This window comes from Cohnella rhizosphaerae (genome assembly GCF_029525575.1).
GTDB classification, from domain to species: Bacteria; Bacillota; Bacilli; order Paenibacillales; family Paenibacillaceae; genus Cohnella; species Cohnella rhizosphaerae.
Genome location: NZ_JAPDIA010000001.1, coordinates 115,344 through 230,686 on the forward strand (window position 1 = coordinate 115,344; position 115,343 = coordinate 230,686).

The following is a 115,343-nucleotide window of genomic DNA, read 5'->3' on the forward strand; positions in this document are numbered from 1 at the left end:
GCCCCGAAGCGTGAATACATTGTTATAAGATGTTGGCGCCTTCCCGAGACACTATCAAAAAACTCCGCTTTCGCGGAGTTAACTAGTGACTGACTTCGTTTAATTCAACTTTTTCAATTCGTTCCATTGTATTTTTTTCCAGTATGGTTCTGATACATAATAAATAAAGTGGATCGGTAAACAACCATGAATTTCCTTTAGGAGTTTTTTTTAATTGGAGCGTCATCATATTCGGAAATTGCTTTCAGTGTTTGGCCTACACTTAATTTGACCCCTTGTGTCGAATTCGGAAAGTGGTTTCTTAGTAGGTTTTCTACATCCGTTGTAGTAAATGTACTTGTTTCAATCTGTCCTAGTGAAAAAAGAACTTGATTTCGTCTTCCGACGGCAGAAATTTTGCAAAGACTCGAGTGGGGTAGGAAAAGGAGGGGAATTTTACAAAAGAAAGAGGCTCCTGTAACGTAGAGTTTACGACAACACCTACGGTAAGGAGACCTCTTGAATACAATCGTAAGCAATGAAAGGGTTGTTCGTCAAGTTTTAGGGGTGTTGGGACAGCACAATACCGCTTTAAAGAGCGATGCCTATGCGAAAAAGCTCTTTGCTTGGAACACAACGCTTCTCTATCTGGAAGGGATCCTGCAGAAGCGAAATGCCGTGGGTGAGATTGCGCAACACTTATCCAGTACACCCTGGATGCAGAAATGGACGAACCTTTCGTCAATCGACGGTTCAGCGCTCAACCGCAGATTACGTCAGCTGTCAACCGATGTGCTGAAACAGACGTATACGGACTTGGTGGCGCGGTATGCTCGAACATTCGGACTCCCACGTCCGCTGAAGCATTTTGGTCCGCTGGCTGCCGTAGATGCGACTGTCCTCACGTTGGGAAAAGTCCGCGGCGAGTGGGCTTACCAGCAAAAGGGCCACAACGCCGTTAAAATGCACGTCAGCTTGGACCTGACCGGCGAAAAAAGCGCAGTACCCAGCCGCGTGGTGCTATCGACAGCTTGTGTGGCCGACCTGGACCGGGAAGTGACCGGAGCCCTAGTGACGCGCAGTGAAGCCACGCACCTACTGGACCGCGGCTATATCGACTACGGACAGTTCCTGCGTTGGAACCGGGAGAAGATTCGCTTTGTGGCACGGCTGAAGGCCAATAGTAAAGTGAAAGTCATCCTTCAAAAAGAGGATGTCGGCCCTTCCATCGAACAGGATGCACAGGTCGAGCTGACCGATTCGAAAACAGGTGAAACGGGAATTTTTCGGCTGGTGACTTATTCGTTCACGGATCAAAAAAGGCAAGTTGCACCGTGTACGGGCGCTCACCAATCGCTTCGACGTTTCGGCTGAGGATATCGCGCAGATGTATCGTTACCGGTGGAAGGTGGAACTTTTCTTTAAGTTTATGAAGCAACAGCTACGCCTGAAGAAACTGTACAGCACCAAAGAACAAGCCGTATGGAACCAAATCTACTTGAATCTCATCGCCTATTTGCTGGTGGAGCTATGGCGGCAAGGGCATGCACCGACGATGGATCGCGGCGAGTTCATCACCCTGCTCAGGGCGTATCTGAGAAAGCCGATGGAGGCCTTGCTCGCGGTGCTCCACCGCCCAAAGGAACGAACAAGCCGGGGACGGCGCAAAAAAGGGAGGACGGCCGCGGATTCGCCCCAAGCGCTTGAAGCCGCAGCGCATCCTGTACAAGTAAGCGAACTACAACTAAATGAGGCATGACCAAATCTAAATTAAAAGTGGTGTTGTCGTAGCTTAGATGAGGCGGGGCTTTTTTTGCGCCTATTCGCATCTGCCACCCTCAAAATCGCCTTCATGGCGGCGACCATCTAACACCTTTCGCTTCTCAAGCGTGCCCTCAACTCTCCGGGGAGGAAGATGCGCTAGTAGATTGGCTACGAGCAGTACTTGTTTGCAAAATTTCTGTTCCGACGGTTGTTTCTTTTGAATTCATAATGTTATCAATCACAACATAGTTTTTTGATAATGATTTTGCCACCCATTTTTGATCTGCTAAGTTTAAATATTGATCTTTAGCGCTCCAATTATTTTCCTCACAAAAATAACATACTTCTAAACAATATTCATGTAATCGTTGGGGAATGCCGTTAGTTACCCAAGCAATATGGTCTTCATACTTTTTATATAGAGAGCTGGATTCGAAGTTAATCATCAATTCTTCAATAAATCCACTCTTTATAAAAGAAGTTACTTGATCTGCATTCAACCTAGTAACTTCGGAAATTTCCGACAATCGATTAGATATCGTAGTTAAATTTTTAGTTTTTGAGAAGTATTCAATAATCCCCGATGGAACACCTACTATAACAAACTTCACGTTATATTGCGCATATCTCCTATCGTCTAGTAAGACAATAAGATTGCCCAATTCATCCATTAATTTCTCACTATGAAAAATTGTTTCTAAGTTGTCAAATACTAATACCGAAACTTGTTTTTTTGGATTTCTTATATAGATGTTTGAAAAGCAATTCAACAGGGTCTTGCTCACTTACACTGAATTCACCTACAAACTCTAGCTGCCCTTTTGCTATGCCTGCGGAAAGTTCACCTGCTTTTTTCTCACTATACCCAGTTTTTCTTGTGGGTTGTAAACTTGAGTGGACCATCTTTATTTCTTCTGTGATACTCCCATATCTTGCGGCGTTTGCTAAGTTAATAACCTCGTAATTTATATTCATATCAGATAACACTTTCTTATACAACCACGATTTCCCGCATCCACTTTCCCCATGGATTATTACATGCTTTGTCCCTAGAAGTTCCCTTTTCAAATCTTTTTCTAGTCTAGGACGAGAGATATACATATCACTATTCACTTCAGGTTTTCTCGGAGTAAAAACCTCATGTGGTAGTTTTCTTTTATTAAATAAACCCATACCTTCACCCCAAGTTATCTTTCAAATATTTCCTTTAAACCCATCGTACTAAATAAATTTACTCTTATCAATGATTTGCGCCAATTTCTTATAACGTTTCTGTATTCACGACGCCGAGAGGCTTAAGGTCGCGTAGCGACCGAGTCCGTCAGGACTTAGCCTCGCAGGTGTGTCCGGCTGTAATCCACTTCTTCGAAATACATCTGACGGACCGAGGGCCGCTAGGCCCGAACCGTGAATACATTGTTAGCTGGAGTAACCGGCCTCTCGAAATAATTACAATATCTTCTCAATTAGTTTCATTTCGTCTTTTAAATTTGATTGTATTATTTCATTCCATTCATTCGAATTAATAATCTTTGTGGGAAAGCCACTATTATTTAATAAATAGTATTTCAGTTGAAGGTAGCTGCTCAGAGGAAAATCTTGTGCATACCACTGTGTTGTCCAATTTGAAATAAACTCTGAGCCAGCAATTCATATCTGGCAAATTGAAAAAATAAACGAAGTCGAAATTGAAATAAGAATAACTTGTTTTATAGATGGAATCACTTCTATTTGAAGGTAAATTAGAATTTAAGGAACGCTGTAATTTAAATGAATTCATTACATTAATAGTACAATCAATGGAAGATCTACTGAGGAAGCATGGATTACTTGGATATAGAAAATTTTTCACTTCATCAGATGGAACCAGTTCAGACATTAAGGATTCGATTGACTTAGCTAGGCCTATTAATGGTTCAGTAAGATAACTTGAGTCAATATAGATTTCTGATTTTCCAATTTGAAGATAGATATCGGCCCATCCAATACTCCGAAGACAATATGTAAAAATCAATTTTGTCTCACCTCTTGCTTTATTAATGCACTCGGTTATTTCAGCTAACGTTTCCGTATTCACGACGCCGAGAGGCTTAAGGACCGAAGGTCCGGCTGCGCGCCAGCGCAGTTAGCCTCGCAGGTGTGTCCGCCTGATTCCGCTTCCTCGAAATCCATCTGGCGGACCGAGGAGCCGCAGGCTCCGAAGCGTGAATACATTGTTATACGTAGTTACTGCCTTCTTTGAGAAACTTACGAGAAAAAAATGATTATGAATAATATTGTAATTGTAGTCGAAATCATCAGAATTATAGGGCTTAAGAAAAACAATAGAATACTGAATTTTCTTTTTGGTCTAAGTATTAATGAATTCACTACAAACCAAGTAACGAAGTGTACTAAACCTATATATTGTTGAGAAGAGTTTAAAGTACTCGAACGAACCCCCTCTATTGGAAAACTAACTATCCAAAGCGTCATATACAATGGAATACCTAGAATAATGTTTAAGATTATATACAACTGTATTCTTCGTTTAGTGAGGCTATTATTCTTATTCATTAATTTATTTACAATTATCTGTTGAGAAAGACCAATGATAAAGCTACCCCCTAGCAATAAGTAAAAATAAATCCGCTTATCTATAACTGAATTACTAAATAATATTAGCACCAGAATAAACCATGTTATGTAAATTGAAATAGAAATAATTCTAAAGAGACTGAATATCTCTCGAATTGAATATCTCTCCTTTCTTTGCAGTAATTACGTATAACGTTACCTTATTCACGACGCCGAGAGGCTTAAGGACCGAAGGTCCGGCTGCGCACCAGCGCAGTTAGCCTCGCAGGTGTGTCCGCCTGACTCCACTTCCCCCGAATTCCATCTGGCGGACCGAGGAGCCAAAGGCTCCGAAGCGTGAATACATTGTTAGATGAAGTTATTGCCTTCCCGTTTTGCTCACAGAGTTTTTGTCCCATCTTTCAATGATTGGATAAATCAGGCCACTAAAAGTACCCGGTATAAGGAAGAAGAAGAACATCCATCTAATATCAAGCCATAAGACAAATAATACTATCAAACCTACTACAAAACTAAGAGATCCTAAAAGAATCGACGACATATATATTTCAGCCTTACTACTTATTTTTTTTAAAATCATATCTTTCAAGTAACTTAAAGGCAGTATAAAAACTAAATTATAGATCCATATTAGTCCTGTAATTCCTAAAATCATTAATATAACGTTACTGACTTTCATAGAATTTGAACTGAAATACAATATGCTACTTACCAGTAACGAACAGAAAAAAGCCGCGGTAAGACAATTAGTTATCTTGTCATAAAATTTTTCCATTTCGCTCCTTAAAATTACTCTGCAATAATTTCATCTAACGTTTCCGTATTCACGACGTCCCACCGACTTAAGGCTCCCAACGGGAGCCGGCCGCGATGCGGTTAGTCGGTGCGGATGTGTCCGCTGATTCTGCTTCCCTGCCGATCGCTTCTTGCGGACCGAGGAGCCGTCAGGCTCCGATGCGTGAATATTATGTTAGATGATGTCACAGTCCCTCAGTCTTACTTACAAATTTCGTTTTATCTTCTTGTATATTGTTCTTATCATATTTTTAATTTTACTTGGTTTTACAACTCTTATATTTGTTACTTGTATATCACCTGTAATTTGAAAAAGTCCTTCCCTTTGATTACCTTCTAGATAGCTTTCGAACAATTCAATTCCAGAGTCGTATTTGTCCTTATAATCTTTACATTCCGGATCTTTCAATCGCTTTTTTAATTCCTCTAGCACTGATTCAACCTCGAACCGCTCAAGATGCATCATTCTACTTGAACAATATGTATCAAAGCTTGAAAATGCCCCGATTAAGAAGTCATTTAGGAATTTATCTTTCCCATATCTAATAAGCTTCTCACCCAATTTATTAAAATCATATCCCACAGACCATGCTTGAACTGACCATTTTGCTTCTTCCAAAAATAAATCTCTAATGAGGTCTACAGGAAAATATAATTGATCGTTTTCAATTACAAAATTAATAATATTCCTTCTAAATTGTTGGTTTGAATCAAAAAAACTCATTTGCATGTTTTCCGTTCCAATCAAAACTTATTTGATTTTGATCTTGAGCAGTATATCCTGTTGAAAATGATAATAGATCCATTGTTATCGCCCTTTACTGTGATTTCATCTAACGTTTCCGTATTCACGAACCCGAGAGGCTTAAGGCGACGAAGTCGCCGGGTGGCTCCGCCACTTAGCCTCGCAGGGTTGTCCGCCCTGAATCCGCTTCCTCGAAATGCCTCGGGCGGACCGAGCAGCCGCAAGGCTGCGATGCGTGAATACGGTGTTATGTGATGCTCCCGACTTCCTCGGTATCGCTATCTAATCGCCTTAATTCGTCCTTAATATTCTGATATCTTTGTGCTCCAAGTATTAACTCACTATATAAGTACATGTATGTTCCAGGGTAACTATCAAATTTGTTTTGGTGGTATCTTAATAATAATTCAACATGTTCTTTATAGAACTGTAAACGATCCTTTGTTTTCTTTTCTTTAACTGCATTGAGGTAGTTCTGTAATTCGATAAGCTTCTGTTTTGTGTATCTCAATATATCTTGTATGTCTTCTTCTCTTAAAAAGTCATATGCTGTCGATCTTAATTTCCAGTGGTTTTCAAATATTTCTACTTGATCATTCAATATATCAAATATGGGTTCAACTAATTTCAAGTCATAATTCAATCTTCGTATCTTAAAGTAGTTATAAATCCTTTTAAGGATGAAGCTTCACCTCGATTTCATCGTTATTTTGAGCTCTTCGGGAGTTTTCACATAACGTTCCCGTATTCACGACGCCGAGAGGCTTAAGGTAACGAAGTGACCGGGTCCGACAGGACTTAGCCTCGCAGGTGTGTCCGCCTGATTCCGCTTCCCCGCATTCCATCTGGCGGATCGAGGAGCCGTAGGCTCCGAAGCGTGAATACATTGTTAGAAGAAGTCGTCGGCTTCCTGAGTTTCAATCAAGATCCCTTCTTGATCTTTATCTGGTTTGTTAGTTCCTTTACCTCTTTTCTCGTCTTAACAATGATGATTTCCTTTTGATCTTTATATAGCTTTAACTGTTCCATGACCCTTGTTCTACTTCTTTTCTTGTAGTTCCAAACCCATAAAATGAATTCCCAATCTAGTGCGTCATCCCAGAAATTCTTTCCAAGGTAAATGGCGGCAGGCCCAAATGGGTAAAAAAAGAGAAAGCCGTACCTACCGAGGTGAGTCGACATGAAACGCAAAGAACGAAAGATTCTGTACCATTGGAAGCAAGGACAAAGCGTGGAATATCGATTGAAGTTCCGAGCCACACTCGTTTGGGAAGTGGTGCACGAACGGAAATCTATCGCTCAGGTGGCAAGGGAACAAGGCACCACAACGAAAACGGTGTCCAAATGGAACGTTCGATTTGAAGCGAGCGGCAGCAAAGGACTTCATGATCGGCCACGTAGCGGAGCGCCTTCCACATTCTCCGTCGAACAGCGCTGCGAGGTCATCGCGCTAGCCTGTGATTCGCCACGCCACTACGGATCGTTGTATACACCGACTTGGACGCTGGATCGGTTAACGGAAGTCGCGCGTGTGTACACGACGGGGCCGACGATGAGCCGTTCGAGCATCCATCTCACCTTGCAGCGCAATGATTTGAAGCCGCATGCCCATCAGATGTGGTTGCACAGCCGAGACCCCCAATTCCGAGAGAAAGTCCATGATGTGGTCTCGTTATACGTTCATCCGCCCGAGGACGCGGTTGTTATTTGTGTAGACGAGATGACCAGCATCCAAGCCTTGGAACGCAAGCACCCGACAAAGTCGGCGCATCCGGGTCGTGCCGCGCGTTATGAGCAGGAATATATTCGGCATGGCACTCGCGCTCTGTTGGCAGGGTTCGAGATTACGACGGGCCATGTCATCGCCCAGTGCCGTAAAACGCGCAAAGCTGTGGATCTCATGGCCTTGATGGAAGAACTGGCAACCGTTTATCCGGATCAGCGCGTCATCATCATTTGGGACAACCTGAACATTCATTATGATGGAGCCACGAAACGGTGGACGGACTTTAACCGGCGACATGGCGAACGGTTCGAATTTCACTATACGCCGCTTCATGCGTCCTGGGTGAATCAGATTGAAATCTTCTTCTCGATCATTCATAAGCGTTGTCTGCGACATGGCGATTTCCGATCCGGTTCCGAGTTGGAGGCTGCGCTCCGTGCCTTCATTCGTTTATGGAATGAAGACATCGGTCATCCCTTTCATTGGACCTTCGGCGGGTATCCGATGCAGAGTCAACCCCAGGAGGCGAGCTAATCATGGCGCAACTCAAGATGGATCGCGAGGCAGAACGCCTGTTGTTGGAAAGAGCACTTGAGCAGCGCGGGTTCGACCACCTTCACGTTCGTGTACACGGCACACATTTGATCCTCTATTTGCTCGATGAGGGAGAACCTGTGAATCGTGCCCGTCTCACCAAAGTCACGGTTCAGTACTACACGCTCAGTATGGCCGACTACCGCGGCCATTGGAAAGCGACTCCCTATCGCGGCACGTTAGATGAAATCGTGAAGCTTTTGACCGAACAATTCGGTTTTGCTCTGGCTCCTTGGCCTTCCTAAATAGGGAAGGAACTTTTGAAACGATGCACTAGTTTCTCGGGACATCCTTCATTTAGATCAGCTCTCGTTTTTCTATGATATTTAATTCTTCGTTTTATTATTCTGTATAGACATAACCATTTAGACAAATCTAAAAAAAATTACAGTGTCTGCTCGTTTTAGTCTTAAGTCCAAAGTTCTTGTATAATTCCCATCCATGATCCATTGGTCTCGGTTAGTAGTCCCTAACACAAACTTGTCCCAGTCCTCATTTGGAGTAGGAACCCAATTGGGCTTCCAATAGTACTTATCCAAATGAATGACAGGTAGTTGTAACTGTTCACTTAACCGCTGGGAAAGCGTAGACTTTCCTGATCCAGCAGATCCAATAACTAATATTCTTTGCATTTAAGTTCTCCTGTTCAGCACTTCGACGATTTCTTCTAACGTTACCGTATTCACGACGCCGAGAGGCTTAAGGTCGCGCAGCGACCGGCTGCGCGTCAGCGCAGTTAGCCTCGCAGGTGTGTTCGCCTGATTCCGCCTCCTCGAAATCCATCTGGCGGACCGAGGGGCCGCAGGCCCCGAAGCGTGAATACATTGTTATGTGATGCTCCCGCCCCCCTTCGAATTACCCTCCAAGATTCTTTAAATGATTTTTAATTTCTAAGTATCTTTGGGAACCAAGAATCAGCTCACTATAAAAAAAACATATACTGAAAGAAATGTTCTATTTCTTTTTTTGTCGTTTTGATATCTCAGAAGAAGTTCCACGTAATCTCTGAAGAAAACCAATGAATGTTTTGAATTATTGTTGAGATTAATATGGTTCAAATAAGTTTGTAGTTCATTGAGTCTCTTGTGAGTAAATAAAATTGTCTTTTTTTATAGTATCATCGTTAATTTTTTCAATATCCCCTACCGATCTAGCTAATTGCCATGTGTCATCGAAGATTTTACGATCTTCATTCAGTATTTCAAAAATGGGCTTTACTAATTTCAATTCACCTTTTAAGCGTTTTATTCTAAAATAATAAAGAAGATTTCTGATAAGAATGTCTCCCTTAATAGTATTCAATATGCTCTTCGGGAGTTTCACATAACGTTTCCGTATTCACGACGCCGAGAGGCTTAAGGACCGTAGGTCCGGCTGCGCCCCAGCGCAGTTAGCCTCGCAGGTGTGTCCGCCTGATTCCACTTCCCCGAATTCCATCTGGCGGACCGAGGGGCCACAGGCCCCGAAGCGTGAATACATTGTTATATGAAGGATCGGTCTTCGAAGTGTTACTACCACTTGATTAATAGACCTCCCTCAATAGTTTTCCATGATCTTTTCCCTTGGCCAGTATTGATCATTCTTTAAGTCTCAGGAAATTCTTCCATTCTTACCATAAGCAATTTAATTTCTTTATTTGTCATTGTTTTCATCTTCGTCTTTATTTAATTTTTTAATTATGAGATCAAGTCTTTCAATCATTCTTTCATCATTTTTAATTTTTTGACTTAATTTATAATTCAGACTACTGAAACCAAAAATCAAAGTAACAAGACATACTAATGTTGAAAGTAAATAAAAATTTTCATTGGTCAATTCTATTACTCCTTCCATGATGTCAATTCTAATGGATTACCGATCTTTCATATAACGTTCCGTATTCACGACGCCGAGAGGCTTAAGGACCGAAGGTCCGGCTGCGCCCCAGCGCAGTTAGCCTCGCAGGTGTGTCCGCCTGATTCCGCTTCTCCGAAATCCATCTGGCGGACCGAGGATCGGCGAAGACGATCCGAAGCGTGAATACATTGTTATACGATGTTAATGCCATCTTTGAAATACAATCAATAATTATCGGCTTGTGAATTCTTTAATTTTCTTAAGCCTGCTGAGTTCAATTCTTCCTGTGACAGCTTGTAGTATGTCTTCCCCTTTCCAATAGTCATATTGCTTAATTTCGTGATATTCAAATATCCTTATCCAGCTCTGTTCTTTTGTTATTAAGAACGTTCCGTTAGCAAGTTTATTATCTTCTTCTTCAGAAAGGGTAAGGTAGTCATTGTTTAACACGATATGCCATGCCATAAAATCGGAAATAAGAACTTCATCTTTATTAAGTTCAGCTTCAATCAATACGCCTTGTTGTCCCTTTCCTAACCTGCCACCAATCATCAGATCAGGCCTCTTGGTCCAAAGCCATATAGGAAATTCTCCTTTATAGTAAATAAGCCGCTTCTTCATTTCATTCATCATCCATCTATAGCTGACTAACCAATCCTTATCAATATATTTTGGATTCCCAACAAGATAGCCCGATGTTACAGCTTGATCCCAAGCTTCTAGCGATTGAATAGTCCAGAATGTCATCTTTCACCTAGCTTTGCATTAATATCGTATAACGTTTCCGTATTCACGACGCCGAGAGGCTTAAGGTCGCGTAGCGACCGGGTCCGACAGGACTTAGCCTCGCAGGTGTGTCCGCCTGATTCCGCTTCCCCGAATTCCATCTGGCGGACCGAGGGGCCGCAGGCCCCGAAGCGTGAATACATTGTTATACGACGGATCCCTGAGCTACTTACATTCATTTTGACTGCATTTCATGTTTGTATAGTACGGCCTAAATCCAGCCTTTTCCCAAAATTGTTTTCCTCTTGGGTTTGATTCTAAGACATCTATTATCATGCTTTTAACTTCTGTAAAACGCTCTTGTTTTAAAAGAGCTATTCCCTTAAGGCCATAACCTCTATTTCGTTCTTCTCTCTTTATAAAGTATTGTCTTATGTAGACTTCCTTTTTTGTGTCATCAAATGAATTCATTTGAAATTTATATACTGCATATCCTACGATCTTTTCCTGGAAGACTAACAAATCGGCATCCCATCCATGACTTAGCCAATTCAACATTCTATCTTGCAATTGAGTAATATTCATGGGGTTTGTACTGCCTTCATCTTCAATAAGTTGAAAGTTCATTTTAGCAATAATTTCAACATCATTTGTTGTAGCTGATTTTAATGCTAATACCATACAAACCAGTCCTTCTCATGAATGGGTTTAAACAAAGACTTCGATCTGTCGTATAACGTTCCCGTATTCACGACGCCGAGAGGCTTAAGGTCACGAAGTGACCGGCTGCGCGCCAGCGCAGTTAGCCTCGCAGGTGTGTCCGCCCGAATCCGCTTCCTCGAAATCCATCTGGCGGACCGAGGGTCGACGAAGTCGGCCCGATGCGTTATGAGAAGTAACTGACCCCATTGAAATTGCTTAATTAAGCCCCTTCAAAGATTGTTTTGAAATTAAAACTAATCCAATTCTCAATTATCATTTTCTGAAGAGTGGCCACTAAAATCCTAAAGGCAAAGTCCTCAGTTTGAAATAATAGTTTTAAGTATTCTTCATGAATATCACCATTAATTAATTCTTCTGAAGGTGTATATATTGTCAAACTTCCATGCACAAAGTTACTACGATATTGATAAAACTCATTGATTTTTTTTAGATATTTTTGATCTCTCTTCTTCATAGTTTTCATAGAGTACAATAGAAATTCTGTCTTTTAATGAATAAAGAATTGCGGATTGAGGAATCTCATAGATAGACTCCAAAGCATGAGCAAGCCAAACAATTTTACTTGGACTAATTTTGCTTTCTTCACAAAAGTGCAACAACGAAAATAAACACTTATCTAATCTAGTTTCGCTAATAAATTTGTTCCATATATTGTTTTTATTAAACCAATTGCAAACCGTATTAATTGGAATGTATTTAATGATAGGCCAGTTCTCATTTGACCAACATTCTTCAAATCCATTGTTACTAAGAGTTAGTTCTTCACTATCTTTAGGTGAAAGTAGTCTAGCGTAATAACAATTAATAAATCCCGGGTATGATAGGTTTAATGCCAAAAATAAATGATAAATAAAATTTTTTATGGACTGATCTAATGTAACAATATTAACATTAGTTACTGTTGCTACAATGACCACTTCAGTCTCTTTTGGGATTTCTATAAAACGTTCATTAATAAAATCATTAACAGACTCATATTTATCTTTGTATTTTTCAAATTCAGTATAAAGTTCGTCCATAAAGAAGTTTTTTTCCATGTTCTTTCTAATATCGGAAATTGCTTTAGTCCAATCTATGTTTAGAAGGATACCCATATTATTTCGATTAAGCTCAAACCGACCTAGATTACTTTGGATATCATTTAATAGCATATGAATATTAAGTTTTTGATCTTTTCCAGAATTCGTAATGCCAAAAGGTAAATTTTTAATAACAAGTCTATATTCTAATGACTGAGACATACGTGACAGTACTCCCTTCAGTTATTTCTCATAACGTTACCGTATTCACGACGCCGAGAGGCTTAAGGTCACGCAGTGACCGGCTGCGCGCCAGCGCAGTTAGCCTCGCAGGTGTGTCCGCCTGAATCCACTTCCCCGAAATCCATCTGGCGGACCGAGGGGCCGTAGGCCCCGAAGCGTGAATACATTGTTAGGCGAAGTTAATGCCTTCTTCGATACGCAATCAAGATATTCCCCAATGGCTTACCCAATCAAAATCCATTCTTTCATCTATCAACCATCTTCCATTTGCTTTAACTAATTTATAAGTTAGGGCTGTAGAGTAATCTTTCTTCCAACCTCTCTCAACAAGTACTAATTTTTCATCATCACCAACATGTTCAACCCACATGATTTTATAACTTAATAACTTTTCAAGCTGATTATTTATTGTTTCAGAAGAATATATATTTATATTTTCTTCAACAGAGTTTTCTTCCGGTTTATCAATCCATAATTTAAATATAAATTTAAGATATTTGTCCGTTACGTAATCTTTCCATTTGGTTATGTCATTATAATTTCCAAAATACAATTTTATGGTTTTTAATGCATCTGCGTTGGAATAAACCAATCGACTAATCCCATTCGACTTATCATCTGGATCGTTTTCAAATTTCAAAAGTTTCTCATACTCTGTCTTATCAGAAATATGGTTATCAACGTCTTTAGAAATTTCTTTTTCAACTGTACGAACCTCATTTATCCTGTCACTACAAGCTGACAAGATAAAAAACAAAAGTAATATAAAAAAATAGCTTCGACGCTTCATATTTAACCAGCTTTCTGCATTAATTTCGCCTAACGTTTCCGTATTCACGACGCCGAGAGGCTTAAGGTCGCGCAGCGACCGGGTCCGACAGGACTTAGCCTCTCAGATGTGTTCGTCTGAATCCACTTCCCCGAAATCCATCTGGCGGACCGAGGAGCCGTAGGCTCCGAAGCGTGAATACATTGTTATAGGAAGTCAATGCCTACTATGAAATACATTCTAATTATTTAGTAATCGTTTATTTAGTTCATTCTCCAAATTACTCTTTTTTTATTTGTAAGTGACCTATTTCGATTACAAAATGATTTGGTTTAATGATTTTGTTAAGCATGTTTATGTATTTCTTTATCCCACGACTCTGAGCAATAATTTGATCGTAATTATTTACCTTCAAAACCAAGTTCTCAGTCCATTTATAAGATTCAAAAGAAAATGTCTCAATTTCACTCCAAGTTATTTTAATTTTATGGTTTTCGCTATATATTCCTTCTGAATTAATAATTACTTCAGGTATTCCTTTGAGCTTTTTAAAAAGAACTATAGGTCCAACTATTGATAATAGTAGTGATAAGGAAGAAATTATATAAATTATTGGATCTTTGTGCGATACATAAAATAATAACGAAGCTCCAAATGCAACAAATGATATGGAAGAAATTTGTAAGATGATCACTCTACTCGTCCTGTAAGGTATCCTAATTTCCTTCATGAATTTGGCCCTTTGATTTTGACTTATAGACCTAGCATTGATTTCCTATAACGTCTTATCTACGAATTTGACTAAATCCTTCAATTCGGCTGGTTTTGCGTAGTTCGCGAATATAGATTGATTGTCATATTAGCGAAGACGTGTAGCAAACCGTGCTTATTCCATATCCAGCGGACTCTTGATGCGCCGGATATTTTTTTACGCTGACATGGGTGTAGCGCTCGGTGGTCCGTGAGCTTTGGTGCCCCAGCAGCTCTTGAATATAACGAAGGTCGATGCCTCCTTCCAGCAGATGCGTCGCGAATGAATGGCGCAAGGCATGAATGCTCGCTTTTTTGTTGATGCCGGAGACGTTATGCGCGTGTTCGAATATTTTTTTGGGCGGAGCGTTCGGTCAGGTGACTGGTTTTATTTTGTCCGGGAAAGAGCCACTGTTCCGGCGCATCTTGGCGGATATAGCGTTTGACGATTTCTACGGCGTGATCCGATAAAACCGTGACGCGATCCTTCCTGCCTTTTCCTTGTCTAACTAATAATGTTCTGCGTTCGTAGTCAAAGTCCTGTATCCGGAGTCGCACGACTTCGCCAACGCGCAAGCCCGAAGAGTAGGCAAGATATAATAGCGCTTGATGCTCCAGATTGGACAAAGCGCCGAGCAGCGCTTTCACTTCGTTTTGCGCAAGGACATTTGGAAGCTTGTTTTCTTTTTTTGGGCCTCACATAGGGAACCGCGTTTTCGATCTGCAGCACTTTTTGCTCGTAAAACTTGATCGCGCTGATCGCTTGATTCACATAAGCGTGAGAAAGCTTTTTATCTAGAAGCGCCAGCATGTATTTTTGAAGACATTCTTGTCGGTTAAGCTTCGGAACGGTGTCGTAATCATCCAAGTATCTCCCTACATGGCCGCTATACGCTTGAATCGTTTTAACGCTGTAGCCCCTAATTTGCAACTGCTGCCTCAACTGCTTCTCATACGGCTCGCGTCTGGAGTCCCTTTTCTTTTGGAAAAGGTAGCACTCGTCGCATAGTCGGTCTTCTATTCGCAAACGCCCTTGGAATTCCTTCAACAATCTCTCAGCGATAGCGAGCGTGTAAGGTACCGTCCACAGGGAGGCTTCGGGCACCCATCTTCTGCCCGGCAAAGTCTTGATGATGTCGATCGTCGCACGGTCAAACTCGCATTGAAGAGCCGGCGTCTTCTCGTCCAGCTTGAAAAGATAAACGTCCATGCAAACTCCTTACGCCGCCCGATATGAAAAAGGGACCGCAAAGTCGAATTCGACTTCGCGGTCCCCGATGCTTTCGGCAGACATGTTTGCTGAAAATATACCATAGCTTCAAATACATTTACAACCGGCTGATTGATCTGAACCCGCCGCATCAGAGCCGACGCTTGCGCTGAATTGCTCTCCAGGCCATGATCGATGCTGCGGCGACGAGTATTAAAGCGGATACATATAAGAAAAGATTGAGAGACGGCATGCTTCCGCCATAGGCGCTTCCGCTTAACGCGTCGGCCTCCATCGCAGCCGTTCCGAGAATCGCCGCGGATTCGTCGACCGATGCCTGAACGTTGCCGCTGCACAGATTGGTCTGGAGCATCCGTTTCTCGTCATAATGAGCGAATATAATGTACGATTGGTTTTTGCTGAAGGAGATCCCGCACGACTCCGAGCCTCCAGCGAGCGCTTGAATCGTGATTCGCTTGGTCGAGACGCCTTTCCAGGCACGTTGAACGTCAAAGGCATATTCTCTCGTTTCGCCCGAACCCCACATACTTGGCAAGCCTTTATGAATCACTTTGCCGACGAAAACGGCTGCGGCGTCGTCCAGTCTCTCCTGCGTGTTCTTAGCGACGCAGCTGCAGGCGAATGCGCGATCAGGCGAAAACGAGAAAAGCCCGACCATAACCAAGCTTAAAAGCAGTAAAACGGAAATGTAACGCTTCATCAGTTGCCTCCCTTTGCCTTCTATTTGCATTACCTTCGTTATATCATATTTAACATATTACGGAAACTAAAGCGTTGGTCTGGGCGCTCATCGCGCAAACGCAAAAAAAAGAGCGACCCGCGCTTGGCGGATCGCTCTATCCGGTTCGCTCTATCTTCAAGCGGAAAGCAAATAAGAACTACCTTCGCCCTGCCGCACGGCTTGCGTCTCCATTGCCGGTACAGCGCGGCGGCGCCGAAGCAGACGGCAAGACTGATCGCGCCGCCGGTCAGATCGACGAGCACGTCCTGATAGGTCGGCGTGCGGGCCGGCGAATAGCGTTGATTCCACTCGTCCATGATCGCGACGAGCCCGACGACCGCCAGCGACAGCGCGGCCGCTGCCGGCGAACGCAGACGGAACAAGCTCAGTACGAGCGCGGTCACCGCCGCAAGCACGCCGTAGACGAACAGATGAGCGCTCTTCCTGAACGCGAATTCGATCATGCCGTAAGGATTGATGTCGCGGCGGTACTCTTTGCCGTCGTAGTGGATATCCAAGCCCGGCAGCAGCCGCTCGGCCGTCTCGTAGGACAAAGTACGAGTCAGCAGCGGCTGGATCGTCTGCTTGCTGTAGGGCTGCGACGACAGCTTAAAAATGACGACGACGACGCAGCACAGGAGGGCAAGCGCGATCAGGCGCCTCCAACTGATTTTGTCGGTCATGATGCCATTCCCCTTTCTGCGGCTAGAACTGCCCCGATTCGGCAGTGCTGCCGAGCAAATCGCCGCGGCGTTCTAGATAGGCGATCAAGGCGGCGACGGATTCGCCGGCCGGCGCGAGCTGCGTATCGATCGTCAGCTCCGGTCGTTCGGGCACGTCGTACGGCGCGCCGATGCCCGTGAAGCTCGGGATTAAGCCGCTGCGCGCCTTTTTGTACAGCCCCTTCGGATCTCGGCGTTCGCACTCCTCGAGGGAGCAGCGGACATAGACCTCGGCGAAGTCGCCCGCATCGAAAAGAGCTCTCACCATACGACGGTCCTCGCCGCTCGGCGAGACGAGCGCCGCGAGCACGACGGTTCCCGCTTCGACGAACAGCTTGGACACCTCGCCGACTCTGCGCAGATTCTCCCGCCGGTCGGCCTCCGAAAACCCGAGGTCGCGGCATAGTCCATGACGGACGTTGTCGCCGTCCAACACCAGGCAGGCAATGCCGCGGTCATGCAGCTCTCTCTCCAACGCGAAGGCGAGCGTCGACTTGCCCGCCCCCGGCAGTCCCGTGAACCAGAGCACGCGGCCCGAGTGTCCGTTCTTGCGCTCCCGGTCCGCGCGCGTAACGCCCGAACGCTGCCAGGCGACTTGGCCGACCGGCGCGTCTCCCCGTCCAGCGGCCGTGCCGGCAGCGCCGGCTTCAACGAATGTATCGTTCGCTTGCATGCGAATCCCTCCCGTAGTTAACCGCGAGCGGTCCGGCGCGCGCGGTCGCGTTTATCTGGCGCCTGCCGGCCATTCGACGACGCCGTCGCCGAAACGTCCGTCCTGCGCGCCCGCTTGGCCGTCTTCCCGAACGATCGCCTCTCCCTGCTCCATGACGACGACTTGATCCGCTCCCCCGGATCGTCGACAGACGGTGGGCGATGACGACGATCGTCATCTTCCCTTTAAGCCGATCGATCGCCTCCTGGATGCGAGCCTCGTTCTCCGTATCGAGCGCGCTGGTCGCTTCGTCCAGCACGAGGATCGAAGGCTTCCTGAGGATCGCCCGCGCCAGCACGAGGCGCTGCCGCTCGCCGCCCGACAGCCGGACGCCGCGGTCGCCGACGACCGTATCCAGCCCTTCGGGCAAACGCCGCACGAAATCTTCCGAAGCCGAGAAACGCAGCGCCTCCCACAGCTCCGTCTCGCTTGCTTCGGGCCGCACGGCCAGCAGATTGTCCCGGATGCTCTCATGAAACAAAAACGGCTCCTGCGCCACATAGCTCACCGCATGGCGCAGGGCAAGCCGCCGCTCGCCCGTTACCGGCAGGCCGTCGATCAGCACCGATCCGCGCTCCGGCTCGAGCAGGCCCATCAATAGGTCGACGAGCGTGCTCTTGCCCGCGCCGGACTTGCCGACGATAGCCGTCATCTTGCCTGACGGTATGCGAAGGCACACATCCCGCAGCGCATAATCCGCGCTCGCGTCGCCGTCGTATTTGAAATAGACGTGGCGGCACTCGATCCCCGTCTTCACGTCCAGCCCTTCCGCGCGCACGCCAGCATCGCCGGCGCCCGACTCGCGGGCTACGGCGCATTCGCGCTCGAGCTCGCGCAGACTGCGGAACGCGGGAATCGCGGAGCCGATCTGCTCCGCGTTCGATTGGATCTGCGCGAAGCGGGGCCACAGCCGCGCGAACAGCACGACGATGAGCAGGAGCTCGCCCGCGCCGACGTGCAGCGTTTCGACGGCGAGGTACACGAACAAGGCGATCAGCGCCGCGGAAGAGATCTTGTACAAGCTCGACGTCGTCGCCTGGAGCCGCGCGAAGGCGATGAAGTTCGCCTCCATCCGTCCGGTCAGCCCGCGGAACCAGTCGAGATACGAATCCTCCAGACGGTTGCTCTTAATGTCCTTGATGCCGTTGAAATGATCGGTCAAGCCTGCGTAATATTGCTGCGACAGCTCGCTTGTCCGGTTGCCGACCTCCTTGGCCCGCCGGATCTTGCGCCGCATGAAGATCGCGATCGCGGCCCCGCTCGCAAGCACGACCGCCGTCAGCTTCGCCGACAGCCAGAAGGCGATGCCGATCTGGATGACCGTAAACGCGACCGAGGAGGCGAGCTGCAGAAACAGGTAAGTCGCCTGGCTGACCCGCGCCAGCTCGGAGGTAAGCAGGTGATGGAAGTCGGATCGCCGGCGGCGCAGGAAGAAGATCCAGTCGGACCGCATGAGCGACGCATACAACGAAAGGCGCAGATGCCGGATGAAGCCCTGCTGCAGCCGCGTGCCGCGAATGCTTTGCGCCCGCTGCAGCAGCGACTGCAGCGTCACGATCAGCACGTATGCGGCGAGCAGAACGGGCAGCGCCAGATTCGCGGGCAGCTCGCGCAGCATAGCCAGCGCTTCGCCGGCGAACGGAAGACTGCCGGTGCCGCCCGCCCCGTCGCCGAGCAGACCGAGGAGACCGAGCATCGGCGCGAGCATGTAGATGCCGATGCCGTCGAACAAACCGAGCGCGACCATCGCGGCGAGCTGGGCGTACAGGCGCATCCCCCCCGTAACTGCGCAGCCGGTTCAGGTAAAACCGCAGTTCGTTCATCGCCTCACCCCGCTCTCAAGTCTCGTGGCGTACCTGCCTCCACAGCCAGACGAACGGCCGCAGCGGAAAATAAAGAAAATACAAAGAGCGCGGCAGCGGCAGCGCTTTGGTGTCGCGGAAGCTCGGATAGAGCCTGCTGATCGCATAGCCCCATTTTTGACGGGTCGTCTTCAGCTCGAACAAATAGCGCTTGTACACGCGCGATACTTCGCCTGCGCTGGGATCGGTCGTCAGCACGACGGTATCTCGGATGAAGCCGAGCGCGCGATCCGCCAGGGCGGGCCCGCGGCCTTTGGCGAGCACGCGGCCGATCTCGCCCGGAATCGGCGTATGCAAAAGTCCCGAGGCGAGCACGAGCGCCTGGCCCGCGTGATCGAGCGCGCGGTAGCGCCGAAGCAGCGGGAGGATCGCGCTCCAGTCCAGGTCGCGGCCGACCATGCGGTCGATGTCTGCGAGCCACCGCAGCCGGAACCAGCCGTGCCGCGCGCCATGCGTGACCAGATACATGAACAGGTGCGCATCGCCGGGCATGAAGATCGCGTCCGACAGCGCGCACGCCTGCCGGTCCCGCCACAGCGCCTCGAACGACGGTTCCCTGCCGTTCTCGCCGTTCAGCCGCCAATGCACCTCCACCTGGATGCGGGTCTCGTGATTCGTAAAAGAGACGTGATGGATTTTCCACTTCCAATCGCCAAGTCCGCGCGGAATCGGTTCGTCCGCCTCATAGCCGAGCTCGACCAAGAGACGCTCCGCCTTCTCCAGGTCGCCGACCGGGATGAGAATGTCCAGGTCCTTGGACGTCCGCAGCGAGATGTCCCCGTACAGCTGCCGCGCAAGCGCCGGACCTTTAAGCGCCAAAGCGCGCACGCCCCGATCGCCCAGCGATCTGCACAGCCGGTCCAATTCGCCGCTCAAACGAAGCATGCGCCACGTATTTTGCCGGCAGTCGCCGCCCAGGGCTTGCAGGACATCGGACGGAATCAAGCCGGCGCCGTCCCTGTCCCCGCGGATCTGCGGATAGACCCGGTGATGGCGGACCAGCTTCACGAATTGATTCCAATCGATGTTCGGCAACGACTCTCGCTGCGGCTTCTCCTCCCGCGCGGACGCGCGCCGCAGCGCGGCGAGCATCGCGGTCAGCTCACGGGGAAATGCGTTCGTATTAAGCTCGTAAGTTTGACTCATGCCTCGCACCTTCTATCTTTTCAGTCGAATAGTCCGTGCCGAATACAGCTACCGTCGTGAACAATCGGCGTTCTCCCGCGCCCGTCAGATACACCGGACCGCTGCGGAGCCAAGCATGGGCGATGAGGTTTCCCTGCTTGTCCTTGGCCGTGCCGAGGTACAGCGTGCTGTCCATGCTCCGGCGTTCCAGCATTTTTTTGGCCGCGAGCGCCTGAACGAGACATTGGCTCTCCCAGAACGTGTGACGGCTCATCGTCCGCACCGCTTCCGAGATGCTGCGCACGACGCGCTCGGCGTTCAGGTCGTGCACGTGCGGCGTCTCCGCCATCGGCCGGCCGAGCTTCGGCGCGAGCTTGCTGAAAGGCAGCGCCTTCAGAATTCTCGCCCAAGCCAGGTACAATAGCGCCTCCAGCATGAGCCTCCGGCGCGCGGCGGGCCATGCCATGAACTTTCTGAGGCCCCCCATCAGGACGGACGAAGCTCGATCAGCGACTCGCGATACATTTGCCTTAGAAAAGCAAGCGCCTCGCGTTCGCACGTCGCCCGTTCGACCTCGTATTCCGAAGCGAGCGCGTCGACCAGCCGGCCGAGGCCGATCGGCTCGGCGATGAGCTCCCAGATCCGCCCGCCGACGGCGCCGAGATTGTAGTACTTGCCCGTGCGCGAGCTGAACATCACCTTTTCGCCGTTCATGTCGCTGGCCATGTTGCCCTCCGCCCGCACGACGATCTGCTCCGTATCTTGCCCGTTCGTCAAACCTGCTTCGATCATACCGTGATGCCTCCCTTGTCGAATCGAATGATGCGTTCTGCGAGCTCGCGGGCCGTAAAACCCGCGGACGGTCTGGACAACCGGGCGACCGTAATGCCGGACGCGATACCCGACGCCGCGCGGAAATGCCAGTCCACGAGGCCGAGCCGGGGGGATCAGCGCCTGACGGTACGTATGCTGCAGCATCACGCGCAGCCGCTCGAGCACCGGCAGCGCGCCGACGCCGACGCGCTCGCCGTCCGGCCGCCCCAGCTCGAACACCCCCGCGAGCGGCACCGGCTCCTGGCCAAAGCGATCGGCCACCGGTACGGCGAATTTCTCGGTCTCCCTGTAAATGGTGCGATACGGAGATGCCTGCATCCCGAGACCGTCGAGACTTTCCCGCCACAGCTTCTGCTGCGGATAAGCGGGCATCACGAACGGCTTGCCGTCCACGCCGGCCGAGACCGCGACGACGTCGTCGCTGAGCAGACGATGTCCCATGCCGACCAGCGCGGCGGCGAGCGTCGACTTGCCCGCGCCGGAATCCCCGACGAAGGCGTACGCCTTGCCGCCGACGACAACCGCGCTGCCATGCAGCGGCAGCAGTCCGCGCAGCAGGAGCAGCGCGCCGAAGCACGTGCCGAGCAGATACACGCGAACCTTCTCCGGATCGGCCCCGGGCAGCGGCGCGACCGCGATATGCCGGCCCTCGTCGATGCAATAGACGGCCGTGCCCGGGATCAGGAAGAGAAAGCGGCTGCCTTCGCGCGTCAGCGAAAAGTTGCTGCCGGTCGCTTCAAGCTCCTCCCGGAGCGGCACGGGGTCGGCCGTATCGATCGTGACGTCGGGTATTTCTGCCCCGCGATCCGATCCTGCCGTCGGCAATTCCGGCAGCGGAATCGCGCTCGCCAGGTCGAGACCGAAAGCCCTGTACACCGTTGCCGTCCGCGTTCGTTCGACTAGCGCCGCATCGATCATCGTAATCGCTCCTCATTAGCAAATTGAATAACTATTTCGACCGCCAACGCGGATATGGCCCATGTTAAGTTTGTAAATTAGCGTATAGCTGACGGACTCAGGCGCCGTTATTTTTGTTGATTTTGCCATTTGCGGCTCGTTCGCGGACACAGCGGCCGTTATTGTGGGATAGCCGGCCGTTCTCAGCCTTGATCCGGGTCAATAACGTCCCTCCAGTCCGAAACGATCGCAATGGGGACCTGTTTCTTCAAAATAAGGACTCTGGGGTCCGATACTCGCTGCCTGACTTGCATTCAACCGCCATATGCAGACTTCATTTGCAACATGTTCATTGCATCATGCTCACTACTCCATGGCCATTGCACATGCTCATTGCCGTGTTCAATGCACGATGCCTCCCCCTCCAACGAACGTCGTTGCTGCAAGGTCAGCATTGCTTTCTGATCAGATAAGAAGTCCTTATACAGCCCTGTCAAGGACTGTATAAGGACGCTTTGGGATGAAAAACGGATTCAGCTCGGGGTGTAGATGTCCATGTCTTCGGTCGTGACGAAGTCGATGTTCGTCATGCCTTTGCCGTACATCGTCTCGCTGACGTTCAGCGTTTCGAGCTCGGGCGTTTGCCATTGTTGCTTTGCCATTGTGCGTTCACCTCCTTTCAAAGGCGGGCCGGCGCCCGCAGGCGCGGCGCGCGTCGCCGAATCTTCAGGCGTGCCGCTTGATGAATCTGTACAAGATCACGCTGCGCAGAAGCAGCCTCATCTCCGGGTGAAAAGCGAGCTCGGGACGGGGCTCGCGCCCGATCCCCGCCGCGGCTGCGCGGATCCGGTCGACGTGCAGGTAGCCGGCGACGGCCGAATCGTCGCAGAGCCGGCCCACCTCGTCGAGCAGGCGCGGCCACATCGGCGCCGCCCGGTGGATCCAGTCCGCGCCTTGAACGCCCCGGATCCGCTGATTGAGCCGGATCTCGTCCGGGAGCACGGACTTCGTCGCCCGGCGGATCAGGGCGCGGTCCATGCCGTCCCGCACGTACTGCTCGACCGGCACCGAGAGGCAGAAGCGCACGACCCGCAGGTCGCAGGTCGGATCCCGCTCCCAGACGCCGTACCGCAGCGATAGCTTGGTCGAAGTCGCGCCGTTTTTGTTCGCGGCCGCAAGGCTGGCGAGCTTCTCCCTGCGCACCGCGAACGGATCGGCGGCCCACGAACCCGAGCCAGAGCCACCGCCGCGGCCAGCGCCATGAACCGCGCCGTTGCCGAAGCGACCGTTCCCGGCGCCGCTTCCGCCGGCCCGCAGCTTCGCGAATACGTCCGTGCGGCGCGCGAAGTCGGGATGGATCAGCATCGCCGGCAGATCCGGCTCGCCCCCGCCCCGCCGGCCGCCCGAAAGCGCCGGGTAGGCTATCTTCCCCAACGTCGACAGCAACCGGCGGCGGCCGATGCCCTTGTTCGCGCCGAACATCCGCAGCTCGCGGGACAGCCGCATCCACTTCATGCGCTTCAGCAGCTGCGCGTAGTAGTCGAGGGCCGGGCCCCACGAGACGGTGAAGTTGCCTCGCGCGCCGGTAAGCAAGATGCCCGCTCCCCGGCTGCCCGCGCGCTCGTGGATGCCTTTCAGCCAATGCGAGTTCTCAAAAAACTTGTAGGGCGACTCCAGCAGGTCGATCCATTCGTCCACTTCGGTCAGCGGGCTGATGCCCTCGAAATCCATATACGACGCCTCGATGTTGCCGACATGGCGGACCGTCGCCGCGATGTACGGCCGCTCGTCCGCGGCCGCATGGCCCGGCGTCCAATCGGCGAAGCCGCTGGACGGCACGCTGCTGTAGGTCTGGAGCGTCTTGCCCTCCCGTGCCAGCGCCCGGGCCGCGAACCCCGCGACCGCGCCGGAGTCGAGGCCGCCGCTCAGCGTCGCCGCGACCTCGCGATGCGTGCGCAGCCTGGCGCGGACGGCTTCGCCGAAGATGTCGCGCATCGCCTCCTCGTACTCGCCGTCCGACCCCAGCCGCAGCGGCTCGGTCGGCTCGATCGAGCCGTAGGCTTCGAGGCGGGCCCGGCCGTCCGCGAAGACGACCGCATGACCCGGCGGCACCTGCCGGATGCCGACGTACGGCGTCGCGCCGGGATCGGTCGATTCGAACATCTCGGGAATCGCCATGAACTCGGCGAGCCAAGCTTCGTCCAGCCGGCCTTCCGTATCGGGCAGCGCCAGCAGCGGCGACATCGTCGTGGCGAACGCCAGGCGTCCCGCCCCGATGTGGTAGTAGAGCGAGCGGCTGCCGAACAGGTCGCGCGCGCCGAACAGCTCCCTGCGCGTCTCGTCCCAGATCATGAAGGCGAAGTCGCCGATCAGATGAGACGGGCTGAGGCGTCCCCATCTTCGGTAAGCGAGCAGGATCAGCTCGCCGTCCGTCATGGCGGACCGGCGGCCGGCCGGCACCTCGAGCTTCGCGAACAGCTCGCCGCGGTTGTCGAGGATCGCGTCCGCGACGATCCGCAGGCGCCCGCCAGCGGCGCCGCCGCTGCCGACATTGCCGCTGCCGACACCGCCGGAATCGCCGTCCGGCATCCGCTCGCCCACCGATTCCGGCGTGATCCAGCGGATGCGGCACCCGAGGAACGCCGGCCCGCCCCGCCAGGTACGAACGTCGTCCGCCACATACTGCGACATGGCGTCCATCATCCGCTCGCCGTCCAGCGCCTGCGCCTCCCGGCCGTCGAACCGGACGATGCCGGCCAGCGCGCTCATTTCTTCCCCCCGCCGGCCATGTAGGCCGACGCGAACCGGGACAGGCGTCTGCCGAACGGAATGGCCGACTTCAGCCAATCCGCCTTCCGCTTCATGGCGCCGAGCTGCGCGCGGAGATGCCGCTGCTCCCGGATGCCCGCTTCGAGCCGCATTTCCAGGGCGCGGACGGTCATTTGCAGTTGATGCACGCGAGCGTCCGACGACCTTGCCAGCTTCGCCTCGTCTTCCGTCTCCGACGTTGCTTCGTTGACGCCATTCGACGGCCTTGCATTGATTGCTGCCGTCGTCGGTACCGCCGTCGTCCCGTCGGCTCGCGCCGCCTTCATCGCGACCGCGGAGCCGGCCGCAATCAAGCTGCCGCCCACTTCCTCGCTTCGCATCGCATATCCCGGCTCCCAGCGGCACCCGGTCGCCTCGAGCAGCTGCCGCTCCCGCAGCGCCAGCAGCGCCTCGTCCGGCTCGCGCTCGAACCGGGCGCCCGTCCAGCGCTCCGCCTCGGCCAGCGCCTCGCCGTAGCCGAGCGCCTCGAAGGTCCGCGCCCCGAGCAGACGAACGTACAGCTCCGCCTCCCGCTTCGTCAGCGCGTCCTTCCACGAGCCGACCGCGTTCGTGTGCGGCGCGGTATGGTCCGCGACGTTCGGATCGCCGACGCCCATGCTGAAGTACAGCTCCGACTTCGCCGTGCCCATCCGCTCGCCGTACCGCTCCATGCCATCCTCGTAGGAGATGCCGAGAAATTCGCATACGCCTGCCAGCTTCCCGGCCGGATCTGCGACCAGCTCCTCATAGCGCAGCCGGTAGGCGTGCGGATCGGGCGCCGCGAAGTACCGCATGTAGCGCAGGAGCCCGATCGTTAGATCCGCGGCCTTGATGTCGAACGCGGCGCCCGTCAGCAGTCCCGCGAGGTCCGCGGCGCCGCCGCGCGAAGCGCCGAGCTTCTTGTACGAAGCGAGCACGTCGAGCGGATTGCGCAGCAGCCAGATTCGCTTGGACTGCGGGAACAGCGCGTCGAGAAACTCGAGCAGATAATAGTACCTCGGCGATTTGTCGACGACGATGTCCGCGCCTTCGCCGCCTCGCAGCAGGCCGTTGTAAGCTTCGACCGCGAACGCCCGGCAGGCGTTCGCGAACGCGTCTTCGGGCAGCACGCCGCCGAAAAAACGCTCCAGTATCGCCCCGCCGCCGTACGCCCGCCGCTGCGCCGATTTCAGGTCGAGCAGGCTCATCAGAAACCACATCTCCTGCGCCGCGTACACCCTGCGGTGATTTTGCAGCATGACCGTCGCCAGGGAGCTGCCGCTCCGCGGCGTGCACAGCAGGAATACGAGGTTGTTGCCGCTTGCGTCGACCATCGGGGGGCGCCTCCTTCACTTCTTGTTAAAATCGTAGTAATACTTCGGCCGCTGGCCGAGCATGATCCGGTAGATGTCGTCGTTCGTCGCCTTCGCCGCCGTCAGGTAGTCCTTGTACGGCCGGTCCGCGACGTTGACGAGACCCGAGTTGTAATGCTCGCCCCACTGACCCTGCCAGTGGCGGCCGAGGCCCGCCTGATCCACGTAGTTGAACACGTTCGCCCCGACGACGTAAGGCAGCGTTGCGACGCCTTCTACGTAGTTGCGGTACCGGATGCCGCGCTGGGCCTGATTCGCCGCCGCGTTTTGAATGAGCGGCGCGAGCCCCTGCTCCGCCGTGCCGTAGCCGAACTCGCTCATCATGATCGGCTTGCCCGCCTTCGCGTACAGATCGGCCAGCAGCTCCGTCTCGACCTTGTGCGAATAATAATTCAGGCTGACCACGTCCACGTACTTGCCTTCGGCCGCTCCGATCATGCCGCGCAGCTTCGCGTCGCGGAACGCCGTCACGGTCCATCGGTCGCCGAGCAGCAGATGATGCGAATCGTACTTGCGGTACAGCTTCGCGACGGTGCCGTAGAACCGGTCGAGATACTCCGCGAACAGGCCGTTCATATCGCTCCAGGCCGTCTTCGTGTCGACCGGCAGCTTCGCTTCCTTCAGACTGTCGAACGAGGCGAAGTTCGTCCCCCAGGCTTTGTTGAACAAGGCGATCGTACCGTACTTGGACGCCAGGCGCTGGACGAGCCGACCCTTGATGGCCGCCTTGCTCGCCTTCAGGCCCGGCACGACCTGATAGAACTTGTGAAAATCGTACTCGTTGCCGATGAAGTAGCCGACGAGCATCGGGTCGTCCTTGTACGGCGCGACGGCCTGGGCGAACGCCTGATCGAGCTTCGTCTCCGCGCCCGGCGCGTAAATGTCGAAGAACTTGAGGCCGTTGATCTTCGCCCAGCTCATGGAATCCAACGGCAGCATGCGCATGTAGGGGAACTGCCCCTCTTCGCCGTACTTCTCCGGCGAGAAGCCGCCGACGCCGTTGAAGCCCCACTTTTCCAGCCGTCCGATCGCTTCCATATAAATGTCGTGCTCCGTCGGGAAGACGCCGGTTTTGCGGTACTTGTTCGCGACGAAATACGAGAAGCTGTCCGTTCCGAGCCAAGCCGGCTTGTACTCGCCTGCATAGGGCGGCACCGATTCGTACAGCGTCTCCCTGCCCTTCACGAGCGAATACGTCTCGTTGGCCGTCACGCCGTTGACCGCGAGACTGAAGTACAAATTGCCGGAAGGCGTCGTCATGACCGGACGTCCGTTCAGCCGCTGGATCGCGAAGTAGCCTGTCGCCTTGAAGCCGTATTTGTCCTTGCTGCCCGCCAGCCCGCCATAATCGTCGCGTCCCGCCGGCGGCTGGAGGCTCTCGTAATACGCCTTGTCCGCCTTCGCGTCCGCCGCCAGCTGCGACTCCGACATCACCTTGCCCGCGAAGCTCGCGTCCTCCATCTGGCCGAACCGGTCGAGTTGTACCTCGTCGCTCGCGTTGATCGCGAAGCTGCGGACGGGGCTCGGCAGCAGCCCCTCCTTGACCGCGTACGCATCGAGGCGGACGTAGCCGTGCAGCGCGATCGGCCCTGTATACGGCAGGAAGTCGTTGCCGTCGTTCAGGCGGTAGTAGAGACGCGCCCCTTCGGTCGCCGTCGCAAGCGTCGCGAGCATGCCGCCCTTCGTTTTCGTCGTCGTAAGCGACGCGGAAGCCGTATTCAGGTTGATCGCCACGCTCGATACTTGCGGCGTCCAGGCTTTGCTCTTGCCCGACATCTCGATCTTCAGATACCGCGTGCCTTCCGGCAGGGCCATGTTCTCGTAGGCGTAAGGCTGCCAGTTTTTCACCGGATTGCCCGACGGGTAAGCTTCGGCCGCGACCTCGCTGTACGTCGCGTCGTCGGAGGAGGCGTAAAATTTCAGCTTGCTAAGCGGAAGACCGGCAAAATAATAGCTGCTGACCGAAAAGGAAGTCATGTCGTATTCGCTCTTGTAAAGGAGCACGCCCGCCCCTGTCGTGGCCCGGACCGCCCGGCGGCCGTCGCCGCCGTAGTAGGCGGGATTGTCGGTCGCCGTGTAGACGTTGAAGCGGACGGCGGTCCGGCCGAAGTCGTCCAGCTTGTCGTCGATGCCCTGGGGCGGCGCGGCAAGCGGGTAAGGCGTATACGCGAACGTCGACACGCCGTTCGTCTCCTTCGCCGGCCCGCTTGCCGGGTCGGCCGACGTCGTCTTCAGCACCGTCTCGCCCGCGATCGGGATCGGCGCCCCGTACAGCAATCGCGTCTTCGACGTGCGCGGGTCGCTGCCGTCCGTCGTGTAGTAGACGGCTTCGCCTTCCTCCTTCGGACTGAGCAGGACCATGCTGCCGTACAGGACGGCTCCCGAAGGCTTGCTGGCTCCGGCGCCCGCGCCCGTGTCGTCGTTCAGCACGACCTCGCCGATCTCCGGCGGGGCCGCGGCTCTGCCCTCGAACACGATCTTCAAAAACTTCGTGCCGACGGGGAAGCCGCGCGACGCATAGGTCACGGTCGGCGACTTCCCCGGCTCCTCGTGAACGTCCGGCGTCACGCTCCGGTAAGACGCGCCGTCGGACGAGATCATGAATTGCAGCCCGCTGCCGTCGCTTTCGCGCACCTCGCCGCCGTAGGTTTGAACCGCGAACGAGCGCAGGCCGCCTTTGGCCTTGTAGACGAGCGCCTCGCCCGCCTCGCCGCTCGGCGCGACGCGGGTGGCGTCCTGTCCGCCGGCCGCGACCGTTCGCAGCGACAGCGTGTCGGAATGTCCGTACGTCCGCTCCCAATCGGCCAGATCGTCGACCTCGATCTCGTAGCTGCCGGGGCTGTCTCCGTGCGAGTGCGCGGGCAGCACGACGACGAGCATGCCGTAAGCCAGGAGCCAGATCGCTTTTCTTTTCATGATGACGAGACTCCTTTTGCCCTGCTTTTTAGTACTGGAGGATCGGCATCTCTTCTCTGACGCCCTGGTTCAGGCTCGGGCGGCCGATCGAATAATAGACGAAAGCCGTGCCGGCGAGATCCGCCTCCTTGAACACGTTGCGCCCGTCGATAAGGATCGGCCGGCGCATCGTCTCCTGCAGGACGCGCAGGTCTGTACCGGCGAACTCCTCCCACTCGGTGAGCAGGCACAGGGCGTCGGCGCCGCGCGCCGCTTCGAGCGCGCCTTCGCACCAGACGACGCCGCCGTCGCCGAACAGGCCGCGGAAGCTCGCCGTGGCGATCGGATCGTACGCCCGCACGACCACGCCGCTATCGGCCAGATGCCGGATGATCTCGAGCGCCGGGGACTCGCGCACGTCGTCGGTGTTCGGCTTGAACGACAGCCCCCACACCGCGACCGTCTTCCCCCGCAGCTCGCCGCCGAAAATCGTCTCGAGCTTGCGGACGATGCGCATGCGCTGGTCCTGGTTGACCTCGACGACCGAGCGCAGCAGCTTGAACTCGTACTCGACGTGGCCGGCGATCTGGATGAGCGCCCGCGTATCCTTGGGGAAGCACGAGCCGCCGTAGCCGATGCCCGCATTCAGGAACGCGGTGCCGATCCGGCGGTCGAGCCCCATGCCCGCCGCGACCTCCGACACGTCCGCGCCGACCTTCTCGCAGATGTTGGCGATCTCGTTGATGAACGAGATCTTGGTCGCGAGAAAGGCGTTCGAGGCGTACTTCAGCATCTCCGCGCTGCGGATGTCGGTCACCATGACCTGCTTGGTCAGCGGCCGGTGCAGTTCGGCGATCCGCTCGGCGGCGGCCGGCGAGTCGGCGCCGACGACGACCCGGTCCGGCTCGAGCGTATCGCGCACGGCCGAACCTTCGCGCAGGAATTCGGGCAACGACACGCTGTCGAACGGCACGTCGGTTCTGGCGCGGATCAGTTCGCGCACCCGCTCGTTCGTGCCGACGGGGACGGTGCTCTTGACGGCGACGATCGCGTAGCCCGTGAGCGCGTCCGCGATCTCGGCCGCCGCGGCGTCGATGTAGGACAGGTCGGCCTGGCCGCCGGGCAGCGGCGGCGTGCCGACCGCGATGATGACAAGGTCGGTCCCGCGCACGGCTTCCGCCAGATCGTGCGTATAGCGCAGGTTGCCGGCCGCGACGCCTTTGCGCGACAGCGCTTCGAGCCCCGGCTCGTAGATCGGGATGCCGCCGCTCTGCAGCGTGGCGATCTTGTAAGGATCCTTGTCGACGCAGACGACCGAATGACCAAGCTCGGCGTAGCAGATGCCCGATACGAGTCCGACGTAGCCGGTACCGATTACCGCGATTTTCAAATGGATCCCTCCTGTGTCTCGCAAAGCTCCATAATATCTCCCCAGACCAGCTCCAGCCGGACGATATCCTCCTCGATCAGCAGCGTCCCGCTCTGAACCTCGATGATCTCGAGATCCTGCTCCGCGCGCACGCTGTGCATGCTCTCCTTCGGAATCCGGATGACGTCTCCGGCGGCCACGGACGAGATCTTCCCGTTCAGGACGAACGTGCCGCTTCCCGCCATCACGGTCCATACCTCGTCCCTCAGGCTGTGATACTGATAGCTGAGATTGCGTCCGGCGGCGATCGTGATTCGCTTGGTCAGCACCTCGCGTCCGTCCGGATAAACCGCATAATCCAGCACGCGGTATCTGCCCCAGCGCCGCTCCTCGTACATCGGGCGCTGATCCGCGGACTTCAGCAGATCCTTCACCATCGGGCTGAGCGCCTTGTCCGCGACGAGGATGCCGTCCGGGCTCGCCGCCACGATGACGTCCGACAGGCCGAGCACCGCGATCGGAACGTCCAGTTCGTTGATGACGTGCGCGCCCCGCGTCTGGGCCGAGATCGTACCTTTGCCCGTGAGCGGCTCGGATATTTCCTCGGTGAGCGTGTTCCAGGTGCCGAGGTCCTTCCAGTCGCCCGCGTAGCGAACGGCGGCGATCCGGTTGGCCTTCTCGACGACCTCGTAGTCGAAGCTGATCTTCGGCAGCGCTTCGTAGCGCCTCGCCATTTCCTCGTGCTGGATCGGCAGCTCGTGGGCGATCAGGATATTGATCAGAAAATCGAGCTTGAACGCGAACACGCCGCAGTTCCAAAGCGCGCCTTCGGCGATCATCCGCTCGGCCTCTTCCTTTGCCGGTTTCTCGCGGAACCCGCGCACGGTCACGAACGGCTCTTCGCCGCCTTCATGCGCGCCGGCAGTCTTGCCGTCGCGCCCGTCCTCCCCTGCGACGCCCGATCCGGGCACGATGTACCCGTACTTCTCGGACGGATACGTCGGCTGCACGCCGACGAGCGCCAGATCGGCGCCGGAAGCGTCCAGCGCGCGTTCGAGCTTCGCGAGTTCCGCGAAAAACCGGCCGTCGACGTAAGGGTCGACCGGCATGACGACGACCGTCTCGGTCAGGCTCACGCCTTCCATCGCATACAGATGCGTCGCCGCGAGTGCGATCGCCGGGAACGTGTCCCGGCGGGACGGTTCGGCGATCAGCCTGACGTCGCTGCCGAGCTGGCCGTACAGGATCTCGACCTGCGACTTGCCCGTCGCGACGTAGGCATGGTCCTGCAGGCCGGCGTCGCCGAGCTGCCGCCATACCCGCTGAATCATCGATTCAGGCCTGCCGGCTGGATCCTTCAGCACCTTCAGAAACTGCTTCGAGCGGGAATCGTTCGACAGCGGCCAGAGCCGTTTGCCCGATCCGCCGGACAAAAGCACGATTTTCATGCCATCCCTCCGCTCTGTTTGCTCGACGGCTCCGCCGCCAGCTTGGCCGACACGATGCCCTGTGTCCAGGTGCGATAGTAACGGCCGTTTTTACCGTACGCGTTGTCGTACAGGACGTTCGGCTTGTCCATCAGACAGGACAGGATATGGCCGTGAAGCCGGGACGTCTGCACGGTGCGGTACTGCGCGAACCGTTCGACCGCCTTGCTCACGAGCCGATCCGAATACTTGATCCAGAACTTCCCGACCGGCAGCTTGCCCTTGGAGATGCGCATCACCTTGCCGATCGCGCGAATCGACCGATGCTCCGTGCGGCTGTAGAGCGTCGACCAGTCGAGAACGTCGCCGGCGCCTTCGACGGGCAGTCCGTCCTGCCCTTCCGTTTTCTCGATATCCGTCCGCATGAAGCGGAGCAGCTCCCTCGCCGGCTGACCGCCGCCGCGGATCGGCCACAGCTGGTGCGCCATGTCGGGGGACAGATAGACGCCGCAGCGGTGGAACTTGTCCTTCGCCATATCCAGCGACAGCGTATCGCGCACGAACAGGTGCACGTCCTTGTGGCGGTTCAGGATGTCGGCGGTCCGGTCGAACTCCCGCACGTCCTTGTAGTGGATCGTCTGCGGCAGAATGACGACCCGATTGTTCGGATAGCCGGCAACGACACGTTCGCGCAGCTTCTGGTGCACGGGGTACAGGTCGCCGAAGTTGCCGCCGCCCTGCAGCACGAGGATGTGATCCTTCGGTACGCTCAGTCCGTCGGGGAAGTCGAACGCGCTGTATCTCGCACGCACCCGGATTCCGTTTTCCCTGAAGAAGGCCTCCGTCCCTTTCATGATGAGCAGGTCCCCGCCGTTGGAATAAACGGGATAGTCGATATAATAGATGTTCGAGCCCGGCGGAATGACGTTCAGTATGAGCCTGAGCCGGTTTTTGAGCTCATCCATCGGGTGAGCCGATAAGGTCGCGATCTCCATCCGTTTGTCTCCTTCGCGCTTGTCTCTTTCTTTTTTTGTTCCTATGAAATGCGTTCCCCGGTCAGGAACGGGAGCCTTCTTCTTCTTCGGCAGCTTAGGGGGCGCAGGAGCGGGAAGCAATAACGCCACCGCGTGCCGCTAATCCCCGGTCAGGACTGCGCCGCCCGCGTGAGCCGTCCCGCCAGGAAGCGCCAATCGTCCTTGTCGAACAGTACGCCCGATACCGGCGCCTTGAAGACGACCTTCATCGCCGCGACCGAGATGACGATCCGGCTGAAGGCTCCGATCAGCATCGCCAGCGCGATGCCGTTCAGCCCGTACGCCGGGGCGAGCAAGAAGCACATGCCGACGGTCAGCGCCAGCGCGAACGCCTGTCTCGCGACGACGAGACCCGGCCGGCCCATCGCGTTAAAGGAAGAGGCGAGTATCCACGAGCCGCCGCCGACGACGCATTCCAGGGACAGCAGGTAGAAGGCCGTGTCCGCCGCCAGAAACTGTTGGCCGTAGAGCAGACCGAGCAGCCAGCGGCCGACGATCATGCCCGGCACGAGCGCGGCGAGCATGATCGGAAAGGATAGCCGGAACGCCCGGCTGACCTTGGCGACGACCTCCTCCTGCGACAGACCCGTCACCTTCGGGAAGACGACGCCCGAGATGGCCGTCTGGACGATGTTGAACACGCGGGACAGCGTGTACACGACCGTATAAAGCCCGAATTCCCTTGGCGCGAGCAGCGACAGGATGATCAGCTTGTCGCACTGCGTGTAGAGCGTGCCGAGCAGCTCGACGCCGTATACGCGCGTGCCGTAGCCGAACAGCGACTTGACCGGTCCGCGCTCGCCAGGCTTTTGGCCGGCCTCGGCCGCAGCGTCCTTTTTGCCGAACCAGCCGACCGCCAGCTCCCGCCTCAGCCGGTACAGCGCCCAGCAGACGACGCCCAGACTCGTGACGAGAAACATGAGCGCCGAGGAAAACTGGCTTAAGTAGCCCAACACCCACAACGCGAGCAGTCCGATCAGGTTGCTGAGCGGCACGTACAGCCGGATGCCGTTGTAAAGCCCGAAGTTCTCCATGCTCTGCGCAAGCGCCGACAGCAGGTTGACCGCGAGCAGCAGCGGCAGCGTCAGGACGGTGTACCATCTGGCGATGGCCACGATATGGTCGCCGTAATTGCCGAGCCAGGCCGGCATGCAAAACCAGGCCACCGTGCCCGCGACGACGCATATCGGCAGCTGGAACAGGAATCCGGCCCGGATAAACGCCGGTCCGTGCGCCGGATGCGTGCGCCGGTTAAAAATCAGCGATGTCGGCAGCCCGAAGCTGAGGACGCCGGCCAGCAAGGTCGACCAGAAGAGGATCGCCGAAAACTCGCCCTTGCCCGCGACGCCGAACATGCGCGCCGTCACGATCGAGGTGACGGTGCCGAGCAGCACGATGATCAGGTTGGCGGCGCTCGTCTTCATGATCGCGGATAGCGCGCCTCCGCCGCTCCACAGGCGGCTTAGCCTGCTCATTCGTACGTGCCCAGCACGCCGCTGATCTGCCCGTTGTTGTAGGCGATCCGGCTGACGTTGCGGAAGACGCGGCGCCGGTCGTACAGCACCGGCAGCGAGAGCAGCACGATGATCGGCAGCTTCACGATCGACCGCGCGAACACGCGCAGCTTGCGCTCGGAGCTGACCGCGCTGCTGACGCCTTGCCAGTAGATGCGCCTGAGCAGCCATTTGCGGCTGATGCGGCTGCGCGGAATCTTGTGCAGAACCGAGGCGTGCGGCGTGTAGTAGACCGAGTATCTCGTGCGGATGCGGTCGATCAGTTCCCCTTCCTCGCTCGAGAGCAGGTTGCTCCCGACGCGCCCCAGGTCCTCGCGGAACAGCGCCGCCATATCGAGCGCCGATCGCCTGAACGCGACATTGGCGCCGAAGGGGATATGCGGCCGTTTCATCTCCACGATGTCTTCCGCATAATCGAGGATCGTGTAGAGCGTGCGATTCTCCGGCGCGAGCCAGGCGGGCGCCTCCCCTTCCCAGGCCGGATCGATCCGGCCGCCCACGACGCCGATGCGCGGATCGCGCTCGAACAGGGCGACGATGCCGGCGATCCAATCCTCGGACGCGACCGCGTCGTCGTCCAGGAACAGCACGTATTCGCCCTGCGACTCGCGGATCGCCCGGTTGCGGGCGACGGAGAGACCGAGCCGCGCTTCATAGATATAGCGGACCGGGAAGCTGACCATCCGCTCGATTTCCGCTACGGTCTGCGCGGTGGAATCGGTCGAACCGTTGTCCACGACGATCGCCTCGAAGGCGTCGAACCGCTGCTTCAGCAGGCTGAGCAGCGCCTCCCGCAGATCCGCGGCCCGATTGTGCGTGCATATCGCTACCGTTGCTTTCATGCGTTCACCTCTTGCGGTATCCGGCCGGCGTAGACGGCGAGCATCCGGTCCGCGATCCGGTCCCAGTCGAGCTCCCCGAGCTTGTCCGCGATCCGTCTCTCCGTCTTCGGCCGGTCCATGTTCATCACGTCTTGCAGCGCCTTGCGGAGCCCGTCCCGGTCGTCGGGATCGTACAGCACGCCGCAGCCGTCGGACACGTACTCGCCCAGCGAGCCGAGCCGCGGCGCGACGACCGGCTTGCCGAAGGTCAGCGCCAGAATGGCGCTCCCGCTCGTCGTGATCTGCCGGTAAGGCAGCACGACCGCGTCGGCCGCGAGCAGGTAGTCGGCCAGATCTGCGTCGTCCACGAACGACGAGTGGAGCTTGATCGCGCCCGCTTCGTCGCCGGCCTTGTCCGCGCCGATAAAGCCAAGATCGTAGCCCGTATCCGCCTGTCCCGCGATCAGCAGCGCTGCGTTCGCGGCGTTCGCGGGCTCGAGCGACCGGTAAGCCGACACGAGCTGTTCGACGCCTTTGTAACGGTTGATCCGGCCGACGAAAAGGTACAGGAACCGTTCCTTCGGGATGCCGAACCTGGCGCGGATATCGAGGCCGCGGCTCGGGTAGGCGTCATCGTAGTGGCCGTGCGGCGTCACGACGATCTTGTCTTCCGGGACGCCGAATACTTCGGCGGCCTCGCGCTTCGACGATTCGCTGAGGACGAACGCGGCGTCGCACAGGCTCAGCAGCCGCTTGCGGACGAAGAAGTCCCAGCGCGAACGGCCTTTGTGCGGCCAGATGTTGTGAATCGTCCAGAACAGCCGCACCCCGAGGAACTTGTACCAGTAGAGCAGCGATATAAAAAAAGATCGACTTCGCGACGGTCAGCGGGAAACTGGAAGCCTGGTACGTATAGCTCGGCCAGTGAATATGAACGATATCGCCACGGCGCGGCTTGAACTGCGAGCCCTTCGCATAATGCTCGACGCGAAGGCCCCGCCGCTCGAGCGACCTGGCGAGCAGGTCGGTGTACTTGTTGTGCGGATTCGTCTTGGGCCACATGTAGACGGTCGGCTCGCTCATCTAATGCACCTGCCCGACGGCGGTTCTAACCGCGGAATATTCGCCGCCGGCCAGCGTCTGGTCGTACAAGTCCAGATGCCGGTCGAGCAGCGCGGCTTGGGTGAAGCCGCGGCAGTGCTTGAGGCAGGCCGCCTGGATGCGCCGCTTGTCGGCGGCCGGCAGCGAGTGGAACGACAGAATCTTGGCCCGGATGGCCGCGGCGCTGCCCGGCGGGAACAGAAACTCCTCGGGATCGTACACCGCGTCCGGGATGCCGCCGACGTCGGTGGCGTACACCGGCGTGCCGACCTGGTACGACTCGATGATGACCCGGCCGAACGGCTCTTCCCATACCGAAGGCACGAAGTTGACGTCGGCCTCGCCCATCATGCGGCGCGCCTCGGCCGGCTTCACCTTGCCGGGAAATACGAAGCGCGCGTCCTCGCGGCAGCCGTCGGCGAGCTTCGCCCGCAGACTGCCTTCGCCGCAGATGACGATACGCTCGACGACGTCGGTCGGCAGCGACATCGCCGCCTCGACGAGCTCCCGCACGCCTTTCTCCGGCTCGATTCGTCCGAAGTAGCCGATGCGAAGCGGCCGCCTGTCGAACTCCTTGTCGCTGGCGGCGATGCCGCCCTCCACCGCGTTCGGGATGACCTTGCGCGCGGCGGCCGGGAACAGCCCCGCATCCGTATGGCGCTTCAGAATGTGCGACGAAATGCCGACCACCGCCGACACATGCCGGCTGTAGCCGCTTGTCGTCATCGCGTACAGCCGGGCCAGCAGCGGATTTTTGATCGGCGAGCTGATTGGCGACAGCAGCGAATAGTCCCGCAGGGTATGCACGATCGGCACGTCCAGGCCGGCCGCGGCCGTCCAGATGCCCGCGCCGAAGCCGGACAGGTTCTGCGTGTGGATCAGATCCGGCTTGATCGCGGCCAGCCGCTCCCGCACCGCTTCGTTCATTCGCGGATTGTACAGGTCGGTCAGCCTGCGTGCGGTCCGCATCAGCACGCCGCGCCGTTTGGCGTCGCCGATCCAGTACAGGCTGCCGTGCGGCATCCGGTGCACGGTGACGCCGTTGATCCGTTCCTCGCGGATGCCTTCGGCTCGGCCGTGTCCGCCGAGCGTCAGCACGTGAACGTCGGCGACGGACGCGAGCGTCTCCGCCAGAATCTGCGTCGATATCTCGGCCCCTCCGATGATGTGGGGCGTGTACAAGCTGTTGACGATTACGATTTTCATGCGGTACGTCTCAACTCCCTATCGTTCTGCGTATCCCATTCTGCCGCCCGGGCGTCCGGCCGTCCTTCAAAGAATCCGCCCCGGATCCATCCGATCAGCAGCCAGAAGTTCACGAAGGAGTAGGAATCGAAATTCATGACGAGCGACACGCACAGCGCGAACGCGAACTGGGCGAACGGATGGCGGCGCGAGCTGCGCAGCGCGGCCGACATGAAGCCGAGGAACAGCAGCGCGCCGATCAGGCCTTCCTCCGCGAACAGCTTGGACCACAAATTGCGCGAGGTGGCCATCTCCGGATGTTCGTTCACCAGGTTCGCGACCTCGGTGAACTTCATGCCGTAGTCGAAGTGCCCGCGCAGCAACTCCGCGAACTCGCGGTAGTAAAATCCGCCGCCGACGCCGAAGATCGGATGATGCCAAAACTCCATGAAGCCGATCGCCGGGAAAATGACGCGGATAAAGAAGGAATTGTCCGCCCGCAGCAGATGCGGAAAATTGAATTGGAACCGATCCGTGAAGTAGCCGCTCACCTTCAGCGTCTCGAGCAGGAACGGCACGCCGACGACGATGACGAGTCCGATCGCGCCGAGCGCGAGCAGCATGCGGCCGCGATACTTGTTCGCGATAAATACGTACACCAGCAGCGCGATCAGCAGCACGCTGTAAGCGTAGGCCGAAAACGACAGGACCAGCAGCACGGCGCAGCCGATCAACGGCACGATCGTGATTTTCCGGTAGCCCTCCTTGTACAGGTAGAGCAGCAGCAATCCGCCGGTCAGCAGATGGATGCCGCCCCAGGACGGCTCGCCGGACAGCAGTTGTATCCGGCCCTTGTACACCTTCTCGGAAAACAGGCCGGTCAATACGCCTGAAAAACCGCTGCGGATCAAGTAGGCGTCCGCAAGCTGCAGCAGCCCGGCCGCGAGCGGCGGCACGAAGCCGACGAGCAGGTATACGGCGATCTGCTTGCGCAGCGCGGGATCGTTCTTCGCCTGCTCGGCGATATACAGGGACACCCGGTACATCGAGATGCCGAACAGCAGGGTGATCGCGTGCTTGAAGCTCGCGCCTGTCACGCCGGCCGACGCGAGCAGCGAATGCCCGACGCTGTACGCGGCGAAAAGCAACAGCGGTACGTCCCCGCGGCGGAACTTGAAGTCGGTGAACAGCAGCAGCAGCGAGGCGGCGAACATCGGAAACATCGCCAGCGGGCGATAGACCGAGAAGGCGAAGTATGGCAAGCTGTCATACGTGATGACCGCCAGCGAGAACAAAAACAGCGCGACGACCGAAGCGCGGACGAGATCGACCGGCTCGTCGCGCCCTTGCGCTAGGATAGGATCAGCTCCATGTTTTTGCGGGTCGCCGAACCGCTGAAGCGGCGGCTCACGTACCGGATCGAATTGCCCGATATGCTGTCGTTGATCTCGCTGTCGCCCATCAGCAGCAGTACGCTGCGCACCATCTCGTCTTCCGATTCGCATACGAACAGGTCCTCGCCGTTGTTCGCGTCCAAGCCTTCGCTGCCGATCGCGTTGGTCACGACCGGTACGCCCCAGGACATCGCTTCGAGGATCTTCGTCTTGATCCCGGTGCCGAACAGGAGCGGCGCGATCATGAGCGCGGAGTCGCTGACGATCCGCTTGACGTCGTCGACCTCGCCGGTCACGATGACGCCCGGATGTTCGCGCTGCAGGCGCAGCACCTCGGCCGTCGGATTTTTGCCGACGATGTAGAACACCGCCGCCGGATTGCTCTGCTTGATTCGGGACCATACGCGCTCGCAGAAATATACGGCCGCCGAGCTGTTGTGGGGAATGTCCATTTTGCCGACGAACACGACCTTATTCTTGTCATAGAGCCGGGCGCCTTTCGCCTGCATCCGAAAGTCGGGCTCGACCTTCATCGGGACGCCGTGACAGGATTCGTGACGCGTCGTTTTCCTGAAGTTTTGCGCTTCGGCCGGAGAGGTGAAGATCAGATGGTCGAAACGCGGGGCCACTTGCTTTTCGTACTTGCCCAGCATCTTGCTCTCGAAGGCGATGAGCCATTTCTGAACGAACTTCAGGTCCGCGAACTTCTTGAGGCCGCTCGGCAGCTTGTCCGAAAAACCGCCGAGCACGGACGGGATGTACTGGAACCAGTCGAGCTGGCGGCGGTAACGCAGCGACAGCAGGTCGTCGTAGCTCAGCACCTTGCGGCCCTTGCCGGGCGCCAGGTATTCGGCTACCCGCACCATGTCGTAGAGCACGAAGTCCGGCTCCTCCTCGCGGACGAATTCCCGGATCTTGCGGTGCGTCTTGCGGCTGTAGTACACCGATACCTGAAGCGGCCACTTGCGGCGGATCAGCGAATGGACGACGATGTTGTAGAGCTTTTCAAGCTTGCCCGGCGCCTCAAGCGTCGCCAGCCTGCCGATTTCGGGCGGTCGCTGGGACAAATATTTCGGATCGTCCACGAACGACAGATTGACGATTTCGCTGTCGGGGTAGATTTCTTTCATATGCCGAACGTATTGCAGCAGCATGTTTTTGCGGCCGTCCGTGCCGGGAAAAGGCAGCCGATTCGTAATAAACAAAATCTTGTTCATCTGTCGCCACCCTTAAAAAGCGTCTTTGGCCCCAAGCAGCAGCTTGAAGGTCCGAAAAATGATCTTCAGATCCCCCCCGAATGCTCCGTTTGCGAATGTATTCCAGATCCAGCTCCACCATCTGCTCGAAGCTGAGATTGCTGCGTCCGGTCACTTGCCACAGTCCCGTGCAGCCTCCGCTTACGGAGAGCCGAAGCTTGTCGTAGTCCGAGTATTCCTCCACCTCTCTTTGCAGCGGCGGCCGCGGGCCGACGAGCGACATCTCGCCCTTGAGCACGTTCACGAGCTGCGGGAGCTCGTCGATGCTCGTCTTGCGGATGAACCGCCCGATCCGCGTGATGCGCGGGTCGTCCTTCAGCTTGAACATCGCGCCTTTGATCTCGTTCTTCTCCAGGAGCGCCGCGAGCTTCTGCTCGGCGTCCGGCACCATCGAGCGGAACTTGTACATCTTGAATTTACGGCCGTTTTTGCCGATGCGCGTCTGTTGGAAAAAAATCGGCGCCTTCGGGCTTTCCAGCTTGATGAGCGTCGCCGTCACCGCGAAGATCGGACTGAACAGCGCCAGCGCGAACAGCGAGCCCGCGACGTCCATGCCGCGCTTGACCGACGTGTACATCGCCAGCTTGCCGTCGTTCTGCGCCGCGATCCGCTTGCGTTCGAAGTCCGTCAGGCGGGCGACCAGCTCCATATCATACCGCAGAGCCATGGCTATCCCCCACTTTCTCGCGCAAGATCAGCGCCTCGAGTCCGTCCATCAGGCGGTACCTGAGTTCCTCGTCGCGGAGCGCGAAGTCGATCGTCGTCATGATGAAGCCGAGCTTCTCGCCGACGTCATAGCGCATGCCCTCGAAGTCGTAAGCGTGAACGCCTTGCGCCTCGTTCAGCCGCTGGATCGCGTCCGTCAGTTGAATCTCTCCGCCCGCGCCGACTTCGTGCTTGCCCAGGAATTCGAAAATCTCCGGCGATAGCACATAGCGGCCCATGATCGCCAGATTGGACGGCGCATGCCCGAGCGGCGGCTTCTCTACGAAACGCCGCACCTGGTACAGACGTCCGCGCCGTTCGATCGGATCGAGGATGCCGTACCGGTTCGTCTGGTCGGTGCCGACCGCCTGCACGCCGATGACCGACTTGCCGGTCTGCTCGTACTGCTCGATCAGCTGCCGCGTGCACGGCGTGTCCGACTGCACGATGTCGTCGCCCAGCAGCACCGCGAACGGTTCGTTGCCGATGAAGTTGCGGGCGCACCAGACGGCATGGCCGAGTCCTTTGGCTTCCTTCTGACGGATGTAGTGGATCTCGACGTTGGACGATTTGCGAACCTTGCTCAAAATATCGAGCTTGCCCTTTTCCGCCAGCGTGTGTTCCAGCTCGAAGGCGATGTCGAAGTGATCCTCGATCGCCCTTTTTCCTTTGCCGGTCACGACGATAATGTCTTCGATTCCGGATTCGATCGCTTCTTCTACGATGTACTGTATGGTCGGCTTGTCGACGATCGGCAGCATTTCCTTGGGCATCGCCTTGGTGGCAGGCAGGAAGCGCGTGCCGAGGCCTGCCGCAGGAATAATCGCTTTTCTCACTTTTTTCATACGCTCTCACCCCATCCGTATTTCTCTTTAGACTTGCCGATGTATCATGCTTGCGGAATTTGCGGCGCCCATGCGTTTGCGACACTAGCGACGATTGCGACACCAGCGACGCTTGCGACACTAGCGACGATTGCGACACCTTTTCGGAATAAGTGTTAGAAAGCATTTATTTCGGACGAAAAATGGCATCCCGCACGAAATAACGGTTAAAACGCATTTATTTCTCCCGTTTACGCTCGTTTGGTCGCGATTTCGAGTAAATAAATGCCTTTTGACACTTATTGGACCGCACCGGCCTCCCTCTCGGGAAATAACTGCTTTTCAACAGCTATTTTCTGCCGGAAGCCGGGCCGTCCGATCAAATCATGCCTGAACAGATCGAATCTTCACCATTCAATCGTTTCAAATCAAACATAAGCGGGCATTGAACCCATCCTCACGCCACACCCCTGACGATTAACGTCTAAGGTCCGCTGACCCACAGCATGGCCGAGTGCCTCCAGTGATAAAGGAGCAGGAGACATTTCCTTGGAAAATCGCTTCGTTCCATCGAAGCTTCCCGCTTGGCGACGATTTCTTCTTAACGACTTCTCCTTAACGACTTCTTTAGAACGATTTCTTCTTAACGACTTCCTCTTAACGGCTGACGCTTAACGCCCCCCGGCGATTGAATACCGCGCCTACGACCCGGACCCGTCCGGACGAGAGCGTCTCCTTCGCCTTCAGTACCGCGTCCATGCTCGTCTTGCCCTTGCGGATGACGAGCACGGCGCCGTCGCATTTGTCCGCGACGATCATCGCGTCCGACGCGGCCGCCATCGAAGTCGTGTCGACGATGACGATATCGAAGCGCGCCTTGGCCGCGTCGAGCATGGCGTCCATCGCTTCCGAATCGAGCAGCTCGGACGGATTGGGCGGCAGCGGTCCCGCGCACACCACTTGCAGGTTCGGGTAGGCCGTCCGCCTGGCGAACTGATCCAGCTCGCCGCGCCCGGCCAGCGCCGTGCTCAGCCCCGCGTCGTTCGGCAGATCGAAAATTTGATGCTGCACCGGCGACCGGAGATCCGTATCCAGCAGCAGGACGCGACGTCCGGCTTTGGCATAGGCGACCGCGATGTTGGAGGACGTCGTGCTCTTGCCCTCTCCCGGTTCGGCCGATGCGACCGCGATCGTCTTCATGCCTTCGTCCCGAACGGACCACTCGATGCCCGTCTTTAGCCGGCGATACGTGTCCGCGGCCGCCGACTTCGGATTTTGCGCGGCGATCAATCCCCGTTTACGCATCCATCGTGACATTCGGCTTCCCCCTCGCTCCCATCGTCGTTCGTTCCGAATCGTCCGGTCCGATCAAGTCCCTGTTGCGTATTCGGGGAACGTCGGCGAGCAGCGGCAGTCCCAGCTTGGCGCGCACCTCTTGCTCCGTCTTGACCGAATCGTCCATATGGTCCAGCAGGAAAGCCAGCGCGATGCCGATCAGGATCGACAGGACGAACGCGATCGCCACGTTTTTGGCAGGACCGGATGAGATCCGTCCTCCGCCCGCTTCGGGGTCGGCCCAGTTAAGAACGGATACGTTGTTCAGATTCATGAGCGTGCGAATCTCGGACTGAAACACCTTGGATACGGCGTTCGCCATGTTGGCCGCTCTTGCGTAGGAGCCGTCCGTCGCGATCACGGTCATGATCTGCGTCTCGCTCACGGACGAGATGCCGATCTTTCCAGCGAGCTCGCCCGCCGATGTATGAAGGTCGGGATAGGACGCTGCGACCTTTTCCAAAATTCGAGGCGTGAGAATCAACTGCTTAAAGGTTTTGATCAGCAAAATGTTGGAGTTGATCGCGCCGGCGTCGGGCGCTGAGGACGTATTGCCGGGGGCTTCGCTTTGGTACACCATCAGCTTGGCGGCTGCCTGATAAATCGGCTTTTGTTGCGTCGTATAATATCCGACCGCCGTGCACATAACGATCGTAATTAAGGCGATTAGCCATAGTCTTTTCCTGACTACGCTCCAATACCGTTGAATTTCCAAGACGCTTCACTCCGATGCTGATTTCTTTTGAAAATGAAATAAATATCAGAAATTTCTGACTCGTTTTCCGATATTCGTTTTCGTTTTGGCCTCCCCCTGCCTCGTCCTGTTTTTATTGTAAATCGCCCTCGACTTTCAAAACTATTACGCGGCAGGATGATTTTGCTTCTTCTTCGGAAGCCTCCATCGTGCCGCGTCGGTAGGTATGGATATTATACTTTAGTACCATTCGGAAGAGCGAAGCCGCTCTCCGTCCGGATATCCGAGGGAGAGAAGTCGCCGATGCCCTGAGACTGCGCGAACAAGGCGGCCTGGGTACGGTCGGTCAGGTTGAGCTTTTGAAAAATGCGGCTGACGTGCTTCTTGACCGTGAACTCGCTGATGACCAGCTTTTTGGCCACGGCGCTATTGGACAAGCCTTCCCCGAGCGCGACCAGCACCTCCCGCTCCTTCGGCGTCAGCTTCTCGAGGGGATCGTCCGATTCCTTGCGGAGCAGCGTGCCCAGCAGACTCTGATCGAAGTACTTGCGGCCGCGGCCGATCATCTTGACGGCGAGCAGCAGCTCGTCCGGCGCGGCGTCCTTCAGCACGTAGCCGTCGGCTCCGCACTCCTTCGCTCTGCGGATGTCGGCCTCGGAAGCCGAGGAGGTCAGCATCATGAACCGGCAGTGCAGCCCCCGAAGCGACCGCACGAGGTCGTAGCCGGACTCGGCGCCCAGCCGGATATCCAATATGACGAGATCGGGATTCGTCGTCTCGACGACGGACAGCGCGCCCAATACGGTCTCGGCTTCCCCCGCGATCTCGAATCCTTCCTCGGCCGATAGTACGGCTCTCAGTCCTTTGCGGACGAGAGGATGATCGTCCACGATTACGATCTTCATGTCGTCACCTTCCTTACAAAGCAATCTAGTTTTTGTCCTCGCGAGCGTCCGACAGCGGCAATCGCGCGACGATGCGCGTGCCGCTCCCCGGTTCGCTGTCGATTTGCAGGCTGCCGCCAAGCGCGGCGGCGAGCGACTTCATGTTTCTCAGGCCGAAGCCCGAGGACTCCTCGCTCAGACCGAAGCCCGAACGCTCTCCCTGACGCAGCGCAGCGCAGTCGAATCCTTTTCCGTTGTCCGAGATCCGGAGCGTGGCCGAACAAGGCCGCAGCGTCAGCTTGATATCGATGGCGTTGCATTCGCCGTGACGGATCGCGTTGGCTGCCGACTCCGCGATGATCCGGTACAGCGCCTTCTGATGGTGAACGCTAAGACGCCTGTCCGGCGCGGGCGGCCTGAACCGGATTCTGACGCCGCTCAGCTTCGCCTGGCTCGCGAGCAGCGACTCGACGCCGCCGAGCCACGAAGCGTCCCCGTGGTCGGACACGCTCAGGTCGTATATCGTCCTTCGCAGCTCCCGCGCCGCTTCCGCCGCCGCCTCCTGAATGTCGCGCAGCAGCGCCAGATGCTGCGAGCTCGTCATTTCTTCCCATTCATGCTCTGCGGAATGGACCGCATAGGTGATGCCGAATAGATGCGGGCAAATGCGATCGTGGAGTTCTTCTGCGATCCGGTTGCGTTCCTCGAACAGTAAATACGGTTCTACCTTGCTCTGCATAGCCATCCCATCATCGCCTTCCCGTCATGTATTATAATGAGAAATTTCAAATCTTTCGTCAGGTTCCCTCACTTCTAGTCTTCTGCGTTCATTTTCAACATACATTGCCGAAATTGACATGCCCATGCTACGGGAGTACCGATTATTGAATGGGTAGTTAGATAAGGATCGATGTGCCTTCGGTCATGATCGAAGGCGCGCTCGGATGCTTTTCGATCCAGAATTACCCAATCATTCATCCTCAGACGTATGCCATAGTGCGGACTCCAAGTCGAATGGATGAATGACATAATTTGCAAGGGGACATATCTCGAGTTCAAGATTATAGTTCTTTAGGCCCATGTTTTTGTGTCGTTGCGTTTAGGTGAATTTCTTAATCTTTTTCCATATATTGGATTTATTCGATGATAAAGCGTTTTATCCAAATCCAAAGGGAAAAGCAGTATATGCGCAAACGCAAGCGGGACGCGGGGTCGGATGAGAATCATGAGAGAAAGTAAGCGTGTTCATGCGTCGGTTCGTACCATTAAAGAAAAGCCTTTTCCAGACGCGGAAAGGGCTTGGGGTTAGACAAAATGTAACCGTTTTCGTCATGGAATGTCCGTTAGAGACCATGCGGAAGCTTTGCAAGCAGCCTGGCGATCGCGAATTCGCGCCGCTGTACCGTCTGTTCGGCCGACAGTCTCATTCGTCCTCCCAGGCCAGGCTCCAACGGCTGCGATATTGCGCCAGCTTCGGCGCCGGATCGGCGGGCACGGCGGAAAGCACGAGCCGAAGCTTCGAGATCCAGCCTTCGAAGACGTCGTACGAGGCGAACAGGTTGGCGGTCGCGGGCGCCATATAGATGAAATGCGGCCCCGGAAGCGTCTCCGTCAGGTGCCGCAAAGCTGCCTCCATCGGCGTATACTTCTTTCTCTTGCCTTCCCATCGGTCGATCTCGGGCGCAGGCACGCTCGACGCCCTGTCGCCAACCCACTCGGCCAACCTCTTTTCGCGCTTGTAGTAGGCGCTTACCGGCGCTTTGAACATCCGTCTCGCCGTCTCCTCGTGGATCGGATAAAGCACGAATCGCGCAAAAGTTCGCGCTTTGGCCGTCTCGGCGGCGACGGCGAGCGCTTCGTCCGTCGTATCCTCGAACGTATCGTAGTAGATCAACGTGCCTTTTTCCCGCTTGACCGGCGGCTCGTAACCGAAGGGCACCTGCCCAGCAATCGGCGTCATTTTCGATCCCTCCTCGCTGTATGATGAACATGCATGGACTTCCCGATTCAGATTCCCTATAATGATAAAAATTCAGCTGCGTAAAGACAAGGAGGCGAACGAATGACGACTTATTTCCGCGTGTTCGAGGGAACGGCGTTTACCGCCCGCTCCCCCAAAGAAATCGATGTTTTGAAGGACCATTTGTTCTGCGTGGACGCAAACGGCATCATCGCCAGGACGGTCGCGCCGGATGCCGACGACTATGAGGCCATCCGGCAGCGCCATGCGGACGAAGGCCGCTATCAGCGTCTCGGGCCGGGCCAGTATTTGCTGCCCGGCTTCGTCGACCTGCACGTGCACGCGCCGCAGTGGGCGCAGTCGGGAACTTCGCTGGACGTGCCGCTTTACGATTGGCTGCACGCGCATACGTTTCCGCTGGAGTCCAAGTTCGCGGATCTCGGCTTCGCCGCCGAGGTATACGACGACCTCGTCGCCACGCTGCTTGCGAACGGCACGACGACCGCCCTTTATTTTGCCACGATCCACAAAGAATCCAGCCTGCTTCTGGCCGAGATCTGCGCGAAAAAAGGACAGCGCGGCCTGGTCGGCAAGGTCGTCATGGACGATCCCGCGCAAAATCCCGATTACTACCGTGATGCCGATACGTCTACCGCACTTGCGGACACGGAAGCGTTTATCGTCGCCGTCAAGGCGCTGGCGAAAAACGTCAAGCAGGGCGTGTATCCCGTCGTGACGCCGAGGTTTATTCCGAGCTGCACGGACGAGGCATTAACGGGACTCGGCGCGCTGGCCGCCAAGCACGATACGCATATCCAGTCCCACTGCAGCGAGAGCGATTGGGAGCACGAGTACGTGCTTGAGCGGCTGGGCAAGCGCGACGCGGCCGCGCTCCGCGACTTCGGGCTGCTCGGCGACAAATCCGTCATGGCGCACTGCAACTTGCTTGACGAAAACGACGCGGCGCTCTTTGCCGCCACGGGAACGGCGGTCGGCCACTGTCCGATCTCCAACGTCTACTTCTCGAACAGCGTCCTCCCGGTCGCGCGCTGGCTGGAGAAAGGCGTGGAAGTCGGCCTTGGCTCCGACGTCTCCGGCGGCTATTCGCCGAGCTTGTACGACAACGCCCGGCAGGCCGTCATCTCGTCGCGTATGCTGGAGGAGGGCGTGGATCCGGCTCTCTCCGCGGACGCGCGCGGCGTGCCGTCTTCGCGCATCGGAATCGCCGAAGCCTTCTACCTCGCGACCGCCGGCGGCGGCGAAGCGCTCAGCCTGCCGATCGGCCGGCTCGCGGAGGGCTACGCCTGGGACGCGCAGATCGTCGACATCGCGCTGGCCGGCGCGAAGCTGCCCGTATTCGGGAATGACGTGCCGAAGCACGAGATTTTCCAAAAGATCATGTACCTTGCGCGTCCGGAGAACATACGGGAGGTATGGGTGCAGGGCGAGCGAGTCCACAAACGTGCGTGAAGCCGCAAGCGCTTCGGCATGCCGGGACTACCAAAGGGCAACTTCGAAAGTCCCGCTTATGCAACCAGACATAAAATGCTATGATGAGATGGACAAAGCTGCCAATCGCTCACGGTACTCTAAATTCGGGAAGGAGCAACATCGATGAACGCGGAACAACGGGAACGGATTCGCACGGGGGAAGGGCTTCGTCGCGGCCCTGGATCAGAGCGGCGGGAGTACGCCGAAGGCGCTGTTGCAGTACGGCGTGCCGGAAAGCAGTTATTCGGGCGAAGAAGCGATGTACGCGCTCGTTCACGAGATGCGCACCCGCATTATCAAGAGCCCGGCATTCGACGCGAAGCACATTCTCGGCGCGATTTTGTTCGAGAACACGATGGATCGAGAGATCGACGGGCAGCTGACGGCGGACTATTTGTGGGAAAAGAAAGGGATCGTGCCCTTCCTCAAGGTGGACAAAGGTCTCGCCGAGCAGGCGGACGGCGTTCAGCTGCTGAAGCCGATCGACGGACTGGACGCGCTGCTGAAGCGGGCCGTCGAGCGACGGATTTTCGGGACGAAGATGCGTTCCCTCATTAAAGAAGCGAACCCTTCGGGTATTCGCCAGGTCGTGGAGCAGCAGTTCGCCATCGGCCAACAAATTGCGGCCGCCGGCCTTGTACCGATCATCGAGCCCGAGGTGGACATCGCCAGCGCCGACAAAGCCGAATCGGAAAAGCTGCTAAAAGCCGAAATTCGCTCGCAGCTCGCCGCGCTCGAGCCGGACGTCAAAGTCATGCTCAAGCTGTCGATTCCGACCGAAGACAACTTCTATGCCGAGCTGATCGAGGAGCCGCACGTGCTTCGCGTCGTCGCGCTGTCCGGCGGCTACTCGCAAGCCGAAGCCAACGAACGCCTCGCGCGCAATCACGGTCTGATCGCGAGCTTCTCCCGCGCGCTGTCCGAAGGCCTCAGCGCCGGACAGTCGGACGAGGCCTTTAACGCCATGCTGTCCGAGTCGGTGCGCAATATTTACGAAGCTTCTATTAAATAAGGCTATGATATCGACAACCCCCGGGCGCATGCTTGCCCGGGGGGTTTAGTATGTTTCTGCGCGGCGATGGGGGTGCGGAGAGCGCCTCTCCTACGTCCGCCGCATGTACGCCCGCACCGTGATCGGCGCGAATACCGCGACGATGGCGGCGGCGCCGATCAGCGAGATGCCGAGGTCCCAGCCGACGGTGCCTGAATTGGCAAGGTCGCGAACGGCCGTTACCAGGTGCGAGATCGGATTGATGTTCACGAACCATTGGAGCCAGTTCGGCATCGTGTTCGTCGGGACGAACGCGTTGGAGAGGAACGTGAGCGGGAACAGCACGAGCATCGAGATGCCCTGTACGCTCGAGGCGGTGCGGGCGATGACGCCGAAGAAGGCGAAAATCCAGCTGATCGCCCACGAGCAGAAAATGACGAGGAGCGCGGCGATCGCGACGTGGCCGAGACCGCCGTCCGGATGGTAGCCCATGATGTACCCCATACTGAAGGTCAGCACCGTGGCGATCGTGTACCGGATCGTATCCGCGAGCAGCGCTCCGGCCAGCGGCGCGATCCGCGCGATCGGCAGCGATTTGAAGCGGTCGAACACGCCTTTGTCCATGTCTTCGCGGAGCTGCACGCCGGTGACGATCGAGGTCGTGATGACGGTCTGCACCAGGATGCCCGGGATGATGACGGGCAAGTAGCTGATGACGTCTCCGGAGATCGCTCCGCCGAAGATATAAGTGAACATCAGCGTAAAAATAATCGGCTGCAGCGTGACGTCGAATAGCTGCTCGGGCGTGCGCCGTATTTTGAGCAGGCCGCGGTAAGCCATCGTCAGCGAGTGGCGGACCGATTGGCCGAAGCTCGTGCGGTTTTTGAGCCGGGCGCCGCGTTGGACGGCAATCGTGCTTTTCATAGCGTGACCTCCTGATTGCTTCGGGATGCTTGACGATCCGGCGCAGGCGTTTCCTGCGCGCAATGGCCGGTGATCGTCAAGAACGCTTCGTCGAGCGTCGGCTTCTGCACGCTGATCTCGGCCAATCGGATACCCGCTTCACGCAGCGCGACGAGCAAGTCGGTCACGCGATCGGCTTCCGCCATCGGCGCCGTAATCTTGCCGGCCTCCGACGTCACGCTGGACGTCACTCGAAGCACCTGTTCGACGATCCGCCTCGCCTCCCCGATCGCGGGCGGGTCCTGCACGCGCAAATGAAGAGAGGAGTTGCCGACCGAGCCCTTCAACTCGTCCACGGTGCCTTCGGCGACGACGGTGCCGCGGTCGATAACCGCGATACGGTCGGCCAGTTGATCCGCTTCGTCCAAATACTGCGTCGTCAGCAATACGGTCGAGCCGGTCTTCACCAGCCTGCGAATCGTCTCCCACATCTGGGCGCGGGTCCGCGGATCGAGTCCCGTCGTCGGTTCGTCCAGGAAGATGAGCGGCGGTTGCGCGATGAGGCTCGCGGCGAGGTCGAGTCGCCTCCGCATGCCGCCCGAGAAGTTTTTGAGCGGCCGTCTGGCAGCGGCCGTCAGGCCGAATTCTTCCAGCAGCTCCGCCGCTTTTCGTCTCGACTCGGCGCGGCCAAGCCCGAGCAGCCGCGAAAAGATGATGAGATTTTCCGTGGCGCTCAGCGACTCGTCGACCGATGCGTACTGGCCGGTCACCCCGATCAACTGCCGGACGATCTGAGCCTCTTTGGTCACGTCGTGCCCGAATATTCGCGCCGAGCCCCCCGTCGGGCTTGAGCAGCGTCGCCAGCATCCGGATCGTCGTCGTCTTGCCTGCGCCGTTGGGACCGAGCACGCCGTAGATCGAGCCTGCGCGAACGTTCAGACTCACGCCGTCCACCGCGCGGTTGCCGCCGAACGTTTTGACGAGCCCGGACGCCTCGACGGCCCACTCGCTTCCGCTGCCCGCCATATCCAATGCTTTTATCGCGTTCACCGTCATTCCCCCTGTCGAACTGTTTCCTACTGGATACTAAAACGCCAATGTGAATTGAATATGAATCGTCCCGTCAACGCTGTGCGGCTCATAAGCACGCGCGGGTTCGATCATAATAAGGCGCAGGAAACAAAGGAAAGGAGGCCTCGCGGTGGACGATTCCCGATACGCGTTCGCGAGCCTGGAAGAGAAGCTTGTCGACGAACTGAAGCGGCTGGAGCAGGCGTTGACCGCAGCCAGCGGTCATGACGTCACGCTGATCGCCTATGAGAAAAAGGAGCCGGAATAACGAAAAAGAGGCCTCGCGGGCCTCTTTCGTTACAACGTAAGCTGTCTGGCGACATCGGCGAGCTTCTTGTCGCTAAGATATTGCTCCATCTGCCGCTCGGCAGTCATGACGACCTTCTGGATCATGCAGTCCTCGCCATGGTTCAGGCCGCACTCGAAGATTGAAGCCGTCCCTTCGATCGCATGGATGACGTCCAGAAACGAGATGCGTTCGTAATGGGCCTTCAGCCGGTAACCGCCGTTGGCCCCGGACACGGAGCCGATCAGTCCCGCCTTTACGAGCTTGCTTAGCATTTTGGACAAATACGTCTGGGACACGCCAAGCTTGTCGGCCAGCGCCTGCACCCCGACGGGCTTGTCCGGCGCCTGGCTCATCAGATGCATCATGGCATGGAGCGCATAATCCGTCGCTTGCGAAAACTTCATGGCACACCTCGATGATGGACTTTGTATGCCCATGATAGCCTCGGCGGGGCGTTAATGCAAGTCGTCCGCCCAAGCCGGATTCCATACGACCTCCCACAAATGTCCATCCGGGTCCATGAAGTGTCCGGCGTAACCGCCCCAGAACGTCTCGTGCGCGGAATCGGTCACGACGGCCCCCGCCTGTCGCGCCAGCTCCATGACCCGGTCCACCTCCTCTTTGCTGGCCACGTTGTGCCCGATCGTCATTTCCGTGGAGCTGGACGGCGCAACGGGCACCTTCGCTTCGTGCGCAAGATCCCGGCGGCGCCAGATCGCGAGTTTCAATCCGGCTTGCAGGTCGAAAAAAGCGACCGCGCCGTGCTCGAATTCCGTTCCGACGATGCCTTCCGTAGGCAAGCCCAATCCGTCTCTGTAGAACGCGAGCGACCTTTCCAGATCTTCGACGCCCAATGTCAGCACCGTTATCCGCGGCTTCATCCTCCTTGCCTCCTCGTAAATGAATGAGTGCCGGAAATGGAAAGCGCATGCCCCGCTTCCGTCTTGCGCTCCCGCCTGTTCATCCTTGCCCGCCAGCTGCTTAGACGACGTTGGAATTGTCGACCGCGTCCGTGTCGACCGTATTGGTCTTGCTCAGTTGGTTGTTGCTGACGCTGCCGAATGCGTCCCCCGGCGAAAACGAAGCCGCGCCGCCGTAATTTTTCGAGGTGCTGGTCAGGGATATGAACCCCGTATCGCCGAACTGGACATTAGAGCCTTGGTTGACGTTCAGAATTTTTACTTTGCCAATAATAGAGGGCATGGCAGTTACCTCGTGGGTCAGTTTTTAACGCTTTTGATAAGGTATGAAAAGCGGGCGTTCGCCGTGACCTTTCCCTATATAAATATACAAAGGCACGCTCGCGCGCATCAACGCATCGCGCCCAGCTTTTCGACCGCCTCCGTCTCCGTCGGCAAGAAAAAGAGATCCTTGCCCTGATTGCATTCGTAAATAAAATCGCGCAAGCTCTTGCTCGCGCTCGTATAACCGGCGAAGTCCCCGATGACCGCGAGCTTCACCTGATAGTTGACGAACTTCTGCGCGATCTCTCCGGCTAACCCCGTCTTGAGCTCGAAGAAGTCGGCATCGAGCATCGTTCCGTCGATCGCGATCCGATCGAATCCCGTCTCGTACCGCACGGTCGCCATCATATCCAGCGCGGCATGAACGTCGCCGATGACCCCCCCCGCTCACGACGGCCACCGGCTCGCGCCCGTCCGTCTCGACCTTCTTAATTTTCCACATATCCTTCGCCTCCTGCAGTTGCGTTCATACCGATCTGTCGGAATAAATAAAAGATAGACGATGAGTCCATTTTCTGTCAATCACGCCCTTCATTCGCGCCAAAAGCCGCCCTGTCCGCAAAATCGTTCACTCATGCCCGGATTTTTCACCGTTCAATCTCTTTTTCGTTCACAGCTGGAGAATTCAGCCACTGTAACCGTTCACATCGCGAATATATAATGATACAAACACCTTCGATCAGATCGTCGGCATTCATATCCGAAGGGAGCCCATCGATGCGCCTAAACCGTATCCGCCGCAACGGAAAGCTGTACGTAAGAATTTTGCTGGGGCTCACCTTGAGCATCGTCCTCGTCCTGATCGCGAGCAACTTCATCTTCTACATGATCTTCACGGGCGTGCTGCAAGACGAGGCCGTCGAAAACGATCTTGCCAATCTTCGGCAGACGGGCAAGGCCGTCGCCAACACGACCGAGAGCGCGCAGACGGTCGCCTTCCAGATCTATCGCAACAGCGCGATCGCGAAGATGCTCTACTACAGCAAGCCCGACGCCTTCGACACGCAGGCGGCGATGCTTGACCTGCGCAATTATTTGTCCACGATGCCCTTCATTCAATCGATCTACGTCTACAATCCGGCCTCCGGCTACTACTACATCGCCGCGCAGAACGGGCAGGAAGGCATCTGGCGCGAATCGGAGGTGCAGGACGCGGGCATCCTCGATATTTTGAGCCGATATCGGGATTACAAACCGTTCACGCCGATCCCGCGTACGATCAAGTCGGCATCGGCCAATGCCCCGGATCTCGGCGTCTATACGTACCTGTGCTACGATGCCATTAACTTCAACCGGGAGATGAACTCCGCCGTCATCGTCAACCTGTCGGCATCCTGGATCAACCGCGAGCTCGGCAAAGCCGAAACCGCGAATTCAGGGCGCACGTACTTGCTCGACGATCACGATGTCGTTCGTTCCGTGGATGATCTGATGAGCGTCAAGCTCGGTCAGGCGGATCTCGCGCTGCTTCAAAGCTTCGTGTCCAAGCCCGAACCGGGCTTCGCGGTCGCCGCGTTCGAAGGCGCCAAGTCGCTCATCACTTATACGGCGCCTACGCCCTACGAGTGGCACTACGTCCGGATCACGCCGTACGGAGAGATCACCCAAAAAACGAAGGACATTCGCGGCAAAACGCTGCAGGTCGCCGGCGCGATCCTCGTCGTCGGTCTGCTGCTGTCCTGGCTGATGTCGCGTTATTTGTACGTGCCGATCAACCGGATCGAAAAGCGCATGTCGGACCTCGAGTCCGAGAAGCGGAACAGCAGCTATACGCTGCGCCAGAATACGCTGCGCAAGCTCATACAAATTCAGGATTTCGATCCGGCCTTCCAGCTCGAAAAGCTGCGCAGCGCGGGCATCGCTTTCGACTTTACGCAGCCGTACCGGCTGGCTTTACTGCGGATCGACGGCTTCGACCGTATCCGCAGCCAGAGTCCAAAGGACCTGCTTACGTACAAATTCGCGATCATGAACATCGCCGCCGAGATCTCTTCGAAGCTTTACGGCGCAGAAACGGTCGATCTGGAAGACGACGGCATTCTCATGCTGATCAATACCGGCGAAATGGAGCAGGAAGCGGAAACGCTGCCCGCCATGCTCAGGGAGATCCAGGAGGCATGCGTGGAGTTTCTGCGCATCGGCCTTACGATCTCGCTGACGCCGGCCACCAGGAGCCCGCGCGAGCTGCACGCCATGTACAAGCTCGCCCGGGAAGCGACGGACCGTCGCTTCTTCAGCGGCTGCGGCGCGATTATCGAGGCGACGCCCCAATCCGGCGACCGCCGCTCCTTTTCCGTCGGCAAGGAAAAAAGATGCTCGACGCCCTCGTCGCGGGCAAAGCGGAGGAGGCTGCCGCCCTGTACCGGGATATTCTCCTGGAGACCGCCGAATCGCCGTTCCGCGTCACCCAATCCGCTGCGAATCACGTGGCCGTGACGATCGGCAACATGCTGGCCGAGATCGAGCGCAACGGCTCGATGCAGCTCGGCATCGGCGCGGATCTGAGCATTCCGGGCATCGATCAATACGAGACGCTCGACGAGCTGTCGGAAGCGATGGGCCGCTTCTTCGGCCAGTTGAGCGCCAGGGTGTTCGAGAAGCGAAGCAACAAGCAGGAAGACCTGATCCGCAAAATCAACGCGCTCATCGAGACCCGGTACGACGATTCGAACCTGAGCCTGAACGCGATATCCGAGGAGCTGAAAATGTCGACCTACCATGTGAGCCGCGTCTATCGCCAGCACACGTTCACGACGATCGTCGACATGATCAACCATGTCCGCATCGAAAAGGCGAAGGCGATCCTCGCGTCGACGGACGATCCCGTCGCCGAAGTCGCGGAACGGACCGGATTCACGAACAGCTCCTACTTTCACCGGATGTTCAAGAAGCTCACGGGCGTGACGCCGGTGGAATTCCGCAAAGCGCAGGGCCGGAGCGTTCAAATAAATTCATAGCGCAAAAACCTGCAGGAGTCCGCCGTCAGGCGGTTCCCTGCAGGTTTTTCATGCTTCTTACTGAATGCCCGACTCGCTCAAGTACGCGAGCCACTGCTTCTTATACGACGCCTGAATTTTGTCTAGCCCCGCCTTCTTCGCCTTGTCCATGAACGTCTTCACGCCGCCTTCGACGTCTTTGACTTGGCCGGCGAGCAGCGGGAACAGATACTGCTTCTCGACCTGCTCGAGCGCCGACCGCTCCGCCTGATAGTCGGTATAATCCTCGGCGAAGCCAGTGTAGATGTCCGGCTTTTGTACCTTGTCGAGCTGGTCGAAGATCGCCTTGACGCCGTCGTAGCTTGGCTCGAACAGCATAAATTCGGGGTTGCGCCACGCCCAGCCCTGCATGCCCTCGCGCGGAAAGCCGTTCGTGTTGGCGTCGCCGACCATTTTGTAGTAGCCGTCTTCCACCGTGTAGTTGGTGCCTTCGAAGCCGTACTGAGTGAGCAGATTGTAGCGTTTGTCCAGCACCATTTTCTCGTAGAAGGCCAGCGCGCGCTCCGCGTTTTTGCTGCTTGCCGGGATGGCGAAGCCGTTGTGGATCGGATGCACCGGCGTCGCGTAGCCCGTCGCGACGGCGAACGGCGTGTAGCCGAGCTCCCAGTCCGGATGAAGCGATTTCATATTGCCGTTCGTCTGATTGTAGCGCGTCGGATTGTCGCCGAGCATCGCCGCCGCCGTGCCGTTTACGAGCTTGTCTTGGTTGGTCGCTTTCTCGTTGAGCTCGTTTTTGGAGAAATAGCCTTTATCCGCCCAGCTCTTGAACCGCTTCAGATCCTCGAGCTGCTCCGGCGATCCCCAGTAAGAGGTAATTTCGGCCGGTTTGTCGTAGGAGGCGAACATGCCGTATGGCAGAGCGCCGACTTTTTTTGCGGAAGACGTCGAGGTACGTGTCGCTTAGAGAACCGCGGACGTCCGAACCGATCGCGAGCGGCTGCAGGGAGGGTTCGTTTTTCTTGATGCCGTCCATATACGCTTCGAAGGTCGGGATATCGACCGGCGTCGGCAAATTGTACTTTTTGCGCAGATCCTCGCGCCAGACGAAGCCGTTGGTGACGTATTCCTGATACGTCGCGGGCACCGTGTAGATCTTGCCGTTGATCTTGACCGCGTCCCACATGTCCTTCGGAACGAAGCCGCTGAGCCCCGGCGCCGCCGTCGGCAGCAGATCGTCGAGCGGCAGGAAAGCGCCCTTCTTGGCATACTGCTGGTACTGGGTCCAATCGGCCGTGAAGATCAGGTCGACGTCTTGTCCGGTCGACAGCAGCAGCTTGTATTTCTGGTCCCAGTCCGTCCAGGTCGTGAAGTTGAACGTGACGGTCGCGTTCAGATCCTCCTGCGCCATCTTGTTGATCTCGGCTTCGACCTTCGGCAGGTCCTTCGGCGCGTTGCCGAGCATGTAGAACTGGAGATGCACTTTTTTCGAGGTGTCGATGCCCGCAGGCGACGCGGAGGACGAAGCGGATGCGGACGAAGACTGCGACGCGTACGTCGAAGACTTGGCGGGTTCGGACGAGGCGCCGGCCTCCCCGTTGCCGCCGCTGCAGCCCGCGAATACCGTTGCCATCAGCGCCATGGAGAGCGCAACCCCCGCTGATTTAATTACGTTTTTTTTGCATATGAATCCTCCCTGTCCGAATGATGATCTATGTTAGCCGGGCATGCGCGCATGCCGGTTCTAACCGGTTCCAGCCGCCGCTTCTCTTTTCAAACCGTGCTAGCCTTTGACCGCGCCGATCGTGAGCCCCTTGACAAAGTAACGCTGCACGAACGGGTACAGAAGCAGGATCGGTCCCGTAACGACGACCGCCATCGACATCTTCATCGTCTCCGACGGGATGCCCTCCGAGAGGACGATGCCCGCGCCAGCGCCGATGCTCGTCAGGAACGACGACGTATTAATGATGTTGTACAGGTAAAATTGAAGCTGGTACTTGGCGGTATCGTTAATGAAGAGGGCCGACGAGAACCAGTCGTTCCAATAGTGAAGCGCGAGAAACAGCCCGATGGTCGCGAGACCCGGCACCGCCAGCGGCATCACGATACGCCAGTAGATCAGAAAATCGCCCGCGCCGTCGATCTTCGCCGACTCGACGACCTCGTCGGGCACGGCCGAGCCGATGAAGCTTCGCATCAGAATGATGAGGAACGGCGTCATCAACGAGGGCCATATGAGCGCGTAATACGAGTCGGTGAACTTCAGGTAGTTGTTGACGAGCATGTAATAAGGCACGAGTCCGCCGCCGAACAGCGTCGTGAAGTAGATAAAGAAGGAGAAAAAGTTCCGGTACTTGAAGTCCTTGCGCTGCAGCACGTAGCCCGCCATCGTCATGAGCAGCAGGCCGAGGAAGGTGCCGACGACGGTAACCGTCGACGTCACTCCGTACGCGCGCAGCACCTCGTCCGGCACCTGGAAGATGACCCTGTAGCCTTCCCAGGAAAAATCCTTCGGCCACAGGCTGTAGCCGTCGCGGACGATCGAGGCGTTGCTCGTGAAGGAGGCCGACACGATCAATAGGAACGGCAAGACGCACAGGATGCTCCCGGCGACGACGACGGCGTGCGCGATGAGCTGGAACCAGACGGACGACCGGTCTTCCTTGATTTTCATGCGATTCCCTCCTAGAACAGCGCGTATTCTTTGTTGATTTTGCGAATGATGCCGTTGACGACCATGATCAGCGTGAAGCCGAACAGCGATTGGTAGACGCCCGCCGCCGTCGCCATGCCCATGTCGAACGTCACCTTGAGCGAGCGGTACACGTAGGTGTCGAGGATGTCGGTCGTGCTGTACAGGAGACCGTTGTTGCCGACCATTTGGTAGAACAGGTCGAACTGCCCCTTCATGATCGTCCCGAGCGAAAAGAGAAGCAGGATCACGAACGTATTTTTAAGCATCGGAAGCGTGATGTGCCAAGCCCGCTGGAACGTGTTCGCCCCGTCGATTTTCGCCGCCTCGTAGTAGTCCTCGCCGATGCCCGTGATCGCCGCCAGATAGATGACCATGCTGTAGCCGAAGCTTTTCCACAAATAGAACAAGACGATAAGCAAAATCCAAACCTTCGGCTTGCTGTATACGTCGACCGGGTCCGCGCCGAGCGCCTTGAGGACGGTGTTGAGCACGCCGTGCTCGAAGTTGAAGATGTTGAACACGATGACGCTCAGAATAACGAAGGAGACGAAGTACGGCAGGAACAGCACGGATTGCGTGATTTTCTTGAACCACTTGCCCTTCACTTCGCTGACGAGGATCGCCACGGTCACGGAGAGCGCGTTGCCAAGTCCGATGAAGATCAGGTTGTAGCCGATCGTGTTGTACGTCAGCTCCGTCAGCTTGCCCGACCGCCATAGGAACTCGAAGTTCTTGAGCCCGACGAAGTCCATTCGGAAAAGCGGGGTGTTGAAGTCGAACTGAACGAATGCGTAGTAGATGCCGACCATCGGAACGTAATTGTTCACGAGAAAGTAAGCGAGGACCGGCAGCAGCATAAGAAACAAAGTACGATTTTTGACCAGCTCTTGCACGAAGCCGTATTTTTTCGGCACGGCGCCCAGCCCCTCCTTTACGCCTTCAAGCGTCTATTCGGTTCATGAACTCCGGGATAGGCGGCGCCTTCCGGGTTGATTCCAACTATAGAGGACCCGCGGCGGGCGCCATAGTGACAATCCCGTTCAGTCGTGAAGGATCGTGCGGTTCGTTCAGTGAACGATTGTGACTTTTCTGCACAAATGCAGGATTTGACGCAAAAAAAAAGCACGCGATCCCGGGATCGCATGCGGTAGACGCGGATTAAATACGGTATCCTGACCGTTGAACGGTGGCTAATTTATAAAATAGTAATCCGCCGCTGTCCAAACTAAAACTGTTTTGAACTAGCGTTCCAGTTAGTTCAACGAAACGTTCATTACCGATCAAAAGCTGAAAAAAATTCGATGGTCCTCGAGAAAGGGCACACAGCGGTTATCGCAAAACTGCGGCATCCTTTCTCTAATCCACGGATGAGCTGCTTCATTCTCCATCATAAAAGCGTAATAACCGAATACGGCAGAAAGCATGAACCCTTCGACGATAGGATAAATCTCTTCGAGTAACTCTTCTTGCCCGAAGTATCCTTTGACAACTTGTTCCCGGGTTTCCTTGGGGGCATTCAAAGCAGACATTGCAACGTCAAGAAGACGATAACCCGTACCGAAAAGGGAGTAATCGATGAAAACGAAGTTACCACGCGGCGTCACAAGCAGGTTGCTCAAGTTCATATCCGCGTGGATGATACCCTCCTTAACCGTTTCAGGGTTCCCAGAATTCAGCCGTTCAACGATAAGCGCAACCGTTTTTTCTACCGTGGCGAAATTTTCTTTGGTAAACAGTCCAAGCTCCACGCCACGCCGTATTTGTGTGAGCATCTTCTGGGTTCTGTGGATCCCGTATTTCGGCCGGTCAATCGGATTGACCTTATCGTAGGTATCGAAGAACGCATGCAGTTCCGCTACCTGAACTCCCAGCTTATACGATGCATCAGAGGTCGATAAATCCTCCTTGGTCATATTTTTGCCTTCTACCCAGCTGAGGATGGAACAGTTAAGGCTGCACCCGTCCCCTTCAATTTCAGTAACTAGCTGACCTGACAAGCTCCTTACGGGCATCTGCACGACAAGATCGGTTCCTTTAGCGATCTGCTCTAATAGTTGCATCTCCGTTTCAATCCCTTGCCTCGTATGCTGAATGCCGGCCATATTGACCGTTATCGGATCGTGCACGCGAACGAGGAAGACTTTTCCGTTTGACGTATCGGTCACCCTATAAGTCCGATTCTCGTTGTGCCTGATCAGCGTGACTTCAGGGCGATCAATGCCATATTGAAGTAAATGTTTCTCAATTTTTTTTGTCCATGTTGATTCCTCAATCCGCAATTGATTTTACAAGCCGGCCTGAACTGCAACACGGTTACTCGTTCATTTCCTAATTTCTCGCCGTTACTAGAGTCGCTGCTTATGTTGTGGGGCTTGCCGAACACCGAATGCAATGACGTATAGACGGGCTTAGGGGGGGGGGGGGGACTGGATGTGGTCACTCGCTTCTCAGCGTGAACCGGAGCGTAAATATGGTGTTAGCCGAATGAAGTTCTGGATGCAGACATTGCATTTAAGGCGCTCTCAAAATAGCTATATACTTCATCTGCAATTCCCAGAAACTCTTCAACAAGTACATTACGATCCAAGTAACAAGCATACAAATAATCAACCAAAGCGGAGTCAATCTCACAATAGTTTAATATGGCATTCTTCATCTTAATAATGTCATCTTGCCATACACCTGTATGTTCTAAAACCAATGAATATAATGCACGAATTAATCTCTTAGCGTAACCTTTAATATATCTGGCTTTCATTGCGTTATCACTTGCATTAGAAAGTAAACGATGTATACGTTTTACTTCCTCCTTGGTCTCTGTATTTAAGTCTAAAATGAACTTGGGTGAAATAATGATCGGTGGTACTTTTTCACCAACGTCAAGACCATATACGCAAACACAAATGATCTTAACCCAAAAACCCCACTCATTTGGTTTACTTAAAACATCGTCAATCGAGCAAATTATCGTATCAATCTTAGTTACTACTGGATATTCTTCCAAAAGCCTGTCTTTAATATTTGACAATCTTTCGTAATCGATATCTTTGGGATTTACACATACAATAGTAAAGTCTGCATCTGACTTAAACGGTATAGCAGTTCCTTTTGGAATCGAGCCACACATATAAATGCTATGAATCTTACCTTTAAATTCGATACGTATATTATCTATATACTTATCAACAAAATCCTTATATTCACTTTGTATTTCAATTGTATTTATAACTTTTTCTAATATCATATAGACGCCTCCTAAACGAAGAACTTTTAGCCTCCTCCGGCCCTGTTCGTTGAATTATTTCTTCCTTATTTGATATAGAACATGTTTGTTTAATGGACTATGTTTCTCAACTTTCCGTACGCCAATCTTCGCTGTTTATTTGATACCTTGCTCCTCCAGATAAGCCAGCCACTGTTTTTTGTACGCTGCCTGCACCTTGTCGAGTCCCGCCTCCTTGGCTTCTCTGACGAACGTCGCCATGCCGGCGTCCACGTCGTCGACCAAGCCGGCCAGCAGCGGGTACAAGTACAATTTTTGAACCTGATCGAGCGCCGCCTTCTCGGCTTGATAAGACCCGTCGTCTTCGGCGAAGCCGGTGTAGATGTCGGGCTTTCGGATGCGATCCAGCTCGCGGAACGTCGCTTGAATCTTGTCGTAGCTGGGCCTGAACAGCATATACGCGGGGTTGCGCCACGCCCAGCCGTTCATCGCCTCGCGCGGGAAGCCGTTCGTCGACTTGTCGCCGATCATGCGATAGTAGCCGTTCTCGATCGTATAGTGAACGCCTTCGATGCCGTATTCGGTCAGCCGGTTGTAGCGCTCGTCGGTCACGAGCTTTTCGTAGAACGCAAGCGCCCGCGCCGGATGCTTCGAGCTTTTGGGAATCGCGAACCCATTGTGCGTCGGATGAACCGGCGTCGCGTAGCCCTTGGCCATCGGAAACGGATAATAGCCCAGTCGCCAGTTCGGATGCGCGTCCTGCATGTTGTTCAGCGCATCGTCGTAGCGCATCAAGTTGTCGCCGAACATGGCGGCCGCGGTGCCGTCGATGATTCGGTCCTGATTGAACGCGGACGTATTCAGCTCGTTTTTGGAAAAGTAGCCGCGATCCGACCACCGCTTGAACAGCTTCAGGTCCGCCAACTGCTCGGGGGATCCCCAATAGGAGCGGATGTCCGCAGGCTTCGCATAGGTAGCCAGCATGCCGTACGGCATCGTGCCGATCGCATGCCGCGTCACGTCGAGCTGCGCGAACGCCAGCGACGTCTGCACGTCGGCGCCGATCGCCACAGGCTGTATATTCGGCTCGTGCCGCTTGATCCCCGCCAGATACGCTTCGAAGGTGGCGATGTCGACCGGCTTCGGGAGCCCGTATTTCTCCCGCAGATCCTCTCGCCAGACGAAGCCGCCGGTCACGTATTCCTTGAAGGTCGAAGGCACGGTATAGATGTTGCCGTCGATCCGCACGCCGTCCCACATGTCCTTGGGGATAAAGCGCTGAAGCCGAGGCGACGCCTCGGGCAGCAAGTCGTCCAGCCGCAGGAAGGCGCCGCGCTTGGCGTACGTCTGATATTGCGCCCAGTCGGCCGTGAACAGCAAATCGACCGATTGGCCGGAAGACAGCAACTGCTTGTACTTCAGGTCGTAATCTTTCCAGGCGATAAAGTTGAAGGCGACCGACGCGTTCAGCTCCGCTTCGGCCATCTCGTTGATCGCCTCCTGAATCCGCGTCATATCGGGGGGGCGCATTGCCCAGCATATAAAATTGAAGGTCGACGTGCTCGCCTCGGTCGTCCGCGACCCGGCCGCCGACCGCGTCTTGGCGCGCTTGCGCGGAGGAAGCCGCCTGCGTCGGGAGCGGCGAACCGGCCGAATCTTGTCCCCGGCATGCGGCCAGCAGCAGGACGGTCGCGGCAACGATGCCGGAGCGCAAGGCGCGTAGGGTTAAGTTCATCCCCGTGCCTCCTTTCTCCCTCCAGTTTACATCAGATCTATGCAACACAAAACATTCATGATCCTGCCGGGTCACAGGCTATGATGAATATCTCATCGTAGCCTTTTTTTAGTGATTTCTAAGATACTGAAGTTGACCAGGTCAAGTTCGTGGTTTTTTGCGGTGGATCTTACCCCGAACACAAAACTGAATGGACAACCTTCGAAGCACAGGCTATTGGACTGCGAGTCCGGATAAAAAATTTTCACGTTTCAGGTTGTCTTCCTGGTTTTCATGATGGAAAGGAGCGCATGGGTATGCTTGAAGCCATTCTAGAGCGTTGTGCTGGACTGGACGTGCACCAGGAATCCGTCGTCGCTTGTGTGCTGTCCGGTCCGCTTGACCAAAAGCCCAAGTGCGAAATTCGCACGTTTGGCACGATGACCGACGAACTGCTGGCCCTTGGCGAGTGGCTGTCGGAACAAGGTTGTAGTCAGGTCGCCATGGAAAGTACCGGCGTGTACTGGAAGCCCGTTTGGAACGTGCTGGAATCCTTCGATTTCGATCTGCTGCTTGCCAATGCACATCATATCAAGAATCTACCCGGCCGTAAGACCGACATCAAGGATGCTGAATGGATTGCCAAGCTGCTTCGCTGCGGTTTGATCGAGAACAGCTTCGTCCCCCCGGTCGATATTCGCGAATTGCGTGATCTGACACGATACCGCAAGAAGTTGGTCCAGGAAGCGACAGCGGAGAAAAACCGCATTCACAAGCTGCTGCAGGATGCCAATGTGAAGCTGACCTCGCACATGTCCGACATCTTCGGCGTTTCCGGCCGCCTGTTGCTCCAGAAGATTGTGGATCACGAGGTCATCACGATGGATTTTCTGGAGACGCACATGAAGGGTGCGCTAAGGCATAAATCTCCCAAGCTGCTTCAATCGCTTAACAGCCGCCTTCGCGCTCACCATCGCAGCATGATCCGTATGTCCTGGGAGCATTTGCAATACATCGAGTCCTCCATCGCTCAGATGGAAACGCATATTCGCAACTACACCAAAGACAAAGAGGAGAGCTTCAACCTGCTGCTGACCGTACCGGGAATCAACGAAAACGCGGCGGCCGTGATCTTGGCCGAAATCGGAACGGACATGAGTCAATTCAAAAGCGACCACAGTCTGGCAGCTTGGGCAGGTATGAGCCCGGGCAATCACGAGAGTGCGGGTAAAAAAAACGGCAGCGGGCAAGGTCCGGAAACAGTCAACTAAAAGCGATCCTTTGCGAATGTGCTTGGGCGGCCTCGATGACACGAAATACAAGGCTTTCTGCCCGTTATTGGTCGTGGGTAAAACGACTGGGCAAGAAGAAAGCGTTGGTTGCGCTGGGCCATACTTTGCTTCGAATCGTCTATCACCTCCTGCTTCATCGCCGTCCGTATCAGGAGTTGGGACCCGATTACCTGGATCGGCATCGCGCTGAACGTCAGCTTCGCAAGCAGTCTCAAATGATTAAACAGCTTGAAGAAAGCGGCTTTTCCGTCACCAAATTGGCTTAATGAATACTGACTCTACAACCCCCTAAGAACTTCCAAATCGGCAGTTCTATTTTTGCATGCGCGTCGAAGGCAGTACGTGCATGGCGATATTCATAAAAAAAAAGGACGGCCCTACCCGCGATGGCTTCTTGAGGGCACCAGGTCTTGACGTCGAAGTCCGCGGAATTAGGGGATCCTGTCGGGTTCTGCGAAAAATTCCGTAAGGAATTGAACGAACAGCTGCTCCGTCGGCAGCAGCTTGCGCTGCGTCGGGGAGATGACGCCCACGGTGCGCGTCACTTCGGGTTCGATCAATGGCAGCTTCACCGTCGACTGCGGGATAATGTCCACCAAGGTGACCTCCGGCATGAGCGCCACGCCGAGACCGGCGGAGACGAGCCCCTTCAGCGCGTCGATATCGTCGCCTTCGAAGGCGATGTGCGGCACGATGCCGATCTGGCGGCACGCATTCAACACCAGTTCGCGGAATATCGTCCCTTCCGGCAGCGTGACGAACGGATCGTCCTTCAGCTCCGACAGCCGGACGCCGGACCGCCCCGCGAGCCGATGGTGCATCGGCAGCAGCGCGACGATTCGCTCGGTGAACAGCAGCTTGGAGCGAATCTTCTTCTCCTCGGCGGGCAGCGGCGCGATGAGCGCGAGGTTCGACTCGCCGTGAATGACGCCGTCGATGAGGTCGCGGTACAGCGCTTGCCGCATCTGGAACTTGGCCTCGGGATAACGCTGCCGGAACGCATAGATCGCCGTCGGCATAACGTGGGCGGCCAGACTGATCGGAAAGGCGATGCGGACCGTGCCTTTCTCCGGCTCCAGATGCTCCTTCACCTCGCGCTTCGCCTCGCCGATCATGTTCATGATCTGCTCGACGCGCGCCAGAAACAGCCTGCCGTTCGGGGTGAGCTTCACCCTCCTCCCCTCGCGGATAAACAAATCTACCCCCAGCTCGCTCTCCAGTTGAAGCAGCTGCCTGCTCACCGAGGACTGGGCCACGTGCAGCGCGTTGGCCGCGTCCGTCACATGCTCCCGCTTGGCGACTTCCATAAAATATCGCATTTGCCTGATTTCCAGGATCAATCGCCTCTCCTTCATGCGCTAAACGCATTAACTTCATCGGAACTGAATATTGGAGCGATCAACAACTTCGATCATAATATTAAACTACGATCTATAAAAACGGAAATGGCTTTAGGGCCATTGCACCTAAAGGAGTTTTGGACGCATGAGCATCCTCGAAAAAATCGAACAAACGCATGCCACGCAAGCGCACGAATATGTCGACGGTTTGTTCGAGATCGTCAAGAAGCGCAATCCGAACGAGCCCGAGTTCCACCAGGCCGTCAAAGAGGTCTTCCTTTCCCTGATTCCGGTGCTCTCCCAAAACCCGGCTTACATCGCGAACGCCGTTCTTGACCGGCTGGTCGAGCCGGACCGCATCCTGTCTTTCCGGGTACCGTGGGTCGACGATGCAGGCAAGGTTCAAGTCAACCGCGGCTTCCGCGTCCAATTCAGCAACGCCATCGGCCCGTACAAGGGCGGCCTCCGCTTCCACCCTTCCGTCAACGCCAGCATCATCAAGTTCCTCGGCTTCGAGCAAATCCTGAAAAACGCGCTGACCGGGCAGGCGATCGGCGGCGGCAAGGGCGGCTCCGACTTCGATCCCAAAGGCAAATCCGACCTTGAGATCATGCGCTTCTGTCAAAGCTTCATGACCGAGCTCAGCAAGCATATCGGCCCGGACAAGGACGTACCGGCGGGCGATATCGGCGTCGGCGCGCGCGAGATCGGCTACATGTTCGGCCAGTACAAGAAGCTGGTCGGCGCCTATGAAGCCGGCGTGCTTACCGGCAAGGGCATCGGCTACGGGGGCAGTCTCGGCCGCAAGGAAGCGACCGGCTACGGCGCGGTCTACTTCGTAGAGGAAATGCTGCAAGACGCGGGTTCGAGCTTCAAGGGAAGCAAAGTGGTCGTCTCCGGCTCCGGCAACGTATCGATCTACGCGATGGAGAAGGCGATCCAGCTCGGCGCCACGGTCGTGGCCTGCAGCGATTCCGGCGGCTACATCTATCATGCGGAAGGCATCAACCTCGATACGATCAAGCGGCTCAAGGAAGTGGAGAACAAGCGCTGCAAAGACTACGTCCTCGAGCATCCGGACGCCGTCTACGTCGAAGGCTGCGCCGGCATCTGGTCGATTCCTTGCGATATCGCGCTTCCGTGCGCCACGCAAAACGAAATCGATCAAGCCTCCGCCAAGCTGCTGGTGCAAGGCGGCGTCAAAGCCGTCGGCGAAGGCGCCAACATGCCTTCCACCCTGGAAGCGATCGACGTCTTCCTCGACAACAACGTGCTCTTCGCGCCGGCCAAGGCCGCAAATGCGGGCGGCGTAGCCGTATCCGCGTTGGAAATGGCCCAGAACAGCGCCAGACTGTCCTGGACGATGGATGAAGTCGATACCAGGCTGCAGACGATCATGCACAACATTTACCGCGAATGCATCAAGGCTGCCGAGCAATACGGCGTTCCCGGCAACCTCGTCATCGGCGCCAATATCGCCGGTTTCGTCCGAGTGGCCGACGCGATGCTCGCGCAAGGGGTATAAGCTCGCACAGCATTGATCCAGCACTCCTCCGGTTGATCCGGCGGAGTGTTTCTTTTTCAAACGAAAAAAACCGGAATTAAAAAATGCACTTGAAATCCCAATTTATCCGAGTATAATTGTCGGTATAAAAACAAAATGAAAACGTCAGGAGTTTTCGATCATGAGTCACGGAATTAAAGCGCAGCGTGAAAAGTGGATCGACGATTATCTGGATCTCTATAATTATGCAGTCTCCATTAAGGACGAGGATTGGCAGAAGACGATATTGGCGGAGCTGAGCGCTCCGGCTTACGACGAACGGACCGATCTGCACATGCAGCAGCGTGACGAGCTCATCTCTTATTTCAACGATGTCAATCAGACGCTCATCTTCCTGTATCGCAAGCTGCAGAGCGAGAGCGAACAAGCAAGCCGCGAGCAATTGTGGGAGCAGATCTGGACGTTAAAGCGGATCAGAGTGGAGATTGGGAAAAAAATGAGGGCGTCCAAGGAAGCGTTGAGTTCGTAAATTAAAAACAAAAGCAGGCCTGCAGCCGTCTGCTCGGCCCGCCATAAGAATCGTTCGGGACGGCCATTGTCGGATGGCCGCTTCGGCGCGATGCTTACTTAGCGGAAGAGACTGCGTTCATCATGCCCATCATCATCGTCATCATTTCGTCGCATTGCTGAAGGCGGGACATCATCATTTCCTTGTCCATCATGCCCATCATGTCCGCTTTGGTCATCTCGTCCATCATCATTTGCATGGACTTCATCTTGGCCGTCATGTCTTCCATGCAGGTCATCATCATCATGTTCATCATCATTTTTTCCATGATTCCTTCACCTCCTTCTATCCTTTGGTTGCCTTGCTCTATTAGCATATACGAAAACTGGAAGTCTCTTCAAGCCTGCAACATTCGGATGGGAATGGTATGATAAGAGAAAAAGCCCGCGGCGCATCGTACGCCCGGGCTTCTCTATTTACGCCAAAAGGTGTCGCAGTCGGCTTTATCCGCCACATTAAACGCGATCATTTTCTCCAGCAAATCATAATCCAACGGGCTGTCCCAGCGGATGCGCACGAGCTCTTTGGTAGACTCATAGCCCGCTTGCGCGATATCGTTCGCAAACCGCAGCATGCACGCCTTCTCCAGCGCGACGGCCATATGCCGCTTGGCGGCGCTGAAGCCGATAATAAACGTGCCGTGGTCGGTGAACATCGGCTGATTCCACGCGAGCTTGGGCGTCAGCTGCGGAAACTTGCTCCTGATCCAATCGAAAACCGCTTCGAGCTTCTCCCGGTGAGCAAGGTTGTCGATGCGCCCCAAGAATTCCGCGAATACTTCCATCGGTCTCCCCCCATTTTTACCCATTATACCGATCGTCGAATGGCGCCGCAAACGTGTAGCTTTGTCCCGCCTCGACGGACAGCTCCACAAGCTCGGGCCCAAGGCCCCGAATCCGGCAGACGCCGGTCCGGTCCGCGCGGATAACGGCACGGTCGAGACGTCCTTGCGACCATGCCATATCGACCGTGTAGCCGCCTCTGCCCCGAAGACCTTTTACCGTTCCGTCGCTCCAAGCCGCCGGCCATGCCGGAAGCAGCTGCAGCACGCCCCGGTGGCTCTGCAGCAGCATCTCGGCGATGCCCGCCGTTCCCCCCGAAGTTGCCGTCGATCTGAAACGGCGGATGATTGTCGAGCAAATTCGGCAGCGTGGAGTGGCCGAGCAAAGCCAGTACGTTGTCGCGAGCCTGGTCCGCGTCCCGCAGGCGCGCCCAAAAATTGACGATCCATGCCCGGCTCCAGCCGGTATGGCCGCAGCCATGGGCGAGGCGACGCTCAAGCGTGATCCGCGCGGCGGCTGCCAGCTCCGGCGTTTCTTCGGCGTTGAACTGCTCCCCGGGATACAGCCCGAACAGATGCGAGATATGCCGGTGACCGGGCTCTGCTTCCTCGTAGTCCTCCATCCACTCCTGAATCTGGCCGTGCTTGCCGATTTTCGTCCCGGGAATGCGGTCCAGCGCATCCGCGAGCGTCTCGCGGAACGGTTCGTCGATGCCTAGAATGCCGGCGCTATCTAGACAGGCTTCGAACAAGGCGCGCATGATCTGAAAATCCATGGAGGCGCCGGCGCACAAGACGCCGGATTCGCCTCCGGGAAGCACGTACGTATTCTCCGGCGAAATGGACGGACAGGTGATGAGCCGACCGTCATCCCCTTCGATCAGGTAATCCAGCAAAAAGCGGGCGGCTTCCTTCATCGTCGGGTACGCCTGTGCCAGGAACGCTTCGTCTTTGCCGAAGGCGTAATGCTCCCACAGATGGAGGCAGAGCCACGCGGCCCCGAGCGGCCAGAAGGTCGAAGGCGTCCAGCCGTCCTGCGGCGCCGTATCCGCCCAGATGTCCGTATTGTGATGCGCGGCGAACCCGCGGCACCCGTACATGGTCTCCGCCGTCCGGCGCCCCGGTTCCCGCATGCGCTCGATCAGCTCGAAAAGCGGGAGATGGCATTCGGACAGATTGCAATTTTCCGCGGGCCAGTAATTCATCTGGGCGTTGATGTTGATCGTATACTTGCTGTCCCAGGGCGGCAGAAAGTGGGGGTTCCAGATGCCCTGCAAGTTGGCCGGCAGCGACCCGGGACGGCTGGAGGCGATAAGGAGGTATCGGCCGTAGCGGAAATACAAGGCCACGAGTCCCGGATCGTCTTCGCCCTGCTTGGCCCGAGCCAGTCTCTCGTCCGTCGGCAAGCCGGCTTTCTCGCCGCCCGCGTCCGCGATGTCCAGCTGCACGCGGTCGTACAGGGCGCGATAGTCGGAAATATGGCGTTCGCGCAGCTCCTCGTAGGAACGGCGCGACGCCTCGCCGATCGACGCCTTGCAGGCTCGCTCCGGGTCCGGCGAGCGGAACGTCGTGGCGGCCGCGACGTACAAGATCGCTTCGTCCGCCTGCTCGATCACCAAATATTCGCCGATCGTGCGGCAGCCGCCCCCTTTCACGACCGCCTTGACCGCCGCGCGAAAGTCCACGCCGACCTCGCCGCCCGCCTGCCCCGACAGGACCAGTCCGTCCGTTCCCCACGAACGGATGCCGTCCATATTCCGTCGCTGCTGCCGATTCCAGCGGACGCGAAAGTTCAAGGAAGCGGGCTTGTCGGCCGCAAGCCGAAGCGCGATGACTTGATCCGGGCAACTGGCGAACGCTTCGCGGGAATAGCGAATGCCTGCCTGCGCGTAGCAGATGCCGGCAAGACCGCTGCCCAGATCCAGCTCCCGTTCGTATTGCTCGAAATGACCGTCGGCCGCCGCGTTCTGAAGCTCCAGATCGCCCAGCGGCAAGTAGTGCCGCTGGGACTCGGGGACGCCCGTCAGCGCCATCAAGGCTAAATCCTCGGCTTCCCGGAGCTTGCCGGCGAGGATCAGCTCGCGGATCCGCGGCAGATTGGCCAGCGCGTCGGGATTGTTGCGGTCCCGCGGACCGCCGTACCACAGCGAGTCTTCGTTCAATTGCAAGAACTCGCCGCTCGTGCCGCCGAAGATCATGGCGCCGAGCCGCCCGTTGCCGATCGGCAGCGCTTCGTTCCAGTCCTTGGCCGGCTGCCTGTACCACAGCTTATCGTTAGTCGCGTTCACGGTCACGATATTCCCCCTTCGTTACGTTCGAACCGCGTCCCGGAATTCCTGCGGCGTGACGCCGGTCGCTTTCTTGAAGAAACGGGTGAACGACTGGGAGGCTTCGTAGCCGACCCGCACCCCGATCTCCAACACCTTCAGGTCGTCGCCCTTCAGCAGCGTCTTCGCCCGCTCGATGCGCGCGGCTTCGATATACTCGGACATATTGACGCCGCAGGCCTGCTTGAACAGCCGCGACAGATAGGACGGATTGAAGTGGATATATCCGGCGAGCCGGACGAGGGACAGATCCTCGTCGAGATGCTCCTCGATGTACGCGCGGACCTTCAGGATCGCTTCGGCGGCCCGGTTGCGCTCGCCGGTGCTTCTTAGCTCGAACAGCGACCCGGCCGTCGCCCGAAGAAAGGCGAACGCGTCCTTCCAGGACGCGAATTCGTCGCGGCGCATCAGCGCAGGAAAGCGCACGACCTGGTTTTCCAGCTCCCATCTGTTGATGTAGGACAATAGAATGAGAGAAATCGTATAGTACAGCTCCAGCAAATAAGGAGACCCGTTGTCCGGCTCAGTATCGGTCAGCTCGTCGAAAAGCTGGAGGAACTCGTCTCGTCTGCCCGCTTCCAGATGCGCGGATAGCGCATCCGACTTGTCCCGCGGCGAACGCTCTTTGACGCAGCACGAAACTTCGAGGCTGAGCGTCCGCACCATCTGCTCGCCGTCTCCGGCCCGGGTCTGCCTTTGCCGCCGCAACTTGTCGTAGGTCGCGGACAGCTTCGGCCAATTGGAAGGGCGGTCCGCCAGCGTGACGGCGACGGACAGGTTCAGGCTGCTCAGACATGCCTGCTGGATCAGCTCGAACTGCCCGACCAAATAGGTCGGGAAGGATGCGTCATCCGCCTCGTCTTCGCCCGCTTCCGCCCGATCCGCGGACGTCTGAATCAGCCAGACGACGTCTCCGAAGCGGTCGATCATGCCAAGGCACAGCACATGGCCGTCCAGCAAGCGCTCGGCCAGCAGCGTGACGGCCATGGCCGATTCATGCCGATTCGCATAAGAAGACAAGGCTGCCGAGATGCCGGAGAGATCCCCCTGCGCCACGTAGACCGGCCTGTCCGCGTCGAGCGGTATGTTCAGCTTGCCGAAGTCCTCCGCCAGATTGGCCGCTTCATTCGCGCCGTGCAGCAGATGCCTGAAGTATTCGCCGCGCGCCAGCACCTCGAGCGTGTTCAGCTTCTCCTGCGCCCGGTGGATAAGGTCGTTCACGCGCAGGCTGTCGTTCAGCTCCGCGACGGCTTGTCCGACCGCATGAATGACTTTGGGATACCCTTCGCTCTTGAGCAAATATTGGACGCCGGGCGTCTGAATCGCCTGGTATACGGCATCGAAGTCGCTATAGCCAGTAAGGAAGATCAATCGGCAATGCGGCCAATGCCGCTTGATGGCGGACATGAGCTGCATGCCGTCGATGCCCGGCATCCGGATATCGGACAAGACGATGTCCACCCGCGTCCGATGCAGCCAATCGAGCGCCTCCCTGCCGGAGTAAGCCTTGCACAGATCGAGATCGAGACCGCAGCGGGACAACGTCTCGTACAGGCCGTCGGTGATCATCTCTTCGTCATCCACAATCAGCAACCGGTACATTCGCCTGTCCCTCCCACGGAAAGTATAGCGTCACTTGCAATCCGCCCAGCCCGCTTCGCGCGACCCGAACGCCGCCTCGCTCGCCGAACGTGATCGCGAGGCGCCGATGAATATTGACCATCCCCGTCGTCTCGGCCGTATCGTCCCGATTCGCCAGCGTTCTCGCGAGCTCGAGCAGCTTCTCTTCGGACAGCTCGCTGCCGTTGTCCTCGACGACGATCCGGCATTCGCCGTCTCCGCTCTCGAAGCGAACGACGATTTTTCCGTTCTCCTCCTTGCGCTCCAGACTGTGCTCGAACGCGTTCTCGATGATCGGCTGCACGATCAGACGCGGCACCTTCGTCTCCGCGAGCGCCTCCGGCAGCTCTTCGAACCGCGCGCGGATTCGCCTGGAGAAGCGAAGGAGCTGGATATCCGTATAAGTGCGCGCGTGGTGGATCTCCTGCGCGAGCGAGATCTCGTCGGAGGCGCTGCGCGTCACGAAGCGAAAGTATTCGCCGAGCTGGATGGTGAATTGCTCGACCCGCTCCATGTCTCCCGTTCGGGCCATCGTGCTCAGGATAAACAGGCTGTTGAACAAAAAATGAGGATTGATCTGCGACTGCAGCTGCTTCAGCTCCGAGCGCTGCGCCATCAGCTTCTGCCGGTATGCCTGGTCGATCAGGGACCGGAGGTTGGCGACCATCTGATTGAACCGGTTGTACAGGTAGCCGAACTCGTCCTTCGACGTATGCAAAATGACCTGCTCAAGATCGCCGTTCTCGACGCGGCGGAAGCTCTTCACCAGCCGCAGCAGCGGCTTGTGGATGAACTTGTAGGTCGACATCGCATAGATGGCGACGATCACGAGCGCCGCCGCGGCGAACAGCCACGCCCATCTGTAAAACTTGTCGAGCGGCTTGCGGATGACCTGTGAAGGGATGAAACGGTAGATGGCCGTGTCCAGCTTGTCGGAGCCTGCGTAAATCGTGTAATACGATTGTCCGCCGAACGCCCGCGCTTCGCCGTATTCGTCTCCGCCCTTCCGCTGCCGAACGTATGCGGACGCTTCGTCCAGAAACGAGGCGACGGAACCGCTCGCCAGCCGGATGCCGCCGTTCGCCGTTACGAGCAGCGCGCCGCTGCCGGGATACGTATTGAACTGGGCCAACGCCTCTGTCAGCTTCTGCTGGTCCAGCTCGATCTCGACGACGAACAGCGGCTGTCCCTTCCGGTTGGCGCTCGGCTTGGCCGCGCTGAGATACAGCCCGTTTTTCCACTCGTTGATTCGCGTGTTCCGGCTGCCGTAAACGGCGAGCACGGTATCGTAAAGCGTTTGGTCCAGCGGGCTTACGCCGTCGACGGACGAGATGGTCCGCTTGATCGGCTGTATATATACGCTGACCTCTTTGATATATTTGCTGCTGTTCTGGATCAGATAGAGCCGGTTGCGCAGCGAATTGATCTTGTCGGTCTTCTCGATGACGCCCATCCGGTTCCAGAGCAGCGTCAGCTTGTTCAGATCCTCGTCCTCCAGCAAGCCGAACTGCAGCAGCTTGATCCGCTCGATCTCGTTCTCGAGGTCGGTCAGATAAAAGGCGGTCTGGGAGGCCGCCGTCTTGGAGATATCCTCGCTCGCCGTGTGGATCGACCATTGGTACAGATAGATGCCGAGAATGAGCAAGGGCGTCAAAATAAGGAGAAACGTAAAGATCAAGCGAAGAAACAAGGTGTTGCGAATCGAAAACATCGGCGTCTTGAACACGGCGGCCTTCACCCCCTACTCGGTCGAATCGCTCCGAACCTTTCCCTTTACGCTCTCGTAATAGGCATTGACCTCGCTCGTCATTTGCTCGCCGCCAAGCTTGTTCCAATCCTGTACGAACTTGTCGAACTCCCCCGATCGGCGCGCCGAGGATAATGCGGACGAACACTTCGTTTTGCATTTTGTCCAGCGTCGTCTGCCGCTCCACCATCGTGGCGGTCGGCGGGCCTTCGAATTTATCGAATAAAAATTGCTTGTTTTTATCGTATTGATCGACGACCCCCCTCCGCGCCTTCCGGGCCGTAGATCCGTTCCCAGCCCCAAAGCGCGAAGCCGGCCTTGGAGCCGCTCGCATAAGCGTCCAGCTTCTGCTGAACGGCGAGCGCTTCGCCCGTCAGCTTCGGCTTGTCCCCGGTGCGGCGTACTTCGTCCAGCGTGCGGAACAACTCCAGGTTTTTTTTCGTCGGCGCCGGCTGGACCAGGGAAAGCTGCCATACGCTCTCCGCGTCCGGCGGCGCATAATAGTAGTCGTTCTCCTGGGTTTTGCCCCAGTTTTTCTCGATATGCATGTTGAACAGCTTGATGACGGCCTCGGGATGCTCGGCGCCCTTGCGGACGGCAAAAAACTTCGTCGTGCTGAATTTGAGCGGCACCCTCGCCGGATCGCCGGATGCCGACACGATCGGAAACGCGCGCCACTGCGCGTTCGGATCGGCGTTTTTATTCAATTGGAGCGGCCAGATCGAATTCCACTGCTGTCCGTACTCCATCCCGATTTTTCCGTTTGCGACGACCTCAGACACCTTGGTGCCTTCCTTCACGCCGAACTCTTCATCCAGCTCGCCGTTTTTGTACATCCCCTGCAGGGCGAGCAGCGCCTGCTTCATCTCCGGCTGAACGCTGCCGTATACCAGCTTGCCGGTCGCGTCCTCCTGCCAGATGTTCGGATACGCGCCATAGCCGGCCGCGAAGCCCTCCAGCCCCATCGACCCGCCCCACAGGTCCTTGGTGACGGCGAGACCGTAAGTATCTCTTTGACCGTTGCCGTCCGGATCCCGTTCTGTAAACGCTTTAGATATGGCCAGCACGTCGTCCATCGTTTTGGGCGGCAGCAGGCCCAACCGGTCTAACCAGTCCGTCCGGATCCAGACGAACTGCGCCTGTTCGATCGACGAGCCCGTCTGCGGAATGGCCATCAATCTGCCGCCGAACGTCGCCGCGTCGAACGGACCGTCGCCTTCCTCGGACAAGATCTTCTTGAGTTCGGGCGAAGCGTAGCGCGCGTACAGGTCGGTCATGTCCTCGATCTCGTCCGTGTCCGCAAGCTGCTTCAGTTGGGTGGCGTTGACCGGAATAATGTCGGGCAGGTCGCCGGAAGCCAGCATGACGTTCATTTTTTGCACATAAGGATCCGACGTTTCGTTCCCTTTGACCACCCAGTTGTACTTGATCCTGATGCCGAGCCGGTCGGCGTAAAGGCGGCTCCAGCGATTATCCTCGAATTTCTCGTCCTTCAGCACGCCGAGCACGTTGTTCTCCACGATATCGCTCAGATTGCGTACAGTCGTGATCTCGATCGGCGGATCGTAGCCGCCGAGCGGTCCGGCGGCCGGTTCCGCCGGCGTCCCGCCGGACGGGCGATGGACGGCGGGGCTGCCGGGCGCGCTTGCGCTGCCGCCGCCGCCTTCGTTGCCGCCGCCTTCGTTGCCGCCGCCTGCGTCGCATGCTACCAGCGCCGTCAGAAGCAGTATGACCGAGCCCAAAGCCGACGGGTAGCGCGCTTTGCTTATGTTCACAGCCATCCTCCTCTTTTTCGGCATAGCGATCGCAATGTTTATGCTCTCATTATAGGCGGGCACGCATGACCCGGACAATGTGTATCTTGAACCAGTCCGACGCGAGCGCAAAGGACGCCGGACTTGGGCCCCCTGTCCCCGTAGTCAACTTTTGACGCGCCTATTCGATCTGGCTTTTCCTGAGAGCGACCGGATTGTTCTTGTAATATTGCTTGACGAGAAAGGCCATGAGCTCCCCTGGCGCTTCACGGGCGAATTCGGCGCGATGCGCGAAGCGCATGCCGAAAGGCGCCTCAGGCGTGTAAGCCTCCCACCTCGGCAGCTCCTCGCCGATCGAATCCAGCCCGTTCGGATCGCCGCCGCGAATGAAGTTCGCCCAGTAATCGCACATCTGCCGCGCCAGATCGTAGTGCTTGCCGACGAACGGACGCCAGCACTTGGCGAGCGTCTCGAAAAAAAACCACAGATCGACCGAGTGAAACGTGCCGGGGTTATCCCATCCCGGGATGTCCGCGTCGAAATTGTAATAGTAGAGCGGAAGGTTCGCGCCCGTATCGGCATTGGCCTGCCCGGCGATCCGGATCGCGTATTCGATGCCGCTCGCCGAAGCTTTTTTTAACGGCCTCCTCCAGGCTGCCCGAATGCGCATCGCACAGCGAGAGGTACGTCCGCGCATCTTCGCCGAACAGCGCTTCTGCCAGGCGCTCGATTTCGTCCAGCGTACCGGCCTCCGGCGCGCTTATAAATTCGGAGGAGGTGTGGCCGAACAGTACCGGCACCGGCCGGCGCTCGTTACGAAGGAACGCTTCGAACGCATCTCCGACATTGAACCTGCCGTCGGTCACGGTGCCCCAGAAGCGCCCCGAAGCCACGTATTTGTCGCGCACGAACGCCGCATCGAGCTTGCGGGATTCGGCAAGCGTGGACACGCCGAGCGCTTCGAAAAAGCGAACGCCGTCCGCCTCGGCCTCCGCGAATTCGCGAAGGAATCGGGGCGCGCCGCTGCCCGGATAAAGCGTCGTGAATACCCCGCTCTGCACGATCGCCCGCTGAAACAAGCCCTCGTTTTGCGGCGACGCGAGCTGGTTCATGACGCTGCCGCCGCCCGCCGACTGGCCGCCGATCGTCAGGTTGTCCGGATCGCCGCCGAACGCCGCGATATTGCGTTTGACCCATCGCGTCGCCTCCTGCTGATCCAGATGTCCGAAGTTCGCCGACGCTTCCGGCGCTTCGGCGGTAATTTCGGGATGGCACAGAAAGCCAAACGCGTTCAGCCGATAGGCGATCGTGACGACCACGATGCCTCTGCGCGCGATTCGCTCGCCGTCGAACTCCATCTCGGCCGTATGGCCGACCTGCAGGCCGCCGCCGAAGTACCAGACGAATACCGGGAGCTTCTCGTCGGCTCGTCTGGCAGGCGTCCATACGTTCAGATACAGGCAGTCCTCGTCCATCGCGATGTCGGGCTCGACCGCCCATTCCCGGGTATAAATGTTGTTGTCGTCGAGCTCCTGCCGAACCTGCATCGGGACCGGCGCGAACGCATACGCCTCGCGCACGCCTTCCCAATCCGGGGCCGGCTGCGGCGCGCGCCAGCGATTGTCTCCGACAGGCGGCGCGGCGAACGGAATGCCCTTGAAGCTCGTGATCCGCGGATCCGCTGCCGGCAGTCCCCGCAGCGACCCGTTTTCCACCTTCGCGACTCTTAACATCTCTGAGCTCCCTCCCGTTTCCCGAAGTCAACAAAATACGGAGGAGGATATCTTTCGATATCCTTCCCCCTCCGAATTTTGCTGCGAATCGATTTTTACTTGCTGGCGGTCGCTTCGGCGCGCATTTTGACGATCTTCTGCGCCTTGACCGTATCCGCTGCCAAGACGTCCTTCCAGCCGAGGCCTTCGACGTCCTTCTGCATCTTCGTCCACAGCTGGTCGAACTCGGCCTGGTTTTTCGCGAATACCATCTTCCAGGACGTGTTCTTCACGTAGTCGGAGATCTGGCTGCGCTTGTTTTTGACGTCCGAGGAATCGGTTCCGAGACTCGTATTGATATTCGGCACGATATCGATCATTTTGTTTTTCAAATAGTAGTCCGTCGCGTTTTCGGCATTGTACGTCTTTTGCCAGTCCGTCGTCAGCACGGTCTTGTTCGCATCGATCGTCGCGCTCCAATAGTTGCTGTTATAGAACTCCTTGGTGTCCGGATCGTACGTGAAGTCGCTCATGATCATCGTATTGAGCTTGCTTTGTCCGTCCTGATATCCGCCGCCGCCATATTCGTCCGGAACCGGCGTATTTTTCTGGAAGGCGGTCTGGCCGACTTCGGTCAGCTGGAACTTGCCGTCGGCCGTCTTTTCGTAGTTGAAGCCTTCGAAGCCGTTCACATAATAGCGCAGGCCTTCCGGAGAGACGAGCCAATCCATGAATTCCATGATGCGGTCCGCGTATTTCGTTTTCGCGCCGATCGCGAACGCTCTTCCGTTGCCGTAGTAGGCGTCGCTGTTTTGAATGAGATGGGTGTCGGCGATCGGAACCGCTACGTTGCCGTCCCCGTTTTTGCCGCGCTCGATCGAATTGTAGAAGCCGCGCTGCCAGGAGTACCACAGAAGCAGCACCTGCTTGTTGGTCAGCTTCTCGGCCACCTTGTTCCAATCTTGCGTTGGCGAATCGGGATCGACAAGCCCCATCTGATTGGCTTTAAAATAAAATTGGAGGATTTTCTTATACATGCTGTTGTCGTCGATGATCGGCACGATCTCGCCCTTCGCGTTCAACTGGATCGTCGTTGTGCTGTCCGGCTTCTCGTAGCCGTACCAGTTGCTGACCCAACGCACGTTCTCCATAGCGCCGGTGCCGCCGTCCCAATCCTTCCACAGGGTGATCGGCACGATCGGCTTGCCGTCCGGCGTCTTCGGATACTTCTCCTGCATCTGCTTAAGCACGTTCAGCAGGTCGTCCAGGTTGTTCAGCTTCGGCGCGCCGACGCCCTTGTAGTAATCCCAAGGCATGATCGGGCTGGAGTAAGGAATCTCTTCGGAGAACGTCGTCGGCGACGTGTCCGCCTCGAACGTCGGCAGGCCGTAGATCTTGCCTTCCGGATTGACCTTGTCGAAGCCCGCATTGAACGGTTTGAAATGCTTGTCGACGTATTGGGACAAGTACTTCGTGTTCTTGATCTTGTCCGTCATATCCATGACGAGACCGGCCGGGATCAGCTCTTCCAGCTGGCTGTTGTCGACGATGACCAGATCGCCGAGATCGCCCGCCGCCGTGCGGGTCTTGTACAGCTGGTCGCCTGCAACCTGCGGGGCAAGAATATTGAGCGTAATGTTGAATTTGTCCTTGACGAGCTTGCCGTACCACCCGGTCTGTTCGCCCTGGTAGTTGGCCGCGTTGTCGAATACGGTGATGGTGATCGGCTTGCTGTGATCGATCGCCCCGGCGGACTGGGATGCGCCCGCACTTGCGCCGGAGCCGGACGGTTCGCCGGACGCCGCGTTATTTTTGGAGCCGTCGCTGCAAGCGGTCAGCGCCGCGGACGCCAGGAACAACCCTGCCAACGATACGGCCAACGATTTCTTGGCCCATTTTCTGCTGTCGCTCATTTGAAACCCCCCATTTGATCAAATTATTATAATGGCGCAAGCGAGGTCAGCCCTTTACCGCGCCGATCATAATCCCTTTTACGAAAAACCTTTGGAATATCGGGTATATCAGCAGGATCGGCGCCACGACGATAATGGTGACCGTCATCCGGATGGACGTCGTCGTCTGCTTCGTCGAGAGACTGGACATCGCCGTCGAGCCCGCGTTTTGCAGGTTGACCATCGTCGACAAGGAGCTTGCCTGGTTGATGTAGTTGTACAAAATGAACTGCAGGCTGTAGAGATTGCTGTCGGTCACGAGGAGCAGCGTATCCTGGAAGGAATTCCATTGATCCACCGCCGCAAAGATGGCGACCGTCGCCAGAATGGGCTTGCAGATCGGCAGCATGATGCGGAAGAAGATGGTCATCGTCCCGGCGCCGTCGATGCTCGCCGCCTGCTGCAGTTCCTTGGGCGTCGACTCCACGAACGTTTTGACCAGTATGATGAAAAAGGGAGCGACGACCGTCGGCAAAATATAGGCCAAAAAGTTGTTGGTCAGATGCAGCGACCTCATCGTCAAGTACCAGGGAATGATCCCGGCGCTGAAGAACATCGTGATCACCGTGAAGCGGTACCAAAACTTCCGCGCCCACATGTCCTCCTGCGAGAACATGAAGCCCAGGAAGGCGGAGGCGCCTACCGTCAAGCTCGTGCCGATGACCGTTCTGCCCAGCGAGACGAGCGCCGCATGGCCCAGTCCCGGTATCTTGAACACATCGATGTAATTTTGGAAGTGAATATGCTTCGGGAAAAAGACGACGTCGCCTCTCGCGCTGATATCGTTCGCGCTGATCGTGTTGATGATGATCGAGTAAAAGGGATAGACGCAGATCAGCGCGAACAGGGAGAACAGCGTATAGATGACGACGGAGATGAACTTGTCCGTCGCGCTGAGCTTGTAGCGCGTCTTCTGATCCACCCGGCTTTGACGGACCGGCTCAAGTGCCGGCTCTGCCGCATGCTCGCTCATACGATGCTCTCCCCCTCTTAGCATTTTGGACAGACCGTTCACCGAGAAGAGCAGCACGACGCTGATCAGGCTCTTCAGCATGCTGATCGCGACGGACACGGAGTAGCTGCCCCCGCCCATGGCCAGGTTGTAGACGTACAGGTCGAGCACCTGAATGCTGTCTTTGTTGAATGCGTTCTGGAAGACGAAGTACTGCTCCAGCCCGTTGTTCAGGAAGCTCGCGATCTGCAGCATCAGCAGCACGAAGTACGTCGGCAGCATGCTCGGCAGGACGACGTGGCGGATCACCTGCATGCGGGTCGCGCCGTCGACATGGGCCGCCTCGTACAGGGAATCGTCGATCCCCATGATCGCGGCGATGTACAGAATGGCGGACCAACCTAGCGCTTTCCAGGTTGTCCACATCCACATCGTGATCCATACGTGTTCGGAGCTCTGGAGGAACAGGATCGGCGCATCGGTCAGGCCGAGCTGCCGCAGCATGCCGTTAATGACCCCTTCGCTGGAAAACATGGAGAAGGCGAGCGAGTACACGAGCACCCAGCTGATGAAGTTCGGGAGCGTCGTGACCGTCTGGATGAACTTCCGGAAGCGGACGGCCTTGATCTCGGTGAGGAAGATGGCGAACACCATCGGCAGCCAGGAGAACAGCAGCGTCAGGCCGCTCATGCCGAACGTGTTCTTGATGACCTGCAGCAGCTGATCGACCTTCACCTCGTTTTCGACCAGCGATCTGAACCATTGCAGTCCGACGAACGGCGACTTGGACAACGGAATCGGCGGCGTGTAGTCGAAGAAGGCATATACCCACCCGTACAGCGGGTAGTAGGCGAAGATGAACAGCAGAATCATGAAAGGAGAGATGTAGAGAAATTTCCTGAACGATGTGCTTCTCTTGTTGTAAGTCAGCATGCGCACGCCGCCTCTCCTCTTCGATGGGTGTGGGCTTTCGCTTTCATATCGATCTCCTTCCTTCGTGCGGCACGGCCTTGATTGCGCTTTCATGTTTACATTATAGGCACCCCTCGCTGGCTCGAACTACGTGCATCTTTTTTACTTGCTTAACGATCGTTTACTCGTTTGTAAGCGCTATATATTCCATGTGGAAAGAACCGCACATTTTTGTGCGGTTCCGGTGACGCTGGCGCGGCGCGGGCGCGGCGAGGTTACGGCGAGGGCATGATGAAGGCGCGAGCAGCCGCGGCCGGGGGCGATTTGAGCGAGAACCGCACATTTTTTGTGCGGTTCCGACGGCGCAGGCGAGGCGTGGGCATGATGAAGGCGCGAGTAGTCGCGGCCGGGGGCGATACGTGCGAGAACCGCACATTTTTTTGTGCGGTTCCGGTGTCGCGGGCGCGGCGTGGGCATGATGAAGGCGCGAGTAGTCGCGGCCGGGGGCTATTCGGGCGAGAACCGCACATTTTTTTGTGCGGTTCCGGTGTCGCGGGCGTGACGCGGGCGCGGCGAGGGCACGATTGAGGCGCGAGTGGCCGCGGCCGGGGGCGATACGTGCGAGAACCGCACATTTTTTGTGCGGTTCCGGTGTCGCGGGCGCGGCGTGTGCGCGGCGAAGGCACGGCGAGGTTACGGCGAGGGCACGATGAAGGCGCGAGCGGCCGCGGCCGGGGGCGATACGTGCGAGAACCGCACATTTTTTGTGCGGTTCCGGTGTCGCAGGCGTGGTGTGTGTGCGGCGAGGGCACGATTAAGGCGCGAGGTGGCCGCGGCCGGGGGCGATTTGGGCGAGAACCGCACATTTTTTGTGCGGTTCCGGTGTCGCGGGCGTGACGCGAGCGCTGCGAGGGCACGATTAAGGCGCGAGCGGCCGCGGCCGGGGGGCGATTCGGGCGAGAACCGCACATTTTTTGTGCGGTTCCGGTATCGCGGGCGTGACGCGGGCGCGGCGTGGGCATGATGAAGGCGCGAGTAGTCGCGGCCGGGGGGCGATTTGGGCGAGAACCGCACATTTTTTGTGCGGTTCCGGTGTCGCGGGCGTGACGCGAGCGCGGCGAGGGCACGATTACGGCGCGAGTGGCCGCGGCCGGGGGCGATACGTGCGAGAACCGCACATTTTTTTGTGCGGTTCCGGCGGCGCGGGCGTGACGCGGGCGCGGCGAGGGCACGATTAAGGCGCGAGTGGCCGCGGCCGGGGGCGATACGTGCGAGAACCGCACATTTTTTTGTGCGGTTCCGGTGGCGCGGGCACGGTTGCGGGGCGGTGAGGATGTGAGGGCGACGCGTAGAAAAGCGAAAAACGACCCCGCAAGGTCGTTTTTCATGTTTAAAAAATCGCTTCCGCCCGACTTCCCGTATAGCGGAGCGTTCGAACGGCAGGCGCAGGCGGGAGATCGGGCTCCAAGGCCGGCTCGAAGAGCTGAACGACGATCTCGCGGACGGCCAGCATCCCGGGATAAGCGCCTCTTCTCTCCCCGATCGTCAACGTCCTGCTCCCCTCGTCCCATTGCAGCGGCGTAATCGCAAATACACCCTTTTCGTAATCGTAGCTGTCCCCTTCGTCTTCATACAGCTCGAACGATCCGCTCCGGCCCGCGTATACGCGAACGTACAGCCTGCCGCCGAATGTGTCGTCCTCGGCATGCTGAATCTCGTCGCCCATCGGCACGATCGAGCCTGCGCGGACGTACAGCGGAATTCGGGCGATCGGCGCCGCCGCCTCGATCAACGCTCCGCCCTCGTAGGACGTACCGTCCCAGAAATCGTACCACAGGCTCCCGCTCGGCAAGTACACGGACCGGGTCTCGCTTCGATCCTCCAGCGGCCGCGATCCACTGTCGTAGTACATCGGCTCGGTGACGGGGTTCACCAGCAGCGCCGGACCGAACATGTATTGATCGCCGATGTCGTACACGCGGGCATCGTGCCTGAAATCGAACGGCAGCGCGCGCATCAGCGTATAATCGTCCCGGTAGACGCGGAAGGCCAGCGAATAGATATAAGGAAGCAAGCGGTAACGAAGAGACAAAAACGTAGCCAGCGCCTCGTAGAACGGCTCGCCCGGTTCCCCGAACCGCCAGATCTCGCGGGGCGTGTCCGTGCCGTGGGAGCGGAACATCGGCAGAAACGTGCCGTACTGGAACCAGCGCACGTACAATTCGCGGTAGCCCAGATCGTCCACGCCCTCGTCGTAATCCCCGCTCCAAAACCACTGGTCGGGCTTGTCGCGGACGAAAAAGCCGCCGATATCGAGCGTCCAGTAGGGCGAGCCCGTCGCGCAGAAGTTAAGCCCGTCGGGAATTTGCTTGCGCAGGGTGTCCCAGTTCGCCGAGATGTCGCCCGACCAGGTGATCGTCCCGTAACGGTGCTGTCCGGCATAAGCGGACCGGGTCAGATTGACGACGCGCTTGCGCTCGTTCGTTCGGCGCTGACCCTCGTAGATGCCGCGGGAATGCAGCAGCGAGTAGGCGTTGATGAACTGCGGATCGATATAAAGCTTGGCCTCGTCGGTATTGATGCGCAAGCGCTCCTCAGGCTCAGGTCTGACGGCCCCCTTCCAGTCCGCTTCGAAGGGCTCGGTGCAGTCGCACCACCACGCATCGATGCCGTGGACGAACAGGCCTTCGTTCGCTTGCTTCCAATAAAGCGCACGGGCTTTATCCTGAAAGGCGTCGTACGTCGCCCGGTTTGCGAGCAGCCCGCCTTGCTCGGTCATCTCCCGATGATTGTCGCTGTCCGGATTCATGATGGGCCAGATCGACACCATCAGCCGTGCGTTCATGCCGTGAAGCGCCTCCATCATTTTCCCCGGATCGGGGAACCGCTCCGGATCGAGCGTCTTCTGTCCCCACAGCTCGCCGGTCCACGACTTCCAATCCAGCACGATGCAGTCGAGAGGCAGGCCCCGCGCGCGATACTCGCGCACCGTCTCGATCAACTCCGCCGAAGATGTGTAGCGCTCCTTCGACTGCACGTAGCCGTAAGCCCACTTCGGCAGCATCGGCGCCTTGCCCGTCAAATAACGGATGCCGCGAACGACCTCGTCCAGCTCCGGACCAGCTACAAAGTAGTAGTCCATCTCCGCGTCCGCCTCGGTGGACAGATAGGAGCCGAACGCATCGTCGTGAAACATCATGAAGGCGTAGCTGTCCGCCACGATGCCGTAGCCGCGCGTCGATACGAGCACGGGAACGACGGCTTTCATATTTTGCTGGTACAAATACTGATGCTGGCCGCGCAGGTTGTACATGCCCTCTTCATGCGAGCCCAATCCGTACAACGCTTCGTCGTCCGCCCAATCGAACGCGAGCTTCGTGCGATAGGCCTGTCGGTCTACCTCTGTTCGCACCTGCGACGCGCGGATCCGCAGACCGTCCGCCCCCCTGACCGGTCTCCAGCCTGGCGTCTTCGTCGAAGACGGCTCTGACGACGTCGACCGGCACGAGCGACTTGCCGCCGCGCGCCGGCTCCTGCGCCAGCAAAGTCCCTGCCGCGTCGCGGTAGACGAAGGCGCCGGTCCGCTTGTCGATCTGGATCGCAAGGCTTGAGGTCGAGAAATAAAGCCGACGCTCGTCCTCCTCGACCGTGTAAGGCACGGCGCCGTCCGCCTCGCGAACGATCATAAAGCTCCGTCCGGCGCCGAACGTCGGCTCCAGCGTATATTGAACCCGGATCGTGCCGCTTGCGTAAGGCGTGAGCTTCATCCTGCCGTTCGACGTCTCGAGCACGAGTCCGTCGGGCCGCGCCTCATAACGCCGAATATTCATCGTATCCCCCCGTTATCCGCTCTTTTTTTTACCGCCGCGCGCTATTAGCCCTTGACCGCCCCGGAAGTCATCCCCGCGATAATAAACCGCTGGCCCAGCAAATAAACGATCAACACCGGCAATATCGTTAAAATAATGTCCGCGCTCACCAGATTCCAGGACTGCTGGAACTGCCCGAAGAAGTTGTACACCGCCAGCGTCATCGGCCACTTCTGAGCGCTGTTCAAATAATAGAGCGGCAGCAGAAATTCGTTCCAGGTGTTAAGGAAAGCCAAAATAAACACGGTAACAGCGGCCGGCCGCAGCACCGGAAATATAACCTTGAAAAACAGCCGCACCGGCCCGCAGCCGTCGATGACGCCCGCCTCGTCGAGCTCCTTCGGCACGCCGCCGACGAAGCCGAACAAAATAAAAATGCTGAACGGAATCTGCGTAACCATGTACAAAACGACGATGCCGGCCCGCGTATTCATTAAATGCGTCCACTTCATGACATCGATCAGGGTGAAGTAGTTAAGCGGCAGCGCGATGCCCAGGATGATAAAGAAATAAAGCACGCGGTTCAGGCGGGAACGGTTCCGCGAAAGCGCGAAGGCCGCCATCGCCGAAAAGAGGATGCAAAATATCGCGGCAAACCCCGAATAGGCGAAGCTGTTCAAAAACGAACGGCCCAGCTTGCCTTTCTCGACGACCGTCGCAAAATTGTCGAAGCGCAACGAACGGGGAAGCGCAAAGCTCATCGAGCTGGCTTCGGCTCCCGTCTTGAAAGCATTGATGACGATGAGCAGAATCGGAATGAGCGCGATCAGGCTGACCGCGCCGATCGCGACGTTGGCAACCGCGGCCTGCAGCCTTTTACTTTTCATATCAGCCTTGTTCCTCTCTGGACATAAGCTTGACGGCGAAAAATCCCATGAGGGTCATAATGACGAACAGAACGGTGATCAAGGCCGTGCCGACGCCATAGCTCCCGAGAGAAAACTGGCTGAACACCTGCGTATACACCACATCGGTCGCATAGCCCGGTCCGCCGTTCGTGAGGACGTACACCGTATCGAATATTTTCAGACCGTACAGCAGGTTGAGCACCGTCGTGACGGTCAGCGAAGGCATCAAGAGCGGTAGCGTGATATACCGAAGCTTCTTCCAGAAGCCGGCGCCGTCGATATCCGCCGCCTCGTAATAAGAGGAAGAGATCGCCTGCAGGCCGGCCAGCAAGATGACCATGATATAACCCGCGCCTTTCCAGACGTCGACCGCGATGACCGATTTGAAAGCCCACCTGACGTCCGACAACCAGTGCTGCGTCCATGACGATAGACCGATCGCCCTCAGCGCTTCGTTGATCAGGCCGTGCTGGGGCTCGTAGATCGACTTGAAAATGATGCCCACCACCAGCATCGGGATGACCGAAGGCATAAAAAAGAACGACGCGGTGAAAGCTTTTCAGCCGAATGCCCCGGTTGACCATCAGCGCAAGCAGCAAACCGATGATCGTCTTGAGCACGATCGTGGCGACCGTAAAGACCGCCGTATTGCGGATGCCGTGCATATAATTCTCGTCGGACGAGAAGATCGTCCTGTAATTGTCGAGGCCGATGAAGCGAATCGCCTTGGCGTAGCTGTTCCAGTCCGTAAACGATAAATAGATGCCCATCAGGCTCGGAACGACGGCAAACGCGACGTAAAAGACCAAGGCGATCGCAATGAAATAAAAAAGGATACATTCGTTTGCTCATTTGTCATACCCCGTTCGTGGACGGCCGGGACGGGGGCGCCGCCGCGTGACTGCGCGCCCCCGTCGAACGTGCCGACTTCTTACTTCCAGTTCGAATCGCCGGCCGTCTTCGCTTGCTGGTCTCTGCGCTTGTCGATGTTTTTGAGAATATCCTTCGGCGTCATTTGCTTGTTCATCATGGCCGCCATATCTTTGCCGATGTCCATCCACTGCGGATTCACGTAATTGATCGCGGTCTGGTACACGGTACCGGACGTTTGACCGTAGGCGTCGAAGAAGGCGCGCTGTTCGTCGTTGAACTTGGCTTTGACATCCTTGAAGTTCAACGTCGTGAACTTCGGCTCGTTGTCGAGCAGGTACTGCAGATTGTCCGGCTCCGTCAGGAAGCTAAAGTACTGCTTCGCTTCTTCGATATGCTTGGAGCTGCTGGAGATGAATTTGCTCGGTGCGGCCGGATTGACGTTCAGGCTTTGATTGTCCATGAGCGGAATCGGGAAAAATCCGTAATCGGAAGCTTTGCTGCCCGGCACGGCCTTCTCGATCTGAGCCGGAAGCCCGATATTGTACAGCGTCATGGCGTATTTGCCGTCGGCCATGTTTTTCTCCGTGTCGGCGTACGTATTGGAGAAGGCGTATTCGCCGAAGTATCCCTTCTGCACCAGTTCGCTGAACTGGGAGAGCGACTGCTCGAGCACGGCGGCGTTCTCGAACTTCTCTTGATTGGCGATCAGCTTGTCGGCAAGTCCCGCGTCGAGCTGCTCGTACCGCACGCCGATCTCGGGGAACCAGAGCACATGATGCCAGCCGTCGGAGACGGGCTCGTAGATCGGCGTCACGCCGGACGCTTTGATCGCCTCGCAGGCTTTAAGGAACTCTTCGTAGCTCTTGGGCTCGCTCAGTCCAAGCTTGGCGAACAGCGGCTTGTTGTACACCATGATCCAGCTCGCGCTTGGGTCCCAGATCGTAAGGGCGTATACTTTGGATTTCCAGGACGTCTGTTCGACGAAAAGCGGATCTTCCCTTTGCACCCATTCCTCGCCAGACAGATCCACCGCGTTGTTCTCCACGTCGTACAGCGGGCCGAGATCGAACTTGCCGCTCTGTCCGCCGAAAATATCGGGCGCCTCGCCCGACGCCAGCTTTGCCTTCAGTACGTTGCTGTACTGATCCGAGGGCACGATCTGATAGTCGATATGAATGCCGGTCTGTTCCTCGAATTTCTCGGCAAGCTTCATCTCCGCGTCCTTGATCCAATCCTGGCTCGCCAGGTACGACAAGGTGATGTTTTTTTTCGCCGGCGCGGAGCTCGCGGTCTCGCTCGCCTGGCTCGGCGCGCTCGTCGGCGACCCCGACGCTTGCGGCGACGAATCGCTTCCGGAATTGCCGCAGCCGCTCAGCAGTCCTCCGGCCAGACCTGTCAGCAGAACAAGGCTAAGTGCTTTTTTCATGCCTACTCCCCTTTTTTCAATTGAGTGTAAACGCATTCAATCGTTCGCTCCCTCATTATAAGTGAAGCGCTCACATCCCCTCCATGCAGAAGTTTGTGCGTTTCTTTGCACATTTTTTCCGAGGGTTGACAACCTGTTCCGCTCGGATGCAGAATGGTAAAAATGAATGCGACGGGAGCGGGATATTCATGAAGCTGATTCGCCGGCCTCGCTCGATCCGTTCGATTTTGTTCCTTACCTATTCGTCGATCATCGTCATCGGCATCGCGATCTTATTCGCGCTCTTCTACGCCTGGTCCTCCAACCTGCTGAAGCAAAAAGCGTTCAATACGCTGACGGAAATGTCTTCGACGCTTCAGACGCAGCTCGATCTGGAGATCCAGAAGCTCGACTCCGTATCCGTGAGCATCCTATACTCCAATCTCATTACCGACCGCATCTCGGCCTACGAGACGCCTAAAGGCGGGGCGCCGGATCCGCTCTCGTCCGAGCAAAGCGGCAGCCGGTACAACAAGACGGATACCTCCCTTTACGATATACTGGTCGCCCTAGTCGGCCCTTCTTATCCGGTGCAGCAGGTTTATCTGCACTTGTTCTCCGGCATCTCGATCGGCGTCGGCCTGGACAACAGCCAAAAAAAAGACGGACGTGGCGAATCAGCCCTGGTTCGCGGCCGTGGAGAGCGACACGAAGGCGAAGGTGCTGACCCTTTCCCAGACGGGCAGCAGCAGCCTCGGCTTAAAAAACAACGTTTTTGTTTCCCTGCTTCGCCACTTCTCGGACAAATACAACGCGCCGAAGGGCATCGTCGAGGTCAGGCAAAGCTACGGCAAAGTATTCGGCGGCGTCATCCGCCAGGCCAAGGACAACCCCTCGCTGGAACAGATCCTCATCTATACGAACGACGGAGAGATCGTCTATCCTTACGAGCACGCCGAACAGGACAAGCAGATCGTCCGCAAGCTCCTGAACCGGCCGGCAGACCCGTCGGATGCCGAACGGCCCGCCTACCTGACCAACCCGCTGACCGGCGATACGGACCTGCTCACCATCAAGCATTCCGACCTGACGAACTGGAATATTGCCGTCATGATTTCCAACAAAACGCTGCTCTCTCCACTGAACAAGTTTACCAGGCTTGCGATCCTGGCGACGCTCGTCATTATGATCTTCCTGATCGCCCTGTCGTACGCCGCCTCCAAGCGAATCACCCGGCCCCTTAGCGCGCTGAACAAGACGATCAAGTCGATCAGCCTCGAGTCGCTTGTCGCCGGCACCGCGGCGGAGCTCAACAGCGGGCTGAACGAATGGGACCGCCTGAACGCTTCGTTCGTCAAAATGAACGGCAGGCTCAAGGAATCGTTCGACCAGCTGCTCTTGTCCCGGACGCACGAGATGCAAGCGAAAATGACAGCGCTTCAGTCCCAGATGAATCCGCATTTCCTGTATAATTCGCTGGCGACCATCAGCGCCATGGCTTACGAGCAAATGAACGAGCAGATCATCGCCATGTGCGACAACTTATCGGACATGATGAGGTACATCTCGGCCGACGAGTCCGCGCTGGTCGATATGGAGACGGAGATCGGCTACACCGAAATGTACCTGAACTGCATGAAGCTTCGTTACGGCGACCTGCTCGCTTGCGCGACCGATCTGCCCGCTTCGATCCGGTCGGTGCGAGTGCCCAGGATCATGATCCAGCCGCTCGTGGAAAACGCCATCAAATACGGAACGAAGTCCAGTCCGCCGTGGGAAATCTCGATACGCGGCACCGTCGCGGACCGTCGCTGGCTTATTGAAGTCACGGACAACGGCCCCGGCTTCGGCGAGGAGGAGCTGTCGCGATTTTATGCGCAGGTGGAGGAGATGGAGCGAAGCCAGGTATTGCCCGCGCTGAAGCTGCAGGGCATGGGACTGCTCAATATTTTTATTCGGCTCAAGCTGCAATACGGGAGCCAGATGCTCTTCGATATTCGCAATTTGCCTGAACGCGGGACGACCGTCACGATCGGCGGCCCCCTAAACGCAAGATAAAGGTGGAGGAAACGTTGAACCCGATCCATGTCATCGTAGCGGAAGACGAGCCGTTGCTGCTGCGCACGCTCGCCAGCCAAATTCAAAGGACAGACGCCTTGTTCCAGGTCGTGCACGCCGCCGGAGACGGCGAGAGCGTGCTTCGCTTTATGGAGGGCGTTCAAGTCCCCGATATTTTGTTCACGGATATCCACATGCCCGTGCTGGACGGCATCGGCCTCATCCGGGCCGTCGAACGGGACTATCCCGCGGTCAAAAAAATCGTCATCAGCGGCTACAGCGAATTCGAATACGCCCATCAAGCTTTAAAAATGAACGTGATCGATTACTTGCTCAAGCCGCTTAAGATTCGGGAGCTGGAGAGCCTGCTCTCGCGGTTAAAAACGACCATCGACAGCGAAAGAGCGGCCTTGAAATCGCCCAGCGTGCTCGCCGGACGCCAGTATTCCGCGGAAGAGATCGTGAGGACGGTAGCGGACTTCATTAAAAACAACTATTCGCAGGAGCTCAGCCTGGAGGAGATCGCCCGGCAGTTCAACGTAAACGCGTCCCACCTGAGCAAAATCTTCCTGAAGTACAGCGGCGAGGCCCCCTCGAAATACATCATGTCCTTGCGGATCAACGAAGCCAAACAGCTGCTGTCGCTGAAGAAGGGGCTTTCCGTCAAAGAAATCGGCGAAGCGGTCGGTTATCCGGACCCTTATTATTTCAGTCGTATTTTTAAGCAATCGACCGGCATGACGCCGACCGAATACAGGAGCAGGCTGCCTTAAGCGATACATTCTTATGCAACGGCCATCGGCCACCTCCTCAGCCCGCCTTATGCCGCACGATTTCTCCAAGGCCTCGAATAACGTACAAGGCGACTCGCATATAAGAGGATGAGAAAAAAAAGACCGGCCGCGTCGGCGTGCAGCGCGTGCTTGTTTCCGATCGGCGGTCTTTGGGCGGGAGCGTGCACGATGGGCTTTATCAACCGTTTCTTTCTGAATGCCAACGGGGCTTTGACCTTCACGGGGAATACGCTCGGACTCAGCCGGTCCGAACGGGTCGGCGTGCCGGGCACCGTGGACAGTATCGGCGCTTTTACAACGACGAATACGGCCAGTCAGTTCGGTTCGTATCCGCCTGGCACGACGGATCTCTTTCAGAACAACTCCGCCTCGGCATTGCTCAATCTGCCCGCCGGCAGCACGGTGCTGTATGCCGAACTGATCTGGGGCGGCATGTACTTGAACAACGGCGTCGATCTAAGCGCGTTCATCAACAAGCCGGTCACCTTCACGACGCCAAAGGGAACGAGCGCCGTCAAGCCGGATCCCCGGACGGCATTTAACGTGCTATTGGCCGTAAGCAACAATTTTCCTGACGGGTACGCTTATACCCGTTCTGCCGATGTGACGGACCTGGTCGCGGCGGGCGGCGCCGGCACGTACACGACGGGAGGCGTGACGGGGACGCTGATCATCCCCGATCCGACCTCCAATCATGCCGGCTGGACGCTGGCCGTCGCTTACCGGAATCCCGCGCTTCCGCTGCGGAATTTATCGCTGCGGGTCGGCGCCGTCGTCATCCAGGCATCCTCCGGGCCGGTCAGCACGGTCGTTACCGGATTCGCCACACCGGTGATGGGGACGATCAACGGACGGATTCTGCTCAGCGCGCAGGAAGGCGACGCGAACAAGACCGGCGACCAGGCCTTGTTCGGCCCCACGGCCGCCTCGCTTGCCGTGCTTTCCGGACCGAACAATTTCGCGACCAACTTTTTTGCCTCCCAGATCAACAACGATGCCGGAGCCCTCGATACGACGGGAACGTTCGGAACGCGCAATCAAATAAACGGCACGCCGGGCGCCAATATCGTCGGCGGTAGGCAAGGCTACGACATTACGAACGTCAGCGCGGCCAGTACGCTCGTTCGCAATCAAACCTCGGCCGTTCTTCGGCTGAAAACCTCTGGAGACGGCTATCTGGTCAATGCCAACGGCATCCAGATCGACATCGATCAGCCGGTGCTGACGATCGCCAAGCGCGTCGACCAGACGGACGCCACCGTCGGAGATACGCTAACCTATACGCTGAAGGTCGCCAATACGGGGGGAGGTCACCGCGCTTGGCGCCGTCATCTCCGACACTCTTCCGGACGGCACCCGGTTTATTGCCGGCAGCGTCGTCCTGAACGGAACGCCCCAGCCGTTCGAGGATCCCTACCTCGGCATCTCGGTGGGCAATATCGAGCCCGGCGGCGCCGTGACGCTCTCTTATCAGGTTCGCGTCACGACGCTGCCCGACCCGGCGTTATTGACGGATCAAGGCAGCGTAGCTTTTTCGTACCGTACTACGGCCGACAGTCCGCTCTTGTCGACCTTTGTCCCGTCGAATCTGGTGAAGGTACCCGTCTTTCAACCGATACTCGAATTGGCCAAATCCGCCGACCAGTCGCAGGTAAGCGTCGGAGATACGATCACGTACACGCTGCTGCTGTCCAACGCGGGCAACATCGCGGCGCAGGCGGCGATTACCGACCCGACCCCGCCCGGCACCGCCTATGTCCCGGGCAGCGTGACGGTGAACGGGACGCCGCAGCCGTCCCAGAGTCCGATCGCCGGCATTAACGTCGGTGCGGTGGCGCCGGACGGAAGCGTTCGCGTGACGTTCCAGGTGACCGTAACCGCCAATCCGCCGGGCGGACTCATTCGCAATCAGTCCTTGGTCGACTTCACGTTCCGGACACCGGGCGGGCAGTCCGGAACGGGGAAGGTCGTCTCCGATCCGGTCGAGATCCCGGTATCGTCGCCGCTCGTGAACGTCTTCAAATCGGCATTGCCGCAGGCTGCGCTCGTTGGAGAGACGATCACTTATACGGTCGTCGCGCAAAACACGGGTGGTTCGCCAGCAATAGCCGCCACGCTGAGCGACCCCCTTCCAAGCGGATCGACCTTCGTGCCGGGCAGCGTCGTCGTGAATGGGACGCCGCAGCCCGCCGTCAATCCGTCCGCGGGCATCGCGCTTGGCACGATCCCTGCGGGGGGGAACGCTACGGTCACGTTCCAGGCGACGACGACCGCTTTGCCGGAGCCCCCTATCCTGAACAATCAGGCCATCGTTAAGTTCAATTCGGGCGGCTTCGAAGCCACAAGCGCTTCCGACGTCGTATCGGTGCCCGTCGTGCAGCCGCAGCTCGTCGTAGGCAAAAGCGGGGATCCGCAGTTCGTCGACGTCGGCGACACGATTAATTACAACGTATTCGTCTTTAACCCGAACGCATTTCCAGTCGATGTCGTCGTGTCCGATCCGCTCAGTCCGTTCGTTACCTTCAAGCCGGGAAGCGTCACGATCGACGGCATTCCCGCCCAGGCCGCGAGCCCGCTCGCGGGAATCGCCGTCGGCACGCTCCCGCCCTTCGGCACGTCCATTATCGCGTTCGCCGTCGTTCTGACTTCCGTACCGCCGGATCAACTGGTACGGAACACCTCAAACGCCACCTTCACGTTTACGCTGCCGGACGGACGCCGGATTACGGAGACGGCCGTCTCCAACGAGGTCGTCATTCAAGACCCGCTCACCAATATCGAGGTCATTAAAAATCCGAGCGCCACGGTCGCAACCCTGGGCGACGTCATTACCTACACCGTTCAGATCGTCAATCGCGGCATCGTTCCGCTCGAAGATGTCCGGTTTACAGATTCCGTGACGTTCGGGACGACATTCGTACCGGGAAGCTTTCGGCTGAACGGGGGCATCCTTCCCGGCGCCGTGCCTACGGAAGGCGTGGCGCTCGGAACGCTGGCGGTCGGCGAGGCTGCGGTCGTCACGTTCGACGAGCTGGTCGCTTCCGAACCGCCGTCGACCGTCGTTCAGGATCGATCGCAGGTGACGTATACGTTCACGAATACGACGTTCGCCGGATTCTCGAACCCGGTTGCCGTACAGGTCGTGCAGCCGAGAGTCACGGCCTTCAAGCAGGCGGTCCAGTCGCTCGTGACGGTGGGCGACGTCATCCACTATACGATCGAAGTGACCAATAACGGGGATCTGAACGTCGATGCCTTTGTGGTGGAAGACCTGCTGCCGCAGGGGACGGTGTTCGCGCAAAACAGCGTGCTGCTCGACAGTCAGCCGCTGCCGGGCGACACGCCGCAGACAGGCGTGCGGATCGGCACCGTCGGTCCCGGCCAGACGATGAGCTTCGTCTTCCACGTCCGGGTCGTGAGCATCCCGCCCGGCGGGCAGATCGTCAATCGGGCGCTTATCCGGTACGATTATTCGCTGCCGGACGGCAGGCTGTTCAGCGGTACGGCCGAGACGAACGAAGTCGTCGTGCAGGCGATCGCCGCTCCGGCGCCAAGGCTGCATAAAAGCGCCTCGCAGCGGGAGGTTGAAGTGGGAAGCCGGGTGGCGTTCTCCGTCGAAGTGTCCAATCCCACGCCGCTGGACTTTCGCAATCTCGTTCTGACCGATCGCGCGCCGCTCGGCCTGCAGTGGGTGCCGGGGACCGTGTCCGTCGGGGGGGAATCGCGGACTGCCGCAAGTCCGGATACGGGCATACCGCTCGGGTCGCTGTCTCCGGGGCAATCCGTCCTTGTCAAGTTCCAGGCGCTGGCGGCGTTCGATCCGCCCGATTCATCCGCGGAGAACGAGGCGGAGCTGCGCTTCGATTTTGCGTTCCCGAACGGCCGGACCGGAACCGGGACCGCGCGCTCCAACCGGGTCATCGTCGCCATCGTCGAACAAGAGGAATAGGCGCACAAAAAGCCCTCCCGTCGGCCAATCGCGGGAGGGCTTTGCCGCTCTCAGGTATCGAACGTCGAAGCCAGCATCGATTCGGAGCGCTCGATCCATTTGCCGTTCGTAAAATCGGGAAAAGCGACCGGCGCGCCGCCGGCGTGAACCGATTGCTCGGACAGCGCCGTGACAGCCATCCAGGTGGCCATATCGTAGACGTCGATCGGCGGACTCGTCCGCGACTTCACGGAATCCAGGAAATCGCGCAGCACCAAATAATCCATCCCGCCGTGGCCGCCCTTGACGCCGTCCTTCAAAAAAGCGCCGCCACACCGGATGCTCGTACCGTTCCAGGTACGAATCGAACGGCTCCCATTCATGCGCGGGACTCGCGCCGTCGATATAGATCGCGTTGCCGTCTTCCATCCAGACGCCCTTCGTGCCCTGCACCTGTCCGGCTCTGGAATAGGGCCTCGGCAGCGAAGTATCGTGCGTCAGCAGGATCGTCTCCCCATGGGCGCACTTCATCATCGTCGTGACGATGTCGCCGAGCTCGATCGGCGAACGCGCCGCTCGGTGCTCCGGCCCAAGATTTTCGCTCGCCCAGGCGTTGATGCCTCTCGCCTTGGAGGCGATCGAGGCGACGCTGACGATTCGGTTGCCGCGGTTGATATTGAGACAGGCCGCAGGCAAGCCAAGCCCGTGCGTCGGGTACAGATCGCCGTTGCGGTTCAAATAGTTATGAATGCGGTAATGCCGATTTTCGATCCCCGTCGCCACTTCCTCGCGCAGATCGTGCAGGTAGCCTCCCCGGCAGTGGATCAATTCGCCGAACAAGCCTTGCCTGACCATGTTCAGAACGGCCATTTCGCTGCGCCCGTAGCAGCAATTTTCCAGCAGCATGCACGGCACGCCGGTCGCTTCGGACGTCCGCACCAGCTCCCAGCATTCCTCGATCGACGCCGCGCCTCCGACTTCGGACCCGACGTACTTCCCCGCTCTCATCGCGGCGATGGCGATCTCCGCGTGACTCGTCCAGGAGGACGCCACGATGACCGCTTCGATGTCTTCCCGCGCCAGCAGCTCTTTATAATTTTGATACAGCGCAGGTACCGGGTGCGAAGCGCTCTGCGCATCCGCCGCCGCTTGACGCAGCCGATCTTCGTACAGATCGCTTACCGCGGCCACCTCGACGCCGTCCATTTCCCGAAGCAGGGCGAACAGGCTTTTCCCCCGTTGGCCCAAACCGATGACGCCGATCCGGACGTTCGCGGACGATGCTTGCATGCTTCCATCTCTCCCCCGACAAATTGTGAATTCCTGTTCAACACGATTATGCTATCATGAGCATAATCGGTTGTATTTGTCGTTCGTCGCGCTTAAGTTGTGAATTTCCGTTTCATGAAGAGGTGAGAAAGATGCCGACGGCATTTAAGCAGCCCCGCACTCGGCCTTTGGACGTCCGCGAATTCGCGCCAAGCGTTCACTATGCCGAATTTCAACGCATTCCGCCCGCCGGCGGCTCTTTGCGCCGCCTGTACGACAGCGAGCTGATGTACGTCTACTCGGGCAGCATCCGGGTGCATTTCGAGGACGAAGCTTCCCCCCCTCGCGTTGTTCGCGGGGGGATCTGCTCGTACTGCCTCCGGCCGTCGCGCACCGGATCGAGCTGACGGGCACGCCGGACACCCGTCTGCTCGGTCTTCACTTCGATCTGTACGACGAGGTGGAGATCGCGTTCGAGCACCAGCTGGTCATCAAGGAAGGGGAAAACGAGGAGGAGCGGATCGGCTACTGGCCGGTTGCCGCAAACGGGAGCATCCTCTTCGCGCGTCGTTACCGTTCGGTGCCATTGGAGCTCGTCGCTTGGCTGGAGCAAGCCGCCGAAGCCTACCACGCGAGCCGTCCCGCCGCTTCGCTCGCCTGCCGCGGCTATATGCAGCTGGTCCTGTCCGCGCTCGTCGGTCTCTCGCTCGAGGCGCAGCGCCGGACCGACACCGCCTATCAGAAGCGGCTGCTCGAATTGAGAGCGGATCTGCAGCAGAGCTTCCGGCTGCCGCATACGAATCGGACGCTGGCACAAAGGCTTAACGTCAGCGAGGACTATTTCATTCGCCTGTTCAAGCAGCTGTTCGGCGAGTCGCCGCAAAAATACGTGCAAAGGCTGCGCCATCAGGCGGCCAAGCGCTATCTGCTGGAAACGGACGAAAAAATCGAACGAATCGGGGCGCTCGTCGGTTACGACGACCTGCATAATTTCAGCCATGCGTTCAAAAAGTGGCAGGGCGTATCCCCCCAGCAGTACCGGAAGCGGTTCAGGGGCGGGGTGTCTTAGGGCGGCGATGCGGACTGATCCCGGCGGCGCTCGCTTTACAGCCTTTTCCGGTACTCTTTCCACACCCGGCGCAAATGCGCATAGTCCTCCTCGTCGAACGCTTCGCTGGAGGCCGCGATGCCCCCGATATAATAGGTGACCGGAATGCCAAGCAGCGGCTGAAGCTGCAGGTATTCCCGCCACCTTTTTTTTATCCGTCATCAGGTCGTTGTCGGGATCGATCAACCAGGCCGGATTGCACATGCGGGCGATGTCCGCCCGGTTGCGCATGATGCTCGCGACATCGAGCGACTCCCCGTCCAGATCGTTGAGCCGGAGCACGTCCGCAATGTCCGCAAAATAAGGATTGGCCGTATGCGCGATCAGCATGGCGTCCGGCTTGACGTCCTTCATTGCCTGATAGACAGCCTCAATATAGGCGCGCAGCAATTCGACGCCCCACGAGCTGCCCGCCGTACGAATGAGCTTGTCGCGGCCGGAGCCGAGCCGGGGATAAACATGCGCGGGATTGTCTTCGCTGAGCAGCGCCAGGCTGGTCGACAAGTAATTGCGGTAGGTTCTTCGCTCGGAAGCGACATTTTGCGTAAAGTCGATCTTGAAGCCGTCGGCGTTCAGACCGTCCGGCGCATTGCCGATCATCCTGCGGACCTGCTCCGCCATAATGTCCAGGTATCGCGCCGATGTCGGATCGGCGGCTACGACGCGGCCGTCCAGCGTCATGCAAGCCTCGTCGGGCAGCCCTTCGGCCAGCAAAGGGGGAATACCACAGCAGAACCCGGCGCCCGATTTCATGCTGCTCCTCGATGAATGCCCGCATATCGTTCCATTTCAACGGGTCCGGTGCGGCCAGCGCGTCCTGCTTCGCCCATTTATAATCGATGACGATCGTGCCGGGGCGAATGCCCTGCTCGTCCATAAGCGCGATATAAGAGCGGTATTTGTCCTCGGTCGCGTAGGCGCCGACATTCAGGAAATGTCCGCTTTCCGTGCCGTCATGATCCATGCGGTAGTCGTAGCGCTGCTGCCCCCATCCGCAAAACATCGGCTCCCGCCACCAGGCGGGCTGCGGCCGAACGGCAGCGGGCGCTGTACCCTCTTCCGGCTTCAAGACACCGGCCAGCGCCCGCACGTATTCATCGACGGCTTCGTTCTCCCCGGCCGCCGGCTTGAATCCGAACCGAAGTTCAGGCGTTCGAAAGCCCGCTTTGCCGACCGTCGTATGTCCCTCATAATCCAGTCTGAACGAAAAATCTCCGCCGGGCGAGACAGCATAATCGAAACCAAGGAAGTTGAAAGCGCCGGGTGCGGCGACGATGCCGCAGCTTACCCAGCGATCGCTCTGCTGCAGGGCATAGCAAAAGGGCGGCGGACTCAGCCACTGCTGACAGTTCAGCGAATCCTGCTCATCCGGCATGCGGTGCACGATCCCGACCGCCCAGTCGAACCGGGGCGCGTAGTAGCGTTCGAAGCCCGGCCGTCCCCCTTGCCAGTCCGGCGTTGAGGCTTCGTTGCCCGAATCCCCGGCAGCCTGCCAATCCGCGGCGAAGTAATAGACGTCGTCGATCCTTCTGCCCGCTCCGGTCACCGACACGCTGTAACGAACGGTATCGGCGTCGAAAGTAAAAATATACGTTTTTGTCGACCACGGCATGCCGCGACCAGCCGCAAACGCGAGCGTCAACCGGCTGCCGTCCCGCTGCTCGCGGACGAGCCTGAGCGTCCCGGCGTCCGCTCGATCCGGGTCGCCCAGCGCGTGTACGCGGGACTGGATCGGCAGACTCGCGATCGGTTGACTCGCGATCTTTTGACTCACAATCGGTTGACTCGCGATCGGCTCCAGCCCTCCGTTTCCGCCATCGGCCCGGCTGACCGCTTCTTCTTTTCTGCCGTACAGCCTCCACCGCTGCGCATCCAGATCGAACCGAGCCTCATAGTCTCTTGCCCGTACCGTCAGCTTGGCCCCGTCTTCCGCAAGGAGAACGACGTTTGCCTGTTCCATGCAGCGCCTCCTCCCGCTCAAGCCTTGATCGCGCCCGAGGTGAGACCTTGAACGAAAAACTTCATCGTGAAGCTGAACAGCACCATCAGCGGGACGGAGGCGAGCGACATCGCCGAGAACACCTGACCGTACAAAATCTGCTGCTGATCCATGAACCGGTACAGGCCGACCGTCAGCGTCATCTTGTGCTGGTCGGGCAGAACGAGCAGCGGCCAGAAGAAGTCGTTCCACGTATTAAGCACGGTCACGAGCCCCATCGACAGAATGATCGGCAGCGCAAAAGGAATGACCAGGCTGACAAAGCAGCGGAACTCGTTTCCTCCGTCGATCTTGATGCTCTCGAACAGCTCCTTGGGGATGCCTTCGAAAAAAGTGCGCATCACGAATATCGTCACGAGCTGCCCGCCGGCGATATAGGGGGAGCACGGCCGCCCAGGGCGTGTTGATGAGTCCCAGGTTTTTAACCAGCACGAACTGCGGGATGATCGTAAGCACGCCTGGAATCATCAAAAACAGCAGCAGTGTAAAAAACAACGCATTTTTGCCGTAAAACCGAAAGCGCGCAAAGGCGTAGGCGGACAAGGACGACACGATCAGCACGCCGACCGCGCTGATGGCCGAGATGACGCCGGAATTGATCATGTAGGTTTTGATTTTGCCAAGCGCGCTGCCGTAGTATTGAAATTGCGGCTCGATCGGAAAGCCGAAGAAGTTGCTCTGCAGCTCCGCGTTCGTCTTGACGGAGGAGATGAGCATAAAGTACAGCGGATACAGCGTACAAAACGCAAAAAAATAGCAGCAGCGCAATATTGACGGATCGCGAACCGAATTTTGTTTTCACGAGAAGCCTCCCTAGGTCCGCGCCTTCATAAAGCGCAGATTGAGTACGGTGAACAGCGCAATGATGAGGAAAAGGGTGACGCCCGCAGCCGAACCGATACCGAGCTTGCCATAGTTGAAGGCATTGTTGAACAGAAAAAGCCCCGGCACGGTCGTATCATAGCCCGGACCGCCCTTGGTCAGAATGTACTGGTCGCCGTACTGCTGGATGCCGCCGATCAGGACAAGGATGGTCGTCAGCTTAAGCTGGGGGAGGATGAGCGGCAGATCGATGCGCCAGAACACCTTCCATCCGCTTGCCCCGTCCATCCGCGCCGACTCGCGAAACGATTCGTCGAGCGACTGAAAACCCGCCAGATAAATCAGGAAACCGATCCCGCTGATCCAGGGAAAGCCCTTCATGAGCAGCGAGCCGATCGCGGTCGTCTGGCTCTCGCCCAGCCACACCCGCTGCCAGCTCTCCAGCCCGAGCGCTCCCAGCAGCATGTTCAGCATGCCGTTCGTCGGCTCGTAAAAAAAACAGCCAAAACAGCGTGGACACCATGCCCGGAATGACCATCGGGATAATGAAGGCAACCTTGATGAACCCTGCGAACCGGCTCGCGCCGAGCAGGTAGATCAGGTAGCCGGCGAACACGGAGATCCCTTGAAGGATCAGGAGCTGCCATCCCAGGAAGATCGCAAGCACCCGGAACGAGTCGATAAATACGTCGTTGGTGAAGATTTCTTTGTAATTGGCGAAGCCCGCGAAGGACGGATGGTAGTAGTTGCGCATGTTCCAATCCAGAAAGGAGATGCGGACCGCTTCGAAGGTCGGATACACCAAAAATACGCCGACAAATAAAAAGGTGGGCAACAGACAAAGATAGGCCGCCCTGGATTCCAGAAATCGCTGCGGTTTCATTCGCTTCACTTCCGTTCGATAGTTAAATGGATAGATCAATAGATCGATAGCCGGCTGAATCGATCGTGCGTTCGATCAGGATACGATCGGGAGGATAGAGCGCATCCTCCATCCTCCCGTTTCGTCAAAGCGTGTATGCGATTATTTCAAGTACGCCTCGACGCCCCACTCCGGATTCGCCTTGATCGCCGCGTCCGCGTATTTCTGCAGCGTCTTGGTGATGTCGCCGATGAACTGATCGGCCGTCAGTTTAATGTCCAGGTACTGCTGCTGGGCCTTGAAGAAGGCGTCGGACTGCTCCGGTTCGAACTTGAAGGCGGTGAACGAAACTTGCTTGATCGTGCCGAACGTATCGATGATCGGCTGAACCTGCTCGGGCGCCTGTACGCCCTTGACGACGGGAATGAGGAACAGCTCGTCGGTCATCAGCTTCGCGCCTCCGTTCGGGTCCGTCCAGAAGCGAAGCCAATCGAGCGCGGCTTGCAGCTTGCCGTCCTTCTCCGCCTTGGCCGTAATCGCCACGTAGGCTTCTCCGCCCATTACATAGTTGTACCGTTCCTCCCCGCCAAGCTGCGAGTATGCCTTGTCCAAATAAGGGATCGGCGCGATGCCGTAGTCGACGGACAGCTTGTTCTGCAGATGCTGGTTCGGATACCAGCTGCCGTTCAGCGCCATCGCCGATTTGCCGTCGTTGAACAGGCTCTCGAATTCCCAGCTGGCCGTATTGAAGCCTTCGTTGTAATACGGCGACAAGTCCTTGATCACTCTTGCGTATTCCTTAAGCTCCGGCGAATCCTTCGTCACCATGCCGTTCTTGACCGCGAGCGCCCATTCGTCCGTGCCGACGTAGCCGTCCTTGTTAATGACGTCGAGCTGCTCGAGCTTCGGCTTCCACAGGTAGCCCCAGAGATCGGTGGCGAGCCAGCCCAGATTCCAGTCCATCGAATTCTGAATGCTGAAGCCCGTATAGCCGGCGTCTTTGGCCTTCTGCGCGACCGCGAGCAGCTCCGTGATCGTCTTCGGCGGCTCGGCGACGCCGATCTCGCTGAATATTTTTTTTGTTGTAGTACAGGTTGACGGTCGTCAGTTGAATCGGAATGCCGTACAGCTTCTCCGGCGGCGTCTTGTCCGTCGCGGATTCAAGCACCCCGTCGACGAACGAGCTGCGCCAGGGCGCATTCGTGAACCGGCTCGCTTCGTCCATATGCGGGAACAGGTTGACGATCCAGCCGTTTTTGAACCAGGCCGACTTGTCCGACGGCCCGCCCATGATAATGTCCGCTTCGGTGCCCGCGACAAACTGCGCATCCAGGTATTTATCGAATTCGGCTGCGGGCACGTATTGAAGCTTGACCGTGTGGCCGGTTTTCTCCTTGAACGCCGCCGCCATCTTCTCATAGGCCGGCCAGGAGAACTCACCCTGGGAGTAGACCATCGTCAGCGTTTTGGGCTCGGCGTCTTGCGACGCGCTTCCTGTCTGGTCGGGCGAAGCCGACGCGCCGGACGCTTCGGCGCTCGACGGCGGCTGGCTGCCGCCGCTCGCCTCGTTGTTATTCGCCGCATTGGAGCAGCCCGCCATCGCGAGCGACAGGCTGATCGCGGACAGCATAAGGATGGATTTTCGGTTCAACTTGGGTATCCCCTTTTCGTATGTGGTGGTGTGCCTCTTAAATATAGAGAGCGGGGAAAAGGCAAACAATGAGGCGGAATCTAGATTTCATTTGCGTTTTTTGGAGGTTGCGGCGGGCGAAAAAGAGACTGCCGGACATGCGAAAGAAGCCCGCAGCATGACGCTTTGCGGACTTCGATCGCTTCCTCTCGACCCTCCCCCTACGACTGCTGATCGGCGTCAGGCGCCGCGATCCTGCGCAGCTCGAACAGGCGCGCCTGATGGCGCTTCGGCAGTCCGACCCGCAGGACGCCGTCCGCCGCTTCGTAGCCGTACGGGACGGCCATGTCCGTCCCTGCCGGATAAAGCTGCCTGACGTCTGCTGCCCGGCCGATCCAGCCTTTGATGGGAAGCGCCGCCGTCGTCTCCTCGCCGCCGTCCAGCCGCCAGACCGCCAACAGGATCCGGTCGCCGTTCATGCTCGCGAGGCCGACGCTGTTCCAGCCGGCGGTGTCGGATATCGACCGAAAACCTAGCGGCCACACCGGATGCGAGTCGCGGATATGCGCCCGCTCGGCTTTATAAAGCGATACCGCTTCCTTAATCAGGGCTTGGTTGCGCGCGTCCGCCTTGTCCACCCGGCCCGACAAATACAGATTGCCGCACAGCCCGCTCACCATGTTAAAAACCGTCTGCTCGCCGTCCGCCATCTCCCGCCGGTACGCTTCGTCGTCCAGCAGCGCCGGCCGGTCGCGATGCGAGGCCGGCAGCGGATAAGGATAGGCCCATACCCCGTTCTGCTCCGGCAGAACGGCCGCCAGCATGCCGCCCAGGACGGACGGATACTTTCGGTAATCCTCCTGGTCGCTCGAGCTGACCATGTGCACATGGGACAGCAAGCCACAATCGGCGCGCATGCCGCCCGACGCGCAGCCTTCGACGATCAGCTTGGGGTGCCGCGCCCGCACCTCATCGAGGAACGCGTAGACCGCCCGGATGTGACGGATCAGTCCGTCTGCCGCCGAATCGCCCTGCGTATCGTCGCCGGAGCCGATGCAGCCGTTGTAGTCGTTTTTAATAAAGCCCACGCCCATCGCCGCCAGTCTGTCGATGACGTCGTGCATATACTTCCGCACGTCGGGGTGGGAGAAGTTCATAAACCAGCGTTCCCCGCCGCCGACTCTGCGGCCGTTGCGCCGCAGAAACCAATCGTCCGGCTTCGACGCCAGCGCCGCGTTTTCCCCGCACACCTCCAGCTCCAGCCAGACGCCGGGGATCATCCCCGCGTCGCGGATCAGCCGCAGGATGCCCGGCAGTCCGCCGCTGCCGAAGCGCGTCCCGTCGGGCTGCCAGTCCCCGAGCGACGCGCCCCAATAAGCGCCCGGCGCGGCGAACCAGCCGGCATCGATGCAGAAGACCTCCATGCCGAGCGCCGCCGCCTCGCGGATCAGGGGCAGGAGCTTGCCGGTCGAAGGATCGGCCCACAGGCCGTTCATATAGTCGTTGAAGACGACGGGGAATTCCCCCTCCCATGCGGGCGCCGGCTTCAGGCGGGTGCGCCTGTACGCCGTCAATTCGCGTACCGCCTCCTCGATGCCGCCCATGCAGCAGCCGATCGCAGCGGGCATCGTCGTGAAGCGCTCCTGCGGCCCCAACGTTTTGGTCCAGCCGCCGAAGCCTTCGCTGGCGGCGTCGACCTGCAGGTACAGGCTATCGCGGCCGATATAAGCGCCCTCATGCCGGTTGCCGAGCTCGATATGCCAGTTGGACGAGGTCTCGGCCTGCGCATACCAGACGGCGCCGGTGCGCGTATCCTCCACGACGACCATCGGCAGGAAGCGGCCGGTGCTCCAGCTGCCCCGCGATTCCCAATGCGCGGCATGGGACATCGAATAAGGCGCCGTGCGGTAGAGGCCCAGCCGGTCCGTATCGTCGCAGCGCCACTGCCCTTCGCCGCTCCACGCCTGCCGCCAGTAATGCACCTTGATCCTGCCGGGCTCGGACCAGTCGCCCGCGCCGCCGAGACCGATGCCCTGCAACGCGAGCGAGGACAAATGCGTCAGCACGACGGGCCGATCGCCGTCGTTGCTGACCGTCGTCGTCTGCCGGATGACCGCAGCGCCGGGTACGAATTCCATATCCGCCACGAAGCGCAGCTTCAGTCCTTCGTGCCGGTAGTGCAGGCGCAGTCCGCTGTCCGTCTCTTCCAATTCCGACACGATCAGCTGCTCCGCCAGCAGCGCGTGTCCCGTGGCGAGCCCCGGGTGAACGCCGTGGGGCAAGCCCGCCGCGGCAGCCTGCACGACGGCGGCCGCGGCGTACCTCCCTTCCGGTTCCCAGGCCAGGCTGATCGGCTGAAATACATCCTGCCTCAGCTTGCCTGCCCCTTCTTCCCGCAAAAATCCGATTCTCATCCGTTCATGCTTCCATTCCAGACGCTCCATGCCCCGCGCTCCTTACTGTCCGGTCGCGTAGTCGATCACCTGAATCGAGTTCAAGAAACCCCACGTATACGCGACCGCGTGAATATCGATTTTTAAATAGACGGTCGTTTGTCCTTGCGCCACGGTCGTCAGATCGAGCGTGCGGATCGTATCGTAATTGCCCGAAGCCGTCGTCGGCAGGCTGCCGACCAGCGCCATGTCGCTCGTGCTCGCGCCCGCATAGAAGCGGATGTCCGCGATCCGATTGTCGTCGATGTACAGCGTTCTTCCGCTGAATCGCAGCTCGAGCTTCTTAAAGCCGTCCGTGTCCGTGCTGTCCAGCTTGTAGATGACATAGCCGTCCTGCTTGCCGCCCGAGCCGTCGGGCGTGCCGGTCAGCCCCATATTCGGCAGACTCTCATGCAGCAGCTCGTTTTGCAGTTGAACCACCTCGTAGGCGCCGATGTCACCGGCAGACACCGGTCCTGCCGGCAGCGACTGGAAGTCCTCCTCGACGAGCGAGACCGGCTGGGCTACCGTAACGTTAAAGGTGCGGGTCAGCGTCGTTGCCTCAAAAGCGACCTCGACCGTGATCGCCGCGGTGCCGTAAGCGGCGGCTGTCAGCGTCCCGTCGGCGGCGACGGATGCGACCGCGGCATTGCTGCTCGTATAGGTCGCGGCGTACAGCGAAGGATCGAGCGCATAATCCTGGTCGTTGTACGCGGCGACTCCGATCGCGAACGTATCCCCCCAGGCCCATCAGCCGGTCCCCGGTGGACAGTTCGACGCGATCGAGCGCCTGGGCGTAGACCGTCACGGCAACGCTGCCTGTGGCGACGACGACGCCGTTGACCGACACGTACGCCTTGATCTCTCCCGTACCCGGCCGGATCGCCCGCACGCCGCCCGAAGTACGGGCGAAAACGCCGTTGTCGTCCCATACGTAAGCGACTTTGGCTTCCTCCAGGTTGACGGCATCCCCGTTGTCGTAGGTCGCGCTCAGCGTCAGCGGCACGTCCTGCCCTTCGAACACGGCGCCGGCGCCGAGACTCAGCGCCGCCGCGTCAAGCTGACGCGGTCCCGTTTGCAGCTTCGTAAACTTCATGCCGTTCAGCGACGCCCAGGTGTCGGAAGTGTTCGTCGTCATCACGACCCGAACGTAAACGACGCTCGTATTCAGGCTGACGAGATCAAGCTTGACATCGCGCAACTGGTTGTAATTGTTGTTGTCCGCGTTGTCGGCAATCTCTCCGACCTTCTGCCAGCTGCCGCCTGCGCCTGTCGGACTGATCTCCCATTCGACCGTCGAGCCCAGGATCGCGCGTCCGCTGTACTGGATCGCCGCCAATGTGAACGGCTCGTCGCTCTCGAACTTCCATTCGACGATGCCGGGCTGGCTGATATCGCCCGGCCGCAGCACGCGGTCCTGAATATTCGAGTCCAGCCGCGTCTCGACGACGTTCTGCACCGCGTATGCCCGGTCGCGCCACGACTCGCTGCCGTCCTCGAAGTTCTCGTTCAGCAGCGAATCGTACGTTTCCGAGATATCCAGGAGCCGCTTTTCTCTGCCGGAGGCGACGTACGGACTGTAGCGAACCGTAACCTCGTCTCCGACCTGGAAGCCCCAGTCGTCGATCTTCGCCGTGAACAGGCTGACGCCCGTCGCCCTCGGGGATTTGAACTGGCTGTCCTGCCCGAGCTCGAAGCGGTACGCATGGTTTTGCGCATCGCGCAGCTCCATGTAGGCGTTGCGCAGCTCGCCGTTCACTTCAATCGGTTCGATCGCCGTAATCGCGCCGTATACCGTGCCGTAATAAGCCTTGATGCCGGTAATCTCATTGTCGCCGTTCAGCGTGAGTTGGAGCAGATCGCCGTATTCGAGCATCTCGGCCGGCACGGCCAGCAGATCCTGATCCGCGGCGCCTTCGGGTCCGCGCCGGATGGTCGCGCCGGCTGCGAGCTTCAGCTCGACCGCGCTCGCGTATTCGCCGATCTGCGGATCCTGGGACTGAATCGCGATCGATTCGCCCGACGCGGACGCGCCGTACATTTTCGCCTCGAACGCGGAGGGATAATGCTTGACCGCGTCTCCCTGCGCCGACAGCGCGAATGCCGCCTGGCCGCCGATCGCGGCGACCGCTCCGGCATCCCCGGCTTGCGCAGGCGCAAGCTCGTACTGTCCGCCGCCGAGCGCGACCGCTTTGTAGTAAGCGGCAGTCGCCCCGTTCAACGTGACGGCGACATCGGTGTCCGCGTCCGCCTCCAGGCTGAATCGGACCGACGCGCCGACCTCGTACAGCGTCGCGCGGACGATCGTCTCCGCGCTGCCCGTGTCAAGCGACAGCGGATAGTTGCCCAGGCTGCCGAAGCCCTTGACCACGAACTTGGCCGGCAGCAGCTGCGACATGGCGGCCAGCAGCGACCTGTAAGCGTCGCCGTAGTAGCCTTTGTCGTACTGCGCCTTGATCGCCGCATAAGCCGCGGTCTGTCCCGCCTGCCCGGCGTACTTGCTCATCAGGCGCTCGATATCGGCGCGGTAAGTGACCCAAAGGTTTCTTTCCCGAAGCTGCTTCAACGTATATTGAAAGCCGTTCAAGTGACCGCTCGTTTCGCCCAGTGCGACCGAGATTTTCACCCCGGACAGCGCCACCCAATTGTCCAGACTGGCTACGCTCGGCGTGTACAACCGAATCCGGACGTACGCGACATCGCTTGCCGGATCGAGTTGGCTGCGGGCTTCGACATGCGCCGTCGACCGGAAGCCGTATACGGTGCCTGCCGCCGACAGATCGTTCAGCGCGTTGCCTGCCCACACCTCGATCTTGCACCCGCCGCAGAGCTCGTGCAGATTGCGGCCCGTCAGGTCGACGAGCAGCCCGTTGGACAAAGGAACGCCCTGATTGTCCACCTTAAAGGTCAAGTATCCGCCGCCGGCGTCCGTCGTATCGGCGCTGACGACATAGCGCTCCTGCAGCAGGCTCCGCTTGACATGGCTGGCTTCGACGAGGGTGGCCGAGAGCGTCAGCGCCTGCTCGTCTTCTAAATCGTAATCGATCTTCACCTTCCCGTAGGCGGGCGTCTCATGAAGCGCGTCCATCTCTCCGTCGACGGCGCGTACAAGGCTGTCGTCGCCGCCCCGGAAGTTGTAGATCGTCGCATGATCGGCGCCCGACGCGTACGCTTGCGGCAAAAATTCAAAGTTTTGCATCGCGCTTCGCTCCGCGTTGACGTCGGCGAATTTGCCCCGCGCCGCAATATAGCTGAGGTAGCGCTCGTCGATTTGATCGTCCCACTCGCCGCCGTAACGAATGTCGTTGACCATATGGGATTCCCACAACGCCTGACGCTCCTCCAGCGCCGGATACTTGGCATACGGGAATATATGCGTGTACGCGTTCTCGATCAGCTGACTGTCGGGTTCGAGCACCTGGCCGTTGTCCACGACGATCGCATTGTAGCCGTAGCCGTCCGCCATCGCCCCGGCCGTGTCCGAGATATAATCGTTCATGTTTTTGGCCAGCCATCGAAGCTCTGCGGCGGACAAGCCGTCGGCCGGATCGAGCGTCACGCCGTCCGCGGCCGCCGCGGCGATGACCTGAGGACCGAAATCCCCGGCCCCCTGCGGGGAAGGATTGAGGGCAAAGTACGGCCAGTACCAAGGCTCGTTTTCGGTGAATACGACGATCGGAGGCAGCGCTTCGCCTTCCGCCTTCATCTCTCCGGTCCGCTGCGACAGATACGACGTTACGCTCCTGATCTTTTCCTCGCGGACTTCGTTGTAGTGGGCGTTGTTCATCGTCAGCCACGGCGTATTCCCGAAGACGTTGGGCGTCGTCAATTTCCAATGGCCTCGTCCGTCCGTGTCCAGCGGGTCGTACACGACCTGCTGGTACGGCAGATCCCGCCAGTAGCCGCCCAAGCCGTCGGGACCGGTCGGCGTGCCGTCCCACCAGGCGTCGACGCTCAGATGGATCGGAAGGCCCGAGTCGGCCGACAACCGGATCAGGTAGTCGAGCCGGCGCTTCATCTCCGCGCTGCTCCAGTGCATATAAAAGATATCGAAGACAACTGATATCCGGTACATGTCATAGTTGGCATAGGTCGCCTTGAGTCCGTTCAAAATCGCCAGATCGGCTGCATAATCGTTCCAGCCGATGTTCGGCTTGAACAAACCGACGGTCATCGGCCGATAGATTTGCTCCTCCTCCAGCAAGTCGGCGAAGTCGCTGTAGGCCCATACTTTGGCGAAATGCACCCTGGTCTGCGTCTCGTTGCGCAGCGTCAGCGTCAGCGACGAGGCATTGCCTACGATCGCTGCGCTCAGCTCGATAAAGTAGTGATTCGGTCCCGCGGACGCCTCGCGGTACGTTCTGAGATAAATCTCCTGCCCGTTCGCAAGCACCGTATACGCGAAAGCCTCCGGATTGCGCCGGTGAATCTCCTCGATCTCCACGGTCGCCGGCGCGTTCGGCGTCAAGCCGTGAAGCGTGAAGGCGATCGTCGCGCCTTCGCCTTCCATGTACCGAACCGCGTAGGTGTCGTGAAGCTCGCCGACATCGGCGTCCAGCTCGGTCGTGCCGCCCGTCCCGGTCGCGACCAGACCGGCGAGTTCCTCTTCGTCCTCCCGTCCGAAAGCGAGCGCCGACACTTTAGAAGGAGCGGTCTCCTGCACGGGGGGGATCGTCGGGCTCGGTTCCGACCTGGCCTCCGCCGCCTGTGTCCGACGGTGAACCGGTCGTTCCGTCTGCCGCTGCCGGCGGCTTGCGGAATTCGACGCGCTGCGCTGCGTTGTCCAGTTGGCCGATGCTCGTCGCCTCATCCTGCGAGACGATGCTGCCGGCGGCGGACGGCAGCATGCGCAGCCGATCGATCTTTACGGCCGTCAGCGACAGCTTCGTCTTCGGCGACGCCAACTGAACGACGGCGAGCTGCGAGTCTCGGATCGCGATGCCGCTGTCCGGACTCCCTTGCACCAGCACCCGGCCGCTTACCGTTACGTGGTCGAGCGACACTTCGCCCGTCCGGATTCCCGGAGCCAGGATCAGATCGCCCTCGACGACCAGGTTCTGCAGCCGGACCGGCGCGCGATTCACGACGACGTTGCCCTGCACCGTCGCATCGCTCAGTCCCTCGGCCCCGATCATTCGACGCACGACGTTGTCGAGCACCTTGATCATCTCTGCTCTCGTCATGGCGGCCTTGGGCGCGAATTGGTCCATTCCCCGACCGTTCATATAGCCGCGGCCGAGCATGGATTCGACGGAAGCGCTTGCCCACGGGGCGATCCCGCCGGCGTCGGAGGAGCGCTTCGCTTCCGTTGGCCCCGGCTCTACGTCGAACGCCAAGGCGATGAGCTTGGCCGCCTCCTCGCGCGTGATCGGCCGGTCGGGCATGAACAGCCCGCTGCCCGTCCCGTTCACGATGCCCGCGGCGGATGCGCCCGCCAGCGCCTTGCGGTAATAGGCATTGTCCGGCACATCCTTGTAGGCTGCCTCCGATCCGCCCTCAAAGCCGAACACCCGGTCGAGCAGCACGATAAATTCGGCTCTCGTCAGCGGCCGGTCCGGTTTGAGACTGCCGTCCGGATAACCGCTCACGATGCCGTAATCCTGCCATCTGCGAAGCTCTTGCTCGGCCCAGTGTCCGGCTGCGTCCGGGTCCGGCTTGCGTCCCGATCGGCTGTGCCGATATTTCTGTCTCCTGCTGCTGCGCAAAGGACCGACCCGCCGTCCCCGTTCCGGCAAGCCCCGAAACCAGGATGACGACAATGCACAAAACGCTTATCCATTTTCTAACCATGCTGTTGCCTCCCCCGATCATGATCCGATCATTGCCGCGCTTTTGTCTGCGCGTTTTGCGTTTGAACCTTGATCCGCCTCCGCGTCCGGGCCGGCAGCCGGGCCGGGAATCATCATCGTGACGGTCGTTCCTCTCATAAACTTGCTGTGGACGAGCAGGTCGGCAAGCTCGCCGTAATAGATTTTCAGCCGGCGGTATACATTGACAAGGCCGATGCCCCGCTGATCAAGTTCGTCTCTCTCCCGGCGCGCGTCCTCCGGAACGAGCCTGAGCTTGCTTCTGAGCGAATCCAATTCTGACGCCCTCATGCCCGTGCCGTTGTCGGCGATGGTGATGATCAGCATGTCCGCTTCCAGCCGCGAGGCGATGCGAAGCTCGCCGCCCGAGGTAAACTCGGAAAGCCCGTGATTAATGGCGTTTTCAACGATCGGCTGCAGCATCAGCTTCAGCACCTTGAAGGCCAAGGTCGCCGGATCGATGTCCCACTTCACCGCAAACCGGTCCTTGAAGCGATTTTCCTGCACGGTGATGTAATACAAGGTGTACTCGATCTCCGTTTCCAGGCGCACGCCTTGCTCCGGACCGGAACGGATCGAATAGCGGAACAGCTTGGCCAGCGAGCCGATCATCTTGTTGACCGCTTCGCCGTTGTTGCGCTGGGCCTCCATATTGATCGACTCCAGCGTGTTGTATAAAAAATGAGGATTGATCTGCTGCTGCAGCATGCTCATTTCCGCCTGCGTTTTCAGCGCGTTCAATTCCCGCTCCCGCAGCTTGCTGCGGTAGTCTTCCTCGACCAGCTGGTTGATTTTTTCGACCATCCGGTTATAATGCTGTGCCAGCAGGCCGACCTCGTCTCCGGTGCCGGCGCCGGGGGGCGGCCGGAAAATGGTGTTCGCCGGCCCGCTCCATCGCATTTTGCAAATGGCCCAGCGGCCGCACGAGCCAGTGCGACAGCGTCAGCGCAAGAAGCATGCACAGCAGCGCCACCGATGCGACGACCCACAGCAGCTCTCCGCTGCGGTCATGCCAGGCGTCGAACGCAAACTTCGCCGTCATCTGCCAGCCGAACGCCGGGATCGTCTTCGTCAGGGCAAGCGAGGCGCCGCGATCCGCGGGCGACGAAGCGCTCCCGCTCAGCAGATCCCCTTCCTCGAAGCCCTGACTTTGGTACATCAGGTTCCCCTGTCCGTCCTCCATCCGAAACGCCGCGCCGCCCAGCCGCTCGATCGCCTGAAACGCATCGGGCTTCAGTACGAGCTGCAGGTAGCCAAGGGTCGCCTCTCGCGCGTCCCGAACGCTCCGTTCGATCGGCTTGATCAGCTGTCCGGCGGGATGGTTGTAGATATCCGGCGTCACGGGAACCCAGGTGATCCCCCGGCCTTCCGCTCCCTCCGGCTGGGGCTCCAGGTAGAAGAGCGACAGATTGTTGGAAAATATCGTGGCGTATCTCGCGCTGCCGTTCATGTCGTACAAGATGAAATAGGAAAACTCCTCGGACTCGGGATAAATCGTGCCGGCGCCGCCGGTCGCCGCAGCTGAAGCCGCCTGCAAGCCGCCCCCCTGCATCGTCAGATAGGCGCTCAGCATGTTGTTGGCCGCCAGCGCATGCGCCGCTCCTTCGAACGCTTCCGCCTGTCTCGCCAGCGTCCAGCCCATCTGCTCGGTCAAGGCCTCGGCCGTCCGCGCCCACTCCTGCTTGGCAAAATGATTCTGGACCGCTGCGTACAAGCCGACCGTCACAAGCAGCGGCACCAGCACCGTCGCCAGAAAAAGCAGCGCCAGCTTCGTTCGGATCGAGGCTGCCGTCAGCAGTCTGTGGGCAGGCTTTGGGGACGCGCTTCCCGTATAAGCGCCCAAGGGCAGTGTGCCGCCCTGGCTGCGGATGAATCGGGTCAGCCTGTGGAGCGGGGAGAGGATACGGTTCGCCAGCATAATCGAGAGGGCGGCGCTGCCCGACAGCAGCAGGACGAGTACAGCGACGACCGTCGCAATCGTGCGGCCGAAGCCGTCGGGCCAGCCCGATTTCCCTTCCGTCCATACGAGCACGATCCCGTAGGGAGCCAGTTTTTTTTATGTATTGAACCTGCCCCTTTTCGCCGGATATACGGGTCCACGAGACTTGCGTGTCCCGTTGATCGGGGGAGTTCGCTAAAATCCAGCAGGTCCAACCGATCGCCCCAGGTGCCGACCCCTTGATCCGTGTAGATCGACAGCCGTCGGCCGTCGTCCCCTTCGTCGGCAAGAAACGTACGGGGAAAATCGTCGGCAAGCACGAGCAGGCCGAGCGTATAGTTATTAATGCCGTTGTTGATGATCCATTTCCCTTCCAGGCCGCGCACGAAATCGTCTGCGCGCTCGAGCTGTCGGTCGCTGATATAATCCCACTTGCGGCGCAATTGCCGCTGCAGCTCGCCGGCCTGAATATAGACGGGGAAGCCGATCCCTTTGGCGGTCAGCGCTTCCAGGATGCCCGTTCCGTTCAAATCCTCGATCCAGGGCAGCTCCTCGGCGGCCGGCGATTGCCGATCGAACGCTCTGGCATAGTTCAGCTGGTTCTGATCCTGACCAAGCAAGTACAGGCGCTGGACCAGCTCCGGCTTGATCGACAGCCGGCTGATTTTTTCGTTCAGCTCCCACAGCGCCTCCTGACCTTCCGCCGACGTCCCGAGTCCGAGGAAGTCCGCCGAATACGCCGTGTATTCCTCGGATTTTACGTGCGCGGAAAAGGTGTTCGCCTGCTTGAGCGCCGACATCGCGTTGTACTCCAACTGACTCAGCACGTGATTTTTTCTGTAATACTCCGCTTCCTTGCGAATCTGGTTCAAGTTGGCATAGCCGTATATGCCGAATAGAATTAGCGCGGAAAGGAGCAGCAGCAAAGAGCTTGCGACGATTCGCTTGCGATGCGTCATGTTGTTCACGCGCGGCTCGCCTCTTCCTGCGCGAAGTTCGCCAGCACATGCTTGTTGCGGTATTCGAGCGGCGTGAGCTGACGGTATTTTTTGAATACGATCGAAAAGTGCTGGGCGTTGTGGTAGCCGACCCGCTCGGCGATCTCGTAGATTTTGAACGCCGGGTCACGAAGCAGCAGTTCGGCTTCGGCCATGCGGCAGGACGTCAAATATTGCAAGTAGTTTTCCCCTGTCACCTCCTTAAACAGAAAGCTCAAATAGGCGCTGTTGACATGGAGATAACGGGCGATCTGCTTGAGCGAGATCGGTTCGCGGAAATGCTCCCGCACGTATTTTCTGGCGCTCTCCACGATTCGCCTGCCGGTCTCCGAGTCGCCTGGCGCGTCGGCTTCATTTTCCTTTTCTTCCTCCGCCGCTTCCTTCGCCGCCTCGCTTCCCGACGCAGCCCCCCCATCTTCCGGTTCGTAAAAGACGATGTCCTCCTCTCCGTTCGCGCGGCGGAACGCGATATCCGCCTGTTCCCTCGACAGCGAAACGTCCGCGAGGCGCGACACCGGCTCGCCCAGCCCGATCGACATCGTCGTCTTGAACAGGCCGCCGAATCGGTACAGATGTCCCCTGACCGACGAGCTGCGCCGCGCCAGCTCCCGCGCGCCGCACATGCCGACGATGTAGCAGCAGCCGGTCTCCGACTCGACGAGATAGCTGCCGAGTCCTTCGCTCTGCCGAAGCTCGGACAAGGCATTCTCCAGCGCGAACAAGATGAGCTCCCAATCCTTGATGGAGTAGTCCTGTCTGCGTCTTGCGTCAAGTCC

General features: G+C 57.8%; 96 protein-coding genes and 9 pseudogenes (1 of these 105 only partly in view). 21 read left to right on the top strand and 84 right to left on the bottom strand.

Features of this window, described 5'->3' with window-relative positions; translation table 11 throughout:
* Window positions 1-498: 498 nt before the first annotated feature.
* Both OMP40_RS00565 and OMP40_RS00570 read left to right on the top strand, forming a co-directional pair.
* Window positions 499-1,353 carry a transposase gene (locus tag OMP40_RS00565; RefSeq protein ID WP_277528285.1) on the top strand — a complete coding sequence of 285 codons (855 nt, stop codon included), beginning with the start codon at window positions 499-501 and terminating at the stop codon, window positions 1,351-1,353.
* On the top strand, window positions 1,307-1,738 hold the full coding sequence (locus tag OMP40_RS00570; protein WP_277528286.1) for a transposase: 432 nt from the start codon (window positions 1,307-1,309) through the stop codon (window positions 1,736-1,738). The genes OMP40_RS00565 and OMP40_RS00570 overlap by 47 nt, the downstream gene beginning before the upstream one ends.
* A 136-nt stretch (window positions 1,739-1,874) precedes the next feature.
* On the opposite strand, the gene OMP40_RS00575 is transcribed toward OMP40_RS00570, so the two are convergent.
* From OMP40_RS00575 to OMP40_RS00590, 4 genes are all read right to left on the bottom strand, one after another.
* Complete coding sequence (locus tag OMP40_RS00575) at window positions 1,875-2,528, bottom strand: hypothetical protein (RefSeq protein WP_277528289.1); 654 nt, start codon at window positions 2,526-2,528, stop codon at window positions 1,875-1,877.
* Window positions 2,449-2,916, bottom strand: a complete 468-nt coding sequence (locus OMP40_RS00580) for an AAA family ATPase (protein ID WP_277528291.1) — start codon at window positions 2,914-2,916, stop codon at window positions 2,449-2,451. Before OMP40_RS00580 ends, OMP40_RS00575 begins: the two co-directional genes overlap by 80 nt.
* A gap of 2,404 nt (window positions 2,917-5,320) precedes the next feature.
* Complete coding sequence (locus OMP40_RS00585; RefSeq protein ID WP_277528293.1) at window positions 5,321-5,839, bottom strand: hypothetical protein; 519 nt, start codon at window positions 5,837-5,839, stop codon at window positions 5,321-5,323.
* Window positions 5,840-6,107: 268 nt separating this feature from the next.
* Window positions 6,108-6,491 carry a hypothetical protein gene (locus OMP40_RS00590; RefSeq protein ID WP_277528295.1) on the bottom strand — a complete coding sequence of 128 codons (384 nt, stop codon included), beginning with the start codon at window positions 6,489-6,491 and terminating at the stop codon, window positions 6,108-6,110.
* A gap of 549 nt (window positions 6,492-7,040) precedes the next feature.
* Between OMP40_RS00590 and OMP40_RS00595 the strand changes: the two genes are divergently transcribed.
* Window positions 7,041-8,120 carry an IS630 family transposase gene (locus tag OMP40_RS00595; RefSeq protein WP_277528297.1) on the top strand — a complete coding sequence of 360 codons (1,080 nt, stop codon included), beginning with the start codon at window positions 7,041-7,043 and terminating at the stop codon, window positions 8,118-8,120.
* Between the two features lie 2 nt (window positions 8,121-8,122).
* Window positions 8,123-8,425: a hypothetical protein gene (locus OMP40_RS00600; RefSeq protein ID WP_277528299.1), complete on the top strand. Its 303-nt coding sequence runs from the start codon at window positions 8,123-8,125 to the stop codon at window positions 8,423-8,425.
* A gap of 120 nt (window positions 8,426-8,545) precedes the next feature.
* On the opposite strand, the gene OMP40_RS00605 is transcribed toward OMP40_RS00600, so the two are convergent.
* The 37 genes and pseudogenes from OMP40_RS00605 to OMP40_RS00785 all read right to left on the bottom strand — a co-directional run bounded on the left by OMP40_RS00605 (window position 8,546) and on the right by OMP40_RS00785 (window position 46,908).
* Entirely contained in the window at window positions 8,546-8,812 is a 267-nt protein-coding gene (locus tag OMP40_RS00605) for a EutP/PduV family microcompartment system protein (protein WP_277528301.1), read from the bottom strand.
* A gap of 1,000 nt (window positions 8,813-9,812) precedes the next feature.
* On the bottom strand, window positions 9,813-9,995 hold the full coding sequence (locus OMP40_RS00610; protein WP_277528303.1) for a hypothetical protein: 183 nt from the start codon (window positions 9,993-9,995) through the stop codon (window positions 9,813-9,815).
* A gap of 252 nt (window positions 9,996-10,247) precedes the next feature.
* Window positions 10,248-10,763 carry a DUF3841 domain-containing protein gene (locus OMP40_RS00615; RefSeq protein ID WP_277528304.1) on the bottom strand — a complete coding sequence of 172 codons (516 nt, stop codon included), beginning with the start codon at window positions 10,761-10,763 and terminating at the stop codon, window positions 10,248-10,250.
* A 204-nt stretch (window positions 10,764-10,967) separates the two neighbouring features.
* Window positions 10,968-11,423 (bottom strand): GNAT family N-acetyltransferase, encoded by a 456-nt coding sequence (locus OMP40_RS00620; RefSeq protein ID WP_277528283.1) that lies wholly within the window; start codon window positions 11,421-11,423, stop codon window positions 10,968-10,970.
* 455 nt (window positions 11,424-11,878) lie between these two features.
* Complete coding sequence (locus OMP40_RS00625) at window positions 11,879-12,706, bottom strand: hypothetical protein (protein WP_277528306.1); 828 nt, start codon at window positions 12,704-12,706, stop codon at window positions 11,879-11,881.
* A 223-nt stretch (window positions 12,707-12,929) separates the two neighbouring features.
* Window positions 12,930-13,565 carry a hypothetical protein gene (locus OMP40_RS00630; protein WP_277528308.1) on the bottom strand — a complete coding sequence of 212 codons (636 nt, stop codon included), beginning with the start codon at window positions 13,563-13,565 and terminating at the stop codon, window positions 12,930-12,932.
* 211 nt (window positions 13,566-13,776) lie between these two features.
* Window positions 13,777-14,190, bottom strand: coding sequence for an STM3941 family protein (locus OMP40_RS00635; RefSeq protein WP_277528309.1), 414 nt, complete (start codon window positions 14,188-14,190; stop codon window positions 13,777-13,779).
* Window positions 14,191-14,350: 160 nt separating this feature from the next.
* Entirely contained in the window at window positions 14,351-14,542 is a 192-nt protein-coding gene (locus OMP40_RS00640) for a tyrosine-type recombinase/integrase (RefSeq protein ID WP_420871866.1), read from the bottom strand.
* A gap of 37 nt (window positions 14,543-14,579) precedes the next feature.
* Complete coding sequence (locus tag OMP40_RS00645; protein WP_277528311.1) at window positions 14,580-14,894, bottom strand: tyrosine-type recombinase/integrase; 315 nt, start codon at window positions 14,892-14,894, stop codon at window positions 14,580-14,582.
* Window positions 14,779-15,456 carry a phage integrase N-terminal SAM-like domain-containing protein gene (locus tag OMP40_RS00650; RefSeq protein WP_277528313.1) on the bottom strand — a complete coding sequence of 226 codons (678 nt, stop codon included), beginning with the start codon at window positions 15,454-15,456 and terminating at the stop codon, window positions 14,779-14,781. The genes OMP40_RS00645 and OMP40_RS00650 overlap by 116 nt, the downstream gene beginning before the upstream one ends.
* A gap of 151 nt (window positions 15,457-15,607) precedes the next feature.
* Window positions 15,608-16,177 (bottom strand): hypothetical protein, encoded by a 570-nt coding sequence (locus OMP40_RS00655; RefSeq protein WP_277528315.1) that lies wholly within the window; start codon window positions 16,175-16,177, stop codon window positions 15,608-15,610.
* Window positions 16,178-16,215: 38 nt separating this feature from the next.
* A complete protein-coding gene (locus OMP40_RS00660) occupies window positions 16,216-16,881 on the bottom strand; it encodes a VanZ family protein (protein WP_277528317.1) in 666 nt (221 codons plus the stop codon).
* 22 nt (window positions 16,882-16,903) lie between these two features.
* On the bottom strand, window positions 16,904-17,593 hold the full coding sequence (gene cysC / locus OMP40_RS00665; RefSeq protein ID WP_277528319.1) for an adenylyl-sulfate kinase: 690 nt from the start codon (window positions 17,591-17,593) through the stop codon (window positions 16,904-16,906).
* The gene (locus tag OMP40_RS00670) at window positions 17,568-19,406 is read right to left on the bottom strand and encodes an ABC transporter ATP-binding protein (RefSeq protein WP_277528322.1); all 1,839 of its coding nucleotides are present in this window, start codon (window positions 19,404-19,406) and stop codon (window positions 17,568-17,570) included. Before OMP40_RS00670 ends, cysC begins: the two co-directional genes overlap by 26 nt.
* A gap of 64 nt (window positions 19,407-19,470) precedes the next feature.
* Entirely contained in the window at window positions 19,471-20,640 is a 1,170-nt protein-coding gene (locus tag OMP40_RS00675) for a nucleotidyltransferase domain-containing protein (RefSeq protein WP_277528324.1), read from the bottom strand.
* Entirely contained in the window at window positions 20,618-21,085 is a 468-nt protein-coding gene (locus tag OMP40_RS00680) for a lasso peptide biosynthesis B2 protein (RefSeq protein WP_277528326.1), read from the bottom strand. The genes OMP40_RS00675 and OMP40_RS00680 overlap by 23 nt, the downstream gene beginning before the upstream one ends.
* 20 nt (window positions 21,086-21,105) lie before the next feature.
* The gene (locus OMP40_RS00685) at window positions 21,106-22,371 is read right to left on the bottom strand and encodes a lasso peptide biosynthesis PqqD family chaperone (protein WP_277528328.1); all 1,266 of its coding nucleotides are present in this window, start codon (window positions 22,369-22,371) and stop codon (window positions 21,106-21,108) included.
* A 512-nt stretch (window positions 22,372-22,883) separates the two neighbouring features.
* Window positions 22,884-23,012: a paeninodin family lasso peptide gene (locus OMP40_RS00690; RefSeq protein WP_110468926.1), complete on the bottom strand. Its 129-nt coding sequence runs from the start codon at window positions 23,010-23,012 to the stop codon at window positions 22,884-22,886.
* A gap of 64 nt (window positions 23,013-23,076) precedes the next feature.
* On the bottom strand, window positions 23,077-25,119 hold the full coding sequence (locus tag OMP40_RS00695) for an asparagine synthase-related protein (protein ID WP_420871881.1): 2,043 nt from the start codon (window positions 25,117-25,119) through the stop codon (window positions 23,077-23,079).
* A complete protein-coding gene (locus OMP40_RS00700) occupies window positions 25,116-26,471 on the bottom strand; it encodes a sulfotransferase family protein (protein WP_277528336.1) in 1,356 nt (451 codons plus the stop codon). Before OMP40_RS00700 ends, OMP40_RS00695 begins: the two co-directional genes overlap by 4 nt.
* A gap of 15 nt (window positions 26,472-26,486) precedes the next feature.
* Window positions 26,487-29,426: a chitobiase/beta-hexosaminidase C-terminal domain-containing protein gene (locus OMP40_RS00705; protein ID WP_277528338.1), complete on the bottom strand. Its 2,940-nt coding sequence runs from the start codon at window positions 29,424-29,426 to the stop codon at window positions 26,487-26,489.
* Window positions 29,427-29,454: 28 nt separating this feature from the next.
* Window positions 29,455-30,795, bottom strand: a complete 1,341-nt coding sequence (locus OMP40_RS00710; protein WP_277528340.1) for a UDP-glucose dehydrogenase family protein — start codon at window positions 30,793-30,795, stop codon at window positions 29,455-29,457.
* The gene (locus tag OMP40_RS00715) at window positions 30,792-32,222 is read right to left on the bottom strand and encodes a sugar phosphate nucleotidyltransferase (RefSeq protein WP_277528342.1); all 1,431 of its coding nucleotides are present in this window, start codon (window positions 32,220-32,222) and stop codon (window positions 30,792-30,794) included. The genes OMP40_RS00710 and OMP40_RS00715 overlap by 4 nt, the downstream gene beginning before the upstream one ends.
* Window positions 32,219-33,196 (bottom strand): polysaccharide pyruvyl transferase family protein, encoded by a 978-nt coding sequence (locus OMP40_RS00720; protein WP_277528344.1) that lies wholly within the window; start codon window positions 33,194-33,196, stop codon window positions 32,219-32,221. Before OMP40_RS00720 ends, OMP40_RS00715 begins: the two co-directional genes overlap by 4 nt.
* 149 nt (window positions 33,197-33,345) lie before the next feature.
* Window positions 33,346-34,710 (bottom strand): lipopolysaccharide biosynthesis protein, encoded by a 1,365-nt coding sequence (locus OMP40_RS00725; protein WP_277528346.1) that lies wholly within the window; start codon window positions 34,708-34,710, stop codon window positions 33,346-33,348.
* Entirely contained in the window at window positions 34,707-35,591 is an 885-nt protein-coding gene (locus OMP40_RS00730) for a glycosyltransferase (RefSeq protein WP_277528348.1), read from the bottom strand. Before OMP40_RS00730 ends, OMP40_RS00725 begins: the two co-directional genes overlap by 4 nt.
* The gene (locus OMP40_RS00735; RefSeq protein WP_338131007.1) at window positions 35,588-36,430 is read right to left on the bottom strand and encodes a glycosyltransferase; all 843 of its coding nucleotides are present in this window, start codon (window positions 36,428-36,430) and stop codon (window positions 35,588-35,590) included. Before OMP40_RS00735 ends, OMP40_RS00730 begins: the two co-directional genes overlap by 4 nt.
* A gap of 223 nt (window positions 36,431-36,653) precedes the next feature.
* The gene (locus OMP40_RS00740; RefSeq protein WP_277528350.1) at window positions 36,654-37,877 is read right to left on the bottom strand and encodes a glycosyltransferase family 4 protein; all 1,224 of its coding nucleotides are present in this window, start codon (window positions 37,875-37,877) and stop codon (window positions 36,654-36,656) included.
* Complete coding sequence (locus OMP40_RS00745) at window positions 37,874-39,079, bottom strand: O-antigen ligase family protein (protein WP_338131008.1); 1,206 nt, start codon at window positions 39,077-39,079, stop codon at window positions 37,874-37,876. The genes OMP40_RS00740 and OMP40_RS00745 overlap by 4 nt, the downstream gene beginning before the upstream one ends.
* 128 nt (window positions 39,080-39,207) lie before the next feature.
* Window positions 39,208-40,467 carry a glycosyltransferase gene (locus OMP40_RS00750; RefSeq protein ID WP_277528352.1) on the bottom strand — a complete coding sequence of 420 codons (1,260 nt, stop codon included), beginning with the start codon at window positions 40,465-40,467 and terminating at the stop codon, window positions 39,208-39,210.
* 12 nt (window positions 40,468-40,479) lie between these two features.
* A pseudogene (locus tag OMP40_RS00755) lies at window positions 40,480-41,155 on the bottom strand (sugar transferase).
* 1 nt (window position 41,156) lies between these two features.
* Window positions 41,157-42,056, bottom strand: a complete 900-nt coding sequence (gene galU, locus OMP40_RS00760) for a UTP--glucose-1-phosphate uridylyltransferase GalU (RefSeq protein ID WP_277528354.1) — start codon at window positions 42,054-42,056, stop codon at window positions 41,157-41,159.
* 636 nt (window positions 42,057-42,692) lie between these two features.
* The gene (locus OMP40_RS00765) at window positions 42,693-43,352 is read right to left on the bottom strand and encodes a CpsD/CapB family tyrosine-protein kinase (protein ID WP_277528356.1); all 660 of its coding nucleotides are present in this window, start codon (window positions 43,350-43,352) and stop codon (window positions 42,693-42,695) included.
* Entirely contained in the window at window positions 43,333-44,085 is a 753-nt protein-coding gene (locus OMP40_RS00770; protein WP_277528358.1) for a YveK family protein, read from the bottom strand. The genes OMP40_RS00765 and OMP40_RS00770 overlap by 20 nt, the downstream gene beginning before the upstream one ends.
* A gap of 212 nt (window positions 44,086-44,297) precedes the next feature.
* Complete coding sequence (locus tag OMP40_RS00775) at window positions 44,298-44,969, bottom strand: response regulator (protein ID WP_277528360.1); 672 nt, start codon at window positions 44,967-44,969, stop codon at window positions 44,298-44,300.
* A 25-nt stretch (window positions 44,970-44,994) separates the two neighbouring features.
* Window positions 44,995-45,693, bottom strand: a complete 699-nt coding sequence (locus OMP40_RS00780; RefSeq protein WP_277528362.1) for a sensor histidine kinase — start codon at window positions 45,691-45,693, stop codon at window positions 44,995-44,997.
* A 678-nt stretch (window positions 45,694-46,371) separates the two neighbouring features.
* Complete coding sequence (locus OMP40_RS00785) at window positions 46,372-46,908, bottom strand: hypothetical protein (RefSeq protein ID WP_277528367.1); 537 nt, start codon at window positions 46,906-46,908, stop codon at window positions 46,372-46,374.
* 102 nt (window positions 46,909-47,010) lie between these two features.
* On the opposite strand from OMP40_RS00785, the gene guaD reads away from it, so the two are divergent.
* Together guaD and OMP40_RS00795 are read left to right on the top strand one after the other, a co-directional pair.
* Complete coding sequence (guaD, locus tag OMP40_RS00790; RefSeq protein ID WP_277528369.1) at window positions 47,011-48,378, top strand: guanine deaminase; 1,368 nt, start codon at window positions 47,011-47,013, stop codon at window positions 48,376-48,378.
* A 144-nt stretch (window positions 48,379-48,522) separates the two neighbouring features.
* Window positions 48,523-49,411 (top strand): annotated as a pseudogene (locus OMP40_RS00795) (fructose bisphosphate aldolase).
* 90 nt (window positions 49,412-49,501) lie between these two features.
* Here the strand turns inward: OMP40_RS00795 and OMP40_RS00800 are convergent.
* Window positions 49,502-50,314 (bottom strand): ABC transporter permease, encoded by an 813-nt coding sequence (locus OMP40_RS00800; RefSeq protein ID WP_277528371.1) that lies wholly within the window; start codon window positions 50,312-50,314, stop codon window positions 49,502-49,504.
* A pseudogene (locus OMP40_RS00805) lies at window positions 50,311-51,319 on the bottom strand (ATP-binding cassette domain-containing protein). The gene OMP40_RS00800 and the pseudogene OMP40_RS00805 overlap by 4 nt, the downstream one beginning before the upstream one ends.
* A gap of 175 nt (window positions 51,320-51,494) precedes the next feature.
* Here OMP40_RS00805 and OMP40_RS00810 point away from each other — a divergent pair.
* A complete protein-coding gene (locus OMP40_RS00810) occupies window positions 51,495-51,632 on the top strand; it encodes a hypothetical protein (RefSeq protein ID WP_277528373.1) in 138 nt (45 codons plus the stop codon).
* Between the two features lie 29 nt (window positions 51,633-51,661).
* Here OMP40_RS00810 and OMP40_RS00815 read toward each other — a convergent pair whose 3' ends face one another.
* From OMP40_RS00815 to OMP40_RS00830, 4 genes and pseudogenes are all read right to left on the bottom strand, one after another.
* Complete coding sequence (locus OMP40_RS00815) at window positions 51,662-52,057, bottom strand: RrF2 family transcriptional regulator (RefSeq protein ID WP_277528374.1); 396 nt, start codon at window positions 52,055-52,057, stop codon at window positions 51,662-51,664.
* 51 nt (window positions 52,058-52,108) lie between these two features.
* Complete coding sequence (locus OMP40_RS00820) at window positions 52,109-52,534, bottom strand: VOC family protein (protein ID WP_277528375.1); 426 nt, start codon at window positions 52,532-52,534, stop codon at window positions 52,109-52,111.
* A gap of 100 nt (window positions 52,535-52,634) precedes the next feature.
* The gene (locus tag OMP40_RS00825; protein ID WP_277528376.1) at window positions 52,635-52,856 is read right to left on the bottom strand and encodes a spore germination protein; all 222 of its coding nucleotides are present in this window, start codon (window positions 52,854-52,856) and stop codon (window positions 52,635-52,637) included.
* A gap of 107 nt (window positions 52,857-52,963) precedes the next feature.
* Window positions 52,964-53,339, bottom strand: a pseudogene (locus OMP40_RS00830) (DUF4180 domain-containing protein).
* Between the two features lie 275 nt (window positions 53,340-53,614).
* Here OMP40_RS00830 and OMP40_RS00835 point away from each other — a divergent pair.
* Together OMP40_RS00835 and OMP40_RS00840 are read left to right on the top strand one after the other, a co-directional pair.
* Entirely contained in the window at window positions 53,615-55,333 is a 1,719-nt protein-coding gene (locus tag OMP40_RS00835) for a cache domain-containing protein (RefSeq protein WP_277528378.1), read from the top strand.
* Between the two features lie 119 nt (window positions 55,334-55,452).
* Complete coding sequence (locus OMP40_RS00840; protein ID WP_277529175.1) at window positions 55,453-55,854, top strand: helix-turn-helix domain-containing protein; 402 nt, start codon at window positions 55,453-55,455, stop codon at window positions 55,852-55,854.
* Between the two features lie 57 nt (window positions 55,855-55,911).
* Here the strand turns inward: OMP40_RS00840 and OMP40_RS39625 are convergent.
* The 6 genes and pseudogenes from OMP40_RS39625 to OMP40_RS00875 form a co-directional block, all read right to left on the bottom strand.
* Window positions 55,912-57,472 (bottom strand): annotated as a pseudogene (locus OMP40_RS39625) (extracellular solute-binding protein).
* A 141-nt stretch (window positions 57,473-57,613) separates the two neighbouring features.
* Window positions 57,614-58,507 carry a carbohydrate ABC transporter permease gene (locus tag OMP40_RS00855; RefSeq protein WP_277528384.1) on the bottom strand — a complete coding sequence of 298 codons (894 nt, stop codon included), beginning with the start codon at window positions 58,505-58,507 and terminating at the stop codon, window positions 57,614-57,616.
* Window positions 58,508-58,518: 11 nt separating this feature from the next.
* Window positions 58,519-59,385, bottom strand: coding sequence for an ABC transporter permease (locus OMP40_RS00860; protein ID WP_277529176.1), 867 nt, complete (start codon window positions 59,383-59,385; stop codon window positions 58,519-58,521).
* A 423-nt stretch (window positions 59,386-59,808) separates the two neighbouring features.
* On the bottom strand, window positions 59,809-60,807 hold the full coding sequence (locus tag OMP40_RS00865) for a phosphotransferase enzyme family protein (protein WP_277528386.1): 999 nt from the start codon (window positions 60,805-60,807) through the stop codon (window positions 59,809-59,811).
* A gap of 197 nt (window positions 60,808-61,004) precedes the next feature.
* Window positions 61,005-61,772 carry a nucleotidyltransferase gene (locus OMP40_RS00870; protein ID WP_277528388.1) on the bottom strand — a complete coding sequence of 256 codons (768 nt, stop codon included), beginning with the start codon at window positions 61,770-61,772 and terminating at the stop codon, window positions 61,005-61,007.
* Window positions 61,773-61,907: 135 nt separating this feature from the next.
* Window positions 61,908-63,486, bottom strand: a pseudogene (locus OMP40_RS00875) (ABC transporter substrate-binding protein).
* Between the two features lie 296 nt (window positions 63,487-63,782).
* Between OMP40_RS00875 and OMP40_RS00885 the strand changes: the two are divergent.
* Together OMP40_RS00885 and OMP40_RS00890 are read left to right on the top strand one after the other, a co-directional pair.
* Window positions 63,783-64,736 (top strand): IS110 family RNA-guided transposase, encoded by a 954-nt coding sequence (locus OMP40_RS00885; RefSeq protein WP_277528394.1) that lies wholly within the window; start codon window positions 63,783-63,785, stop codon window positions 64,734-64,736.
* Between the two features lie 35 nt (window positions 64,737-64,771).
* The gene (locus OMP40_RS00890; RefSeq protein WP_277528396.1) at window positions 64,772-65,023 is read left to right on the top strand and encodes a hypothetical protein; all 252 of its coding nucleotides are present in this window, start codon (window positions 64,772-64,774) and stop codon (window positions 65,021-65,023) included.
* Between the two features lie 165 nt (window positions 65,024-65,188).
* Here OMP40_RS00890 and OMP40_RS00895 read toward each other — a convergent pair whose 3' ends face one another.
* Window positions 65,189-66,091 carry a LysR family transcriptional regulator gene (locus OMP40_RS00895; protein WP_277529178.1) on the bottom strand — a complete coding sequence of 301 codons (903 nt, stop codon included), beginning with the start codon at window positions 66,089-66,091 and terminating at the stop codon, window positions 65,189-65,191.
* 151 nt (window positions 66,092-66,242) lie between these two features.
* Here OMP40_RS00895 and gdhA point away from each other — a divergent pair, with 151 nt between their 5' ends.
* A complete protein-coding gene (gdhA, locus tag OMP40_RS00900; RefSeq protein ID WP_277528398.1) occupies window positions 66,243-67,622 on the top strand; it encodes an NADP-specific glutamate dehydrogenase in 1,380 nt (459 codons plus the stop codon).
* Between the two features lie 160 nt (window positions 67,623-67,782).
* On the top strand, window positions 67,783-68,130 hold the full coding sequence (locus tag OMP40_RS00905; RefSeq protein WP_277528400.1) for a hypothetical protein: 348 nt from the start codon (window positions 67,783-67,785) through the stop codon (window positions 68,128-68,130).
* 94 nt (window positions 68,131-68,224) lie between these two features.
* Here the strand turns inward: OMP40_RS00905 and OMP40_RS00910 are convergent, their stop codons facing one another.
* The 15 genes and pseudogenes from OMP40_RS00910 to OMP40_RS00970 form a co-directional block, all read right to left on the bottom strand.
* Window positions 68,225-68,437, bottom strand: coding sequence for a hypothetical protein (locus tag OMP40_RS00910; protein WP_277528402.1), 213 nt, complete (start codon window positions 68,435-68,437; stop codon window positions 68,225-68,227).
* 144 nt (window positions 68,438-68,581) lie between these two features.
* Window positions 68,582-68,953 (bottom strand): iron chaperone, encoded by a 372-nt coding sequence (locus tag OMP40_RS00915; RefSeq protein WP_277528405.1) that lies wholly within the window; start codon window positions 68,951-68,953, stop codon window positions 68,582-68,584.
* Window positions 68,954-68,969: 16 nt separating this feature from the next.
* Window positions 68,970-69,431: a glycoside hydrolase family 95-like protein gene (locus OMP40_RS39630; protein ID WP_420871882.1), complete on the bottom strand. Its 462-nt coding sequence runs from the start codon at window positions 69,429-69,431 to the stop codon at window positions 68,970-68,972.
* Window positions 69,313-71,244, bottom strand: a pseudogene (locus tag OMP40_RS41020) (glycoside hydrolase family 95 protein); the annotation flags it as partial. The gene OMP40_RS39630 and the pseudogene OMP40_RS41020, both read right to left, overlap by 119 nt.
* A 15-nt stretch (window positions 71,245-71,259) precedes the next feature.
* A complete protein-coding gene (locus OMP40_RS00925) occupies window positions 71,260-72,879 on the bottom strand; it encodes a response regulator (protein WP_277528407.1) in 1,620 nt (539 codons plus the stop codon).
* Window positions 72,854-74,623, bottom strand: coding sequence for a sensor histidine kinase (locus OMP40_RS00930; RefSeq protein WP_277528409.1), 1,770 nt, complete (start codon window positions 74,621-74,623; stop codon window positions 72,854-72,856). Before OMP40_RS00930 ends, OMP40_RS00925 begins: the two co-directional genes overlap by 26 nt.
* 260 nt (window positions 74,624-74,883) lie before the next feature.
* Window positions 74,884-76,419, bottom strand: coding sequence for an extracellular solute-binding protein (locus OMP40_RS00935; RefSeq protein ID WP_277528411.1), 1,536 nt, complete (start codon window positions 76,417-76,419; stop codon window positions 74,884-74,886).
* Between the two features lie 160 nt (window positions 76,420-76,579).
* The gene (locus OMP40_RS39640) at window positions 76,580-77,014 is read right to left on the bottom strand and encodes a carboxylesterase family protein (protein ID WP_338131010.1); all 435 of its coding nucleotides are present in this window, start codon (window positions 77,012-77,014) and stop codon (window positions 76,580-76,582) included.
* The gene (locus tag OMP40_RS00940; RefSeq protein WP_338130987.1) at window positions 76,911-78,131 is read right to left on the bottom strand and encodes a carboxylesterase/lipase family protein; all 1,221 of its coding nucleotides are present in this window, start codon (window positions 78,129-78,131) and stop codon (window positions 76,911-76,913) included. Before OMP40_RS00940 ends, OMP40_RS39640 begins: the two co-directional genes overlap by 104 nt.
* Before the next feature lie 95 nt (window positions 78,132-78,226).
* Window positions 78,227-80,023: a type 2 periplasmic-binding domain-containing protein gene (locus OMP40_RS00945; protein ID WP_277528413.1), complete on the bottom strand. Its 1,797-nt coding sequence runs from the start codon at window positions 80,021-80,023 to the stop codon at window positions 78,227-78,229.
* 46 nt (window positions 80,024-80,069) lie between these two features.
* Entirely contained in the window at window positions 80,070-81,947 is a 1,878-nt protein-coding gene (locus tag OMP40_RS00950) for an ABC transporter permease subunit (protein ID WP_277528415.1), read from the bottom strand.
* Window positions 81,948-83,316: 1,369 nt separating this feature from the next.
* A complete protein-coding gene (locus OMP40_RS00955; protein WP_277528417.1) occupies window positions 83,317-85,338 on the bottom strand; it encodes a glycoside hydrolase family 31 protein in 2,022 nt (673 codons plus the stop codon).
* A complete protein-coding gene (locus tag OMP40_RS00960) occupies window positions 85,247-85,756 on the bottom strand; it encodes a DUF4968 domain-containing protein (RefSeq protein WP_277528418.1) in 510 nt (169 codons plus the stop codon). The genes OMP40_RS00955 and OMP40_RS00960 overlap by 92 nt, the downstream gene beginning before the upstream one ends.
* Before the next feature lie 44 nt (window positions 85,757-85,800).
* Window positions 85,801-86,622: a carbohydrate ABC transporter permease gene (locus tag OMP40_RS00965; protein ID WP_277528419.1), complete on the bottom strand. Its 822-nt coding sequence runs from the start codon at window positions 86,620-86,622 to the stop codon at window positions 85,801-85,803.
* 1 nt (window position 86,623) lies between these two features.
* The gene (locus OMP40_RS00970; protein ID WP_277528420.1) at window positions 86,624-87,175 is read right to left on the bottom strand and encodes a carbohydrate ABC transporter permease; all 552 of its coding nucleotides are present in this window, start codon (window positions 87,173-87,175) and stop codon (window positions 86,624-86,626) included.
* Here OMP40_RS00970 and OMP40_RS00975 point away from each other — a divergent pair.
* Entirely contained in the window at window positions 87,162-87,401 is a 240-nt protein-coding gene (locus tag OMP40_RS00975; protein ID WP_277528421.1) for a hypothetical protein, read from the top strand. The genes OMP40_RS00970 and OMP40_RS00975 overlap by 14 nt on opposite strands.
* A gap of 173 nt (window positions 87,402-87,574) precedes the next feature.
* Here OMP40_RS00975 and OMP40_RS00980 read toward each other — a convergent pair whose 3' ends face one another.
* Window positions 87,575-88,942, bottom strand: coding sequence for an ABC transporter substrate-binding protein (locus OMP40_RS00980; RefSeq protein ID WP_277528422.1), 1,368 nt, complete (start codon window positions 88,940-88,942; stop codon window positions 87,575-87,577).
* A gap of 648 nt (window positions 88,943-89,590) precedes the next feature.
* Between OMP40_RS00980 and OMP40_RS00985 the strand changes: the two genes are divergently transcribed.
* The 4 genes and pseudogenes from OMP40_RS00985 to OMP40_RS01000 all read left to right on the top strand — a co-directional run bounded on the left by OMP40_RS00985 (window position 89,591) and on the right by OMP40_RS01000 (window position 95,722).
* On the top strand, window positions 89,591-90,979 hold the full coding sequence (locus OMP40_RS00985; RefSeq protein ID WP_277528423.1) for a sensor histidine kinase: 1,389 nt from the start codon (window positions 89,591-89,593) through the stop codon (window positions 90,977-90,979).
* Between the two features lie 14 nt (window positions 90,980-90,993).
* The gene (locus tag OMP40_RS00990) at window positions 90,994-91,752 is read left to right on the top strand and encodes a response regulator transcription factor (RefSeq protein ID WP_277528426.1); all 759 of its coding nucleotides are present in this window, start codon (window positions 90,994-90,996) and stop codon (window positions 91,750-91,752) included.
* Between the two features lie 855 nt (window positions 91,753-92,607).
* Window positions 92,608-93,045: pseudogene (locus OMP40_RS00995) on the top strand (hypothetical protein); the annotation flags it as partial.
* 352 nt (window positions 93,046-93,397) lie between these two features.
* Entirely contained in the window at window positions 93,398-95,722 is a 2,325-nt protein-coding gene (locus OMP40_RS01000) for a DUF11 domain-containing protein (protein WP_277528428.1), read from the top strand.
* Here OMP40_RS01000 and OMP40_RS01005 read toward each other — a convergent pair.
* Window positions 95,603-96,991: a Gfo/Idh/MocA family protein gene (locus OMP40_RS01005; RefSeq protein WP_277528430.1), complete on the bottom strand. Its 1,389-nt coding sequence runs from the start codon at window positions 96,989-96,991 to the stop codon at window positions 95,603-95,605. The genes OMP40_RS01000 and OMP40_RS01005 overlap by 120 nt on opposite strands.
* Before the next feature lie 131 nt (window positions 96,992-97,122).
* On the opposite strand from OMP40_RS01005, the gene OMP40_RS01010 reads away from it, so the two are divergent.
* Window positions 97,123-97,377 carry a hypothetical protein gene (locus OMP40_RS01010; protein ID WP_277528433.1) on the top strand — a complete coding sequence of 85 codons (255 nt, stop codon included), beginning with the start codon at window positions 97,123-97,125 and terminating at the stop codon, window positions 97,375-97,377.
* A 53-nt stretch (window positions 97,378-97,430) separates the two neighbouring features.
* A complete protein-coding gene (locus OMP40_RS01015) occupies window positions 97,431-98,039 on the top strand; it encodes a helix-turn-helix domain-containing protein (RefSeq protein ID WP_277528435.1) in 609 nt (202 codons plus the stop codon).
* Between the two features lie 409 nt (window positions 98,040-98,448).
* Here OMP40_RS01015 and OMP40_RS01020 read toward each other — a convergent pair whose 3' ends face one another.
* The 4 genes from OMP40_RS01020 to OMP40_RS01035 all read right to left on the bottom strand — a co-directional run bounded on the left by OMP40_RS01020 (window position 98,449) and on the right by OMP40_RS01035 (window position 101,373).
* Window positions 98,449-100,038 carry an alpha-amylase family protein gene (locus tag OMP40_RS01020; protein WP_277528436.1) on the bottom strand — a complete coding sequence of 530 codons (1,590 nt, stop codon included), beginning with the start codon at window positions 100,036-100,038 and terminating at the stop codon, window positions 98,449-98,451.
* Window positions 100,039-100,055: 17 nt separating this feature from the next.
* A complete protein-coding gene (locus OMP40_RS01025) occupies window positions 100,056-100,433 on the bottom strand; it encodes a carbohydrate ABC transporter permease (RefSeq protein ID WP_277528438.1) in 378 nt (125 codons plus the stop codon).
* A gap of 65 nt (window positions 100,434-100,498) precedes the next feature.
* The gene (locus tag OMP40_RS01030) at window positions 100,499-100,879 is read right to left on the bottom strand and encodes a hypothetical protein (protein ID WP_277528440.1); all 381 of its coding nucleotides are present in this window, start codon (window positions 100,877-100,879) and stop codon (window positions 100,499-100,501) included.
* Between the two features lie 11 nt (window positions 100,880-100,890).
* Window positions 100,891-101,373, bottom strand: coding sequence for a carbohydrate ABC transporter permease (locus OMP40_RS01035; RefSeq protein ID WP_277528442.1), 483 nt, complete (start codon window positions 101,371-101,373; stop codon window positions 100,891-100,893).
* Between the two features lie 151 nt (window positions 101,374-101,524).
* Here OMP40_RS01035 and OMP40_RS01040 point away from each other — a divergent pair, with 151 nt between their 5' ends.
* Window positions 101,525-101,722: a hypothetical protein gene (locus tag OMP40_RS01040; protein ID WP_277528444.1), complete on the top strand. Its 198-nt coding sequence runs from the start codon at window positions 101,525-101,527 to the stop codon at window positions 101,720-101,722.
* A 201-nt stretch (window positions 101,723-101,923) separates the two neighbouring features.
* Here OMP40_RS01040 and OMP40_RS01045 read toward each other — a convergent pair whose 3' ends face one another.
* From OMP40_RS01045 to OMP40_RS01085, 9 genes and pseudogenes are all read right to left on the bottom strand, one after another.
* On the bottom strand, window positions 101,924-102,835 hold the full coding sequence (locus OMP40_RS01045) for an ABC transporter substrate-binding protein (protein ID WP_338131011.1): 912 nt from the start codon (window positions 102,833-102,835) through the stop codon (window positions 101,924-101,926).
* A 7-nt stretch (window positions 102,836-102,842) separates the two neighbouring features.
* A pseudogene (locus OMP40_RS39645) lies at window positions 102,843-103,391 on the bottom strand (extracellular solute-binding protein); the annotation flags it as partial.
* A 221-nt stretch (window positions 103,392-103,612) separates the two neighbouring features.
* On the bottom strand, window positions 103,613-105,835 hold the full coding sequence (locus OMP40_RS01055; protein WP_277528446.1) for a glycoside hydrolase family 36 protein: 2,223 nt from the start codon (window positions 105,833-105,835) through the stop codon (window positions 103,613-103,615).
* 12 nt (window positions 105,836-105,847) lie between these two features.
* A complete protein-coding gene (locus OMP40_RS01060) occupies window positions 105,848-106,294 on the bottom strand; it encodes a hypothetical protein (RefSeq protein WP_277528448.1) in 447 nt (148 codons plus the stop codon).
* A 91-nt stretch (window positions 106,295-106,385) separates the two neighbouring features.
* Window positions 106,386-110,462, bottom strand: a complete 4,077-nt coding sequence (locus OMP40_RS01065; RefSeq protein ID WP_277528450.1) for a hypothetical protein — start codon at window positions 110,460-110,462, stop codon at window positions 106,386-106,388.
* Window position 110,463: 1 nt separating this feature from the next.
* The gene (locus OMP40_RS01070; RefSeq protein ID WP_277528451.1) at window positions 110,464-111,528 is read right to left on the bottom strand and encodes an S-layer homology domain-containing protein; all 1,065 of its coding nucleotides are present in this window, start codon (window positions 111,526-111,528) and stop codon (window positions 110,464-110,466) included.
* 102 nt (window positions 111,529-111,630) lie between these two features.
* The gene (locus tag OMP40_RS01075; RefSeq protein ID WP_277528453.1) at window positions 111,631-112,530 is read right to left on the bottom strand and encodes a sensor histidine kinase; all 900 of its coding nucleotides are present in this window, start codon (window positions 112,528-112,530) and stop codon (window positions 111,631-111,633) included.
* On the bottom strand, window positions 112,439-113,662 hold the full coding sequence (locus OMP40_RS01080; protein ID WP_277528454.1) for a hypothetical protein: 1,224 nt from the start codon (window positions 113,660-113,662) through the stop codon (window positions 112,439-112,441). Before OMP40_RS01080 ends, OMP40_RS01075 begins: the two co-directional genes overlap by 92 nt.
* An 871-nt stretch (window positions 113,663-114,533) precedes the next feature.
* Window positions 114,534-115,343, bottom strand: partial view of a response regulator transcription factor gene (locus OMP40_RS01085; RefSeq protein ID WP_277528455.1) — the 3' portion only. The gene runs 561 nt beyond the window's last position; only the last 810 of its 1,371 coding nucleotides appear in the window; the start codon falls outside the window, past its right edge; its stop codon occupies window positions 114,534-114,536.

Coding starts and splice junctions, on each gene's coding strand:
- OMP40_RS00580 (WP_277528291.1), bottom strand. CDS start 2,916: ATGGGTTTATTTAATAAAAGAAAACTACCACATGAGGTTTTTACTCCG.
- OMP40_RS00585 (WP_277528293.1), bottom strand. CDS start 5,839: ATGAGTTTTTTTGATTCAAACCAACAATTTAGAAGGAATATTATTAAT.
- OMP40_RS00595 (WP_277528297.1), top strand. CDS start 7,041: ATGAAACGCAAAGAACGAAAGATTCTGTACCATTGGAAGCAAGGACAA.
- OMP40_RS00600 (WP_277528299.1), top strand. CDS start 8,123: ATGGCGCAACTCAAGATGGATCGCGAGGCAGAACGCCTGTTGTTGGAA.
- OMP40_RS00605 (WP_277528301.1), bottom strand. CDS start 8,812: ATGCAAAGAATATTAGTTATTGGATCTGCTGGATCAGGAAAGTCTACG.
- OMP40_RS00615 (WP_277528304.1), bottom strand. CDS start 10,763: ATGACATTCTGGACTATTCAATCGCTAGAAGCTTGGGATCAAGCTGTA.
- OMP40_RS00620 (WP_277528283.1), bottom strand. CDS start 11,423: ATGGTATTAGCATTAAAATCAGCTACAACAAATGATGTTGAAATTATT.
- OMP40_RS00625 (WP_277528306.1), bottom strand. CDS start 12,706: ATGTCTCAGTCATTAGAATATAGACTTGTTATTAAAAATTTACCTTTT.
- OMP40_RS00650 (WP_277528313.1), bottom strand. CDS start 15,456: ATGGACGTTTATCTTTTCAAGCTGGACGAGAAGACGCCGGCTCTTCAA.
- OMP40_RS00655 (WP_277528315.1), bottom strand. CDS start 16,177: ATGAAGCGTTACATTTCCGTTTTACTGCTTTTAAGCTTGGTTATGGTC.
- OMP40_RS00660 (WP_277528317.1), bottom strand. CDS start 16,881: ATGACCGACAAAATCAGTTGGAGGCGCCTGATCGCGCTTGCCCTCCTG.
- cysC (WP_277528319.1), bottom strand. CDS start 17,593: ATGCAAGCGAACGATACATTCGTTGAAGCCGGCGCTGCCGGCACGGCC.
- OMP40_RS00670 (WP_277528322.1), bottom strand. CDS start 19,406: ATGCGCCTGTACGCCCAGCTCGCCGCGATGGTCGCGCTCGGTTTGTTC.
- OMP40_RS00675 (WP_277528324.1), bottom strand. CDS start 20,640: ATGAGTCAAACTTACGAGCTTAATACGAACGCATTTCCCCGTGAGCTG.
- OMP40_RS00680 (WP_277528326.1), bottom strand. CDS start 21,085: ATGGCATGGCCCGCCGCGCGCCGGAGGCTCATGCTGGAGGCGCTATTG.
- OMP40_RS00685 (WP_277528328.1), bottom strand. CDS start 22,371: ATGATCGATGCGGCGCTAGTCGAACGAACGCGGACGGCAACGGTGTAC.
- OMP40_RS00690 (WP_110468926.1), bottom strand. CDS start 23,012: ATGGCAAAGCAACAATGGCAAACGCCCGAGCTCGAAACGCTGAACGTC.
- OMP40_RS00695 (WP_420871881.1), bottom strand. CDS start 25,119: ATGAGCGCGCTGGCCGGCATCGTCCGGTTCGACGGCCGGGAGGCGCAG.
- OMP40_RS00700 (WP_277528336.1), bottom strand. CDS start 26,471: ATGGTCGACGCAAGCGGCAACAACCTCGTATTCCTGCTGTGCACGCCG.
- OMP40_RS00705 (WP_277528338.1), bottom strand. CDS start 29,426: ATGAAAAGAAAAGCGATCTGGCTCCTGGCTTACGGCATGCTCGTCGTC.
- OMP40_RS00715 (WP_277528342.1), bottom strand. CDS start 32,222: ATGAAAATCGTGCTTTTGTCCGGCGGATCGGGCAAACGGCTCTGGCCG.
- OMP40_RS00720 (WP_277528344.1), bottom strand. CDS start 33,196: ATGGAGATCGCGACCTTATCGGCTCACCCGATGGATGAGCTCAAAAAC.
- OMP40_RS00725 (WP_277528346.1), bottom strand. CDS start 34,710: ATGAGCAGGCTAAGCCGCCTGTGGAGCGGCGGAGGCGCGCTATCCGCG.
- OMP40_RS00730 (WP_277528348.1), bottom strand. CDS start 35,591: ATGAAAGCAACGGTAGCGATATGCACGCACAATCGGGCCGCGGATCTG.
- OMP40_RS00740 (WP_277528350.1), bottom strand. CDS start 37,877: ATGAAAATCGTAATCGTCAACAGCTTGTACACGCCCCACATCATCGGA.
- OMP40_RS00745 (WP_338131008.1), bottom strand. CDS start 39,079: ATGTTTCCGATGTTCGCCGCCTCGCTGCTGCTGCTGTTCACCGACTTC.
- OMP40_RS00750 (WP_277528352.1), bottom strand. CDS start 40,467: ATGAACAAGATTTTGTTTATTACGAATCGGCTGCCTTTTCCCGGCACG.
- galU (WP_277528354.1), bottom strand. CDS start 42,056: ATGAAAAAAGTGAGAAAAGCGATTATTCCTGCGGCAGGCCTCGGCACG.
- OMP40_RS00765 (WP_277528356.1), bottom strand. CDS start 43,352: ATGTCACGATGGATGCGTAAACGGGGATTGATCGCCGCGCAAAATCCG.
- OMP40_RS00775 (WP_277528360.1), bottom strand. CDS start 44,969: ATGAAGATCGTAATCGTGGACGATCATCCTCTCGTCCGCAAAGGACTG.
- OMP40_RS00780 (WP_277528362.1), bottom strand. CDS start 45,693: ATGGCTATGCAGAGCAAGGTAGAACCGTATTTACTGTTCGAGGAACGC.
- OMP40_RS00785 (WP_277528367.1), bottom strand. CDS start 46,908: ATGACGCCGATTGCTGGGCAGGTGCCCTTCGGTTACGAGCCGCCGGTC.
- guaD (WP_277528369.1), top strand. CDS start 47,011: ATGACGACTTATTTCCGCGTGTTCGAGGGAACGGCGTTTACCGCCCGC.
- OMP40_RS00800 (WP_277528371.1), bottom strand. CDS start 50,314: ATGAAAAGCACGATTGCCGTCCAACGCGGCGCCCGGCTCAAAAACCGC.
- OMP40_RS00815 (WP_277528374.1), bottom strand. CDS start 52,057: ATGAAGTTTTCGCAAGCGACGGATTATGCGCTCCATGCCATGATGCAT.
- OMP40_RS00820 (WP_277528375.1), bottom strand. CDS start 52,534: ATGAAGCCGCGGATAACGGTGCTGACATTGGGCGTCGAAGATCTGGAA.
- OMP40_RS00825 (WP_277528376.1), bottom strand. CDS start 52,856: ATGCCCTCTATTATTGGCAAAGTAAAAATTCTGAACGTCAACCAAGGC.
- OMP40_RS00835 (WP_277528378.1), top strand. CDS start 53,615: ATGCGCCTAAACCGTATCCGCCGCAACGGAAAGCTGTACGTAAGAATT.
- OMP40_RS00840 (WP_277529175.1), top strand. CDS start 55,453: ATGGGCCGCTTCTTCGGCCAGTTGAGCGCCAGGGTGTTCGAGAAGCGA.
- OMP40_RS00855 (WP_277528384.1), bottom strand. CDS start 58,507: ATGAAAATCAAGGAAGACCGGTCGTCCGTCTGGTTCCAGCTCATCGCG.
- OMP40_RS00860 (WP_277529176.1), bottom strand. CDS start 59,385: ATGCTGCTGCCGGTCCTCGCTTACTTTCTCGTGAACAATTACGTTCCG.
- OMP40_RS00870 (WP_277528388.1), bottom strand. CDS start 61,772: ATGATATTAGAAAAAGTTATAAATACAATTGAAATACAAAGTGAATAT.
- OMP40_RS00885 (WP_277528394.1), top strand. CDS start 63,783: ATGCTTGAAGCCATTCTAGAGCGTTGTGCTGGACTGGACGTGCACCAG.
- OMP40_RS00890 (WP_277528396.1), top strand. CDS start 64,772: ATGACACGAAATACAAGGCTTTCTGCCCGTTATTGGTCGTGGGTAAAA.
- gdhA (WP_277528398.1), top strand. CDS start 66,243: ATGAGCATCCTCGAAAAAATCGAACAAACGCATGCCACGCAAGCGCAC.
- OMP40_RS00905 (WP_277528400.1), top strand. CDS start 67,783: ATGAGTCACGGAATTAAAGCGCAGCGTGAAAAGTGGATCGACGATTAT.
- OMP40_RS00910 (WP_277528402.1), bottom strand. CDS start 68,437: ATGGAAAAAATGATGATGAACATGATGATGATGACCTGCATGGAAGAC.
- OMP40_RS00915 (WP_277528405.1), bottom strand. CDS start 68,953: ATGGAAGTATTCGCGGAATTCTTGGGGCGCATCGACAACCTTGCTCAC.
- OMP40_RS39630 (WP_420871882.1), bottom strand. CDS start 69,431: ATGGCTGCGGCCATACCGGCTGGAGCCGGGCATGGATCGTCAATTTTT.
- OMP40_RS00925 (WP_277528407.1), bottom strand. CDS start 72,879: ATGTACCGGTTGCTGATTGTGGATGACGAAGAGATGATCACCGACGGC.
- OMP40_RS00940 (WP_338130987.1), bottom strand. CDS start 78,131: ATGTTAAGAGTCGCGAAGGTGGAAAACGGGTCGCTGCGGGGACTGCCG.
- OMP40_RS00945 (WP_277528413.1), bottom strand. CDS start 80,023: ATGAGCGACAGCAGAAAATGGGCCAAGAAATCGTTGGCCGTATCGTTG.
- OMP40_RS00950 (WP_277528415.1), bottom strand. CDS start 81,947: ATGCTGACTTACAACAAGAGAAGCACATCGTTCAGGAAATTTCTCTAC.
- OMP40_RS00960 (WP_277528418.1), bottom strand. CDS start 85,756: ATGAATATTCGGCGTTATGAGGCGCGGCCCGACGGACTCGTGCTCGAG.
- OMP40_RS00965 (WP_277528419.1), bottom strand. CDS start 86,622: ATGAAAAGTAAAAGGCTGCAGGCCGCGGTTGCCAACGTCGCGATCGGC.
- OMP40_RS00975 (WP_277528421.1), top strand. CDS start 87,162: ATGACCGAAGGCATAAAAAAGAACGACGCGGTGAAAGCTTTTCAGCCG.
- OMP40_RS00970 (WP_277528420.1), bottom strand. CDS start 87,175: ATGCCTTCGGTCATCCCGATGCTGGTGGTGGGCATCATTTTCAAGTCG.
- OMP40_RS00980 (WP_277528422.1), bottom strand. CDS start 88,942: ATGAAAAAAGCACTTAGCCTTGTTCTGCTGACAGGTCTGGCCGGAGGA.
- OMP40_RS01005 (WP_277528430.1), bottom strand. CDS start 96,991: ATGCAAGCATCGTCCGCGAACGTCCGGATCGGCGTCATCGGTTTGGGC.
- OMP40_RS01010 (WP_277528433.1), top strand. CDS start 97,123: ATGCCGACGGCATTTAAGCAGCCCCGCACTCGGCCTTTGGACGTCCGC.
- OMP40_RS01020 (WP_277528436.1), bottom strand. CDS start 100,038: ATGGAACAGGCAAACGTCGTTCTCCTTGCGGAAGACGGGGCCAAGCTG.
- OMP40_RS01035 (WP_277528442.1), bottom strand. CDS start 101,373: ATGCTGAACATGCTGCTGGGAGCGCTCGGGCTGGAGAGCTGGCAGCGG.
- OMP40_RS01055 (WP_277528446.1), bottom strand. CDS start 105,835: ATGGAGCGTCTGGAATGGAAGCATGAACGGATGAGAATCGGATTTTTG.
- OMP40_RS01075 (WP_277528453.1), bottom strand. CDS start 112,530: ATGCGATGGAGCGGGCCGGCGAACACCATTTTCCGGCCGCCCCCCGGC.